Annotated in this window: 100 protein-coding genes, 22 tRNA genes, 3 rRNA genes and 1 pseudogene (2 of these 126 cut by a window edge); 35 read left to right on the forward strand and 91 right to left on the reverse strand. The window is 49.4% G+C overall.

Annotation, left to right across the window (positions count from 1 at the left end; genetic code table 11):
• The 7 genes from D5E69_RS16990 to D5E69_RS17020 all read right to left on the reverse strand — a co-directional run.
• Window positions 1–177, reverse strand: partial view of an NUDIX domain-containing protein gene (locus D5E69_RS16990; protein WP_048013482.1) — the start only. It extends 267 nt beyond the left edge of the window; only the first 177 of its 444 coding nucleotides appear in the window; the start codon lies at window positions 175–177; its stop codon lies off the left edge, out of view.
• A gap of 20 nt (window positions 178–197) precedes the next feature.
• Window positions 198–1,304, reverse strand: a complete 1,107-nt coding sequence (gene menC, locus D5E69_RS16995) for an o-succinylbenzoate synthase (RefSeq protein WP_159129948.1) — start codon at window positions 1,302–1,304, stop codon at window positions 198–200.
• On the reverse strand, window positions 1,294–2,763 hold the full coding sequence (locus D5E69_RS17000; protein WP_048007358.1) for an o-succinylbenzoate--CoA ligase: 1,470 nt from the start codon (window positions 2,761–2,763) through the stop codon (window positions 1,294–1,296). Before D5E69_RS17000 ends, menC begins: the two co-directional genes overlap by 11 nt.
• Window positions 2,764–2,839: 76 nt before the next feature.
• Entirely contained in the window at window positions 2,840–3,658 is an 819-nt protein-coding gene (gene menB / locus D5E69_RS17005; protein ID WP_048007357.1) for a 1,4-dihydroxy-2-naphthoyl-CoA synthase, read from the reverse strand.
• Entirely contained in the window at window positions 3,648–4,469 is an 822-nt protein-coding gene (gene menH, locus D5E69_RS17010; RefSeq protein WP_048007356.1) for a 2-succinyl-6-hydroxy-2,4-cyclohexadiene-1-carboxylate synthase, read from the reverse strand. Before menH ends, menB begins: the two co-directional genes overlap by 11 nt.
• Window positions 4,466–6,184 carry a 2-succinyl-5-enolpyruvyl-6-hydroxy-3-cyclohexene-1-carboxylic-acid synthase gene (gene menD, locus D5E69_RS17015; RefSeq protein WP_048007355.1) on the reverse strand — a complete coding sequence of 573 codons (1,719 nt, stop codon included), beginning with the start codon at window positions 6,182–6,184 and terminating at the stop codon, window positions 4,466–4,468. Before menD ends, menH begins: the two co-directional genes overlap by 4 nt.
• Window positions 6,181–7,590, reverse strand: coding sequence for an isochorismate synthase (locus D5E69_RS17020; protein ID WP_048013478.1), 1,410 nt, complete (start codon window positions 7,588–7,590; stop codon window positions 6,181–6,183). The genes menD and D5E69_RS17020 overlap by 4 nt, the downstream gene beginning before the upstream one ends.
• Before the next feature lie 242 nt (window positions 7,591–7,832).
• On the opposite strand from D5E69_RS17020, the gene D5E69_RS17025 reads away from it, so the two are divergent.
• Window positions 7,833–8,636 (forward strand): TraR/DksA C4-type zinc finger protein, encoded by an 804-nt coding sequence (locus D5E69_RS17025; protein ID WP_231578932.1) that lies wholly within the window; start codon window positions 7,833–7,835, stop codon window positions 8,634–8,636.
• Between the two features lie 60 nt (window positions 8,637–8,696).
• Here the strand turns inward: D5E69_RS17025 and D5E69_RS17030 are convergent, their stop codons facing one another.
• The 29 genes from D5E69_RS17030 to D5E69_RS17170 all read right to left on the reverse strand — a co-directional run bounded on the left by D5E69_RS17030 (window position 8,697) and on the right by D5E69_RS17170 (window position 23,986).
• Window positions 8,697–11,099 (reverse strand): glycogen/starch/alpha-glucan phosphorylase, encoded by a 2,403-nt coding sequence (locus tag D5E69_RS17030; protein ID WP_063190393.1) that lies wholly within the window; start codon window positions 11,097–11,099, stop codon window positions 8,697–8,699.
• Window positions 11,089–12,528, reverse strand: coding sequence for a glycogen synthase GlgA (gene glgA / locus D5E69_RS17035; RefSeq protein WP_048007352.1), 1,440 nt, complete (start codon window positions 12,526–12,528; stop codon window positions 11,089–11,091). The genes D5E69_RS17030 and glgA overlap by 11 nt, the downstream gene beginning before the upstream one ends.
• On the reverse strand, window positions 12,525–13,553 hold the full coding sequence (locus tag D5E69_RS17040) for a GlgC family sugar phosphate nucleotidyltransferase (protein WP_048007351.1): 1,029 nt from the start codon (window positions 13,551–13,553) through the stop codon (window positions 12,525–12,527). Before D5E69_RS17040 ends, glgA begins: the two co-directional genes overlap by 4 nt.
• 25 nt (window positions 13,554–13,578) lie before the next feature.
• Window positions 13,579–14,736 (reverse strand): glucose-1-phosphate adenylyltransferase, encoded by a 1,158-nt coding sequence (locus tag D5E69_RS17045; RefSeq protein WP_048007350.1) that lies wholly within the window; start codon window positions 14,734–14,736, stop codon window positions 13,579–13,581.
• A 14-nt stretch (window positions 14,737–14,750) separates the two neighbouring features.
• Complete coding sequence (gene glgB, locus D5E69_RS17050; RefSeq protein WP_048007465.1) at window positions 14,751–16,598, reverse strand: 1,4-alpha-glucan branching enzyme; 1,848 nt, start codon at window positions 16,596–16,598, stop codon at window positions 14,751–14,753.
• 307 nt (window positions 16,599–16,905) lie between these two features.
• Window positions 16,906–16,977 (reverse strand) — tRNA-Glu (locus D5E69_RS17055).
• 6 nt (window positions 16,978–16,983) lie between these two features.
• Window positions 16,984–17,074, reverse strand: a tRNA-Ser gene (locus D5E69_RS17060).
• A 4-nt stretch (window positions 17,075–17,078) separates the two neighbouring features.
• Window positions 17,079–17,153, reverse strand: a tRNA-Asn gene (locus D5E69_RS17065).
• Between the two features lie 10 nt (window positions 17,154–17,163).
• A tRNA-Ile gene (locus D5E69_RS17070) sits at window positions 17,164–17,240 on the reverse strand.
• A gap of 9 nt (window positions 17,241–17,249) precedes the next feature.
• A tRNA-Gly gene (locus D5E69_RS17075) sits at window positions 17,250–17,323 on the reverse strand.
• 7 nt (window positions 17,324–17,330) lie between these two features.
• Window positions 17,331–17,406 (reverse strand) — tRNA-His (locus D5E69_RS17080).
• A gap of 2 nt (window positions 17,407–17,408) precedes the next feature.
• Window positions 17,409–17,484 (reverse strand) — tRNA-Phe (locus tag D5E69_RS17085).
• A gap of 18 nt (window positions 17,485–17,502) precedes the next feature.
• Window positions 17,503–17,579, reverse strand: a tRNA-Asp gene (locus D5E69_RS17090).
• Window positions 17,580–17,754: 175 nt separating this feature from the next.
• Window positions 17,755–17,828 (reverse strand) — tRNA-Met (locus D5E69_RS17095).
• A gap of 23 nt (window positions 17,829–17,851) precedes the next feature.
• A tRNA-Ser gene (locus tag D5E69_RS17100) sits at window positions 17,852–17,944 on the reverse strand.
• 15 nt (window positions 17,945–17,959) lie between these two features.
• Window positions 17,960–18,036 (reverse strand) — tRNA-Ile (locus D5E69_RS17105).
• Between the two features lie 4 nt (window positions 18,037–18,040).
• A tRNA-Met gene (locus D5E69_RS17110) sits at window positions 18,041–18,117 on the reverse strand.
• A 39-nt stretch (window positions 18,118–18,156) separates the two neighbouring features.
• Window positions 18,157–18,232 (reverse strand) — tRNA-Ala (locus D5E69_RS17115).
• A 9-nt stretch (window positions 18,233–18,241) separates the two neighbouring features.
• Window positions 18,242–18,318 (reverse strand) — tRNA-Pro (locus D5E69_RS17120).
• A gap of 4 nt (window positions 18,319–18,322) precedes the next feature.
• Window positions 18,323–18,399: transfer RNA gene (locus D5E69_RS17125), tRNA-Arg, on the reverse strand.
• Window positions 18,400–18,414: 15 nt separating this feature from the next.
• Window positions 18,415–18,503, reverse strand: a tRNA-Leu gene (locus D5E69_RS17130).
• An 11-nt stretch (window positions 18,504–18,514) separates the two neighbouring features.
• Window positions 18,515–18,589: transfer RNA gene (locus D5E69_RS17135), tRNA-Gly, on the reverse strand.
• A gap of 3 nt (window positions 18,590–18,592) precedes the next feature.
• Window positions 18,593–18,677 (reverse strand) — tRNA-Leu (locus tag D5E69_RS17140).
• Window positions 18,678–18,687: 10 nt separating this feature from the next.
• Window positions 18,688–18,763, reverse strand: a tRNA-Lys gene (locus D5E69_RS17145).
• Window positions 18,764–18,821: 58 nt separating this feature from the next.
• Window positions 18,822–18,897, reverse strand: a tRNA-Thr gene (locus D5E69_RS17150).
• A gap of 104 nt (window positions 18,898–19,001) precedes the next feature.
• Window positions 19,002–19,077 (reverse strand) — tRNA-Val (locus D5E69_RS17155).
• 9 nt (window positions 19,078–19,086) lie between these two features.
• Window positions 19,087–19,203: ribosomal RNA gene (rrf, locus tag D5E69_RS17160) — 5S ribosomal RNA — on the reverse strand.
• A gap of 108 nt (window positions 19,204–19,311) precedes the next feature.
• Window positions 19,312–22,245 (reverse strand): 23S ribosomal RNA (locus D5E69_RS17165).
• 191 nt (window positions 22,246–22,436) lie between these two features.
• Window positions 22,437–23,986: ribosomal RNA gene (locus D5E69_RS17170) — 16S ribosomal RNA — on the reverse strand.
• Together the 16S, 23S and 5S rRNA genes with 21 tRNA genes alongside form the textbook arrangement of a ribosomal RNA operon.
• A gap of 320 nt (window positions 23,987–24,306) precedes the next feature.
• Here D5E69_RS17170 and D5E69_RS17175 point away from each other — a divergent pair.
• Entirely contained in the window at window positions 24,307–24,492 is a 186-nt protein-coding gene (locus tag D5E69_RS17175; RefSeq protein ID WP_048006952.1) for a hypothetical protein, read from the forward strand.
• 10 nt (window positions 24,493–24,502) lie between these two features.
• On the opposite strand, the gene D5E69_RS17180 is transcribed toward D5E69_RS17175, so the two are convergent.
• Together D5E69_RS17180 and D5E69_RS17185 are read right to left on the reverse strand one after the other, a co-directional pair.
• The gene (locus tag D5E69_RS17180) at window positions 24,503–24,997 is read right to left on the reverse strand and encodes a GNAT family N-acetyltransferase (protein WP_048006953.1); all 495 of its coding nucleotides are present in this window, start codon (window positions 24,995–24,997) and stop codon (window positions 24,503–24,505) included.
• Window positions 24,981–25,909, reverse strand: a pseudogene (locus D5E69_RS17185) (DMT family transporter). The gene D5E69_RS17180 and the pseudogene D5E69_RS17185 overlap by 17 nt, the downstream one beginning before the upstream one ends.
• Before the next feature lie 97 nt (window positions 25,910–26,006).
• Between D5E69_RS17185 and D5E69_RS17190 the strand changes: the two are divergent.
• Window positions 26,007–26,699 (forward strand): MgtC/SapB family protein, encoded by a 693-nt coding sequence (locus D5E69_RS17190; protein ID WP_048006955.1) that lies wholly within the window; start codon window positions 26,007–26,009, stop codon window positions 26,697–26,699.
• 1 nt (window position 26,700) lies between these two features.
• Here D5E69_RS17190 and D5E69_RS17195 read toward each other — a convergent pair whose 3' ends face one another.
• The 7 genes from D5E69_RS17195 to D5E69_RS17225 form a co-directional block, all read right to left on the reverse strand.
• Window positions 26,701–27,411, reverse strand: a complete 711-nt coding sequence (locus tag D5E69_RS17195; RefSeq protein ID WP_159129949.1) for an MgtC/SapB family protein — start codon at window positions 27,409–27,411, stop codon at window positions 26,701–26,703.
• A 119-nt stretch (window positions 27,412–27,530) separates the two neighbouring features.
• The gene (locus D5E69_RS17200) at window positions 27,531–29,399 is read right to left on the reverse strand and encodes a PTS fructose transporter subunit IIABC (RefSeq protein ID WP_159129950.1); all 1,869 of its coding nucleotides are present in this window, start codon (window positions 29,397–29,399) and stop codon (window positions 27,531–27,533) included.
• An 11-nt stretch (window positions 29,400–29,410) separates the two neighbouring features.
• Entirely contained in the window at window positions 29,411–30,322 is a 912-nt protein-coding gene (gene pfkB, locus D5E69_RS17205; RefSeq protein WP_159129951.1) for a 1-phosphofructokinase, read from the reverse strand.
• Window positions 30,319–31,071: a DeoR/GlpR family DNA-binding transcription regulator gene (locus tag D5E69_RS17210; protein WP_048006959.1), complete on the reverse strand. Its 753-nt coding sequence runs from the start codon at window positions 31,069–31,071 to the stop codon at window positions 30,319–30,321. The genes pfkB and D5E69_RS17210 overlap by 4 nt, the downstream gene beginning before the upstream one ends.
• A 623-nt stretch (window positions 31,072–31,694) precedes the next feature.
• On the reverse strand, window positions 31,695–33,686 hold the full coding sequence (gene ltaS / locus D5E69_RS17215; protein ID WP_048013245.1) for a lipoteichoic acid synthase: 1,992 nt from the start codon (window positions 33,684–33,686) through the stop codon (window positions 31,695–31,697).
• Window positions 33,687–34,144: 458 nt separating this feature from the next.
• The gene (locus D5E69_RS17220) at window positions 34,145–34,966 is read right to left on the reverse strand and encodes a Cof-type HAD-IIB family hydrolase (RefSeq protein ID WP_048006961.1); all 822 of its coding nucleotides are present in this window, start codon (window positions 34,964–34,966) and stop codon (window positions 34,145–34,147) included.
• Window positions 34,967–35,041: 75 nt separating this feature from the next.
• Window positions 35,042–35,767, reverse strand: coding sequence for a GntR family transcriptional regulator (locus tag D5E69_RS17225; RefSeq protein ID WP_048006962.1), 726 nt, complete (start codon window positions 35,765–35,767; stop codon window positions 35,042–35,044).
• 175 nt (window positions 35,768–35,942) lie between these two features.
• Between D5E69_RS17225 and nagA the strand changes: the two genes are divergently transcribed.
• Window positions 35,943–37,145 carry an N-acetylglucosamine-6-phosphate deacetylase gene (nagA, locus tag D5E69_RS17230; protein WP_048013246.1) on the forward strand — a complete coding sequence of 401 codons (1,203 nt, stop codon included), beginning with the start codon at window positions 35,943–35,945 and terminating at the stop codon, window positions 37,143–37,145.
• A complete protein-coding gene (gene nagB / locus D5E69_RS17235) occupies window positions 37,132–37,884 on the forward strand; it encodes a glucosamine-6-phosphate deaminase (RefSeq protein WP_159129952.1) in 753 nt (250 codons plus the stop codon). The genes nagA and nagB overlap by 14 nt, the downstream gene beginning before the upstream one ends.
• A 34-nt stretch (window positions 37,885–37,918) precedes the next feature.
• Here the strand turns inward: nagB and D5E69_RS17240 are convergent, their stop codons facing one another.
• Entirely contained in the window at window positions 37,919–38,662 is a 744-nt protein-coding gene (locus D5E69_RS17240; protein ID WP_048006965.1) for a GNAT family N-acetyltransferase, read from the reverse strand.
• Between the two features lie 197 nt (window positions 38,663–38,859).
• On the opposite strand from D5E69_RS17240, the gene D5E69_RS17245 reads away from it, so the two are divergent.
• Window positions 38,860–38,932 (forward strand) — tRNA-Ala (locus D5E69_RS17245).
• Window positions 38,933–39,021: 89 nt separating this feature from the next.
• On the opposite strand, the gene D5E69_RS17250 is transcribed toward D5E69_RS17245, so the two are convergent.
• Window positions 39,022–39,807 (reverse strand): hypothetical protein, encoded by a 786-nt coding sequence (locus D5E69_RS17250; RefSeq protein WP_159129953.1) that lies wholly within the window; start codon window positions 39,805–39,807, stop codon window positions 39,022–39,024.
• A 145-nt stretch (window positions 39,808–39,952) separates the two neighbouring features.
• Between D5E69_RS17250 and D5E69_RS17255 the strand changes: the two genes are divergently transcribed.
• Window positions 39,953–40,630 (forward strand): hypothetical protein, encoded by a 678-nt coding sequence (locus D5E69_RS17255; protein WP_048006966.1) that lies wholly within the window; start codon window positions 39,953–39,955, stop codon window positions 40,628–40,630.
• A gap of 34 nt (window positions 40,631–40,664) precedes the next feature.
• On the opposite strand, the gene D5E69_RS17260 is transcribed toward D5E69_RS17255, so the two are convergent.
• The 7 genes from D5E69_RS17260 to D5E69_RS17290 all read right to left on the reverse strand — a co-directional run bounded on the left by D5E69_RS17260 (window position 40,665) and on the right by D5E69_RS17290 (window position 51,013).
• The gene (locus D5E69_RS17260; RefSeq protein WP_159129954.1) at window positions 40,665–42,893 is read right to left on the reverse strand and encodes a GH32 C-terminal domain-containing protein; all 2,229 of its coding nucleotides are present in this window, start codon (window positions 42,891–42,893) and stop codon (window positions 40,665–40,667) included.
• Window positions 42,824–44,260 carry a hypothetical protein gene (locus D5E69_RS17265; RefSeq protein WP_159129955.1) on the reverse strand — a complete coding sequence of 479 codons (1,437 nt, stop codon included), beginning with the start codon at window positions 44,258–44,260 and terminating at the stop codon, window positions 42,824–42,826. The genes D5E69_RS17260 and D5E69_RS17265 overlap by 70 nt, the downstream gene beginning before the upstream one ends.
• Before the next feature lie 170 nt (window positions 44,261–44,430).
• Window positions 44,431–46,233, reverse strand: coding sequence for a carbon starvation protein CstA (gene cstA / locus D5E69_RS17270; RefSeq protein ID WP_159129956.1), 1,803 nt, complete (start codon window positions 46,231–46,233; stop codon window positions 44,431–44,433).
• A 125-nt stretch (window positions 46,234–46,358) separates the two neighbouring features.
• Window positions 46,359–47,096, reverse strand: coding sequence for a LytR/AlgR family response regulator transcription factor (locus D5E69_RS17275; RefSeq protein ID WP_048013249.1), 738 nt, complete (start codon window positions 47,094–47,096; stop codon window positions 46,359–46,361).
• Window positions 47,093–48,850, reverse strand: a complete 1,758-nt coding sequence (locus D5E69_RS17280; protein ID WP_048006969.1) for a sensor histidine kinase — start codon at window positions 48,848–48,850, stop codon at window positions 47,093–47,095. Before D5E69_RS17280 ends, D5E69_RS17275 begins: the two co-directional genes overlap by 4 nt.
• 134 nt (window positions 48,851–48,984) lie before the next feature.
• Window positions 48,985–49,863 (reverse strand): DMT family transporter, encoded by an 879-nt coding sequence (locus D5E69_RS17285; protein WP_048006970.1) that lies wholly within the window; start codon window positions 49,861–49,863, stop codon window positions 48,985–48,987.
• Between the two features lie 16 nt (window positions 49,864–49,879).
• Window positions 49,880–51,013 (reverse strand): NADH-dependent flavin oxidoreductase, encoded by a 1,134-nt coding sequence (locus D5E69_RS17290; RefSeq protein ID WP_048007197.1) that lies wholly within the window; start codon window positions 51,011–51,013, stop codon window positions 49,880–49,882.
• Window positions 51,014–51,143: 130 nt separating this feature from the next.
• Here D5E69_RS17290 and D5E69_RS17295 point away from each other — a divergent pair, with 130 nt between their 5' ends.
• The 3 genes from D5E69_RS17295 to D5E69_RS17305 all read left to right on the forward strand — a co-directional run bounded on the left by D5E69_RS17295 (window position 51,144) and on the right by D5E69_RS17305 (window position 55,964).
• Entirely contained in the window at window positions 51,144–52,013 is an 870-nt protein-coding gene (locus tag D5E69_RS17295; protein WP_048013250.1) for a LysR family transcriptional regulator, read from the forward strand.
• A 381-nt stretch (window positions 52,014–52,394) separates the two neighbouring features.
• A complete protein-coding gene (locus D5E69_RS17300) occupies window positions 52,395–54,875 on the forward strand; it encodes a hypothetical protein (RefSeq protein WP_159129957.1) in 2,481 nt (826 codons plus the stop codon).
• Window positions 54,876–55,715: 840 nt separating this feature from the next.
• Window positions 55,716–55,964 (forward strand): DUF4176 domain-containing protein, encoded by a 249-nt coding sequence (locus tag D5E69_RS17305; protein ID WP_283957848.1) that lies wholly within the window; start codon window positions 55,716–55,718, stop codon window positions 55,962–55,964.
• 107 nt (window positions 55,965–56,071) lie between these two features.
• Here D5E69_RS17305 and D5E69_RS17310 read toward each other — a convergent pair whose 3' ends face one another.
• Window positions 56,072–56,737 (reverse strand): glycoside hydrolase family 16 protein, encoded by a 666-nt coding sequence (locus D5E69_RS17310; protein WP_159129958.1) that lies wholly within the window; start codon window positions 56,735–56,737, stop codon window positions 56,072–56,074.
• A gap of 202 nt (window positions 56,738–56,939) precedes the next feature.
• On the opposite strand from D5E69_RS17310, the gene D5E69_RS17315 reads away from it, so the two are divergent.
• From D5E69_RS17315 to D5E69_RS17325, 3 genes are all read left to right on the forward strand, one after another.
• A complete protein-coding gene (locus D5E69_RS17315; RefSeq protein ID WP_053072520.1) occupies window positions 56,940–58,301 on the forward strand; it encodes a vWA domain-containing protein in 1,362 nt (453 codons plus the stop codon).
• A 135-nt stretch (window positions 58,302–58,436) separates the two neighbouring features.
• Window positions 58,437–58,982 carry a GNAT family N-acetyltransferase gene (locus tag D5E69_RS17320; protein WP_159129959.1) on the forward strand — a complete coding sequence of 182 codons (546 nt, stop codon included), beginning with the start codon at window positions 58,437–58,439 and terminating at the stop codon, window positions 58,980–58,982.
• 54 nt (window positions 58,983–59,036) lie between these two features.
• Window positions 59,037–60,026, forward strand: a complete 990-nt coding sequence (locus D5E69_RS17325) for a potassium channel family protein (protein WP_048006976.1) — start codon at window positions 59,037–59,039, stop codon at window positions 60,024–60,026.
• Here the strand turns inward: D5E69_RS17325 and D5E69_RS17330 are convergent.
• The 4 genes from D5E69_RS17330 to D5E69_RS17345 form a co-directional block, all read right to left on the reverse strand.
• Window positions 60,023–60,427: a YugN-like family protein gene (locus D5E69_RS17330; RefSeq protein ID WP_048007200.1), complete on the reverse strand. Its 405-nt coding sequence runs from the start codon at window positions 60,425–60,427 to the stop codon at window positions 60,023–60,025. The genes D5E69_RS17325 and D5E69_RS17330 overlap by 4 nt on opposite strands.
• A 61-nt stretch (window positions 60,428–60,488) precedes the next feature.
• Window positions 60,489–62,303 (reverse strand): asparagine synthase (glutamine-hydrolyzing), encoded by a 1,815-nt coding sequence (gene asnB / locus D5E69_RS17335; RefSeq protein WP_159129960.1) that lies wholly within the window; start codon window positions 62,301–62,303, stop codon window positions 60,489–60,491.
• A 431-nt stretch (window positions 62,304–62,734) separates the two neighbouring features.
• The gene (locus tag D5E69_RS17340) at window positions 62,735–64,084 is read right to left on the reverse strand and encodes a glucose-6-phosphate isomerase (protein WP_048006978.1); all 1,350 of its coding nucleotides are present in this window, start codon (window positions 64,082–64,084) and stop codon (window positions 62,735–62,737) included.
• 162 nt (window positions 64,085–64,246) lie between these two features.
• Window positions 64,247–65,416, reverse strand: a complete 1,170-nt coding sequence (locus tag D5E69_RS17345) for an iron-containing alcohol dehydrogenase (protein WP_159129961.1) — start codon at window positions 65,414–65,416, stop codon at window positions 64,247–64,249.
• Between the two features lie 166 nt (window positions 65,417–65,582).
• On the opposite strand from D5E69_RS17345, the gene D5E69_RS17350 reads away from it, so the two are divergent.
• Window positions 65,583–65,816, forward strand: coding sequence for a DUF378 domain-containing protein (locus tag D5E69_RS17350; protein ID WP_048006980.1), 234 nt, complete (start codon window positions 65,583–65,585; stop codon window positions 65,814–65,816).
• A gap of 45 nt (window positions 65,817–65,861) precedes the next feature.
• On the opposite strand, the gene D5E69_RS17355 is transcribed toward D5E69_RS17350, so the two are convergent.
• From D5E69_RS17355 to pruA, 4 genes are all read right to left on the reverse strand, one after another.
• Complete coding sequence (locus D5E69_RS17355) at window positions 65,862–67,280, reverse strand: aldehyde dehydrogenase (protein WP_269430724.1); 1,419 nt, start codon at window positions 67,278–67,280, stop codon at window positions 65,862–65,864.
• 118 nt (window positions 67,281–67,398) lie between these two features.
• The gene (locus D5E69_RS17360) at window positions 67,399–68,643 is read right to left on the reverse strand and encodes a Glu/Leu/Phe/Val family dehydrogenase (RefSeq protein WP_048006982.1); all 1,245 of its coding nucleotides are present in this window, start codon (window positions 68,641–68,643) and stop codon (window positions 67,399–67,401) included.
• 118 nt (window positions 68,644–68,761) lie between these two features.
• Window positions 68,762–69,952 (reverse strand): ornithine--oxo-acid transaminase, encoded by a 1,191-nt coding sequence (locus tag D5E69_RS17365; protein WP_159129962.1) that lies wholly within the window; start codon window positions 69,950–69,952, stop codon window positions 68,762–68,764.
• 85 nt (window positions 69,953–70,037) lie between these two features.
• Window positions 70,038–71,582, reverse strand: coding sequence for an L-glutamate gamma-semialdehyde dehydrogenase (pruA, locus tag D5E69_RS17370; protein ID WP_048006984.1), 1,545 nt, complete (start codon window positions 71,580–71,582; stop codon window positions 70,038–70,040).
• Window positions 71,583–71,798: 216 nt separating this feature from the next.
• On the opposite strand from pruA, the gene D5E69_RS17375 reads away from it, so the two are divergent.
• The gene (locus tag D5E69_RS17375) at window positions 71,799–73,148 is read left to right on the forward strand and encodes a sigma-54 interaction domain-containing protein (protein WP_249931508.1); all 1,350 of its coding nucleotides are present in this window, start codon (window positions 71,799–71,801) and stop codon (window positions 73,146–73,148) included.
• A gap of 532 nt (window positions 73,149–73,680) precedes the next feature.
• On the opposite strand, the gene D5E69_RS17380 is transcribed toward D5E69_RS17375, so the two are convergent.
• The 6 genes from D5E69_RS17380 to D5E69_RS17405 form a co-directional block, all read right to left on the reverse strand.
• Complete coding sequence (locus D5E69_RS17380) at window positions 73,681–74,961, reverse strand: IS110 family RNA-guided transposase (RefSeq protein ID WP_159129963.1); 1,281 nt, start codon at window positions 74,959–74,961, stop codon at window positions 73,681–73,683.
• Between the two features lie 262 nt (window positions 74,962–75,223).
• Window positions 75,224–76,684 carry a catalase gene (locus tag D5E69_RS17385; RefSeq protein ID WP_159129964.1) on the reverse strand — a complete coding sequence of 487 codons (1,461 nt, stop codon included), beginning with the start codon at window positions 76,682–76,684 and terminating at the stop codon, window positions 75,224–75,226.
• A 185-nt stretch (window positions 76,685–76,869) separates the two neighbouring features.
• Window positions 76,870–77,193 (reverse strand): DUF779 domain-containing protein, encoded by a 324-nt coding sequence (locus tag D5E69_RS17390; protein WP_063191377.1) that lies wholly within the window; start codon window positions 77,191–77,193, stop codon window positions 76,870–76,872.
• A gap of 1 nt (window position 77,194) precedes the next feature.
• Window positions 77,195–78,715: an aldehyde dehydrogenase gene (gene adh / locus D5E69_RS17395; RefSeq protein ID WP_048013262.1), complete on the reverse strand. Its 1,521-nt coding sequence runs from the start codon at window positions 78,713–78,715 to the stop codon at window positions 77,195–77,197.
• A 161-nt stretch (window positions 78,716–78,876) separates the two neighbouring features.
• A complete protein-coding gene (gene yugI / locus D5E69_RS17400; RefSeq protein ID WP_048006988.1) occupies window positions 78,877–79,281 on the reverse strand; it encodes a S1 domain-containing post-transcriptional regulator GSP13 in 405 nt (134 codons plus the stop codon).
• A 268-nt stretch (window positions 79,282–79,549) separates the two neighbouring features.
• Window positions 79,550–79,828, reverse strand: a complete 279-nt coding sequence (locus tag D5E69_RS17405) for a spore morphogenesis/germination protein YwcE (RefSeq protein WP_048006989.1) — start codon at window positions 79,826–79,828, stop codon at window positions 79,550–79,552.
• A 335-nt stretch (window positions 79,829–80,163) separates the two neighbouring features.
• Here D5E69_RS17405 and D5E69_RS17410 point away from each other — a divergent pair, with 335 nt between their 5' ends.
• Window positions 80,164–81,495, forward strand: a complete 1,332-nt coding sequence (locus D5E69_RS17410; RefSeq protein WP_048006990.1) for a sodium-dependent transporter — start codon at window positions 80,164–80,166, stop codon at window positions 81,493–81,495.
• A gap of 505 nt (window positions 81,496–82,000) precedes the next feature.
• Window positions 82,001–82,213: a helix-turn-helix domain-containing protein gene (locus tag D5E69_RS17415; protein ID WP_048006991.1), complete on the forward strand. Its 213-nt coding sequence runs from the start codon at window positions 82,001–82,003 to the stop codon at window positions 82,211–82,213.
• Window positions 82,214–82,372: 159 nt separating this feature from the next.
• Here D5E69_RS17415 and D5E69_RS17420 read toward each other — a convergent pair whose 3' ends face one another.
• Both D5E69_RS17420 and D5E69_RS17425 read right to left on the reverse strand, forming a co-directional pair.
• Window positions 82,373–83,545, reverse strand: a complete 1,173-nt coding sequence (locus tag D5E69_RS17420) for an aminotransferase (RefSeq protein WP_048013264.1) — start codon at window positions 83,543–83,545, stop codon at window positions 82,373–82,375.
• Window positions 83,542–84,042: an Lrp/AsnC family transcriptional regulator gene (locus tag D5E69_RS17425; protein WP_159129965.1), complete on the reverse strand. Its 501-nt coding sequence runs from the start codon at window positions 84,040–84,042 to the stop codon at window positions 83,542–83,544. Before D5E69_RS17425 ends, D5E69_RS17420 begins: the two co-directional genes overlap by 4 nt.
• Window positions 84,043–84,173: 131 nt before the next feature.
• Here D5E69_RS17425 and D5E69_RS17430 point away from each other — a divergent pair, with 131 nt between their 5' ends.
• Window positions 84,174–85,052 carry an alpha/beta fold hydrolase gene (locus D5E69_RS17430; RefSeq protein WP_048006994.1) on the forward strand — a complete coding sequence of 293 codons (879 nt, stop codon included), beginning with the start codon at window positions 84,174–84,176 and terminating at the stop codon, window positions 85,050–85,052.
• 94 nt (window positions 85,053–85,146) lie between these two features.
• Window positions 85,147–86,310 (forward strand): MalY/PatB family protein, encoded by a 1,164-nt coding sequence (locus D5E69_RS17435; RefSeq protein WP_159129966.1) that lies wholly within the window; start codon window positions 85,147–85,149, stop codon window positions 86,308–86,310.
• Window positions 86,311–86,347: 37 nt separating this feature from the next.
• Here the strand turns inward: D5E69_RS17435 and D5E69_RS17440 are convergent, their stop codons facing one another.
• The 3 genes from D5E69_RS17440 to D5E69_RS17450 all read right to left on the reverse strand — a co-directional run bounded on the left by D5E69_RS17440 (window position 86,348) and on the right by D5E69_RS17450 (window position 88,001).
• Entirely contained in the window at window positions 86,348–86,860 is a 513-nt protein-coding gene (locus tag D5E69_RS17440; RefSeq protein WP_048013456.1) for a superoxide dismutase family protein, read from the reverse strand.
• Between the two features lie 78 nt (window positions 86,861–86,938).
• The gene (locus D5E69_RS17445) at window positions 86,939–87,142 is read right to left on the reverse strand and encodes a hypothetical protein (RefSeq protein ID WP_048013266.1); all 204 of its coding nucleotides are present in this window, start codon (window positions 87,140–87,142) and stop codon (window positions 86,939–86,941) included.
• A 142-nt stretch (window positions 87,143–87,284) separates the two neighbouring features.
• Window positions 87,285–88,001, reverse strand: coding sequence for a peptidylprolyl isomerase (locus D5E69_RS17450; protein WP_159129967.1), 717 nt, complete (start codon window positions 87,999–88,001; stop codon window positions 87,285–87,287).
• A gap of 95 nt (window positions 88,002–88,096) precedes the next feature.
• On the opposite strand from D5E69_RS17450, the gene kapB reads away from it, so the two are divergent.
• Window positions 88,097–88,495 (forward strand): kinase-associated lipoprotein KapB, encoded by a 399-nt coding sequence (gene kapB, locus D5E69_RS17455; RefSeq protein WP_048006999.1) that lies wholly within the window; start codon window positions 88,097–88,099, stop codon window positions 88,493–88,495.
• A 40-nt stretch (window positions 88,496–88,535) separates the two neighbouring features.
• Here kapB and kapD read toward each other — a convergent pair whose 3' ends face one another.
• Entirely contained in the window at window positions 88,536–89,156 is a 621-nt protein-coding gene (kapD, locus tag D5E69_RS17460) for a 3'-5' exonuclease KapD (RefSeq protein WP_048007000.1), read from the reverse strand.
• A gap of 246 nt (window positions 89,157–89,402) precedes the next feature.
• Here kapD and D5E69_RS17465 point away from each other — a divergent pair, with 246 nt between their 5' ends.
• Entirely contained in the window at window positions 89,403–91,253 is a 1,851-nt protein-coding gene (locus tag D5E69_RS17465; RefSeq protein ID WP_048007001.1) for a transglycosylase domain-containing protein, read from the forward strand.
• A gap of 50 nt (window positions 91,254–91,303) precedes the next feature.
• Here D5E69_RS17465 and D5E69_RS17470 read toward each other — a convergent pair whose 3' ends face one another.
• Window positions 91,304–91,879 carry a DUF5366 family protein gene (locus tag D5E69_RS17470; RefSeq protein ID WP_048007002.1) on the reverse strand — a complete coding sequence of 192 codons (576 nt, stop codon included), beginning with the start codon at window positions 91,877–91,879 and terminating at the stop codon, window positions 91,304–91,306.
• Window positions 91,880–91,997: 118 nt separating this feature from the next.
• Window positions 91,998–92,243: a hypothetical protein gene (locus D5E69_RS17475; protein WP_048007003.1), complete on the reverse strand. Its 246-nt coding sequence runs from the start codon at window positions 92,241–92,243 to the stop codon at window positions 91,998–92,000.
• A gap of 282 nt (window positions 92,244–92,525) precedes the next feature.
• Between D5E69_RS17475 and D5E69_RS17480 the strand changes: the two genes are divergently transcribed.
• Genes D5E69_RS17480 through mnhG form a run of 7 tightly spaced genes read left to right on the forward strand, consistent with a single transcriptional unit; the run spans window position 92,526 to window position 98,276 of the window.
• On the forward strand, window positions 92,526–94,931 hold the full coding sequence (locus D5E69_RS17480; RefSeq protein WP_063191381.1) for a Na+/H+ antiporter subunit A: 2,406 nt from the start codon (window positions 92,526–92,528) through the stop codon (window positions 94,929–94,931).
• A complete protein-coding gene (locus D5E69_RS17485; RefSeq protein ID WP_048007005.1) occupies window positions 94,928–95,350 on the forward strand; it encodes a Na(+)/H(+) antiporter subunit B in 423 nt (140 codons plus the stop codon). The genes D5E69_RS17480 and D5E69_RS17485 overlap by 4 nt, the downstream gene beginning before the upstream one ends.
• Window positions 95,350–95,691, forward strand: coding sequence for a Na(+)/H(+) antiporter subunit C (locus D5E69_RS17490; protein WP_048007006.1), 342 nt, complete (start codon window positions 95,350–95,352; stop codon window positions 95,689–95,691). The genes D5E69_RS17485 and D5E69_RS17490 overlap by 1 nt, the downstream gene beginning before the upstream one ends.
• Complete coding sequence (locus D5E69_RS17495; protein WP_048013270.1) at window positions 95,684–97,165, forward strand: Na+/H+ antiporter subunit D; 1,482 nt, start codon at window positions 95,684–95,686, stop codon at window positions 97,163–97,165. The genes D5E69_RS17490 and D5E69_RS17495 overlap by 8 nt, the downstream gene beginning before the upstream one ends.
• A gap of 7 nt (window positions 97,166–97,172) precedes the next feature.
• Window positions 97,173–97,649: a Na+/H+ antiporter subunit E gene (locus D5E69_RS17500; RefSeq protein ID WP_048007008.1), complete on the forward strand. Its 477-nt coding sequence runs from the start codon at window positions 97,173–97,175 to the stop codon at window positions 97,647–97,649.
• 47 nt (window positions 97,650–97,696) lie between these two features.
• A complete protein-coding gene (locus D5E69_RS17505) occupies window positions 97,697–97,933 on the forward strand; it encodes a Na(+)/H(+) antiporter subunit F1 (RefSeq protein ID WP_370294848.1) in 237 nt (78 codons plus the stop codon).
• Window positions 97,917–98,276 carry a monovalent cation/H(+) antiporter subunit G gene (gene mnhG / locus D5E69_RS17510; protein WP_048007010.1) on the forward strand — a complete coding sequence of 120 codons (360 nt, stop codon included), beginning with the start codon at window positions 97,917–97,919 and terminating at the stop codon, window positions 98,274–98,276. The genes D5E69_RS17505 and mnhG overlap by 17 nt, the downstream gene beginning before the upstream one ends.
• A 283-nt stretch (window positions 98,277–98,559) precedes the next feature.
• On the opposite strand, the gene D5E69_RS17515 is transcribed toward mnhG, so the two are convergent.
• The 3 genes from D5E69_RS17515 to D5E69_RS17525 all read right to left on the reverse strand — a co-directional run bounded on the left by D5E69_RS17515 (window position 98,560) and on the right by D5E69_RS17525 (window position 100,104).
• Window positions 98,560–99,186, reverse strand: coding sequence for a nitroreductase family protein (locus tag D5E69_RS17515; protein WP_048007011.1), 627 nt, complete (start codon window positions 99,184–99,186; stop codon window positions 98,560–98,562).
• A 104-nt stretch (window positions 99,187–99,290) separates the two neighbouring features.
• On the reverse strand, window positions 99,291–99,659 hold the full coding sequence (locus D5E69_RS17520; protein ID WP_048007012.1) for a DUF2188 domain-containing protein: 369 nt from the start codon (window positions 99,657–99,659) through the stop codon (window positions 99,291–99,293).
• 55 nt (window positions 99,660–99,714) lie between these two features.
• On the reverse strand, window positions 99,715–100,104 hold the full coding sequence (locus D5E69_RS17525) for a hotdog fold thioesterase (protein ID WP_048007013.1): 390 nt from the start codon (window positions 100,102–100,104) through the stop codon (window positions 99,715–99,717).
• Window positions 100,105–100,269: 165 nt separating this feature from the next.
• Here D5E69_RS17525 and D5E69_RS17530 point away from each other — a divergent pair, with 165 nt between their 5' ends.
• Complete coding sequence (locus D5E69_RS17530; protein WP_148796512.1) at window positions 100,270–100,650, forward strand: YuzC family spore coat inner layer protein; 381 nt, start codon at window positions 100,270–100,272, stop codon at window positions 100,648–100,650.
• 130 nt (window positions 100,651–100,780) lie between these two features.
• On the opposite strand, the gene D5E69_RS17535 is transcribed toward D5E69_RS17530, so the two are convergent.
• Window positions 100,781–102,097, reverse strand: a complete 1,317-nt coding sequence (locus D5E69_RS17535) for a Na+/H+ antiporter family protein (protein ID WP_048007014.1) — start codon at window positions 102,095–102,097, stop codon at window positions 100,781–100,783.
• A 236-nt stretch (window positions 102,098–102,333) separates the two neighbouring features.
• The gene (locus D5E69_RS17540) at window positions 102,334–103,836 is read right to left on the reverse strand and encodes a leucyl aminopeptidase (RefSeq protein ID WP_048013273.1); all 1,503 of its coding nucleotides are present in this window, start codon (window positions 103,834–103,836) and stop codon (window positions 102,334–102,336) included.
• Window positions 103,837–103,992: 156 nt separating this feature from the next.
• Here D5E69_RS17540 and D5E69_RS17545 point away from each other — a divergent pair, with 156 nt between their 5' ends.
• Window positions 103,993–104,472: a divergent PAP2 family protein gene (locus D5E69_RS17545; protein WP_048007016.1), complete on the forward strand. Its 480-nt coding sequence runs from the start codon at window positions 103,993–103,995 to the stop codon at window positions 104,470–104,472.
• Window positions 104,473–104,484: 12 nt separating this feature from the next.
• Entirely contained in the window at window positions 104,485–105,273 is a 789-nt protein-coding gene (locus D5E69_RS17550; RefSeq protein ID WP_048007017.1) for a cobalamin-binding protein, read from the forward strand.
• A 66-nt stretch (window positions 105,274–105,339) separates the two neighbouring features.
• Here the strand turns inward: D5E69_RS17550 and D5E69_RS17555 are convergent, their stop codons facing one another.
• From D5E69_RS17555 to D5E69_RS17575, 5 genes are all read right to left on the reverse strand, one after another.
• Entirely contained in the window at window positions 105,340–106,029 is a 690-nt protein-coding gene (locus tag D5E69_RS17555) for a 3D domain-containing protein (RefSeq protein WP_159129968.1), read from the reverse strand.
• 147 nt (window positions 106,030–106,176) lie between these two features.
• Window positions 106,177–106,494: a YuiB family protein gene (locus D5E69_RS17560; protein ID WP_048007019.1), complete on the reverse strand. Its 318-nt coding sequence runs from the start codon at window positions 106,492–106,494 to the stop codon at window positions 106,177–106,179.
• Window positions 106,495–106,646: 152 nt separating this feature from the next.
• Complete coding sequence (locus tag D5E69_RS17565; protein WP_159129969.1) at window positions 106,647–106,769, reverse strand: YuiA family protein; 123 nt, start codon at window positions 106,767–106,769, stop codon at window positions 106,647–106,649.
• Window positions 106,770–106,953: 184 nt separating this feature from the next.
• Entirely contained in the window at window positions 106,954–107,730 is a 777-nt protein-coding gene (locus D5E69_RS17570) for a class I SAM-dependent methyltransferase (protein WP_048007020.1), read from the reverse strand.
• Between the two features lie 149 nt (window positions 107,731–107,879).
• Entirely contained in the window at window positions 107,880–109,097 is a 1,218-nt protein-coding gene (locus D5E69_RS17575) for an NAD(P)/FAD-dependent oxidoreductase (RefSeq protein WP_048007021.1), read from the reverse strand.
• A 443-nt stretch (window positions 109,098–109,540) separates the two neighbouring features.
• Between D5E69_RS17575 and D5E69_RS17580 the strand changes: the two genes are divergently transcribed.
• The 3 genes from D5E69_RS17580 (at window position 109,541) to D5E69_RS17590 (ending at window position 112,045) form a co-directional block, all read left to right on the forward strand.
• On the forward strand, window positions 109,541–110,539 hold the full coding sequence (locus D5E69_RS17580; protein ID WP_048007022.1) for an NAD(P)/FAD-dependent oxidoreductase: 999 nt from the start codon (window positions 109,541–109,543) through the stop codon (window positions 110,537–110,539).
• 107 nt (window positions 110,540–110,646) lie between these two features.
• Window positions 110,647–111,288 carry an SDR family oxidoreductase gene (locus D5E69_RS17585; protein ID WP_048014630.1) on the forward strand — a complete coding sequence of 214 codons (642 nt, stop codon included), beginning with the start codon at window positions 110,647–110,649 and terminating at the stop codon, window positions 111,286–111,288.
• Window positions 111,289–111,400: 112 nt separating this feature from the next.
• Window positions 111,401–112,045, forward strand: a complete 645-nt coding sequence (locus D5E69_RS17590) for a DUF6944 family repetitive protein (RefSeq protein ID WP_082824337.1) — start codon at window positions 111,401–111,403, stop codon at window positions 112,043–112,045.
• Between the two features lie 444 nt (window positions 112,046–112,489).
• On the opposite strand, the gene D5E69_RS17595 is transcribed toward D5E69_RS17590, so the two are convergent.
• The 4 genes from D5E69_RS17595 to D5E69_RS17610 all read right to left on the reverse strand — a co-directional run bounded on the left by D5E69_RS17595 (window position 112,490) and on the right by D5E69_RS17610 (window position 114,440).
• On the reverse strand, window positions 112,490–112,831 hold the full coding sequence (locus D5E69_RS17595) for a hypothetical protein (RefSeq protein WP_048007025.1): 342 nt from the start codon (window positions 112,829–112,831) through the stop codon (window positions 112,490–112,492).
• Window positions 112,832–112,850: 19 nt separating this feature from the next.
• Window positions 112,851–113,462, reverse strand: a complete 612-nt coding sequence (locus D5E69_RS17600) for a tyrosine-type recombinase/integrase (protein WP_159129970.1) — start codon at window positions 113,460–113,462, stop codon at window positions 112,851–112,853.
• A gap of 227 nt (window positions 113,463–113,689) precedes the next feature.
• Complete coding sequence (locus D5E69_RS17605) at window positions 113,690–114,052, reverse strand: HesB/IscA family protein (protein ID WP_048014628.1); 363 nt, start codon at window positions 114,050–114,052, stop codon at window positions 113,690–113,692.
• A 151-nt stretch (window positions 114,053–114,203) separates the two neighbouring features.
• A complete protein-coding gene (locus D5E69_RS17610; protein ID WP_048007027.1) occupies window positions 114,204–114,440 on the reverse strand; it encodes a YuzB family protein in 237 nt (78 codons plus the stop codon).
• Between the two features lie 306 nt (window positions 114,441–114,746).
• On the opposite strand from D5E69_RS17610, the gene D5E69_RS17615 reads away from it, so the two are divergent.
• On the forward strand, window positions 114,747–115,343 hold the 5' portion of the coding sequence (locus D5E69_RS17615; RefSeq protein ID WP_048007028.1) for an NAD(P)/FAD-dependent oxidoreductase. 471 nt of this gene lie beyond the right edge of the window; the window shows 597 of its 1,068 coding nt (coding positions 1–597); it begins with the start codon at window positions 114,747–114,749; its stop codon lies off the right edge, out of view.

The raw sequence follows: 115,343 nt of genomic DNA on the forward strand, positions 1-115,343 counted from the left end.
TACGATGCTCCCGATCTCCTCTTGGCATTCGCGGACGACGGCTTCTTCCAGTGTTTCGCCTTTTTCCTGTCCCCCACCGGGGAATAGATAGAAGAACCCTTCATCATCCCGATTTTTCGTCAGCAGGACCGCCCCTTCCTTCATGATCAGGGCTTTTGCTGAATTGCGTATGCTCATTTTGCCATCCCTCTTCCCATTTAATCCATGATGATTTCATTGTGTAACGTGATTTCCTTCATCCGCCTCTGATCCAGTTCCACCCCGATGCCCGCCCCGTTTTTCCGCGGGATCCTTCCGTGTTGCACCGTGATCGGTTCTGTAATCAGATCCTGTTCCCAGTAGGTGGCCGAGGAGGAGAGATCGCCGGGCAGATTGAACCCTTCAAGGGTGGACAAAACGATGTTGTGGGCACGGGAGACGCCGAACTCGATCATCCCTCCGCACCAGACGGAAAGCCCGCTATCACGGCATTGATGATAAATATCAAGTGCCTGGGAATATCCCCCTACCCGTCCAAGCTTGATGTTCACGACGCCGCATGCCTGCAAAGCGATTGCGCTTCTCATATCGTGCGGGGAGACGATGCTTTCATCAAGGCAGACGGGCGTGGAAAGCTCCTTCTGAAGCATCGAATGCTCGACGATGTCATCGACGCCAAGAGGCTGTTCGATCATCAGGAGACCGTAACGATCAAGCTTTTTCAAACGTGGAAGATCATCAAGGGTGTAGGCGGAATTGGCATCTGCCATGAGGGGAAGAGCCGGAAATGTCCTGCGCAGTTCCCTGACGATCTCTTCGTCTTTCCCCGGGGAGACCTTGATCTTGATCCTTTCGTATCCTTCCCCCATCAGCTCAGATGTTCTACGGACCATCTCTCCCATGTTCCCTGCAGGCACAACGGCTCCAGCGAGCACTTCCTGCCTCGTGCCTCCGATCACGGCCCAGAGGGGCTGTCCGGACTGACGGGCATAGAGGTCCCAGATGGCCATTTCAAGGGATGCTTTTGCCATGGCATTTCCCCGGACCCCGCTGAATAACCGGCCGCACTCTTCAGGATGGCGTAGGTCCGCTTTCAATAAGAGGGGGATCAGGACATCCTTCAGGATATGATAGGCCCCCTTGACCGTTTCTTCCGTATACCACGGGGTCGAGAAGGCCACGCATTCACCAAGCCCTGTAATCCCTTCTGAATCCACTGCTTCGATGATGATCCCTTCTCTTTCTGCTACCGTCTGCAGATGGGTCGTAAACGGCTTTTTAAGCGGCATGCTGACAACGGATAGTGCAATGGATTTAAGCTTCATCGTAGATCCCCTTCAGCATATTTTCTTTGAGCACCCTTCTAAGGAGCTTATTGGAAGCATTGCGGGGCAGCTCCCCGACAAATACGATCCGTTTTGGACATTTATAGGAAGCGAGGGCAGCTTTGCATCCCTTCATGACCTCCTCTTCAGTCATGGGACGGTCCGTCACAAGGAAAGCACATGGAACCTGCCCCCACACTGGATCATCCATGCCGATGACGCCTGCTTCCGTGACACCCGGGATACCCAGCAGGACACTCTCGACTTCAGCCGGATACACATTCTCCCCACCGGAAATGATCAGGTCCGATCTTCTGTCAAGAACATAAAGGAACCCCTCTTCATCCACATAGCCGATATCCCCTGTGAAGAGCCATCCATCTTCAAAGCTTTTTTCATTTGCTTCAGGGCGCTCATGATACCCCATTGTCACATTCGGACCCTTGACCATGATTTCTCCCTCTTCCAGCGGTGCTGACGCTCCCTTGATCTTCAGCTGGGACGGGAAAAGGGGTTTTCCGGCAGAACCAAGCTTTGAAAGGCTGTACTCCGGTGAAAGGGTGACGATCTGAGAAGAGGTTTCGGTCATCCCGTATGATTGGAACACCGGAACTCCTTTGTTCTTGCATGCCTGCAGAAGGGGAAGCGGAGCCGGGCCGCCTCCTAAGAGCACGCAGCGGAGATTTTCATGATACCCCTCCCCGATCCTTCCCATGAGGCGCTGGAGCATATTCGTGACGACCGAGATAATCGTCACACGGCCGGATTTCAGTTCCAGGTCGATGGCATCCTCGTCGAATGACGCGTGAAGTCTGACCTCCATGCCATAGATGATGCTCCTCATGAGGATCGAGAAACCGCTGATATGGAAGAGCGGGACGGCACAGAGCCATACATCTTTCTCACTGGTGCCAAGATTCAAGGAGGAACCGATGGCACTCCACCAGTGGTTCCCATACGTCTGCAGGACCCCTTTTGGCGAACCGGTTGTCCCCGATGTATACATCACCGTGCAGGTGTCATCAAGATTTGTATGGTCCCTCGGAGCATAGGGGCGCTTGTCTCCCGTAAACAGGAAGGAAAGACCGATGCCCTCCACCTCGAGGGTGCCCGCCTTCTCTGCAAAGTCCTCGTCATGGATGACGTGTGTGAGGGCCATATCCCGTACTTGGAAGGTCAATTCTCCAGCGCCGAGCCGGTGATTCAGCATCACGGCAGCCATACCGAGCTGCTGCACGGCGTGGACCGCAATGATGGATTCAATGCGGTTTTTGATCATGAGGCCGATGAAGGCAGGCTTCGTGCCGTCCAACAACCGATTCAGGCGCTGAGCCGCCTCCTCTGCCGCATGATCGAGCTCACGGAAAGTGAGGCTGCGTTCACCAGAGCTCACGGCGGTGCGGTCCGGCGTCAAAAAGGCCCGCTGCTTCAGCCAATTGGGCAGCATTTCTGTGGTCATGGTACATTCTCCATTCTGTTGATTGTTCAGTAAGAAAAAAACCTGACAGATCCAAAGATCCGCCAGGCAAGTCCCATTAAGGGAAACGAGGGAATTGACCGAAGTCCGGATTGCGTTTTTCCTTGAACGCATCGCGTCCTTCTTTCGCTTCATCCGTTGTGTAATAAAGGAGTGTTGCATCTCCAGCCAGCTGTTGAAGACCTGCAAGCCCATCCGTGTCGGCATTGAATGATGCCTTCAGGAAGCGAAGGGCCGTCGGGCTCTTTTCGAGCATTTCAGAAGCCCATTGCACGGTTTCCTCTTCCAATTTCTCATAAGGTACTACTGTGTTCACAAGGCCCATATCCAATGCTTCCTGAGCGTTGTATTGACGGCATAGGAACCAAATTTCCTTCGCTTTCTTGTGTCCGATGATGCGGGCAAGATACCCGGCACCGTAGCCTGCATCGAAGCTTCCCACTTTCGGTCCTGTTTGACCGAAGATGGCATTGTCCGCTGCAATCGTGATATCACAGACCACGTGAAGAACGTGTCCACCTCCGATGGCATAACCGGCAACCATCGCGATGACTGGTTTCGGGATCACTCGGATCAAACGCTGAAGGTCAAGGACATTCAAACGAGGGATTTCATCCTCGCCTACATATCCACCATGTCCGCGTACGCGCTGATCTCCGCCTGAACAGAATGCTTTTTCACCTGCACCCGTAAGAACAATCACGCCTACTTTGGAATCGTCACGAGCATAAGCAAATGCATCGATCAATTCAGTTACTGTTTTCGGACGGAAGGCATTGCGCACTTCCGGACGATTGATGGTGATCTTCGCGATCCCATTATACGTTTCGTACAAAATATCTTCGTAGTTTCGTTCTGAAACCCAATCAAAAGCCATTTGTATTTCCTCCTTTATGTAGTAAATCCTCTATCATTGTACCAAACTTTTGCGGTTCTTCCACATGAATTGCATGCCCGTACCCCGAAAATGATGTGATGGTGAATCGGGGATTGCGTTCTTTCATTCGCTTGGCGATGCCGACGAACTTCTCATCGAGCTCCCCTACCAGAAGATCGACGGGGATTTCCATGGCGGACAAGTGATCCCACCAGCTTGGCTGTGCCCCCGTCCCCATCCCTCTCAGACTGTTGGCAATACCGATGGGACGTTGTCCGAGTCGGCCCTGGCGGATTTCTGCCTGAACGGTGGCAGGCAGGCGTTTTTGCGTTTCGAACAACGGAATCTCTTCCCAAAAGTTCACGAACTCTTCCATTCCGTGCTCGAGGATCCGCTCAGCCAGGGCTTCATCCTTCACCCGTCTGGCGTCCCGCTCCTCTTCAGTCAACAACCCGGGCGACGCACTCTCGAGGATGAGATGCGATACGAGGTGTGGGCGGGTGATGGCAAGTTGAAGGGCCACCCTCCCTCCCATGGAATAACCGACAAAGGTTGCCTCTCCGATCCCGCACCGGGCAAGTATGGCCTCGACGTCCTCCACTGCATGCGCCATCTGATACCTCTCAGCATCTTCAGGAGCATCCGTCCTGCCATGCCCGATAAGGTCGATCGATATACAGGTGAAGCGGTGTGTCAGGCGATCTACGACTTCGTTCCACGAGGATGTATCCCCTGTGAATCCATGGAGGAAGACAACGGGAGGGCCTTCCCCTTTAATATTTACAAAGTAGTCGATCTCATTCACCTTCATGAAGGTTGCCCGCCCTGTATTTCCCGGGAAACAAATTCCCACATTTTACGATGATTCTCTACATTTTTCTGGCGGTCCGCCAACACTTCAATGATCTTAAGACCCTTCATCCCCTCTGCCTGCCGAAGCGCCTGAAGGAAGTCGGATTCTGTCTTCACAAGGGAGTAATCCGCTCCATACATGGCAGCGACATGGGAGAACTCAAGATCCATAGGTGTACCGAAGAGCTCTTCGAAATAAGCACCTTCCTTTGCCTGAGGCAAGTAGGAGAAGATGCCACCGCCGTTATTGTTCATGACGATCACAGTCAAATCCAATCCATACTTTCTTCCAGCGAGCAACCCGTTCATATCATGGAAGAATGCAAGATCTCCGATGAGCAGATAGGTAGAAGGTGACTGCGTGCTCATGCCAAGGGCCGTCGAGACGACACCGTCGATCCCATTGGCACCCCTGTTGGCGTGGATGGAGATGGAACGATCATTCGAAAAGAAGAAGGTATCCACATCCCGGATCGGCATGCTGTTGCTGACAAAAACGGATGATTGTTCCGGAATGGTTTCCAGGAGGCACTTGACGGCCTTCCCTTCATCCCATTCCCCGATCACATCTTGCATCAGGTTCTTCGTTCTTTCATTGAGACTGATCCACTTCTCCATCCAGTCCCGTGTCCCTGATTCCCCTGCAAAACGATGACAGAAGTGACGTTCATGGGCATACACATAGTGGGTGCCCCTGCCCGTAGGATCCTGCCACTCTTCTCCACGTGTAATGACGAATTGCGGCACTTCCTCCAGCCCTTTCAAGAATAGCATGAGGGGCTTGGACACGGCCATGGCACCGAAACGGATGATCAGGTCAGGTTTCAAGTCCTCCCCGACCGCCCCGGCTTTCAGGAACGTGTCATACGCATCGATGATACCGTCTGTCCCATGTTTTCCGCTCCTCATATTCGATAGCGGGTCGGCAAGGATCGGGAATCCCTTTGCTCTTCCAAAGTCGGCGACCGCCTGAATGCCGTCCGGACTCATACCCGGTCCGCAAATGATGATGCCTCGGCTCCGTTCACTCAAGATCTTCTCCAGCTCATCCGCCTGGTCAGGAGCGAGCGTCCGCTCACCCTGATAGACGCGTTTTGCCGTACCTTCTTGAAAAAGATCCTCCCGCAGGTCGGGAATGAGCGGCTCCCTGAGCGGGAAGTTGAAATGCACCGGTCCGTTCGGTTCCCCGATGGACATACCGAGTCCCCTGACTGCCGCTGAGCGGGCATACCGCAAAATCTCTTGCCCTGACTCAGGGAGGGCCATATCGACTGCCCACTTGACATGCTTTCCATACAGGTCCAGCTGGTCGATCGCCTGAGGCGCTCCGACCTCCCTCAGCTCATGAGGACGGTCTGCCGTCAGGACAAGGAGCGGTACCTTGGCATACCGCGCTTCAATGACGGCCGGATAATAATTCGCCGCTGCGGTTCCAGACGTACAGACAAGGATGACCGGCTTCCGCTTTGCCTTGGCGATGCCGAGGGCAAAGAATGCGGCGGAGCGCTCGTCCACGTTCACATACGTATTGATGCGCGGATGATGGGTGAGCAATAACGCCAAAGGAGTAGAACGGGAGCCGGGGCTGATGACGGCTTCGTCTACTCCGTTACTGGACAATTCGTCTATGAATGCTGCCAGATAATCGGTCAAGTGCTGCTGATGTTCACTCATATCAGATTCCCTCCTAATGCCCGTTGCATCGGACGGAATTTCATTTGTGTTTCCTTAAATTCGCTGTCTGGATCAGAATGGGCGACGATCCCGCAGCCTGCATAAATGAATGCATGATCGCCCTTCAGGAGTCCTGATCGCAGAGCGACGGCGTATTCACCGTTCCCGTATGCATCCATCCATCCGATTGGACCCGCATAGAGACCCCTGTCCATCTGCTCTTCTTCACGTATTACCTGCATGGCTTCTTTACGAGGTACACCTCCAAGGGCCGGAGTCGGGTGCAGCTTCTCCACTAGCGTCAGGATCGACAGACCGGATGGTGCCGTTCCCTTGACCGGGGTGTACAGATGTTGGATATCCTTCAGCTTCATGAGCTGAGGCTCATCTGGAATGGATAGCCGTTCACAGTCGGAGGACAGTGCCTGACGGATCGTATCGACCACGAGCTGGTGCTCATACCGGTTTTTATCGTCCTCCAGGAGTTCCCTTCCAAGACGCTCGTCTTCTTCAAGGTCGCTCCCCCTTGCAATCGATCCTGCCAGACAGGTGGAGAGGATTTCTTCTCCGTCCTTTTTCACAAGACGCTCCGGAGTGGCTCCGATAAAACAGCTTCCTTCCTGCTCAAAACTGAAGATGAAGCTGTCGGGTTGTTGCTTCCAAAGATTATCAAGCACATAGTCGGACGTGACCTCGTCGCTGAACGACACCTTGGTTTTCCTTGCAAGGACGACCTTTTCCATCTCACCATTCTTCAAGCGGTCGACCACATTGCGGACGGACTGCTTCCATTCATGCGCACGAATATCCTCTGCTGACATGTCCCCTGGATCCATCTGGCTCGCCGGCTCAGACGCCATCTTCAGCAGCAGGTCTTTTTCCTTGAGGCAATGCTGCAGGGATGGGCCGCTTCCATCCGGGCGGCACACGATATTGACCGTCAGATAGTTAGCTTCTCCTGCCTTGGTAATCATATATCTTGGGATGCGGAGTGTCCCTTCATCAAATCCCGTCCATTCTGCAGAAGCAGGATTGGCGGAATCGAAACGGAAGCCTCCGAATGCGAGGGGGCCAGTTCCCGGCCACTCTTCCCTCGATACGACGACCGCGTCGGATATGAAGCGCTTCCACTCTTTCTCGATGGCAAAAAAGCGCTCTCCTTCTTTCAATGATGACGAGATATCATATGAAGAGCCTGCCCCTATGAGGGAGATCGTCTGATCGCGATCCTTCCATAAAAAGCGCTCTCCTTTAAAAACCCTGCCGCCGGCATGATAGAAGGAAAGTGGATCCATTGCCCCTGTCTCTTCCACCATACTGAACAGCACGGGATGATTGATTTGTTGAGCCTTCAATAAGGCTGCATCGTATGCTTGATCTATATTGGTCTTCTGGATTGTAACCAATTGAATTCCTCCAGACAATCACTTACAGTTTTCAATTCCATTACAAGATACACCTGAGTATAGGGTGTGTCAACGAAGTCATGGATATGAATCATTATTTATCCCTATTATATAATAAACCCTTTTTCCCCTTTTGAGAAACCAAAAGCGTTATAAAACCTGATGATGGGTGGAGAAAAGGCCTATTCCCCGCACACTACATGAAGGATTCATGTTTTAACAGACCGTGTTTCGGTTAAAGTATGAGTACGATGATGAACAAATCGAACTTTATGAAGGACGTGACATATATGCTTTCGACAAAGGAAAAGAAACAGCTCAAGGATGAATTGATGGATCAGAAGAATCACATCCAGGGTCAGTTGGATGACAGGGAAGAAAATCCCGCAAACACGGGTGATAACGAAAATGGAGGGGAGCTTTCCCTCTATGATAACCACCCTGCGGATATGGGCTCTGAACTATATGAGCGGGAAAAGGATTTTGCACTGGATGAACACTCGAAATCAGAACTGAATAAAATCAACGATGCCCTGAAAGCGATGGATGAAGGCTCTTACGGAACATGCAAAGAATGCGGTGAAGAAATTCCATTCGAACGCCTTGAAGCCATACCGACGACGCTTTACTGCAAAGACCATGCAAGCGCACAGTCGGTCGTCGATGACCGACCTGCAGAAGAAGATATTCTTCAGCCACCTGTAAATGGGGAATTCCGCCATGAAACCGGACAGCTGGTGCGTGATACAGAGGATAGCTTCCAGGAGGTCGGCCGATTCGGTACGTCGGAAACCCCATCGGACTTCCAAGGCGATCACGATGATTATTCCGATCTTTATGAAGACGATGACGAGACGGAAGGGTTCACAGAAGATATGGAATCCTTCGTCGGGACCGATATGGACGGGAAGAACACGAAGGCCTATCCATCCAAGTCACATGAAGAGTATGAGGATATGCTCGATGAGAATGACATGGAGTCGACCATCGGGGACATCCCGTATAAAGAACGCGACAGCTACGTATCAGATAAAAAGAAATCATAAGGCCCCACAACAAAACGCCCGGAATGCCATTGGCATCCGGGCGTTTATTATTCAGCGGGATCATCGTACGCCGACCCCGCCGATCTTCCAGATCTCACGTGCATATTCGGCGATGGTCCGGTCACTCGAGAAGTATCCTGAGCGTGCAATATTGATCAGGCTCATCCGGAGCCACGACGCCTGGTCACGGTAGGCGGATGCTACTTTTTCATGTGCCTTGGCATATGAATCGAAGTCCCGGAGTACAAAGAATTCATCATTCTCAGCAAGCAGCGAATCATAGATCGTTTCAAAATGATCCCCCGCATCGGGAAGGCTGCCATCGACGAGCTGATCGAGGATTTTCTTGATGCGCTCATCATGGTGGTAATACTCCATGGAGTAGTAACTTCCATCCTGCTGCTGTTTCATCACCTCTTCAGCCCTGAGACCGAAGATGAAGATATTCTTTTCCCCGACCTGCTCCAGGATTTCAATATTGGCTCCATCCAATGTGCCGAGCGTCACGGCGCCATTCATCATGAATTTCATATTCCCTGTCCCCGAGGCTTCTTTACTCGCTGTGGAAATCTGCTGGGAGACATCCGCTGCCGGGATGATTTCCTCTGCCAGGGATACACGGTAATTTTCAAGGAATACGACCTTGATCCTTCCTTTCACAGCCGGGTGATCGTTCACAAGATCTGCGACCGAGTGGATCAATTTGATGATCTTCTTCGCATAATAGTACCCCGGTGAAGCCTTGGCTCCGAATATAAAGGTCCGAGGCGGAATATCCGCAGCGGGGTTTTCCTGACATCTGTTGAAAAGATGGAGGATGTGGAGGATATTGAGAAGCTGCCTCTTATACGCATGAAGCCTCTTCACTTGAATATCAAAAATCGAATCAGGGTCCACCACAATTCCATTGGTCTCGAGGATGCGATCCGCCAGTCTCTTTTTGTTCAGCTGCTTCGCCTTATGAAGGTCATCCAGGAATGTCCGGTCTGCTGTAAAGGACTCAAGCTCGCTAAGCCTTGAAGGATCCTTGATCCAGGCGTCTCCTATCGCTGATTGGATGAGCGACGCCAGGGGCGGGTTGCTATTGAGCAGCCAGCGACGATGGGTGATCCCATTCGTCTTGCTGTTGAACTTCCCGGGAAAATACTGATAGAACAGGTTCATCTCCCGTTCTTTCAAGATATCGGTATGAATCTTCGCGACCCCGTTCACACTGTGGCTTCCTGCTATGGCGAGGTGGGCCATTTTCACTTCCCCGTGGGCAATGATGGCCATCCCTTCGATTCTGCCCCACTCTCCCGGGTAGGCATCCCACAGGTCACGGCAAAACCGCTCATTGATTTCATCGACAATCATATAGATCCTCGGTAAAAGAGGCTGAAAAATCCTCACTGGCCACCGTTCCAATGCTTCAGAAAGGGTCGTATGGTTCGTATAGGCGAACGTCTTCGTCGTCACACCCCAAGCTGAATCCCAGTCCAAGGCGTACTCATCGATCAGGACTCTCATCATTTCAGGTATGGCGAGTACCGGGTGGGTATCATTGATGTGGATGGCCACATGCTCATGAAGATTCATAAGGTCTCCGTGCCTGGAGAGATAGGACTCGAGTATCGTCCGGATGCTTGCAGACACAAGAAAATACTGCTGCTTCAACCTGAGGACCTTTCCTTCATCCTGGGTATCATCTGGATAAAGGAATTCGGTGATGGCTTCCGTATCCCGCTTATACTTCATCATGTCCCTTCCGGCTTTATAGGCATAAGGCTCTGCATTCCATAAGCGCAGCGTATTCACCGTTGTCGTCCCGTAGCCCACGACGGGGAGATCATATGGGACAGCTGCAACGATTTCGGCATCTACATGCCTGAATGAGGGTACCCCGTCCTTCTCGGTTGATTCAATCCGGCCCCAGAACGGAATCTGCATCATAAGATCCGGTTTCCGTACTTCCCACACATATCCATGACGAAGCCACTGTTCGGGGAGCTCCATCTGATAACCGTTCACGATTTTTTGTTCAAACAGCCCGTGCTTGTAGCGTATGCCGTAGCCGTGACCCGGAAGATCCATCGAGGCCATGGAATCAAGGAAGCATGCGGCCAGTCGTCCAAGTCCCCCGTTCCCGAGGGCGGCATCCTGCTCTACATCCTCCATGTCCTTCAAATCGATCCCCAAGTCTCCAAGCCCCTCTTCCACAAGCTCGTAGATCCCGAGATTCATCAGATTCTGCCTCAACAGGCGGCCGAGTAAAAATTCAATGGACAGATAATACACCTGTTTTTGTTTCTGATACCGGTACTGCTCGTTTGTCTGGATCCAGTTCATACTGATGTACTCACGGATCAGCTGCCCGAGCGTATCATAACGATCTTGAAGAGTGGTGTCGGGGAATGCCTTACCTGATGTCATCTCCAACTTCTTCAGATAAGCTTCCTTAAATTCCTCCTGGCTAGAAAACATGACTTTCACTCCTCGAGGTGAGATCTGAATACAATTGATTGTATTTGAATGCCGATTGGGCCCAGCTGTTATCCGTTTCCATCGCATTCTTCACAATCCTTGCCCACACATCATCCTGTCCATAGAGGCGGATGGCGCGGCGGTACGTATACAACATATCGTGGGCGTTGAAATTCGCGAACGAGAAGCCGTTCCCGCTCCCCGATTCTTCATCATACGAATGCACCGTATCATTTAATCCCCCCGTCTCCCGGACGAGTGGCAGCGCACCATATCTCATGGCGATCATTTGGCCAAGGCCGCACGGCTCGAACCTTGAAGGCATGAGGAATAAATCGGAGCCCCGGTAAATTTGTTTGGCCAACCCTTCATCGAATCCGATCTGCACCCTGACCTTATCCGGATGCCCAGCGGCTGCTTCCCTGAAGAACTGCTCATACTCCCAGTCGCCCGAACCAAGGACGACGAACTGGACATCCTCTTCGAGCATTTCGTGAAGCACGGCCCTGATGAGATCGAGTCCTTTCTGGGCAGTCAGCCTTGAAATGATGGAGATGACCGGTACATCACGTTTTTCCAGGCCCAACTGCTCCTGCAGCTCCTCTTTACTGGCTTTTTTGCCTTGAAGATTGCCACTGAAAAATGGATGATCACCCTCCCCGGGATCGTATTCCCCGTCATCGATCCCATTGACGATCCCGACCAGCTCCCGCTCCCTGAGCTTCAGGACTCCATCGAGACGTTCCCCGTAGTAAGGCTGGAGGATTTCGTCTTTATATGTAGGACTGACAGTCGTGATGATATCGGCAGAGATGAGGGCTCCCTTCATAAAATTCATGCATCCATGGAATTCCAGGTAATCAGGATGGGCATACCGCTGGGGAATTCCCAACAGATCCGTCATCACACTGAAAGGGTAGATTCCCTGGAACTGCAGATTATGGATGGTGAAGACCGTGCGGATGAAGGCATATCCACTGCGATCCTGATATTCGGTCCTCAGCAGGAACGGAATCATCGCGGTATGCCAGTCATGGCAATGGATGACGTCCGGATAGAATTCCAGTTCGCCGATGGCTTCCAATACGGCCCGGGTAAAGTAGGAATACCGTTCCCCTTCATCGTCGAATCCATATAATCGGTCCCGGTCAAAGTAGTATTCATTGTCGACGAAATAGTAGGTGACGCCATTTTCCTTGTATTCCTCTATCCCGCAGTACTGCTGTCTCCACCCCACGGCAACAGTGAACTCCTTGACTTTCCTCATTCGCTCCTTAAAATGAGCGGAGATCCCCCCATATTTAGGGAGGATCACCCTCACGTCGGTTCCAAGTTTACGAAGCTCTTTCGGGAGGGCGCCGGCAACATCTGCAAGCCCTCCCGATTTGATGAATGGTACGCACTCAGAGACTGCAAATAGTACCTTCACGAGTTCATCAGCGCTCCCTGGACCATGCCTTTACGGACGACGATGGGTTGTTCCGGGTCCCCGATGAGTCTAACACCATCTTCGATCTTCACATCTTTATCAAGGATGACATTCTCCAATACACAATCACGGCCGATCTGGCTCTTTTGCATGATGATGGAGTTCTTGATCGTCGTCCCTTCTCCTACCTTGACCGCCCTGAAGATCATGGAATGATCCACATGGCCTTTTATGAAACAGCCATTGGCGATGATGCTGTGCTTTACGCCTGCTTCGCTCGTATAGCGTGTTGGCGGCTCATCTTTCACCTTTGTGTAGATGGGCTGGTCTTTCTTGAACAGCTCCCTCCACTGATCAAGTTCCAGGAGATTCATGCTTGTTTCAAAATATTTGTCGATGGAGTCGATTCTCTCGACAAAGCCTTGATGTTCGTATCCACAGACCTTCAGTCCGCTCTCCATATCTTCCACCACGTCATTCATGCACGTATACCCTGTCTGATGGCGGGTTTTGATCAGATCGACAAGAAGGGTTTTTTTGATCAGATACATATGAAGGGACGATCCCCCATGCCGGATTTCCGTGATATCACATCCGATCTGGACGTGGCGGTCAAGGACCGGACGATAGGATATATTGCACACCGTATAGCAGTTGGTGATGAGGGCATATTCCTGTGTGCTGCGGGTGAAATAATCGATGTGATGGGCAAAATGATTGAACGATCCGATCGTTTCATCGTTCCTTTCAAGTCCCGGAACCGGAAAGAAGAACAAACCGTCCCTCTTTCTGTTCAGGTCCCAGTTTTTCCCCGATCCGAGATGATCCATGAGGGAACGGTACTGGTATTTAGGGAAGATGGCGACGGATCCGATATCTGAATTCACCATATTCGAAAGGACGAAATCGACCAGGCGATAGCGGCCGGCGATCGGAAGGGCCGCAAGCGAACGGTGCAGTAGCAAGTCTTCGAGTGAATCGTAATAACTGGTCGCATCAATGACGCCTAACAGGGTGTTTTTCATATGAACTCCTCCTCTAAGTAGATGATCAAACTTCTTCCTGTTCGAGTAATGCCGATAGAACCGATTCCGTTACCAGTATGATTTCATCCGACTCTTCCTCAGGCATGATGACGATGCCACTCGGCACCACCACATCAGGAGGCACGATCGCCTGCTCGATATACGCATTCTCTCCGATTTCTGCCCCCGGCATGACGACGGAGCGGGTGACATGGGCTCCACGCTTCACGGAAGCTCCCTGGAACAGCACGGATTTTTCAACGGTCCCTTCGATCGTGCATCCTTCATTGATCAACGATCCTTCCACATGGGCATCTTCCGAGATATATTGAGGCGGTTCATTGGGATTGACCGAATATACCCTCCAGTCCAGGTCGAAAAGATTCAGTTCATTTTTTTCATCGATGAGATCCATATTGGCCTCCCACAGGCTCCGGACCGTGCCGACATCCTTCCAGTAGCCTTCGAACGGATAGGCCATCAGCTTTTTCTTTTCATCAAGGAGAAGGGGAATGACGTCCTTTCCGAAATCATGTGTGGAGCGTGGATTCCGGTCATCCATCTCCAGGTATTCTTTCAGGAGTGACCAGTTGAAGATATAGATGCCCATGGAAGCCAGATTACTCTTGGGGAACTGCGGTTTTTCCTCAAACTCGGTCACCCTCATGGCTTCATCGGTATTCATCAATCCGAACCTGCTCGCCTCATCCCATCCGACTTCAATGACCGAAATCGTGACATCCGCTTTCTTTTCGATATGATAATCGAGCATCTTGCTGTAATCCATCTTGTAAATATGATCTCCTGAAAGAATCAGCACATATTCAGGATCATATTGCTCGATGTAGTTCACGTTCTGGAAGATGGCACTGGCAGTCCCTGTATACCAGCGCATCTCGGAGGATTCTGCATAAGGAGGGAGTACCGTGACCCCCCCGTTCCGACGGTCGAGATCCCACGCGCTGCCAATCCCGATATACGAATTCAGCACCAGCGGTTGATATTGAGTCAAAACCCCCACTGTATCAATGCCGGAATTCGTACAATTACTCAATGTGAAGTCGATGATACGGTATTTGCCCCCAAAGGGTACCGCCGGTTTCGCCAAGCTCTTCGTCAATGAATTCAACCTGCTCCCTTTGCCTCCTGCCAACAACATTGCCACACATTTCCCATTACCCATGCTAGCATCTCCCCTCATATGATTGGTTTTAAATAAACAGCTCCATAAGGCGGTATGGTCATTTCGATCGATCCCTCTTTCCCGTGATACGACCCTTTCGTGACAGGAAGGAGATGGGGATTGATTTGATGTGAGCCTCCAAAGCGTTCTTCATCGCTGTTCAAGATCTCTTGATATGCTTTCACAAGGGGTACGCCCACCTTATAGTGGTGGTAGGCATCCTTGCTGAAATTACAGATGATGATCAGATGCTCTCCCTCTGAATGCCTGATGAAGGAGAAGATCTGCTGATCGGCATTATTGACATCGATCCATTCAAAACCGTCACTCCGATGGTCCCACTGGTGAAGCGGTGTTGCACCTCTATATAAATGCAATACTTCTTTGAAATATGAGTTGAATTTGTGATGAAAATCGTAACTCATCAAATGCCAGTCCAGTTGTTCCAGGTCCTTCCATTCGGCAAACGGAGCCAGTTCACTTCCCATGAACAGAAGCTTTTTACCCGGATGACCTGTCATGAACGCAAGGAGCAGCCGGTACTGGGCAAACTTTTGCCAATGATCCCCCGGCATCTTATCCAGCAATGACTTCTTCCCATGGACCACCTCATCATGTGAGAAAGGGAGGATATAGTTTTCAGAGAAAGCATAGAGGATGGAGAACGTGATGAGGGAATGAAGCCCTCTTCTCTCTTCCGGTGTCGCTTCCATGTAAGTGAGCACATCATTCATCCATCCCATGTTCCACTTATAGCTGAAGCCAAGTCCCCCGTAATGAACCGGTGAGGTGACCTGCGGCCAATCGGTGGAATCCTCCGCCATCATCAAGAAGGAAGGGTCAAACTCAAAAACAGATGTATTCAATCGTTTCAGGAACTCCAGTGCCCCTTCATTCGCGGCCGATTCACCCTGATTCGCCCAATAAATGATATTCGCCACGGCATCGACCCTGAAGCCGTCGATATGGTACTTCTCCATCCAGAAACGGGCATTTGATAGGAGGAAGCTCCTTACTTCGCCTTTCCCCAGATCAAAGTTGACCGTCCCCCATGTATGATTCTCCCGGTCACTATCCCGTGCGTATTCATAGGCAAAGGACCCATCGAATTGATACAGTCCATGCGCATCTTTGCAAAAATGACCGGGCACCCAATCCAGGATGACGCCGATTTGATGAGCATGGCATTCATTCACAAACGCCATGAAATCATGGGGTGAACCATATCTGCTTGTAGGGGCATAATAGCCTGTCCCCTGATAGCCCCACGAACGGTCAAATGGGTGCTCGGTCACCGGCATGATTTCAATATGGGTGAAGCCATGCTCCTTTACATATGGAATCAGTTGATCTGCAAGCTCTGAATAGGTAAGAAAAGAGCCATCCGTTTTCTTTTTCCACGTTCCAAGGTGCACTTCATATATGAACATCGGCTGATCAAAGCGATTTAGCTTTTCTTTTTTCCTCATCCAATCACGGTCGCTCCACTTGAACCCTTCAAGGTCGTACACTACGCTCGCAGTACGCGGCCTGACTTCAGAGGAGAATCCATATGGATCAGCTTTCATCCTTCGTTCCCCTGAAGAAGTCACAATCTCGTATTTATAGGTTGAGCCGGTCAAATCGCCATCAATCCGGATCACCCATACACCTTCCTTATTGATCCTCTCAAGTTCATATCCCCTGCCGTCCCAATTGTTGAACGAACCAACCACTGAAACCGCTTTTGCCTCCGGGGCCCAAACACAAAAATCAGTTGAAATGTCCGCTTTCACATGACACCCCATAAAACGATAGGCATGCTGCATATTCCCTTCATGGAACAAAAAAACGTCATAATCTGTTAGGGACAACGTGTCCATTTCTTCACCTACCATCATCAATCTCCTTACTTATTTCTTTCATCATATAAGAATTCCTTCATTTCATCATCTCCCATTTGCGACAATATTTGTTAGCACCCATCGGAAAACACCAAAAAAAGGATGAAAACCTCGAATGACAAGGCTTTCATCCCATATATATCCTTATATTTGTCGCTATTTGTCGAAATATTTTAAAAACTTTTAGTGCACCACTACCTGAAACCGTGTCAGATAAAGAGAATCCTTCCAGATGATACAAAAAAAGATGTGTCGAAGGACCCTTCGACACATCTTTTTTATTTTATGACCCGTACGGGATTCGAACCCGTGTTACCGCCGTGAAAGGGCGGTGTCTTAACCGCTTGACCAACGGGCCGCTTTATGGCGGAGAAGGAGGGATTTGAACCCTCGCGCCGGTTGCCCGACCTACACCCTTAGCAGGGGCGCCTCTTCAGCCACTTGAGTACTTCCCCATATTGGCTCCGCAGGCAAGATTCGAACTTGCGACCGATCGGTTAACAGCCGATAGCTCTACCACTGAGCTACTGCGGAATAAAGAATATGGTGGGCCTAAGTGGACTCGAACCACCGACCTCACGCTTATCAGGCGTGCGCTCTAACCAGCTGAGCTATAGGCCCACAAATAAATGGAGCGGGTGATGGGAATCGAACCCACGACATCAGCTTGGAAGGCTGAGGTTTTACCATTAAACTACACCCGCAAAAAAATGGGGCGACTGATGGGAATCGAACCCACGAATGCCGGAACCACAATCCGGTGCGTTAACCACTTCGCCACAATCGCCATGGTGGCTCAGGACAGAATCGAACTGCCGACACATGGATTTTCAGTCCATTGCTCTACCAACTGAGCTACTGAGCCGTTTCGTAAAAAAATAAATGGCGGTCCGGACGGGACTCGAACCCGCGACCTCCTGCGTGACAGGCAGGCATTCTAACCAACTGAACTACCGGACCAAAGCTTTTTGCGATAGCAAAATAGCTATCATTAATATCTCGCGTTAGCGAAAATAAAGATCAATGTGCTGCGATAGCAGAATAGCTATCATTCATATTTCGCGTTAGCGAAAATAAAGATCATTACCTATGTATTGCAATCACTACATCCTGATCCTTACAGATCAACATGGTATTGCGGGGACAGGATTTGAACCTGCGACCTTCGGGTTATGAGCCCGACGAGCTACCGAACTGCTCCACCCCGCGACGATAAAAGAGAAAAAGAAATATGGAGGAGGAAGGGGGATTCGAACCCCCGCGGGCTTTGACACCCCTGTCGGTTTTCAAGACCGATCCCTTCAGCCGGACTTGGGTATTCCTCCGTATGGTGAGAACTATGGTGGACCTTGTAGGACTCGAACCTACGACCGGACGGTTATGAGCCGTCTGCTCTAACCAACTGAGCTAAAGGTCCCTAGTGGTAGCGGCGGAGGGGATCGAACCCCCGACCTCACGGGTATGAACCGTACGCTCTAGCCAGCTGAGCTACACCGCCTCGTATAACGAGTATATCCTGGTTCTCATAATTGAAATATGGTGGAGCCTAGCGGGATCGAACCGCTGACCTCCTGCGTGCAAAGCAGGCGCTCTCCCAGCTGAGCTAAGGCCCCAAAAGAAAGTGGTCGGGAAGACAGGATTCGAACCTGCGACCCCTTGGTCCCAAACCAAGTGCTCTACCAAGCTGAGCTACTTCCCGATTATGGCGCGCCCGAGAGGAGTCGAACCCCTAACCTTTTGATCCGTAGTCAAACGCTCTATCCAATTGAGCTACGGGCGCATATATCATTTTTACTGGTGCCGAGGACCGGAATCGAACCGGTACGGTAGTCACCTACCGCAGGATTTTAAGTCCTGTGCGTCTGCCAGTTCCGCCACCCCGGCTAGGGCAATTATGGAGCGGAAGACGGGATTCGAACCCGCGACCCCCACCTTGGCAAGGTGGTGTTCTACCACTGAACTACTTCCGCATATGGTGCGGGTGAAGGGACTTGAACCCCCACGCCTTGCGGCGCCAGATCCTAAGTCTGGTGCGTCTGCCAATTCCGCCACACCCGCATGATAAAAATGGTGAGCCATGAAGGATTCGAACCTTCGACCCTCTGATTAAAAGTCAGATGCTCTACCAACTGAGCTAATGGCTCGTGCTGATCTTCTTATGGGGTTATGCCCCAAAGAAAATACAAATAAACATAAAAAAAGTGGTGCCGGCAAGAGGACTTGAACCCCCAACCTACTGATTACAAGTCAGTTGCTCTACCAGTTGAGCTACACCGGCAAGGTGTATAGTGTATTCTTTTTGATTTGCCTTAGCTATGAGGCACAGGTCAAGAGCTTTATGGTAAGTTTTTTTCACTCCGCTTGCGCTGCGTGAAAAAACTATGGTGGAGGATGACGGGATCGAACCGCCGACCCTCTGCTTGTAAGGCAGATGCTCTCCCAGCTGAGCTAATCCTCCATATGTACCGCCTGGCGACGTCCTACTCTCACAGGGGGAGATCCCCCAACTACCATCGGCGCTGAAGAGCTTAACTTCCGTGTTCGGCATGGGAACGGGTGTGACCTCTTCGCCAATGTCACCAGACAGGTATTCCATTGAAAGAATTGTTCTTTCAAAACTAGATAAAGGTTGATAGTCAATCATTACCGGCGTATCAGCCAGTCTGTCAGGCGCAAAGCGCCTGCATTACATTTGGTTAAGTCCTCGATCGATTAGTATCAGTCAGCTCCATGTGTCGCCACACTTCCACCTCTGACCTATCTACCTGATCATCTTTCAGGGATCTTACTCACATAAAGTGATGGGAAATCTCATCTCGAGGGGGGCTTCATGCTTAGATGCTTTCAGCACTTATCCCTTCCGCACATAGCTACCCAGCGATGCCTTTGGCAAGACAACTGGTACACCAGCGGTGCGTCCATCCCGGTCCTCTCGTACTAAGGACAGCTCCTCTCAAATTTCCTGCGCCCACGACGGATAGGGACCGAACTGTCTCACGACGTTCTGAACCCAGCTCGCGTACCGCTTTAATGGGCGAACAGCCCAACCCTTGGGACCGACTACAGCCCCAGGATGCGATGAGCCGACATCGAGGTGCCAAACCTCCCCGTCGATGTGGACTCTTGGGGGAGATAAGCCTGTTATCCCCGGGGTAGCTTTTATCCGTTGAGCGATGGCCCTTCCATGCGGAACCACCGGATCACTAAGCCCGACTTTCGTCCCTGCTCGACTTGTAGGTCTCGCAGTCAAGCTCCCTTGTGCCTTTACACTCTGCGAATGATTTCCAACCATTCTGAGGGAACCTTTGGGCGCCTCCGTTACTCTTTAGGAGGCGACCGCCCCAGTCAAACTGCCCACCTGACACTGTCTCCCACCCCGATAAGGGGCGCGGGTTAGAATGTCAACACAGCCAGGGTAGTATCCCACCGACGCCTCCACCGAAGCTAGCGCTCCGGCTTCCAAGGCTCCTACCTATCCTGTACAAGCTGTGCCAAAATTCAATATCAGGCTACAGTAAAGCTCCACGGGGTCTTTCCGTCCTGTCGCGGGTAACCTGCATCTTCACAGGTACTATAATTTCACCGAGTCTCTCGTTGAGACAGTGCCCAGATCGTTACGCCTTTCGTGCGGGTCGGAACTTACCCGACAAGGAATTTCGCTACCTTAGGACCGTTATAGTTACGGCCGCCGTTTACTGGGGCTTCGATTCGCACCTTCGCTTGCGCTAAGCACTCCTCTTAACCTTCCAGCACCGGGCAGGCGTCAGCCCCTATACTTCGCCTTACGGCTTCGCAGAGACCTGTGTTTTTGCTAAACAGTCGCCTGGGCCTATTCACTGCGGCTCTCTCGGGCTTGCACCCTACCAGAGCACCCCTTCTCCCGAAGTTACGGGGTCATTTTGCCGAGTTCCTTAACGAGAGTTCTCTCGCTCACCTTAGGATTCTCTCCTCGCCTACCTGTGTCGGTTTGCGGTACGGGCACCATCTTCCTCGCTAGAGGCTTTTCTTGGCAGTGTGGAATCAGGAACTTCGCTACTATAATTCGCTCGCTATCACAGCTCAGCCTTCACGATGATGGGATTTGCCTCATCATCAGCCTAACTGCTTAGACGCACATATCCAGCAGTGCGCTTACCCTATCCTCCTGCGTCCCCCCATTGCTCAAATGGAAGAAAGGTGGTACAGGAATATCAACCTGTTGTCCATCGTCTACGCCTATCGGCCTCGACTTAGGTCCCGACTAACCCTGAGCGGACGAGCCTTCCTCAGGAAACCTTAGGCATTCGGTGGATGGGATTCTCACCCATCTTTCGCTACTCATACCGGCATTCTCACTTCTAAGCACTCCACCAGTCCTTACGGTCTAGCTTCGCAGTCCTTAGAACGCTCTCCTACCACTGACACCAAACGGTGTCAATCCACAGCTTCGGTGATACGTTTAGCCCCGGTACATTTTCGGCGCAGAGTCACTCGACCAGTGAGCTATTACGCACTCTTTAAATGGTGGCTGCTTCTAAGCCAACATCCTGGTTGTCTAAGCAACTCCACATCCTTTTCCACTTAACGTATACTTTGGGACCTTAGCTGGTGGTCTGGGCTGTTTCCCTTTCGACTACGGATCTTATCACTCGCAGTCTGACTCCCATGGATAAGTCTTTGGCATTCGGAGTTTGTCTGAATTCGGTAACCCGATGAGGGCCCCTAGTCCAAACAGTGCTCTACCTCCAAGACTCTTACAACATGAGGCTAGCCCTAAAGCTATTTCGGAGAGAACCAGCTATCTCCAGGTTCGATTGGAATTTCTCCGCTACCCACACCTCATCCCCGCACTTTTCAACGTGCGTGGGTTCGGACCTCCATCCAGTGTTACCTGGACTTCATCCTGGACATGGGTAGATCACCTGGTTTCGGGTCTACGACCACATACTCATTCGCCCTATTCAGACTCGCTTTCGCTGCGGCTCCGTCTTCTCGACTTAACCTTGCATGGGATCGTAACTCGCCGGTTCATTCTACAAAAGGCACGCCATCACCCGTTAACGGGCTCTGACTACTTGTAGGCACACGGTTTCAGGTTCTATTTCACTCCCCTTCCGGGGTGCTTTTCACCTTTCCCTCACGGTACTGGTTCACTATCGGTCACTAGGGAGTATTTAGCCTTGGGAGATGGTCCTCCCAGCTTCCGACGGGATTTCACGTGTCCCGCCGTACTCAGGATCCACTCAAGAGGGAACGAAGTTTCGACTACAGGGTTGTTACCTTCTTTGACGAGCCTTTCCAGACTTCTTCGTCTACCCCGTTCCTTTGTAACTCCGTATAGAGTGTCCTACAACCCCAAGAGGCAAGCCTCTTGGTTTGGGCTAATCCCGTTTCGCTCGCCGCTACTCAGGGAATCGCATTTGCTTTCTCTTCCTCCAGGTACTTAGATGTTTCAGTTCCCTGGGTCTGCCTTCCAAGCTCTATGTATTCAAGCAAGGATACTGTTCCATTACGAACAGTGGGTTCCCCCATTCGGAAATCTTCGGATCAGCTCACTTACAGCTCCCCGAAGCATATCGGTGTTAGTCCCGTCCTTCATCGGCTCCTAGTGCCAAGGCATCCACCGTGCGCCCTTATTAACTTAACCGAATTGGTTAAAAACCTAAAATGGCGATACTCGGTAATTTCTTGACTATCAATAAAACTTTATCTAGTTTTCAAAGAACAATATAGAAGATGGAAGTTTATTTTACTCCGCTTGCGCTTCGTAAAAAACTTAAACCATCAAAACTGAACAAAACTTCGACGTCGTCAAACGTTTTAGTAAATCTTCCTTAGAAAGGAGGTGATCCAGCCGCACCTTCCGATACGGCTACCTTGTTACGACTTCACCCCAATCATCTGTCCCACCTTAGGCGGCTGGCTCCAAAAGGTTACCTCACCGACTTCGGGTGTTACAAACTCTCGTGGTGTGACGGGCGGTGTGTACAAGGCCCGGGAACGTATTCACCGCGGCATGCTGATCCGCGATTACTAGCGATTCCAGCTTCATGTAGGCGAGTTGCAGCCTACAATCCGAACTGAGAACGGTTTTATGGGATTGGCTAAACCTCGCGGTCTTGCAGCCCTTTGTACCGTCCATTGTAGCACGTGTGTAGCCCAGGTCATAAGGGGCATGATGATTTGACGTCATCCCCACCTTCCTCCGGTTTGTCACCGGCAGTCATCTTAGAGTGCCCAACTGAATGCTGGCAACTAAGATCAAGGGTTGCGCTCGTTGCGGGACTTAACCCAACATCTCACGACACGAGCTGACGACAACCATGCACCACCTGTCACTCTGTCCCCGAAGGGGAAAGCCCTATCTCTAGGGTTGTCAGAGGATGTCAAGACCTGGTAAGGTTCTTCGCGTTGCTTCGAATTAAACCACATGCTCCACCGCTTGTGCGGGCCCCCGTCAATTCCTTTGAGTTTCAGTCTTGCGACCGTACTCCCCAGGCGGAGTGCTTAATGCGTTAGCTGCAGCACTAAAGGGCGGAAACCCTCTAACACTTAGCACTCATCGTTTACGGCGTGGACTACCAGGGTATCTAATCCTGTTTGCTCCCCACGCTTTCGCGCCTCAGTGTCAGTTACAGACCAGAAAGTCGCCTTCGCCACTGGTGTTCCTCCAAATATCTACGCATTTCACCGCTACACTTGGAATTCCACTTTCCTCTTCTGCACTCAAGTTCCCCAGTTTCCAATGACCCTCCACGGTTGAGCCGTGGGCTTTCACATCAGACTTAAGAAACCACCTGCGCGCGCTTTACGCCCAATAATTCCGGACAACGCTTGCCACCTACGTATTACCGCGGCTGCTGGCACGTAGTTAGCCGTGGCTTTCTGGTTAGGTACCGTCAAGGTGCCGCCCTATTTGAACGGCACTTGTTCTTCCCTAACAACAGAGTTTTACGATCCGAAAACCTTCTTCACTCACGCGGCGTTGCTCCGTCAGACTTTCGTCCATTGCGGAAGATTCCCTACTGCTGCCTCCCGTAGGAGTCTGGGCCGTGTCTCAGTCCCAGTGTGGCCGATCACCCTCTCAGGTCGGCTACGCATCGTCGCCTTGGTGAGCCGTTACCTCACCAACTAGCTAATGCGCCGCGGGTCCATCTGTAAGTGATAGCCGAAGCCACCTTTCAACCTTCCCCCATGCGGGGGTAGGTGTTATCCGGTATTAGCCCCGGTTTCCCGGAGTTATCCCAGTCTTACAGGCAGGTTACCCACGTGTTACTCACCCGTCCGCCGCTGATCTCAGGGAGCAAGCTCCCATCGATCCGCTCGACTTGCATGTATTAGGCACGCCGCCAGCGTTCGTCCTGAGCCAGGATCAAACTCTCCATAAAAAGTTTGAATAGCTCTTTTAAAAATAAATCTAGAATTAACGTTGACGTATTTGTCTTGTTTTGTTCAGTTTTCAAGGTTCAAGTGGATTGTAAGCGCTTCGTTTCTCTCTGAAGCGACCAACTAAATATACCATATATCGTCGATTCGTGTCAACTTCTTTTTATGTAAAATCCGTTGCGCGTCAGCGACATGTATTAATATATCACGCTATAATTATTATTGCAATATATTTTTAAACTTTTTTTATAAAAGAGTTCTTTTTTTAAAAGGCCCTTCATATACATGATTCCATACTGCATTGAAAGGGGCTGCTTCACTTATGCTACTACTGCCGATCGGACAAGCCATATCCTTCATCATGGCTGTCTACCTGTTTTCGTATTCTTATATACAAGCACTGAAGATAAGCGAAAGCGCAGGCATCAAACTTGGTTCCGCGCTTACATTCATCTTCTCCTCCACGATGGCAGTCATCTTTTCCGGACTGACTTATACCTTTTCATAAAGCATCACAGTCAAAAGGTTAGTAGAAGACCTTCTTCTACATGCTCTTCATCTCCTATGATGATCGGCTCTTCTTTAACCATTTCAGTCTGATAGGAATAGTAGAACGTTTTGGATGAATTCTCCCTCAATACCCAAATGAACATATCCTGAAACCCAAGAGCCTTGAGGGAGGAGATGCTCCGAGAGAATAACTCCCTGCCGATCCCCCTCCCCTGGTACTCCCTTAATAGATAGATAGCATACAGCTCCCCTTCGTACTCACCACTTCTCTCTCTTCCGACGGATGCAAAACCTACAACTAAACCGTCTTTCGTTGTGCATACAAGGGTGTGATGATCATCCGACAGGATCCCCTCCCACTTCACCTTCTTCTCTTCCACTGACAAGGAATCCAGATACCGGTCTGATACGATCCCCCTGTAGGTAGATTGCCAACTTCCAACATGTACGGCGGCAATCCCACCCGCATCAGCCAGGCACGCCTTTCTATAACGGAACTCCACTTCTTCCCTCCACCTTTCTCAACTCTTTCACTGCTTTCTTCAGTTTCCGTTCTTCCATAAGGAAAATCGTCACTCCGAGCAGAATGATTCCTGCACCGATGACTTGAGTGAGTAAAATCTTCTCGGATAAGAGCCAATAGGCCAGAATCGCTGCACCGACCGGTTCAAATAAGATCGCCATGGAAATGGTCGAAGTACTGAGCCACTTCAGCGACCAGTTGAACAAGGTATGACCCAGGAGCGTAGGAATGACAGCCAACAGCAGGAAGTACACCCATTCTTCACCTGCATACGGGTAAAATGAATCACCCTTGACCACCGAATAGATGAATAGGACAGCAGCACTCATGGCATATACGATATAGGTATACGTCATGAGCGAAAGGCGTTTCCTAATGGTTTGGCCGAACAGAAGATACCCCGTCACCAGGGCACATGCCACCAGTGCAAGAAGATCCCCCACAATGCCGTCCCGCTGATCTTGAAATCTCCCCAACTGATCACAAAACTGCCGGATACTGCAAGTATGGCGGACACCACCGATTTACCCGTAAGCTTTTCACCGAAAAAGAGATATGCGCCCATGAAGGCGAAAAGCGGCTGGAGAGTCACCAGGACGGTGGAACTCGCCACAGACGTATAGTTGAGGGATTCAAACCATAGGATGAAATGAAAAGCGAGGAAGCCGCCTGCGAGAAGGCAGAGACCCCAGTCCTTAACGGTAATAAGTTTCAGTTCTTTTACATAGTTTAGGAGAAAAAACGGTGTCATGAGCAGGACCGTGAAGAAAAGGCGATAAAATGCCAGCACTCCAGCAGGAGCTGCCGAAAACTTGACGATGATGGCGGATGTGGATACGGAAATGACACCGATCGCCAGTAGTAGATATGGATTGATTTTTGCTTCTGACATGAGTTAGAGCACCCCTGAACGTGAAAACGATATTTTCCTCATTTTATTACTTCGTTCATGAAAAAACTATATCTTTTTATCAAATGGAGGGGGAACGATGACGCCGATTGACACCACCCTGCTTTTAAAATTGGGCATCTCTGCGATACTCGGATTGATCATCGGACTTGAAAGGGAACTGAAGCGGAAGCCTGTAGGATTGAAGACATCACTCGTCATCTGCATCGTCAGCTGCCTTTTGACGATTGTTTCCATCGAGGCTGCCTATGTATCCCCAAAATCCGATCATGTGAATATCACCATGGATCCCCTACGTCTTGCAGCCCAAATTGTATCAGGTATCGGATTCCTAGGCGCAGGCGTCATTCTCAGGAAAGGGAATGACAGCATTTCCGGTCTCACGACAGCCGCCATGATCTGGGGAGCCGCTGGAATCGGAATCGCCGTCGGAGCAGGTTTTTACTGGGAAGCGACCGTTGGAGTCATTTTATTGATTTTTTCAGTGGAAGTGATACCGGTCATCATCACGTATCTGGGGCCAAGGAGACTCAGGGAAAAAGAGCTTTCCCTGAAAGCAACCATAGAACAAAAGAAGGAAATCAAGTCAATCATCGAACAGATCAAATCGGAAGAAATCACGATCGAAAACATTCGGATCAAGGATTTAAAAAATGATCTCCATCTCCTCGAGTTGAAGATCATCGTCGATTTCCGAAAAAAGACCGTGGACATATATTATACGATTTCGGAGATCCCGGGCATCATCGATGTAGAAATCGAAAGTCTGTGAATCATTTTTTCATCAGTCGCACCAGTTCAATACCATTCCAGGATATCAATTCCTCCATGACAGTATGGATGGGATCCTCTCCGATCGAGTAGACCATGAATGAGCAGAAGATTAGCCCGGCCCCTTGCTCAACATCCAGTTCGGCGACTTCGAGGCCATGTTTTTGCATGGAGGCGCTGACAGCCGATAATTCACCTGCCTGCATCCGGATGACCAGCGTGTACCACCGTTTCTTCCTGAGCTTTCCCCTATAGTACTGTTCTGCCCTCGTGAGGAAGAGCAGGGTAAGTACGATGATGGCCGTCGTAAAAATGGCTTCATAGTGCATCCCGATCCCCACAACAAGGCCGAGACCGGCAACAACCCATATGCTGGCTGCCGTCGTGAGCCCCCTGACTGTCACACCTCGGTGTACGAGGATCGTTCCTGCACCGAGAAAACCGATTCCTGAAATCACATAGGATGGAATCCTGCTCGGATCGAATCCATTAAGCTCGGGATGCTCGTCCAGGAAAGGCTGAAACCCATAGATGGAGAGAAGCATGAGTAAACAGGAGCCGACCCCCACAAGAATATGGGTCCTGAGACCGGCGGGATGATTCTTCGATTCCCGCTCCAATCCGATCAACCCGCTCAACAGTACGATGAGGAGGATCCGCTTGATGACGATCATAAATTCCGGAGACAATGGCGGAAGACCTAAATGCTCCATCTGACTCCCCCCTTCCTGAAGATTTCTTCTTTATACCTTTAACCAACAAGTGAAATTCTAAAACAAGGCATCAACCAAAATAAAAAGAACCAGGCTCACCAACGCCTGGTTCTTTCGTTTTATTTCACCGGTTTCTTCAGGAGCCCTACCATGATTGCTGTGATCACCGAACCGATCAGGACGGCCAGCAGGTAAAGGAACGCATTCCCTTCGACGACCGGGAAGACGAAGATTCCTCCGTGAGGGGCAGGAAGCCCGATGTGGAATACCATCGTCAAAGCACCGGCAACGGCCGAACCGACAACAGCCGACGGGATGACCCTGAGGGGATCTGCTGCCGCAAACGGGATCGCTCCTTCTGTAATGAACGAAGCACCCATGAAGTATGCCGGAATTCCTGCTTTCCGTTCATTTTCATTGAACTTGCTTTTAAAGAAGGTTGTCGCAAGAGCGAGACCAAGGGGAGGTACCATCCCGCCAGCCATGATGGCTGCATGGGGAGCAAGATTTCCACCTTCGATTGTGGCAATACCGAATGCGAAGGCCGCTTTGTTGATCGGTCCACCCATATCGATTGCCATCATACCACCAAGGAGAAGTCCGAGGAAGATAAGGTTTCCTGTACCAAGACCCTCAAGCCAGCTCTGCAGCCAAGTGTTGACTGCACTCAGTGGTTCCACAAGGAATTGAAGCATAATGAAGCCCGTGATGAAAATAGCGAACACTGGATAGATCAGAACAGGTTTGATCCCTTCCAATGCCTGCGGGAAGTTCTTTGTGACGCGTTTGATACCAAGAGTGACATACCCGGCAAGGAAACCGGCGATAAGACCACCAAGGAATCCACTGTCACCGGTTGCTGCAATCAGACCACCGACCATACCAGGGGCAAAACCGGGACGGTCTGCGATACTGGAAGCGATGAACCCGGCAAGGACAGGGATCATAAGGAAGAACGCATTGCTTCCACCGATCGTGTTGATGATCGCTGCAAATTGATTATATTCAGAAGAATCAGGATCGGCTGAATCAGGACCAAATAAGAAGGAGATCGCAATGAGGATCCCACCGCCGACAACGAACGGGAGCATATTGGATACACCATTCATCAAATGCTTATAGAATCCTGATTTCCCTTTGCTTTCCTTGGACGTATCTTCTTCTTTATTACCGCCACCGCTGTATACGGGTGCATCCTGCTTTTCTGCACGGGAGAGGAGATCCGCCGGTTTCCTGATGGCTTCAGCCACCGGTACCTGGATGACGCGTTTCCCTTTGAAGCGTTCCATCTCAACCTTTGTATCGGCCGCCACGATGATCGCTGGAGCGTTTTCAATTTCGTCCGCGGTAAGGATGTTTTTCGCACCGCCTGAGCCATTTGTCTCGACCTTCACGTCAAGACCGAGCTCTTTCGCCTTCGCTTTGAGGGCATCAGCGGCCATATAGGTATGAGCGATACCTGTCGGACAAGCTGTCACCGCAAGAATTTTATTCGAAGAGGAAGAAGATTCTTCTACCGCTTCTTCCTCGTCCTCTTGATCATGCGTATTGATGATCGTAATCACTTCATCTTCAGACTTTGCAGAAAGCAACGCCTGGCGCACTTCCGGATCCATCAGGAGGGAAGAAAGACGGCTCAGGGCCTCCAAATGCGTCTGGTTGGCACCGTCTGTCGCCGCAATCATGAAGAATAAGTGTGCAGGTGTACCATCAAGGGACTCATAGTCGAGCCCCTCTACCGACTTCCCGAATGCAATGGCCGGTGATTTCACCGCTGCCGTTTTGGCATGGGGAATGGCAATTCCTTCTCCGATCCCCGTCGTGCTTTGAGCTTCACGATTGAGAATGGCTTTTTTAAATTCCTGTACATCCTGTAGTTTACCTGCTTTATCTAGAACCGTAACCAATTCATTAATGACGCCTGATTTTGAATCAGAAGAAATATTCAACTGAATGGTTTCTTTTGTGAGTAGTTCTGTAATCCTCATGTCCTTACCTCCTATTTCTCCGTAATCGTAATGTCGTTATAGAGTGACTCCACTTTTTCTGCACTGCATAGCCCGATGGAATAGGCAGTGGCAGATCCTGAAGATGTTCCAAGACGGAAGGCATCCTCGATGCTGTACCCTTTTTTCAACCCTGCAAGGAAGCCCGCCACAGTGGAGTCCCCTGCTCCTACCGAGCTCTTCAGCTCACCATTCGGAACAGAAGAGACGAATACACGATCTCCGGTAAGAAGCAAAGCACCTTTTTCCGCCATCGATACAATGACGTTCCTCGCACCTTTTTCAAGGAGTTTCCGTCCGTAGTGAATCGCATCGTCTTCAGATTGGATCTCCACATTGAACATTTCACCAAGTTCATGATGATTCGGCTTGATGAGATAAGGAGCAAGCGGCAGGACTGGTTCGATCAGGTTCTTTTCAGCGTCGATCACTACCTTGGTACCCTGTTCACGGCACTGAGAAGCAATCTGATGATAGAACGTCTTCGGCACGGAAGATGGGATGCTGCCTGCCAGCACCAGGACATCTTCATCTGTCAGGGAAGAAATTTTCCCGAGAAGCTCATCCAGATGTTCCTCGCTGATTTCCGGTCCGCTTCCGTTGATTTCCGTTTCATCGTCCGATTTCACTTTTACGTTGATCCGGGAAATCCCGCCCACCTCAACGAAATCGGTACGGACGTCTTCTCGCTGCAGGAATTGCTTGATATATTCTCCCGTAAAACCGGATGCAAAGCCCAAAGCGGCGCTTTCAACGCCAAGCGTATGAAGGACACGGGATACATTGATCCCCTTCCCGCCCGGCAGTGCTGCTTCGGTTTCGCTCCTGTTCAAGCCGCCTTTTGTAAAATCGACAACCTCCATAATGTAGTCAACCGAAGGGTTTAATGTCAGTGTATAGATCATGTTGTCACAACCTTTATCGTAGTTTGTTTCATAATGGCGGTATCTTGCTCTTCATCAAGAGCATTCGTGATGACCATTGCTTTATCTATATCAACGATTTTACTGAATGAAATTTCTCCGAATTTGGAATCATCGGTGAGGAACATGGCTTCCCTTGATAGTTCAATCGCCACCCGTTTCACCTGTGCTTCTTCCGGATCGGGGGTTGTAAACCCATATTGAGCATGGATACCGTTTGCCCCCATGAAGGCTTTGTCGAACCGATAATGCTTTAAGGATTCGACAGCCCCGCTCCCGATCATCGCCTTGGTGGTCTGCTTGACCATTCCTCCTATGAGATAGGTTTTGAATCCCTTTTGCAAAAGAAGATCGACGTGGGTCAATCCGTTGGTGACAACCACGATATCCATCTGCGGAAGATAGTCAATCAGGCTTAGCGTAGAGGTTCCGGCATCCAGGAAGATACAATCTCCATCTTCTATGAGGCTCGCGGCGTATTGACCGATCAGTCGTTTCTCATGAAGGTTTTTGGAAGATTTTTCAGATACACTCAGTTCTTTCAGTTTGCCTTGAAGTCTGGATGCACCACCGTGTACTCGCTTGAGGAATTTCTCCTGTTCAAGCTGCGTCAGATCACGACGGATGGTAGATTCAGAAGCGTCTGTCATATCGACGATTTCGTGGATTTTGATCGTTTCCTTATCTTTTAACAGGTCAAGGATGATGCGGTGCCTTTCGTCGGTCAACATGTTTTCTCCTACTTTCTAATCACTTTGCATACCTTATTATAATGACAACGTTTACAGAAATCAATCATTTTCTTTCATAAATGAGCACATTCTTTCAAAAACAATCATCGTTTATCATCAAAAATCATGTTTTAGAATTTAATGGAGGTATAAATGGGAGTGGTTCGTTTCATTTCGCTGCGGGAGCTCGCTTTCCGCGGGGCGTGCGGTAAGCCGCTTCGGCGTTGCCTGCAGGGTCTTACCTGCACGCCTTTCCGCAGGAGTCGAGCTCCCTTCGCTTCATTTCACTCTGTGGTTATTTGATGGGTGAAGTGCACCTCTTCGTTGGTTGGGGTGATCATGTTTCTCTTGGTATGATCAATTTTTCTACTGAACGAGTGTTTGCAGGTCGCTCGGCGCTGCCTGCAAGAACCTTACTGCACGCTTTTCCGAAGAGTCGAATTTCCTTCGCTTCATTCCACTCTGTAGTATTTCACTGGTGACAGTCTACATTCTTATCACCACGGAAGAATCAGGTTTATATGATTGGTTCTCTTTTTCATCTCATATTTTCTTGTTTAAACACAATCGGAATACAAAAAACTGCCTGGTGATCCTAAAGGATCTTCCAGGCAGTTCTTTGGTTATTGTTCTGTTTGAGCCGAGTCTGATTCTTGGGTGCTTTTCGGATTCGGATTGTTGTAGTTATAGTCTGAACGGTTGATTGGCTTGAAGCCTTCCGGCGTATAGAATCTCAAGAGGTCTTCATAGACCACTTTATCTGAGAGTTCCAGGCGCTTATTCGCTTCTTTACTTGCGTCGTCACAGGCTTTGGCATCTGCCTCATCGACTGGTTCACCCGTTTCATTGTTGTAGCATACACCTTTGATGTCGGAGTACTTATCCGTGATCACATCACCGTTACGGAACGGTACGATTTGTTTGTGCTCTTTGGACAGCATATCCTGACCGAAGCTCATATAATCCGTTGTGTCGATTCCAAGAAGATGGAATACGGTCGGACGTACGTCGATTTGTCCGCTGTACGTATGGTCGACCCCGCCTTCAGCTCCAGAGTTCAGGATCAGAAGTGGTACACGTTGCAGCTGTGCGTTATCAAAATCGGTGATTTCTTCTTTGCCAAGGACTTCAGCCATGGCTTTGTTATGGTTCTCTGAGATACCATAGTGATCACCGTAAAGGACGATCATGGTGTCGTCATAGAGACCATTTTCCTTCAGGTCGTTGACGAAGTCTTCCAGCGCTTCATCCATATAGTGGGCCGTTTGGAAGTATCGGTTCACGACACCATCTTTTGTATCACCCTGACCGAAATCGGTATCCTCTTCATGACGGTCGAACGGGAAATGGTTCGATAGTGAGATGAACTTACTGTAGAACGGCTGTTTCATTGACTTGAGCAACGGGATGGACTCTTCGAAGAACGGTTTATCCTTCAATCCATATGGAAGTTGTTCTTCCGGTTTGCTCATATCGTAATAAGTGGCATCAAAGAATTGATCATATCCCATTGAGCGATACATTTCAGAACGGTTCCAGAACGTTTTGTAGTTCCCGTGGAAGACCGCTGATGAGTATCCTTCCCCTTTAAGGATGGCCGGTGATGACTGATACGTATTGTTCGCATGCGTCATGAATACGGCCCCTTGCGGAAGTGGGTATAGGGAGTTTTCCATGATGAATTCCGCATCTGACGTTTTCCCTTGACCCGTTTGATGGAAGAGGTTATCGAAGTAGATGGCCTCTTTGTCATCAATGAGGGAATTAAGGAACGGTGTGATTTCTTCTCCGTTAAGGTCTCTGCCGATCACGAAGGATTGCAGGGACTCCATGGAGATGTAGATGACGTTTTTACCTTTTGCTTTACCGAAATATTCCGGGTTCGGCTCAGCTTTGTTCGCCTTCACATAGTTCTCGACCTCGGACACTTCGTTGCTGTCTGCCAGCGCGCGTTTTGCAGAGGTCTTGGAGTTTTGGATGACGTCATAGATCGTAAAGTTGTTCATACCGAGGTATTTCACCAAATAGTTACGGTCGAAGCTTCTAGTCAAAAGCTCAGGACGGTCGATATTGGCAAGACCAAGGTTCAACAGGAAGATCAGAACCGCTGATGTCATGAGTGCCATGACGGAGCGGAAACGCAGTTTTTCCTGTACTTTCACTTTCTTGAAGAGCATAAGGCCGATGATAATGAAGAAATCCAGGAAGTAAAGGATATCCCATGGTCTGAGAAGCTCAAGGGCCGAGCTTCCAAGTCCGTTATTCGTCTTCGCTTGAAGAAGAACCGGCACTGTAATGAAGTCATTGAAGAATCGGTAGTAAACGACGTTTGCATAAAGCAGGAACGACATCAGGAAATTGATGACGAGGAACGCCGCGTTGCGTCCTTTTCCTTTCCAGAAGAGCGCGATCGCGAAGAACAGGAGCGCCGAACTCAACGGATTGAGGAACAGCAGGAAATGCTGCATCGCATTCTGGATGCCCAACTCGAACTCTGAAACATATACGGCATAGGTCTTGACCCAGAATAATCCTACGACAATGAAAAAGAACGTAAGCTTACCTGTGCGGAGATCCTCAAACTGTGTTTTAAAGAAATTTTTAACGAAGTTCATATTTCATCACCTTTTTCAAGTCAACCTGGGTTGGACTTGTATTTTTCGGTTCAAGACCGATTGGATTTATGAAGAGTGTTTCATGAATGTAAAGACCAATTGAATCAACAGAATGTATTATAACAAAAATCATTTTCCTTTGTATAACAATTTAATGTAATTCGTCTCAAAAATGTTTCAAGGGGATTCGACAATTTGTCACATTTGAAGGGGAAAGCTTGTGATGATACACTTCTTTACTATCTGCAAAATGGACGGTGCTTATCAGGCTGCAACAATGTACTAGATCTGCTACAAATATCCATAGGCGATGTGTCATCAGAGAAGGTATTTCCCCCATTTTACAAACCCCAAACAATTTTTACATGAGAAAAATATACCAAACTCATTATATGTGCCCTGGATCATAATAGGACAAATCAGAAAGAGATGAGGCCCTGCTTGGCCCCATCTCCCCTTTATACCTGCGTGAATTGCTTCAATAAGAATTTCTCGACAACTTCTGCGACCCCGTCCTCCATATTCGATGGGGCCACATAATCGGCTATCTCTTTAATGTCGGCAGGTGCATTGCCCATGGCGACACCTAGACCGGCAAACTCCAGCATTGTCAGATCATTATAGCTGTCCCCGACCGCGATCACCTCTTCAGCTGTGATCCCCATCGTTTTGATCAGCATATCCAAGCTCGCCCCTTTTGTTACTCCCGGCTCGGTCAGTTCTAAGAAGAACGGCTTGGATCTCATGGCGCTGAGCTCTCCGTCAAGCTCCTCCTGCAATTGCTTCTCCACTTCCGCCAACCTCTCTGCATCCTTCAGCATGAGGGCCTTGACGGCAGGGCGGTCGACCGCCTCCTTGAAGCTTGGGACGACCTTCACTGAGAGTCCGGTAAGCTTGGCTTCAATATCGGCAAATTCATTTTCCTCTTCGACGATGATGGCGTCATCCACGTACGTAAGGATGCCCACATCTTCCCTTTTGCTGATATCATACAGGCGGTGAAGCGATTCTTTTGAGAGGGTCCTGCTGTAGAGTTCTTCCCCTGTTTCGCAGTTGATGACCTTGGATCCGTTAAATGAAAGAATATAGCTGCCATAACGGGCCAGCTCAAGTTCTTCCGCCACCCACTTCATTCCATAAGTAGGGCGCCCTGAAGCAAGGACCACCTTCACGCCTTCTTGTTGTGCCTGCAGTAGCGCTTCTTTGGTTCGAGGAGAGATGGACTGGTCGTCCCTCAATAGGGTGTCATCCAGGTCGAGAACGATCATTTTATAGGTCATATGATGAACTTCCTTTCACATGTTGCTAAAGATTGTAGTAGTGTAACACGATTCATGAATGTTGAGAAGACACCCTCAGCGCCGATTCATTTCGATCCGGTATTTGTAGCTGTCCCCTCGGTAGATCGACCAGACGAGCTCGAACGGCCTTCCATCCTCGAGATGGGTCACCCGCTGAATCAAGAGGACCGGCTGCCCCTCTTCCATCATGAGATGTTGGGCATCCTCATCTGTCACGAGGGCCGCTTCCACGGTTTGTGTCCCGTGGCTGATCCTCATCTGTCGATTTTCTTCTATATAATGATATAACGATTTTTCGAAGATCTTTTGATCAAGCTCCGGGAAAAGGCTCACTGGGTTATAACTTGTCTCAACCGCAAGCGGCTCTTGATCGGCAAGACGGATCCGCTTCAACTTATAGACGGGGTCCCCCGGCGAAATGGCGAGCGCCTCAGCCACTTGCTCCCCGGCCTTCACCTGTTCGAAGTAAAGAAGCTTGCTTCCCGAAGCCAATCCGCGCCGCTCCATGTCTTCGCTGAAGCTCGTCAACCCTTGGAGGTTTTGTTCAAACTTACGGTGGGAAACAAACGTCCCTCGCCCCTTTTCCCTGAAGAGGATGTTCTGGTTCACCAGATTGGTCAGGGCTTGCCGCACCGTCATCCTGCTGATTTTGAACTCTTCTGAAAGCTCCCTCTCGGAGGGCATGATATCACCGGGCTTCCATTCCCCGGATTCAATCTGTTGTTTAAGGTATTCCTCGAGTTGGTAATATAAAGGAAGAGGCGATTGTTTATTGATCATCGATCTTCTCCTTCCGTTCCATTCGTTTCCCCTATCGTAGCACATTCAGCATGTATAGACCACTTCTTCTTATTGCTGCAGATATTCAATGTCTTCCGCAAAACCAAACTGGTATAGACATCTATACTTTTTATTGTATAATAAGAGTAACAACGCAACAAAGGAGCGGATACGTATGAACAGCAAACCCATCATTCTTCTTGGCGGCACCATTTATGGGGAAGACGGGGTCATTCAGGAGGGCTACATGAAAATCGAAGACGGATCGATCTCCTCCATGGGCAGCAAACAAGAACTTCATTCGATGGAAGGCTGCGAAGTGGTCCAAGTGCCGACGGAGTATTCCATCATACCGGGACTGATCGATGTACACATTCACGGAGCAAATGGGTCCGATACGATGGACGCTACAAAGGAAAGCCTCGATGTCATGACAGCCATCCTTCCAGCGGAAGGGACGACCAGCTTCCTGGCCACCACGATCACAGAGAAGAGAGCAGTCATCGAGGATGCCCTGAAAAATGTCCGTGACTATATGGAGCGGCATCAGCATGCGGGACAGGCAGAGATCCTCGGCATCCATCTGGAAGGTCCGTTCATCAACCCCGGGCGCGCAGGTGCCCAACCCGTACAGAGCATCTTGAAACCGGACCTTGAAGCATTCATGAAATGGGAGCAATTGTCCGGGGGGACCATCAAGCTCGTCACACTTGCTCCTGAACTCGATGGAGACCACGCCCTGATTTCCTACCTGCGCAGCAAGGGGATCGTCGCCTCGGCGGGACATACGAGTGCAACCTATGAACAAATGGAGAATGCCATCGATGCGGGTCTCTCCCACGTGACTCACCTCTTCAATCAGATGAGCGGGCTGCACCACCGGGAACCCGGTGTCGTCGGAGCCGCTTTTGCCCGCCCGGAACTGATGGTCGAACTGATTGCCGACGGTGTACACGTAAAACCCGAAGTCGTCAACATTGCTTACCGACAGGTGACGGATGAGCGCTTCATCCTCATTACAGACTCCATGAGAGCAAAATGTCTGAAAAATGGACAATACGACCTTGGTGGACAGATGGTCACAGTAAAAGATGGAGTGGCCTTGCTCGATCCAGATACCCTGGCAGGAAGCGTCCTGAAAATGAATCACGCCTTCACGAACGTTCAGGACTTCACCGGCGCCGGTATGGAAAATGCCATCAGAATGGCCTCTGAGAATCCGGCAAGGCAGCTTGGTGTCTTCGACCGCAAAGGAAGCCTGAAGGCCGGCAAAGATGCAGACATCGTGATTATGGATGCAGCACAGAAGATCATGGCGACATACTGCAACGGAACGCTCGCATATGAGAGGAAGGAGGATTCCCATGAAACTGATTGAAGTGAAGGATTACGACGAAATGAGCCAGCGCGCAGCTGACCTTATCATCGGAAAGATCCAATCGATCAAAAAGCCCGTACTTGGTCTGGCAACCGGCGGGACGCCGAAAGGACTGTATGAAGCCCTGATCCATGATCATGAACAGAACGGAACAAGCTATGGGGATGTGACCAGTTTCAATCTTGATGAATATATCGGCCTGCCTAAAGAGGATCCGAACAGCTATTATCACTACATGGACTCGAATCTGTTCAATCATATCGATATCCCGGAAGATGCCGTTCATTTGCCGTCCGGTACGAGGGAAGATCTTGAAGAAGAATGCATGGACTATGACGCCATGATCGAGAAGACCGGTGGAATCGACCTCCAGCTTCTTGGCATCGGGGAAAACGGGCATATCGGGTTTAATGAACCAGGAACGTCATTTGCTTCGGGGACGCATATCGTGGACCTTGCACCCTCTACCAGGGAGGCCAATGCCCGTTATTTCGACTCCCTCGCGGAAGTGCCTAAACGCGCCATCACGATGGGGATCGCCACGATCATGAAAAGCCGGGAGATCGTGCTTCTGGTTTCAGGCAAGGCGAAGCAGGAAGCGATGAAACGATTGTTCGAAGGAGAAATCACGGAGGACTTTCCCGCATCCATCCTCAATCAACACCCGCACGTTACGGTCATTGCAGATGAAGAAGCCCTCGAGTTGGTCCATCAGCTGAAAACAATCGGTCAAAAATGAAAAAGAGGCATCCTGGTCGACGGATGCCTCTTTCTTATTCACTTTTGATGCGGTAATGGTGGGACGAAAGCGGGGTGAATCCCAACTTCTCATACAACCCGATGGCTGGTGCATTGCTTTTGACCACTTGCAGGTAGCTGTAACCGGCACCAAGGGCTCTTCCCCATTCCAATAGACTGGAGACAAGCTTCTTAGCGATCCCCTTCCCCCTGCTCTTTTCACCCACGACGATATTGCTTATACAACACAAATCTCCTTCACAGACTGCTGTACCTACGGCAAGGGTGAGACCGGCTTCCCGATAGACAGCAAATGCTTTTTTTCCATTAATGCGTGAAAAGATCGCTTGATAGGCAGACGCCCTTTCATTTGGAAAACCTTCCAACGATAGAAAAGAATGAAGCCAGGCATCGTCAGCTTCGTCAACCAGGAGTATATCCCCTTCATGCAAATCCGGAGGTGACAGGATGCCAGCCTCTTTCACCATGGTGTAACATTCATCGATCTTTTCATACCCGTTCCGCTCAAGCTCTTCGTCGATTCCACTTGGGGAACTAGCACTAATCATAAAAATAGCAGAAAGTCCGAGCTTTTGATAGAAATGCTCAGTTGTTTCGATCCATCCGGGGGAAGGCTCCCCGATTGTCAGGACGCTGTTCGCCCTCTTCGTCACTCCGTATGTAGCACGCAACTTCCAATCTCCTAAGGACTCTGATTGAACACTCGGCCATGATGCTGCAGCGTGGCGTTCCACTTCTTCGATTGCAAGCTCTCTCATCCCTCTACTCCTTGATATTTTATACATAAAACATACCAATAATAGAATAATTATTCAATAAATGGTCGCGTAATGAATGGACTATTCATTTTGTGCCAAACATAAAAAATTATCGTTTTTGTATTGCAATTCTCCCACTCTGACGTTATAATATAAAAGTATCCTCAGTGAGGGAATACGCCATACATATTCTTCATGGGGCATTAGCTCAGCTGGGAGAGCGCTACGCTGGCAGCGTAGAGGTCAGGGGTTCGAGCCCCCTATGCTCCATACATACGACACAGAAAAAGAACGGCTTCCACGGAAGCCGTTCTTTTTTGTCTCTTCATTGAATGTCATACCGCTTTTCTTCTATAGTATTATCCTGCAGATCCAATCCGTCTTCCCTCCCGCACCAGCCACTCACCGGTCCTCCACTGCCTATCTTCCTTTTCACTGTAGTATAGATCCAACCGGATCCCCAATCCCGGCCAGGGGCTCTTTATGAAAAGCGATCGAAAATGACCCTCTAGTCCCTGGATGGAAAAGGCAACCGGCGATGGAAGAAGCTTCTCCAATTCGCTGCGCGTCGCTTTTGTATAAAGGGCAAACTGCAAATACGGCAGATCAGCGTACTCATCATATACCCACTCAAACTTCGGGGCCCTATCATATGAAAAAGTCCGTATGTCATCATGAAATTCTTCGTCTGTTGAAGGAATGGTGAAGGGCCATTCCTCCCCTGGATACCGGTAAAGGGATGTTCCTTTACTCAAGGACGTTCTGAAGGTTTGCCACTCCCTCTCCCCCACCTGCCGCGTGGGGATATTCAGGCCGACATGGTCCACGCCTTCAATGAGATCCTGAAGTAAATCTGCGCACTCCTCTATGCTGATGACGCCCCAGGTGCATTCCGGCAGTTGAGGGATCTCCCCTTGTCCCATCGGTGAAGGTGAAACGGTCATCCCTTCCAAGATGAGACGGGCGTCTTCATCCCCTCCTTCCAAGCAGATTTCCGGATGCTTGACGGAGGAGCGCATCAACCTCACTTCAGGCTTGGCGATTCCCTGCAAAGAGGGATTTTGAAGAGGGCGTATGAACCCGATCAAGGCATCGACCCACTCATTATGTTCCGGCAGTAAGATAGTAATGTACTGTATTCTCATCTGCGATACCCCTTTCTTTCTTCTTCATCATACAATCGGAAGGCTATTTCCTCCTGTCTTTATACGCCATGAAAAGACAGGTCATGGAATAAACAGGACCCATCTCCTGCTTCATAATGAGGTAGAATGAGAAGGAGGTGATGCAATGAAAAAGAACACATGGATCATCTTGGCAGCCGCCATCATTTTCATCCTCCTTTTCGCTTGGCTACTTTCCCGGGAGTCTGGAGTCGAGAAGGTGCTCAATCACTATACAAAAGAGAAGTACGGATTCAATGTCACCATCATGAGCACGAAACATGAGCATCCGACCATCTTCATCGTCAAGAGGACGGACCAACCGGAAGTCGTTTTCCTGATGGAAATGGAAGAAAAAACATTCTCATCCAAGGTCCTCTATGATAATTATGGTGAAGCCGGGCTCCTCCTGGAATTCAATAAGTGGCTCGAGGACTCCCCGGAAGCTGCAACGTTGAAAACACTCGGATTTGAGCATCCCCATTTGACCAACTACTACAGGGACGGGGATACATGGGATCTGCATGACCTTGAAACAGCACTCTTTCTGTACAGGAAGATGCCTTTGGAGGAATCCGATGCCGAAGCATTGGCAGGAGCGGCCTCTTCCCTAACAACCATCAAAGACGAGCTCACCAAGACCGGTTTTGAACTCACCATTGTGGAAGTCAATGAACTCTCTGACTATCCCGCCCTTTATGAACATCAGTCCGATGTCATTTCTACGAAAAATACCAGGACATTCAATTTCCGGCAGTTGGAGGGTATTGATTCGGCAGAAGATGCCAGGAAGTTGCTGGATTGAAAAGGACCGCCCAGTGTATCTGGACGGCCCCTCCTTACTCTTTGCCGATGATTCTCCACCCTCTCCTTTTTTCCATACCTACCTCATGGAGTACGACCCCGCCCCCATGTGCCTCATCCACTGCTCCAAGAGAGCGCCCGCTATTCAGGACATTGAAAGCGAAGGTACCATCTCCCAGAGGGGTCACCTCCCACTGTTGGTTTCGATAGCCAAGATCGTCCCATACTTGAAGCGCATCCCCGCGCATACTTCCCGAGGCGTCGAGTACCTTCCCACTGTCAATAGCCGTCACGCTGTAGCCGCCTCCTGGACGAAGGGAGAATTCCCATCGCTGAACGGGATCTCCCATCAACACGGTGGAGCCGTTTTCCACCGGTGATTCCAGTGCAAGGCCTTGAACCCCTCTTGATATCGTGTACGCCTCCCTGCTGTCGACCACGGTCTCCCCCTTCAGCTTTCCACCTTTGGTTTTCGCCGTGATGATGCTGCGGCCGCTTCCTTTCATCGTGATGTCTGCTTCCCCGGTCCCCTTATCCCGGACTTCGACCGCTTCGGGGTTGGAGGACGACCAGTGGATGGCAGAGGATGAGTCGGACCTGACGGAGAGGGTATGACTCTCGCCCTTCTTCAGGCTCAACCGATCATGATCCATTTGAAGGCGTTCCCCATTGGCTTCCTTCCATACCGTGTCCAGGGGATACACATCGAACTGGTGGACCTTAATGTTTCCAACGGTGGACGTCAGGCTCATACCGTCACTCGCCCCGTCCGGAAAAATGAGATTTGAGAAAGCGATCTCTCCATCCCCTGCAAAAACCTCCACAGAAGACCCGTCAACAAAGATGCGCAGCTTCACTCGCCTGTCGGCTGGATCCATTCCTGCTTCATGCCTCGTGGAGAATTTCTCGGAGAAATCGACCTCTCCCGACCTGGAGCGATCAACATACATCGTCTGTCCCGCCCCTTCGAATCCGACGAGGGTCTCCTGGTCCCCTGACTCTCTCAGCCCGATTTCAAATCCTGAATCATCCTCCAGCAGCTCTATATCCGCCTCGATTTCATAAGCGATACCTGTAGTTCCGGCCAGGGGGTTCTTTGAATCCGGGGAGAGCGAGATCACTCCGAAGGATGTTTTGTTCCCGCGGATTCCCTTCAATTCCCCAATGGGACGTTGGACCATTCGGACCTCTCCGTCAGCCAACGTTTTCAGCTCCCACTCCCTCGGTATGCTCATCTGACCGTTCCAGGGGGACGTCGGATAAGCAAATGGGTAGTCCCAGTTGCTCATCCATCCGAGTGAGATCCGGCGACCGTCCTCTTTTGGAATATCCGAAAAGGACATCGTTGCATACATTTCTTTTCCGTATTCATTCTTCAGTACGGTCCCCGCAGGATGATCACTGACGAATTTCTTTCCATCAAATGATCCGATGAAATATTCGGTATCGGATCCGTCTGTTTTGGGATTCGCTCCCATGCTGATGGATAGGACCCATTTTTGATTGCCTTCATCCCCATCAACAGCTAGCGGGAAGAAATCAGGGCATTCCCATACTCCGCCCCTGACATAGTCTCCATATCCGAATGAGTCGATCATTTCCCAATCGATGAGGTTCTTGGAGGTGAAGAACCGGATGTGATCGCCTCCGGAGATGACCATGACCCATTGATCCCTTTCCTCATCACGGACGACTTTGGGATCCCGGAAGTCCCATCCACCGCTATCATAAAACTCACCGATATTCGGAATGATCGGATTCCCTTCATGGAACTGCCATGATCGTCCTTCATCCTTGCTGTAGGCCAGCCCCACTTTTTGATCCCCATTCGGTTTTGATGGGTTGAAGGAGGTGTAGTACGCGATCATCCCGGAACCTTGCTCCGGGAAGAGGCCAGAAGAATTATCGTGGTCGATGACGGCAGACCCGCTCCAGGCGTGCCCCATCTCATTCCAGGGAATGGCGATGGGCAGCCTCTTCCAATGGACGAGATCGGTACTGACAGCATGTGCCCACTTACCGCCGTCCTGATGAAAGAGATGATATTCCCCTTTGTAATAGACAAGTCCATTCGGATCGCTCGCATATCCCCTTGCCTGGGTATAGTGATATTGAGGACGGTATAGTTCACTGTAATACTCCTCGTGCGGCGTCGCATACACATGCTGGAAGATGGCACTGCCGTTATACACATTCAACCCGAATCTCCCTTCGGAATAAGCGGGATCGACAACATCGATTGCAGGTTCTTCATATCCGTCCACATATACCTTGATCGATGCCCCACGACGTGGAGTTCGACATGGTGGGTCTGTCCCGGGGAAAGTTCCCGTTTGGATTCCCCGATTGTCCGATCCCCCTTCAGATCCAGGAGCCGAATCCGATCAAGGTTCGGATCGACTTGAAGCATATATCCGGATGCCCCATCGGACCTGAAGATCAAACCGGCCGTCCCGTAGGAAGAATCATCTTGGATAGTCACATCGCCCTCCAGGATAAAATCATTCCCAACAGTGGTGGCCATGCGGAATGCGTTGTCTTCACCATCACTGGTACCCATCACCCCTTGCAAATGGGGGAGCCACTCTCCCCTGTCAGGGGTCCACCCTTCAAGGTTCCCTTCGAACCCGCTCACCCTCGCATCCTGGAAGACGGCTCCTTTTTCAGCCGCGAACCCCAGATATCCTTCAGTCGTACCCACCTCCTCATCGGTCAGGAGCGGGCCTGGGTCTTCCCCCCAGAAAACGTGGACCTTGCCGCTCTCTGCCACGATCTTCACATGATACAGGATATCTTCTTGTATCCCGGTTGAAACCGACTGCAGGGTCTTTCCTCCTTTCAGGTCCACTAAACGGATCAGGTCCCGCTTTTCGTCGACTTCCACTTGCCATCCTCCCTCCCCTGTAGCATCAATCCCGAAGATCAGGGATGCCGAAGAGTCAGGTTCTGTCAGGTAAAGCCGGGTCTCGAAAGAGAAATCCTCCGCCTTTGTATCCGATAGGAGTTGTTGGTTCGTTTTCACTGATTTCAGACCGCCCGGGGTAAGCGCCCAACCCTTGCTCCCGATCTTCACCCCATCAAGGTTGGCACGCCACTCGCTTACGGTTGTCTGACGGAAATGGGCCTTGCCTTTTTCCACAAGGAATCCATGATGTCCGTGGACGGGGCCGGTCTCCACCCCTTGCATCACCTGATCCCCATCCAACCAAAGGCTTGCAGTTGTCCCATCGGTTCTCACCTTGATCGATACTTCCTTTTTGGACCGGAGCGCATGCTTTATTTTTTTCAAAACTTCCCCATCACTCCGTGACATGAGGATGACGCTATCTTTCTTCACGTTGAACTGGATCTCCACTCCCCCTTCTCCCCGTTCATCTGCACCGAGGATGAACGAGGCCGATTTGTCCGCGGTGATCGCTGTTTCATACTCTGCATATCCCCCCTTCTTATCCGCCGACACCATAAGGGCAGGGGCCTTTTTCCTTGCTTCTCCATCGACGTTCCCTTTCTTCCCCTGCTTCCAATCCCCCGATAATGGGACATAGCCGAAAATCGCATCATCCCCCTTTGCAGCAGAGCCGCTTGTACCAGATAGTGTCCATAATGACCCGAGCATCAAGATAACCCCCATCCACCTGAAAATATTCTTCACTCTCATTCTCCCTTCCTATTAATAAAGCGCTTACAAAACTACTTTATCAAACGGATGGATGGACGGATTCTACTCCTATCGGAACATGATGTTTAAATTTTTCCGATAAAAAAACGTCCCGGATATGCTTCCGGGACGTTTCGTACCTTTTACGCCGACCTGCGCTGCATGGCAAGGGCCGGGTTGTTCCAATTCTGGATCCAATTTTTAATGGCCGTGAGGATGATGATCAGTCCGAGTATGAGCATCACGATGGAAAGAATCCCGTTGAGCACATTGTATCCAGACGCTGCCTGATTCAGATATACGTTCTTGACCATCCAGTAACCGGCATAGTTGACGGTCACATACAGATAGGCAAGCGGAATCAAACAGGTGAGCATGTATCTTCTCTTGTCCGCGACCTTGAGGATGATGGTCGCTCCGATGATCAGTCCGATCGAGGCCATGAGCTGATTGGATACCCCGAAGAGGGCCCAGACGGAACCGATATCACCCGAGAAGAGCAGATATCCCCACAGGAGGCAGGCAAGGGCACTCGCAAAGATGTTCCCTGGTATCCAGTCCACACGCTTCAGCGGTTTGTAGAATGCACCTCCAAAGTCTTGGATCAAGTAGCGTGCCACCCGTGTACCGGAATCAATCGCCGTCAAGATGAACAGGGCTTCAAACATGATGACGAATTGGAAGAAGAACGAAGCCAGTTTATCGAACCAGGCAATGTCGGTGAAGATATAGGTCATCCCGACCGCGAGCGTGACCGCACCGCCCGTTCTTCCTTCAAGATTGAGCCCGATCTCTTCACTCAGCTTCGGAAGGTCGACCGTGGACATCCCGAGCGTCTTGAAAACTTCCGGAGTGGCGTTGATGGCGAAGTAGTCACCCGGATGAAGGGCAGTGGCCGCAACCAATGCCATGATTGCCACCACACATTCCACCAGCATGGCACCGAAGCCGACCGACTTGATATCACGCCAGCGATCGAGCATCTTCGGTGTCGTACCTGATCCGACGAATGCATGGAACCCGGAAATGGCACCACAGGCAATGGTAATCGAAATGAACGGCCACACAGGACCATTCAGGACAGGACCTCCTCCGTGGATGAATTCTGTAAAGGCCGGCATCTGAATGGAAGGATTCACGACGAAAACTCCGGCAATGAGGGCCACGAACACCCCGATTTTCATGAAGCTGCTCAGATAATCCCGGGGTGCCAGAAGCAGCCAGACCGGCAGAGCCGCTGCGAAGAATGCATAGACTGGCAGAATGATGGATAGCGTCTTCACATCAAGTGTGAGCAGATCCCCAAGCTTGGTATCCTGGATGTAAGGACCCACGAAGACAGCCAGCATGATCAGCAGGAACCCGACGATGGAAGCCCCCTTCAGGTTACCTGTCTTGCGATGATATAGACCGACACCCATGGCAATCGGGATCGTGATCCCGACAGCAAATGTACCCCAAGGATTCCGCTCCAGTGCATGCAGGACGACCATGGATAGACCCGCCATCGTGATGGTGATGATGAACAACATGGCAAGTCCGGTACAGAATCCCGCTACCGGTCCAAGCTCCTTTTTTGCGACTTCAGCAAGGGATTCACCGTTTTGACGCATGGAGGCGAATAGGACGACGGCATCATGGACGGCCCCTCCAATCACGGCACCGATCAAAAGCCAAAGCAGGCCGGGCAAGTATCCGAACTGGGCGGCCAGGATCGGTCCGACCAAGGGACCAGCAGCAGCGATGGCGGCGAAATGGTGGCCGAATGTCACCCATTTACTGGTCGGGACATAATCCTTTCCATCCTCCAGCTCATGGGCCGGGGTCTTTCTCTTTTTCTCCATCTCTTCTAATTTCAAGACTTTCACAGCCATGAATGTACCGTAAAGCCGGTACGCAATCATCAGAATACAAATCGAACCGATCACCATCGTAATGGCATTCATCTCTCAAACCTCCCGTTGACGATTAAGTAGGTTCACTATATCAAATAAAACGCTTACTGATAGCGTTTTCATTATGAGGGGCCTGCAAATCGGATTGACCTGCAGAATTCGAGGGTTGAAATGCATCAGAAGCCGATCAGCTGCTTCAGTTCTTTCACATAGGTCCTGCTCACGGGTACTTTGGAGCCGTCTTTCATGATCAGGTTGTACGTTGAATTGAACCAGGGCTGTATCTCTTCAATGCATGTCAGCTGGATGATATAGCTTCTGTGCACCCTGAGGAAAGCAGGGGAGTCCAACCGTTTCTCCACCACGGATAAGGGCTCCGGTATCTGATAGACCGAGTCCACTGTCTTCAGTTCGGTTCTCCCTTCTGACGTACCGATATACACGATGGCGTCTTTATCGATCAGGAAGATCCTCTCATCCGTCGCGATGGCGAACTTCCCTGTATCGAGGTTCGGCCTGCTTTTCTTTTCTTCGACGGGTATCGACCGCTGCATCATCGACCGCACCTTGGCAATCGTCTGACGCACGCGCCCCTCCCCGAACGGCTTCAACAGATAGTCCACTGCATTCAGTTCAAAAGCTTCCAGTGCAAACTCATCATACGCCGTTGCAAAGATGATAAAAGGAGGCTGATCCATCTTGTTGATCTCCGTCGCCAACATAAGGCCGCTTTCCTCGGACAGCTCGATGTCCAGGAACAGGATGTCGGGCCTCTGTGAGCGGATCTGTTCCAGGGCATCTTCCACGTCCCCTGCTTGTCCCATGACTTCCACTTCATGGGTGCGCTTCAATAGGTAGGCGAGCTCATCCCTTGCGAGTGGCTCATCGTCTACTATAAATGCATTCAGCTTCATGATTGCAAACCTCCTGTACTCTCATAGGGAATCCGGATGGATATCTCCGTACCCGTCCCTACTTTACTCGTGATGGTAAATCGTGCGCGGTGACTGTAGATGCCATCCAACCTTTCCTTTATGTTCACGAGCGCCGTCCCTGTCCCGTGCTTGGACGGGACGGTTTCGTTCCCGAGGATCATGCGCTTTTCTTCGGGAATCCCATTCCCGTTGTCCGAGACCCTTATGTGGAGGTCGCTCCCCTCGATCGTGATCCTCACGAGGACCTCCCCCTTCTCCCTTCTGCGGGTGAAGGCGTGACGGATGCTGTTCTCGACGAGAGGCTGGAGGACAAACGGGGGCACGAGCCTTGCTTCAAGTCCCCGCTCCACTTCCCATGAAACCTCATATCGATCGGGAAATCTCGCCTGCTCAAGGGAAAGGTAGGCTTTCACATGCTCGATTTCCTTCTCAAGGGGAATGACCAGATTCCGGGCTCCCTGCAGATTGCTGCGGAAGAAGTGACTGAGCTCCTGCAGCAGCTCCCTCGCCTTTTCCGGCTGTGTCCGGCAGAGGACGGAAATCGTGTTGATCGAGTTGAATAGGAAATGCGGGTGGATCTGCGCCTGAAGGGCCTTTATTTCAGCGTCCTTCAGGAGCTTCAGCTGCTCTTCGGCATCCGCATGCTCAAGCTGCGTCGAGAACAGCTTGGCCAACCCTTCTGCGAGCTGCTGCTGCACTTCCGTCAGGGATGCGGGATCATGGAAGTACAGTTTCAACGTTCCCACCGTTTCCCCGTGCACTTTCAACGGAAGGACAACGGCAGCCAAAAGGGGGCAGTCTTCATTCCGGCACAGGATTTCCTCCCTGCTCTTCGCCATGAGGACCTCCCCTTGCTTCAATACTTTTTTCGTCAGTTCGGTGGCGAACCCCTTCGTTGGCTTGTGGTGATCCTCGGCAGACCCTACATGGGCCAGGACCCCTTCTGAATCTGTGATGGCAATCGCATCGGCCTCGGTCAGGTCCAGCATGATCCTGGCAACTTCCTGACAGGATTCTCCGTTCAATCCCTTACGAAAATACGGGAGCGTCCGGTCAGCAATCGTAAACGCTTTCGTTGTCTGCAAGGCCCTCGTCTTCTCCTGCTCCCGTACGATATTTTGGATGATCAGCATGAACAGGAGCATCCCGAGTCCATTCACGACGATCATCGGGAATGCGATGACTTCGACCAGTCGGAAAGCCCGGCTGAATGGATCTGTTAAGGCAAGGATCAGAAGCATCTGAACCGCTTCCATCGATACCCCCACGCCAACTGCGTAACCGGCCGTAATGGATTTTCGTTTTTTCCTCCAAAGGCCAAGATAGCCTGCCGCGCCCCCTGCCAGTACCGCCGAGACGGCACAGGCAGTGGCGGTGAATCCCCCAAGGAAGTAGCGGTGGATCCCCGATATGAGACCAACTCCGATCCCCACGACGGGACCTCCGAGGAGACCCCCGATCGTTATCCCCATGATCCGTGTGTTGGCGATGGCGCTATCCGGCTCCACTTCCATCAGCCATGTATTGCCCGTAATGGTTTCCGGGAAAATCTTAATGCCGGTATAATTGCTCACAACGCCGAGGAGGCCGAAGATCAGGACCAACAATACTTTATCCCTTCCCCCTTGATGTTGTTCAATGAGCTTCCTGAATGATTTCACTTGCGAGAACAAGAAGGCGGCAATGAGGACGATGCCTACTCGCTCGATCATCAGTGGAATGAGGTGGATCATGTCCCCCCTCCTTTCAGTCGTTTATGCCTATCTATCTTACGTCATCCTTCACTCCCCGACAACGGGAAAATAAAAGGCTTTCAATACATCTTTAAACCCTCACTTGAATCAGTGAGGGTTTTATTATCATGAAATCAGCTTATCATTCTTCGGGTTTTACGCTCCCGTGGGGAGATCGTGGCAAGCATCCCGGAAAAAATCAGGATGATACCTGCCCATTGAAATCGATCTGGGCGGAATCCTGACAGTAGGATATCAAGTAAAATGGCGACAGCGGGATCAATGAAAACCATGAAGGAAATGGTCTTGGCTGTCAAATGGCGTAGACTTTGAAAGAATAACAGGTACACAAAACCGGTGTGCACCACCCCTGTGAAAATTGAATACATCCATTGCTCTCTACTTAGAGAAAAAAAAACTGTGTAATCAACGAAGGGCAACAGGATAAGGAGTCCTATCACCATCTGGAGGAAGGTGACCAAATACAGGCTTGATTTCGTCACACTTTTCCCTAGCAACATGGTGGCGGCATAGAAGAAAGCAGCCATCACACCCCAGGCAATCCCTTCCCCGCCCAAGACGGGATGGCCGCCGGCTTTCAGTCCCATGATGGAGATTGTACCGATGAAACAAAGGGAGAGGGCAAGGAGCGTCCGCGTGGTCCACTTCTCCCTGAATAAGAACCTCCCTGCAATCAGGACGAATATGGGAGCAAGATGATACAGGGAGATCGCAATCGTTACGGATGTTTTTTCAAAAGATGCGTACAGGCAGATCCAGTTTAATAGATTTGCCACGGCGCATAATAAGATCATGCCCACTTCTCTCCGGTCCAACTTATCCATTCCACCCTCTCGCTTAACAAGCCAAACAACAAACAGGAGCAGGGCTGCACACAGAAGGCGGACGGCAATCAATTCTATGTATGGCAATCCGGTGAGTTTCGAGAAAAAACCGACGGATCCAAATAAGGCCATCGCCAAAGCGAAACGGAGCAATGAAGCTTGATGCATTCTGGCTTCCTCTTTTCTACGGATGTGCCGGTAGCCCATCCCTTTTCAAAATGTTGTTCCACATATGCTCAGGGATGACAAGTCTATGCCGACTATTCCTGGGGAGAAACGTATTGATATCACTCTGACGTCCACTTTGCACCTTTTCCATCCAGTCAGGCTCCATCAGGATTTCCCTCCCCAATCCAAACAGGGGCACTCCTTTTTTAATGACGGCAATGGCTTCATCAGGTGTATGGATGGACCCGAGGGTGAGAAAGCTTGTCCTTACTCCAATAACATCACGGAAAATCTCGGTCCGTGTCATGTTCAAGTTCGATCCGCTTCTCGGCATGGACCATACATTCTTTACGGAAAGATGAAGGTAAGATAACCCTTTATCTGCCAATGCATCGACAAGTTCGACCGTATCGTCCATTTTCAGTCCCGATTTCTCCGGTTCTTCCGGGGAGAAACGGTACCCGATAATGAATCCTTCCCTTGCATACAGGTCACGTACCCGCTTGATTTCATCGATGACTGCTTCTGCAAACCTCATCCGCTTCAATCGTGTCCCACCCCAGTGATCGGTTCGATGATTGGAAAATGGGGAGAAGAACTGCTGAATCAAATATCCGTTGGCTCCATGGATTTCCACTCCGTCGAAACCAGCTCGGATGGCGATATGAGCAGCTTGTCCAAAATCCCTGATCGTCTCCAGGATTTCCTCATGCGTCATCTCTCTGGGATGATATTCCCATCCACATCTTTCATACACTGTTGCTGTTACACCGCTTGGGCTGACGAGGCGCTCCCCATGAGTATACCCCGGAAGACTTTCACTCCCACCGTGATGTAATTGAAGGATCGCCTTAGCTCCCTTCTCCTTGATGATGGTAGAAAGCTTCGTTAGACCATCGATTGCTTCCTCCCCATATGCTTTCATCTGTCGGGGAAAGCTTGTGGCGACGGGGGAAATGGTGGCTGCAGCCGTGATGAACATCCCTGCCCCCCCAGCCCTTCTACCGTAATAAGCAAACTCTTCTTCTGACACTCTGCCATCCTCACACCCTGAATAGGTCGTCATGGGAGCGATCACAAGCCTGTTCTTAAGGATCGCATTGGGTGAAAGTACATATGGTGTCGTCAATTCAAGATACTGATTGTTCAATTTCATCCATCTCCTATCTGGTTTTTGTTCTATTAATAGTGTATTCTTCTATTTAACATAAGGGAAATGAATGTTAATTATCTTTACCATTAGAGATTCTCATGCATAACATTATAAGGAGCGTGCTCACTTGAATTCATTTCAACTCAAGGTGCTATTACAAGTAATAGATAGCGGAAGCTTCACCAGGACAGGGGACCAGATTGGTTTAACCCAGTCCGGCGTCAGCCATATCATCACAGCGCTGGAGAACGAACTGGGCATCGCGTTATTACACAGAGCTCGTACTGGATCTTCATTGACGGCAGAGGGGCAAACTGTTATTGCCCATATGCGGGAAATTGCTGGCCACATGGAACAGATTGAACAGAAAGTGGCTGCCCTGAATGGATTGACCATTGGGAGACTGTCAATCGGGAGCTTTCCCAGTTTTTCTGCACGGTATATTCCTACATTGCTTGCGCTATTCAAGGAACAGTTTCCAACAATTGATGTCCACCTTTATGAAGGAGGATATGAAGACATCCGCAAGTGGGTCCAAGATGGAACGGTCGACATCGGATTCACCGCCCTTCCTGTTCAAAAAGTGGATTTCATCCCCTTGCTGGAAGACCCCCTTTATGTAGTGATCCCTAAAGGACATTCCTTTTTTGGTAGAGGCACAGTCCATGTAGAAGATATGACCGGCCAATCGTTCATTATGCTACGCTCGGGATGCGAAACACTTATCGAGGAAGCATTTAAACAACATGGTGTCTCCCCATCCATCTCGTATGATATCAAGGACAATCAGACCGTCATTTCAATGGTGTCCAAGAACCTTGGCATTAGCATCATGCCCAATCTTGCACTTCCTGAGGAATCGATGGATCTCTGCTATGCATCCCTTGAACCGCAATTGGTAAGGAACATCGGTTACATTACAAGGAAGGGAAAAGCCCCTTCTCCTCTAGCGTTGGAGTTCATGAGCATAATCGATCATTGTTTTCCTGATCATTAACGTCTTTTAAAAGACGGTTAAACGTATGGATTAAGAAAGCTGCTGATCAATTAGAATGAGCTCTCATTATGCTGATATAAGGATTTTTTCTTCTCCTCTTTAGTCCATAGGTTGCATACCCATCCTTTATCCCGACTTCTAGCGTATAAATGGGTTCCTTCTAATGCTCTTGACCCAGTTGATGACAGGACCATTGGACCTGCCGTCTCCTTTGTGATCAATTCAAGGACTATCGGTCCTTTTTTCGTCAAGTCCCTCCCCTCCTTTACTAGACAAGGATTGAAGGCAGAAGGGCCTTTACATTCCTACTATAATATTGGTTTTCTCTTCCATCGCCTCTACCATGAAGGAGAAGGATCCTATAAACAGGAGGCGAACAGGATGAAAAAAGTCATGATACGTTTTGTAATCTTTTTGTTGATTCTGTCTGCTACACCGATGACGGCGGGCGCCGCGCCAAGTAAACTTGATATGACCCATTACGGTGCACCTGAGGAACTGCTCACTCCTCTGACGGATGCAATCAGTATCTTCAACGGGGCTGTCGGAACAGAAAACGGGAAACCCGTCATGTATACCACGACCAAGGGGCTTCCGGCACAGTTGAATGTCATTGACATCCAGTCGGAGAAGCTGCTGCGCGTCATTCCCCTTGAAGGAGCCGAGAACACATGGGCACATGAAGTATTGCCGAATGGAGATCTCTACATCGCCACGATCGGCGGTGGCGCCAAGCTGTGGAAATACACCCCTGGTTCCGATCAAGCGGAAGTGGTCGCCACCTTCCCGGGTGAGAGCTTCCCCTTTGCCATCACATCTGATCAGGGGAACGTGTATGTCGGAACGTATCCTAACGGAAAAGTGTATCAGTATGAACCCGATACCGGTAAGGTGGATGATTACGGAAGGATGATCGGGGAGTCCTCACAGGAGTACATACGCTCCCTTGCCGTGATCGGGGATGATGCCTATTCCGGTACGGGTCACGGGAAAATCATCCATTATGACCGCGCAACCGGCGAGAAAGAAGACATCGCTGCTTCCATCGGGGAGCCGGGCCACATCTATGATCTAGATAAAGTGGATGACCGTTACCTGTTCGCACGCTACGAGCTTTCAAGCAACGCGTATGTTTATGATACACAGGAGAAAAAATGGCTGGATGTCGTCATTCCAAAGGCACGCGGTCTCCATGTTCCCGAAACGTCGCATGAAGGTAAGATCTATTTCATGAATACAGAAAACAAACTTCAAACGCTGAACTTAGACACCCTGGCAATCGAAGACTCGGGTATTCAATATGAGAGTGGATTCCGGGGTGTGGATTGGGTCGAGTTCGGGACGCCCGACCTTCCGGGAAAAAGCCTTGTGACGATCAATTTCTCGGGATACGTTTCCATTCTCAATTTCGAAAAGGGGGAAACGGTCCGGACCCCTCCCCTCGCTCAGGGAACGGCCAATGTCATCAACAAGATCCATACAGGACCCGATGGGAACCTCTATATAAGCGGGGTACAGACAGGGAAAGGGGCCATCTATGACCCCATCGGGAAAACCAAGAAGGTGTTCGATATGGGGCAGGGAGATGCCATTGCATCCTTCGGGAAGAATGTCCTGTTCGGTGTTTATCCTGCCGGTGATGTGAGGGAATATGATACGTCCCTTGAACCTTCATCTACCAATCCGGAAAAGCTCTTCACATTGGGAGAGGGCCAAAATCGTGTCAGCTCCATTGTAGAAGGTGACGGAAAAGCCTTCATTGGAAGCATCCCGTTTTACGGGGAGCTCGGAGGTGCACTGACCGTCTATGATCCCGATAAGGAAGATGACCCTTATACGGTCTATAGGAATGTCGTGCAGGACCAGAGCGTGAACAGTCTTGCATACAGAGATGGGAAGGTATACGGAACCACGACGATCAATGGTGGACTGGGGGCTGACCCGACGGCCGAGGAAGCGAAGATCTTTGTATGGGACGTGGCAAAAGCAGAAAAGATCCGGGAAGTCTCATTGGATATCGATGGCCTGGATAAACCCGAATCGATCGGGGATCTGTCATTCGGTCCAGACGGACTCCTATGGGGAGCTGCCATCGGAACGGTATTCGCCCTGGATCCGGACACCCTGGAAGTGGTGAAAAGCAAGAAACTCTACGATTCTCCACCACTCAGTGCCTGGAACAAAATCAAGCTCCAATGGTCCGAGGGTCTCCTGTATGCCGACTTCAGCGGGAACCTCACTGCCATCGACCCGACCAGCCTTCAGCATAAACAGATTGCCAGGGTCTATGCCTACACCATTGCTCCAGATGGCAACATCTATTACGCATCCAGGGAAAACCGGACGATGCTTCACAAAATGGAAGTCAAGTCGCTGCAGGGGAAAGACGACCTCAAGGTCACGAATCATCAGTTCGAACAGCCGCTTAAAAAAGATGCCATACCGGGGTGGACCTCCATGTTCCAGACCTCAGGTGATGTGAAGTATCAACAATCAGGAGAGGAACATTCCCACGGTAGAAAGAGCCTGAAACTGACAGACAAAGCACGGAATAAATCCGTTGCACTGATGAGTGACCCCATCCCGGTCAAAGGAGGGGATACCATCGAAGCCTCCACAAACCTCTTCATCAGAGAAGGGACAGGAAGCTTCATGATCCGATACTTCGATAAGAATGGGAAAGAACTCTCTTCCACGCCGGTCCACACAGACAAAGATCTGAACAAATGGCAAAGGGTATACGTGACCACTGAAGCACCGGAACATGCCTCATCAGCCAGAGTGATCTGCTTCATTACCTCCTACTCCGTGGGAACCGTCTACTATGATAAAGTCGAGGTCAAGAAGTTGAGGTTCGAATAAAACCAATCCAAAGGTAAGAAAACGAAGTGATCACAAAATCCGGACTGGAATTCCACTGTCATGCCATGACAGGGAACGCGTCCGGATTTTTTATGCATCCACGCACAAAGCATGGATGCATTCGTCTGCCTCCATGCCCAAGTTAGTTGAAACTCGGCTTCGTCTATACCACTTCTGACACTAGATCAAAGAGGATTACAAACCCACTATTTGGGTATATGGTAAACATTAACTCTTCTTGTTTCAAGAGCGATCGCTTATCCATTCAATATCCTATGGATGACATTCATCTTGACAACGGAGGACCACACTCTACCAACTGTCAACATGATAGTAAGGAAAGCTATGAAGGAGAATGTTATGACATTCACCAAAGAAAAGCCCAAAAAATTATTTAGATTTATTTTGCTATTATTCCCAATTTTCATAGGTACCATGGGTACCATCACCCTAGTTGTACTTGTAACATGGTTAATCCCCCCCCCGAAGACCTTCTATCCCAACTTCCTGCCATCATTCTTATTGCTATTGTCATTTATATCCCCTGCCTCATCTCCCTCTTCATCCGCGCCTTCTTCTCAAGAAAGATGAGAGATATCCTGAAGATCAGGAAGGCATCTGATTGACACTCTATTTCCATCAAGAGGCTGTAGCACTAAGGAAAGGTTAAATCACATCGATTCACAAATTGGAATAAGGAGGAAGCTGATGACTCATAAACGGATCCTGGTGGTTATCCTCACCATATTGATGGTAGTCGGATGCAGTCAGCAAACAACCGAAGAAGGCAAATAAGAAGAAGCAAAAGAAGTCAGCCTTGACCCTACCAAGCTGCTTCCCATCGGAACGGTGGTCAAGCTTTCGAATATGGATAAATTGGTGATGATCTACGGCTACAATCAAATTCAAGTTAGTACAAAAAAGCAGTTTGATTACATCGGGGTTCCATATCCCGAAGGCAATATATCTGCTGACTACAACGTGTTTTTCAACCGCAATCTGATTGAAGAGGTCTTACATAACGGCTACGTCACGGATGAGGATAAAAAGATCCGGGAAGAAGCCGATCGTGAGGGGAATGCGGATTAGCTTTCCTTTGATACCTAGTATCCTCATGAACTGAAACCTACTAGAAAAGGAGAATGGAGGCCATCCCCCATTCTCCTTTTCTATTTCCTTATATAGATCCCCACCTGTCAGGTAAGCGGCTGAAATTCAAACCGGTCCACGACGATCTCCATTCCTTCAGCAGGAGCTTTCCCGTCCATGAGCCACAGATTGATGCCCACTTTTTCTTCCTTGCTGTCCGGGATGTCCCCAGTGTATTCCCAGTCCTGGATCTTGAACCACTCAAGCGGCGACGGCAGGTCCGTGTAATGCCCGTGCAGGGACATGAACCGTATGCTACCGGGCGTCCACTTGAACGTGTGGGTCGAGCAGTTTCCGTTCAATTTCATAGGGAACGAGTGGAGATGTCCCGGTATTGAATAGGGCTGTACCACATACTGCGCGTTGTGCCCTCCGGGATTTCCCCATCTGGCAAACTCTATGTCGATCTCACGATGGTGATGCTCAGGTGAGCTTCCATCATAGGTGAATAATCCAAGTACGCCGTTCAGGTCCATCCTGTCCGGTCTTCCTTCAAGCCAAAACCGGTACGTCCCATACCCTAGTGTCTCGCTCAATGTCACCTCGGCACATCTCCATTTATTCTTGTGTTTCGTGATCCTCAAATGGAGACGCCCATCCCGGTCCACCCATGCATTTTCCCCGGCAAAGTAATTCGGTCCAGGTCCGGTCTTCCTGGCACCGCTCTTCACCATCCACTCATATCCGCTCCACTGTAACGTCTTTTTAGTCAACGCTAGTCCCCCTTCTTTCATTCCTTACTGGTATCGTATGAAGGAGCTCCTCGATCCGAAGGGGTGTTTGTCCCGTCTTCCATCACATTCCACCATTAGGTTTATCGTCATGGGTCATTGGGTACTGGATTTACAGTAAATTATTGGATAACCTTGTCCACGGAATCCCTACATACAAGATCCACCCAAAGGAGATGAAAAAATGAAGAAAAGATGGTTATTCCCCCTTATTCTAGTGTTCATTCTCTCTGGATGCCAGAGCGAAAAACAACCGACCGGGAAGAAAGAAAAAGCCGCACCCCCCCAGGAGACCAAAGTGGAAAAGGTGTCCTCCCAAACAACGGAAGAACTGATTGACCAAACGAACGGCGAGATCTATGAGAAGCATATTTCACCAGATGACAACCAAAACGCAGCCAGATCCGCTTCAGAGGATGCAGCAGATGAGTACCTTGAACACATCAAAAAAGAAGATACCGAGGACTGGGATGCGGAACGATGGGCGGCCTCCATCACCGAGAATCTCAGGACCGGCTATAAGGAAAAAGCAGGAGAGCTTGAAAACTATGATGTGGTATTTGATGAAATCAAGCTTCCCGATGGACGTCTCCTTCAGGACGTCGAGCTTGAAGAACTGACGGAAGAACAAAAGGAAATCAATATCGCCCTCCTCATCGACTCCAGTGGCAGCATGAAAGCGGAAGTGGACGGTGAAAGCAAGATGGAACTGGCAAAGGAAAGCCTAGAAAACTTTGCCGGTGAACTTCCCGAAGGGGCAAATGTCTCCTTGATCGCCTTCGGCCATAAAGGGACCGGATCGGACAGCGATAAGGAAATGAGCTGTAAAGCCGTTGAATCCTTTTATCCGATGGAGGAATATGACAAAGGGAAATTCGCAAGCGCCTTGGACGGGTTCGACCCTAAAGGATGGACCCCACTCGCTTCAAGCATCCTCCTTGCCAATGACCAGTTCCCGAAGGATGCCCAGAACTTCATCTACGTGGTAAGCGACGGGATCGAAACCTGTGACGGAGACCCCGTCGAAGCCGCGAAGAAAGTGAAGGAAGACAATACCGACGTCCAGGTCAACATCATCGGCTTCGACGTCGACTCCAAAGCCGACGACCAGCTTAAAAACGTCGCCCGGGCAGGAGGCGGTGAGTACACCTCCGTCAAAACGAAACAAGAGCTCAAAGACATTGAAACCTCCTGGAAGGACAGCATCAGTGAAGGGACGTGGATCTGGTGGAAATCAGGTAACTTCAGCGACAATATCTGGACATCCGTCGACCATTATAATAATCTGCGGGAACTCTACAGTTCTTACCTTACTATGAGGAGCCTCGAGAATGACCGCTTCCTTGATGCAGTCAATGCCCTTGTAAACGATGAATTGATCGACCTGGACAAGAAACAGGAAATCCTCGCGATCCTGGATGAACGAAACCAGAAAATCAAGGATTACATGAGCGGTCTGGAATCAGAGAAAAAGGACGAAATCAAAGAGACGTCCGATGACATGAAGAAAAAAGTGGATGAGATCGAGAAAAAGTTCAGAGACTGACCCCGGAAGTGCCGTTCAAGCGGCACTTTTTTCATTTCCAATATAACCTGGACAAGGGGATCCGTTGAAAAATCCCGCACCCCGAACTGGATAATCATGGTATAATCCTTTCATACATAAAGGAGGAATCCCACCATGACCACCTATCCGACATTCACCACACCGAGACTTAAGCTCAGGCAGCTCCACCCAAAAGACGCTCAGGCCCTCTTCACCCTTTACACTTCACCGGAGGTGCTGACCTACTTCGGCATGGAGCCCCTCGATTCCATCACCAAAGCCGAAGGGATCATCGAAGCGAGACAGGAAGCCGAAGGACTCGCCCCTATGCGATGGGCCATCGCCGATCAGGGGGACAACCTCATTGGCACATGCGGATTTCACGCAACCTCCGTGCCCCACAAACGCTGTGAAATCGGCTATGACCTCATGCCCTCCCACTGGGGGAAAGGGTACATGACGGAAGCCTTGCAGCCCGTCATCGACTATCTGTTCCGTGAAAAAGGCGTCGTCAGGGTCGGGGCGGTCATCATCCCGGAGAACGCGGGGTCTTCACGCGTCGTGGAGAAGCTTGGATTCACAAGGGAAGGGCTGCTCCGTGACTACATCATGCAGAATCAGCAGTCGCATGATGTTAACAGCTACAGCATGCTGAAGAAAGAATGGCAGAAGGAGTTATGAGTTAACCCCGATTCGGCAATAATGGTCAGTGCAGATAAAAAGGAGCTGGTACCCATGCAACAACTCATCCACGGCTTTTTGCGCTGGCCGCTTGTCATCCGGATCTTGATCATGGCCCTCGCCGTCATGAGCACCTGCGGCGTCATGATCCACTATCTCGAACCGGACACCTTCCCCTCATTTTTTGACGGGATCTGGTGGGCGGTCATCACGACTTCGACTGTAGGATACGGAGATTTCGTCCCCAAGACCGCTGAAGGGAAAACCCTGGGTATCCTCCTCATCCTGGTAGGGGCAGGGTTTCTCTCCACCTATTTCGTCATGCTGGCAACGGAAACCGTGACCACCCAAAACGGATATATGGAGGGGAAGACCGCTTATAAAGGAAAAGGACAGGTCATCATCATCGGGTGGAACGAACGCACCCGTGAAATCATCCATCAGCTCACATCCCTGCAATCAAGCTGCGATGTAATCCTCATTGATGATTCCCTTCAGAAGAACCCTTATCGTAACAACCATGTCCATTTCGTCAAAGGTTCCCCTTTCAAGGACACCATCCTTCAAAAGGCCAATCTCCGGGAAGCGAAGATCGCCTTGGTCACATCAGATCAGAATAAGGATGAGATGACGTCGGATATGAACACGATCCTGACCCTGCTTGCCATTAAAGGAAACCAACCGTCCCTCCATACTGTGGTGGAAGTCCTTCAGAAGGATCAGGTCGAAAATGCGAAGCGGGCAGGCGCAGATGAAGTCATCCAGACGAATATGCAGACCAGCCTCGTCATGATGAACAGCATCATCTCCCAAGGAATGTCGAAAACGATCCTGAAGCTCTTGAATCATCTGAAAGGCAATAACCTGAAGCTGATTCCCGTCATGGATGAGCACGCCGGGTCTACCTTCCAATCCCTCAGTGCCCTGCTGCTGAAGGAAAGGGTCATCCTTTTAGGCATCAAAAAGGGGGAAAACACGTTAGTGAATCCCCCCATGGACGTTGTGGTCGAAACCACAGACGAACTGCTTGTCATATCCAATTAATGAAGCAGGGTCTGCTCGAGTTCCTTCACGAGCTCCCTGCCTACTTCAATGTATTCCTCAGGAAAGCTGGCATCTGAATCCTGTGGCTCCGAGAACTGATTGAAGGATCCTGAAAGATTCCCGGTCGAGGCATGATCATCCAGCCCTATCTGATATTTATGGGACAGGAGGAATGGCTTCCCGAACTTGACCGTCGCCCCCCTTGAGTCCAACTGCCCGTCCACCGAGGTGAACGGCAGTCTGAGGAACTGATACCCCACCTCATCATCGATTTTATAATCGAAATATCCATGGTCATAATCCCAGTTTCCCCCGATGGAATACCCCAGTGGCTTCAATTCCTGTTCCAATTTGTAAAGTTGATAATGCTTCCCTTCAAGGCTTGATGAAATCTCGATCACATCATCCATCCCCTTTCATTTTAGGGATAGTTTCTCCTTTTAGCGGGAAAACATGTAGGTCTTACAGCTTGACTGAAACATCATATTCCTTCAGCCATTCATTCACTTGGATCAAGTAATCGAATAACGACTTCACCATGGTGGTGGATTGTTCTTTATCATCGATCATGGCACGCACTTTATCCGCATCGATCAGATTCAGGATCGGGGAAGCTGGATCATTCAAGATCGACAGCATCCAGTCCTTCACGCCTTCATAGTAGGCCTCATCCTTCGTACTCGGATAAGCACTCTTCCTGCGATTGCGCACATCGTCCGGAAGATAATCCTTCAGTGCACGACGCAGGATCCCTTTTTCGATATCATCCACATTTTTCATTTCAAATGGGATATTCCAAAGATACTCCACAAGGCGATAATCACAGAATGGCACACGCACTTCAAAGCCTGTCATCATGCTGGCACGGTCTTTCCGGTCGAGCATGAACGGAAGGAAACGAGTGATGAACATGAAGGACATCCTTCTTTGCTTCGCTTCGATATCGGACTCTCCTTCAAGGACCGGGAGCTCCTTCAGTGCTTCCTGATAGCGCTGCTTTCGATAGTCCTCGATATGGAGTCGATCCAGGAGATGATCCTTCATGACGTCGGCGATACCACCGATGTTCAAGAGCCATGGGAACACACCTGCATCAAGGTATTCTTCCTGATGGAACCAAGGATAGCCTGAGAATACTTCGTCCGCTGATTCTCCTGAGAGGGCGACAGTTGCGGTCTTTTTCATTTCCGTGAACAAGAGGTAAAGGGACGTCTCGATTTCACCGACACCAGGGAGATCTCTTGCTTTCATGGGAACCAATAGGTTGTCGACGAGCTTCTTGGCATCAAACACGATGGACGTATGATCCGTCCCTACGTGTTCGGACACACGTTTCACCCACGGCTCATCAAGATCCCTGCGGAGGAAGTCTTCCTCGAAGTCCGCTTCATTATTTACAAAGTCGATGGAATAAGAGGAGAGCGTCTTTTCACCGTATTCACGCCCCGCAATAGCGGTCAATCCGCTTGAGTCGAGTCCTCCCGACAGCATGGTGGTAAGCGGCTTATCGGCAATGAGCTGACGCTTGACCGTATCTTCAAGAATCTCTTTGATCGTATTTACGGTCGTATCCATATCATCCGTATGCTTCTTGCTTTCAAGTGTCCAATATTGGACGTCTTTCTTTCCTTGCTCATTGTAGATCATATAATGTCCGGCACGGACTTCTTGGATGTTCTTGAAGATGGCTTGTCCCGGTGTTCTCATCGGCCCCATTCCGAATAACTCAGAAAGACCCGTTTGATCGATTTCTGCGTCTACATCCGGATGGGCAAGGAGCGCTTTGATTTCGGAACCGAATAGAAGTCCATCTCCTTCTTCAGTTAAGAACAGTGGTTTCACACCAAGGTGGTCGCGACCAAGCATGAGTTGGTTCTTTTCTTCATCCCAGATTCCGAATGCGAAGATCCCGTTAAAGTGACGAACGCAATCTTCCCCCCACTCAAGATAAGAGTGAAGCAGAACTTCCGTATCCGAGCTGGTATTGAAGGTGTGGCCTTTCTCCGTCAATTCTTCTTTAAGCTCAAGATAGTTATAAAGCTCACCATTATAAGTGAGTGCGATTTGATGATGGTTGTTTTGATAAATCATCGGCTGTTTCCCGCCATTCGGGTCGATGACGATGAGTCTACGGTGTCCAAGGGCTGCATGTTCGCTCACCCAGGCACCCTCTGCATCCGGCCCCCTATGTTCAATGGCATCGGTCATGGATTTTAAAATATGCTGTTGTTCTCGTAAGTCTTTACTCCAATCAATCCAGCCTGCTATTCCACACATTTCTATACGCCTTCTTTCTCCAATGTTAAACCGATCGCTCGGTCTACCAAGATGGTAAACCCTCCCCTTCAGCTCCGTCAAAGAAAGATATTCCGTTTTAACGAAATGGCATCCATGGTCTATGGAGGCTTCCATCATTATCCTAAAGATATGTGACGGCAGTCATGCTGACCCACGCTTCAAAAAGACATGGATTTCTTACAACTTAAGGTAAATAACTTTACGGGACACGAATGATTTTTAAGGGAATTAAAAAGAGGGAGCAACTTCAGGGCTCCCTCTAATGGTGAAAGAATGTAATCACGTGCACTCCAATCAACAGTCGGACTTACCAAATGGATGATGCAAAAAATCCGAACGAACTCGATCTTTGTCGAATTCGTTCGGATATTCTTTTGACTGAAACGGGTTTGTCCCAGTCTATTCCTCTATTATTTCAATCGTTTTTCAAGTTCAGCTTTCTTTTCTTCGAATCCAGGTTTACCAAGGAGGGCGAACATATTCACTTTGTACGCCTCTACCCCAGGCTGATCAAATGGATTGACGCCAAGGAGATAACCGCTCACGGCACATGCCTTCTCGAAGAAATACACAAGGTATCCGAACGTATACGCATCCATGGCAGGGATTTCGACGATCAGATTCGGAACGCCTCCATCTGTATGGGCGAGCAAGGTTCCTTCGAAAGCTTTGTTGTTGACGAAATCGATGGTTTGGCCAGCAAGGTAGTTCAGGCCGTCAAGATCGCTGTCAGCTTCTTCGATCACAAGTTCATGGCGCGATTCCTGAACCTTCACGACGGTTTCAAAGATATCGCGGCGGCCTTCTTGTACATATTGACCAAGTGAGTGAAGGTCGGTCGAGAAGTTTGCAGATGAAGGATAGATCCCTTTTTGGTCTTTTCCTTCGCTTTCACCGAAGAGCTGTTTCCACCACTCAGCGAAGTATTGAAGACCCGGCTCGTAGTTGATGAGCATTTCGATCGTTTTGCCTTTGTTATACAGAACGTTACGCACGGCTGCGTATTGGTAGGCCGGATTCTCGGAAAGCTCGGACTGACCGAAGTCTTCCCTTGCCTTTGCTGCTCCGTCCATCATCGCTTCGATATCCACACCGCTTACGGCAATCGGCAGGAGACCTACAGCCGTCAGGACAGAATAACGACCGCCGACATCATCAGGCACAACGAATGTTTCGTAGCCTTCGTCGTTTGCAAGGGTCTTAAGCGCTCCTTTTGACTTATCCGTTGTCGCATAGATGCGTTTGCGGGCTTCTTCCACTCCGTATTTCTCCTCAAGCATTTTGCGGAAGATACGGAAGGCGATTGCCGGCTCGGTTGTTGTACCGGATTTCGAGATGACATTGATCGAGAAGTCTTTGCCTTCAAGAAGATCCATCAGGTCCTTCATGTAGGTAGAGCTGATGTTTTGTCCAAGGAAAAGGACCTGTGGTGCTGAACGCTTTTCTTTTGAAACGGTATTAAAGAAGCTGTGATTGAGCATTTCAATGGCCGCTCTTGCACCAAGGTAAGATCCTCCGATTCCGATAACGAGCAGGATATCGGAGTCTTTGTTGATTTTTTCTGACGCTTTTTGGATGCGGGCAAATTCTTCTTTATCATAATCGACAGGAAGATCGATCCACCCTAGGAAGTCGCTTCCTGCACCCGTTTTTTCGTGCAGGGAGGTGTGTGCTGCCTTTACGGCATCACGTAGATATGTAATTTCATGTTCACCAAAAAAGGATAACGCGTTTGAATAATCAAAACGAATGTGTGTCATAACCATCCTCCGATTGTTTTATTTTGCTTCTATCTCACTTTATCGAATCCGCCCTTCATAATCAAGAAACGCAGATGATTGAAAACGCATTCATTCAAAAGTTTTTACACGATCATCGTATTTCTTAAAATAGCCGGTCCAATATCGGACCGGCCATGAGTCTTATAGAGATGCACGCAGGATGCTGAGCGTGTCCTCTTTGTTCAATTGATGATTGTTGAAGTTACCGAATGCGCCGTTAGCCATTGCTTTATCAGCAATGAGGTCAAGCTTGCTGTCGTCGATGTCGTAGTCAGCAAGGCGGGAAGGGGCACCGATGCTGGACCAGAATTCACGAAGCTTCTCGATTCCTTCAAGCGCTACTTCTTCCTGTGTCTTGCCTTCAGGATCGACATTCCATACGCGCTCAGCCAGCTGTGCAAAACGGGCAGGGTTCACGTTCAGGTTGTGCTTCATCCAGTTAGGGAACAGGATCGCCAGACCGCCTGCATGCGGGATATCGTACACGGCAGACACAGCGTGCTCGATGTTATGGCTTCCCCAGTCTCCGCGGTAACCCATTTGAAGCATGCCGTTGAGGGCAATGGTTCCAGAGTATAGGATGGTTTCGCGAAGCTCGTAGTTCTCAAGGTCGTTGATCAGCTTAGGAGCTGTTTCAATAACCACTTTCAGTACGGATTCACACATGCGGTCCTGAAGCGGTGTATTCGTAGCATTATGGAAGTACTGCTCGAACACGTGGGACATCATGTCGACCATTCCGTAGATCGTGTGGTTTTTAGGAACAGTGAATGTGTTTTCCGGATCAAGGATTGAGAATTGAGGGAATGTAACCGGGCTTCCCCAACCGTATTTTTCATTGGTTTCCCAGTTTGTGATAACGGATCCTGCATTCATTTCAGAACCGGTCGCAGCAAGGGTCAACACGGTACCGAATGGAAGGGCTTCTGAAGCAAAAGCTTTCTTCGTGACAAGATCCCATGCATCTCCATCATATTTCGCACCGGCAGCGATTGCTTTGGTACAGTCGATGACGCTTCCTCCACCTACGGCAAGCAGGAACTCGATGCCTTCTTCTTTACAGATATCCACACCGCGTCTTACCGTGGTCAAACGTGGATTGGGTTCAACACCGGCAAGTTCGAATACTTCGGCATCGATGTCGTTCAAGACAGCCGTCACTTGGTCATAAAGGCCGCTTTTCTTGATGCTTCCGCCACCGTATACGAGAAGCACTTTTTTACCGTATTGAGGGACAAGGTCCTTCAGCTGCTCGACTTGACCTTTACCAAAGATCAATTTCGTCGGATTATAAAACGTAAATTCATTCATTATAAATACCTCCTAAAGAGTATATGTTCGTGTTCACCTTTTTTATTATGGATGAGACCCGGCGTAAAATGCAAAGAACTTGCCCAAAAATTTAAAAAGGCCAGCACATAACCATTGACGATCGGGGCATAGTAATAGTGAACCATACAATAAGGAGGAAACAAACATGAGTGCTTTACAACGTATTGCATTGGTTCTCACCATCATCGGTGCCGTGAACTGGGGGCTGATCGGATTTTTCCAATTCGACCTCGTCGCCGCCATTTTCGGAGGACAAGGTGCCGGACTTTCCCGGATCATCTATGGTCTGGTCGGAATTTCAGGACTGATCAATCTTGGATTACTGTTCAAACCGACAGAGGAACTGGAACGGGATCACCGTACAGAACCTACACGATAAATAAAATGAAAGAAGGCGTCCCCACTAGACGGGACGCCTTCTTCTTTATTTCAGCAGTTTTTTGATGAGCTGCATCCCGAATTTCCCATTTGGGTACCGGAAGCTCATATCGAATTTATTGGTCTGTTTCATGACGCTTTTATAGTGGGAGAATGTGGAGAAGCTGGACTCACCGTGATAGCTCCCCATGCCACTTTCCCCTACGCCGCCGAATGGAAGATAGGGCGTCACGATATGCATCAGGGTATCATTGATACAGCCCCCGCCATACGAGATATTTCCGGTGATGGCGGCTTCGGTTGCTTCATTGTTCGTGAACAGATACAGTGCCAGGGGCTTCGGCCTTTCCGTTACATAGTCAATGACTTCTTCTAGGTTTTCGTACTCGAGCACCGGGAATACGGGACCGAAGATTTCTTCCTGCATGACCGGGACAGAGTGATCCCTCGGTGTCATCAGGGTCGGCTCCATCTTCAGGAACGTACGATCGAGTTTCCCCCCTAGGAGGATTTCCCCGTCATCGAGATAAGAGGCAATCCTGTCGAAATGCCGTTCATTGATGATGCGCCCGTACTTATCATTCTTAAGGGGCTCCGGACCATAAAATGTCACGACGGCATTCTTGAACTCCGTGATGAATTGCTCCTTGATGCTTTTGTGAAGGAAGAGGTAATCCGGGGCGATGCATGTCTGTCCTGCATTCGTGACCTTCCCAAAGGCGATTCGCTTGGCTGCCAGGGCGATATCCGCCGTCTGGTCCACGATGCACGGGCTTTTCCCTCCAAGTTCGAGGGTGACGGGGATCAACCGTTTGCTTGCCGCTTCCATGACGACCTTCCCGACGGGTACACTGCCTGTGAAGAAGATGTAGTCAAACGGTTGGTCAAGGAGATGCCCCGTTGTTTCCACTCCTCCTTCGATCACTTTCAGCACATGTCCGTCAAAGCGGGCGGAGATGATCCGCTCAAGAAGACGTGATGTATGGACCGTAAGCTCTGAAGGCTTGATGATGGCCGTGTTCCCCGCCGCAATGGCACCGATCACCGGGGCCAGGGCAAGCTGGAACGGGTAATTCCATGGGGAGATGATCAGCGTGACCCCATAGGGTTCCGGCACCGAGTAACTTTTAGATCCGATATGGGTCTTGGCTACCTTTACTTTTTTCGGTTCTGCCCACTCATCGATCTGTTTGAGCACGAAGCGTATTTCTTCGAGAAGGATGCCGATTTCCGTTGCATAGGTTTCCATTTCGGACTTATTCAGATCCATCTGCAGGGCGTGGATGATATCTTCTTCATGATCTTTGATCATACGATAGAGCGTTTGAAGGGTTTCTTTCCTACTGGAAATTGGTCTGGTATGTCCGTTCTTAAAAAAAGACTTTTGATTCTGTATGGCCTGTTTTACGGTTTGTAGGGACGTTTCCTCAATATTCATCTTCATGACCTCCGATATCCTATGTATCCGCTTTAGCTGTTCTACCTTCAATCGTACGAATGGAACAGATGAATGTCAATTTTATAAGGTGCAGGAACAAAAAAGCGCATCACCCCGAAGGATGATGCGCCATGGTATGCGATGGTTAGACCCAACCTCTGAATCTTGAGGCTTCAGCCATTTTGCGCGCTCCCACCATGTAGGCGGCAAGACGCATATTGACTCTGCGATTCTGTGATGTTTCATAGACATTATTGAACGCTTCGACAAGCTTGATCTGAAGCTTCTCGTTTACTTCTTCTTCTGTCCAGTAATAGCCTTGGTTGTTCTGTACCCATTCGAAGTAGGATACCGTTACACCGCCTGCACTGGCAAGGACGTCCGGTACGAGGAGGATGCCACGCTCAGACAGGATCCTTGTAGCTTCCAATGTTGTAGGTCCATTCGCCGCTTCCACGACGATCGACGCTTTGATATCATGGGCATTCTGCTCTGTAATCTGATTCGAGATGGCAGCAGGCACCAGAATATCACAATCCAGCTCAAGGAGTTCTTTGTTCGTAAGCGTATTCTCAAAGAGCGTCGTGACGGTTCCGAAACTGTCGCGGCGGTCCAGGAGATAATCGATATCGAGTCCGTCCGGATCATGGAGCGCTCCGTGGGCATCCGAGATCGCGATGACCTTGGCTCCGGCATCATGCATGAACTTCGCAAGGAAGCTTCCTGCATTCCCGAATCCTTGGATCACGACACGTGCTCCCTTGATATCGATCCCGCGTTTTTTGGCCGCTTCATCGATGCAGATGGTCACACCCTGAGCGGTCGCTTTTTCACGTCCCTGGGATCCTCCGAGGACGATCGGTTTCCCCGTGATGAAACCAGGCGAATCATTTTCCCGTAAACGGCTGTATTCATCCATCATCCAGGCCATGATCTGCGAGTTGGTGTACACGTCAGGTGCCGGAATATCCTTTGTCGGCCCGACGATCTGGCTGATCGCCCTTACATATCCACGGCTGAGCTTTTCAAGCTCGGTGAAGGACATGGTGCGGGGATCGCAGATGATCCCGCCTTTCCCTCCGCCGTACGGAAGGTCGACGATCCCGCATTTCAGGCTCATCCACATGGAAAGCGCCTTCACTTCTTCCTCATCGACCTCAGGATGGAAGCGCACGCCCCCCTTTGTAGGACCGACGGCGTCGTTATGCTGCGCGCGGTAACCCGTGAAAACCTTGATGCTTCCGTCGTCCATCCTGACAGGGATGCGGACGGTGAGCATGCGGATCGGTTCTTTTAGAAGCTCGAACATTTCTTCGGAATAGCCCAGTTTGGACAAAGCATCATTGATGACATGTTGTGTAGAAGTAAACAGATTAAGGTTTTCTCCCATTGTTAACATTCGCCTCTTTATTATGTGATCTGAAACGTTGTAATTGTAACATATAACCGTTACCTAAACCATCAGCATCTACAAAATTTCGAAAAGATTCCGTCTCTTGCCCACGCTTTCAAGAAAGCACTTTCTTGATCCGCTCGATTGCCCAGTCCAGATCTTCCTGAGAAATCACAAGGGGTGGAGCGAAACGGATGACGGTATCATGGGTTTCTTTGCAAAGGAGACCTTCATCCTTGAGCTTTTCACAATACGCACGTGCCGGTTCATGAAGCTCGACTCCGATGAAGAGGCCGCTTCCCCGCACTTCCTTGATGAGGGGGTTCTTGATCTCCTTGAGTTTACCCATGAAGTACTCGCCCATCTCCAGGGAGCGATCTGCAAGGTTTTCATCGATGAGCACATCGAGGGAGGCGATGGAAACGGCACATGCCATCGGGTTTCCTCCGAATGTGGAACCATGTGAGCCCGGATTGAACACACCAAGGACCGCTTCGTCCGCCACTACGCATGAAATCGGGAACACGCCTCCGCCGAGTGCTTTACCGAGAATATACATATCCGGATTGACCCTAGCCCACTCACACGCAAACATTTTACCGGAACGGGCAAGCCCCGCCTGGATCTCATCTGCGATGAAGAGCACATTCTGTTCCTTGCAAAGATCGGCAGCTGCTTTCAGGAAGCCTTCAGGAGGGAACACAATCCCGGCCTCTCCCTGGATCGGCTCGATGAGGAAGGCTGCCGTATTCGGTGTGATCGCCTCTTTCAACGCGTCAAGATCGCCATATGGAATGAGATTGATGCCTGGCAGCATCGGGCCGAATCCACGCTTATATTCTTCTTCTGACGATAGAGAAACAGCCGTCATCGTCCTGCCGTGGAAGTTCCCATTGCACGCGATGATTTCAGCACGGTTTTCCTCGACACCTTTCACATCATACGCCCAGCGCCTGGCCGTTTTGATGGCCGTTTCGACTGCTTCTGCTCCCGTGTTCATCGGCAGGGCCATATCCTTGCCTGTCAGCTGACAGATTTTCTCGTACCACGGTGCCAACTGATCGTTATGGAAGGCACGTGATGTAAGCGTCACGCGGTCTGCCTGATCCTTCAGCGCCTGGATGATCTTCGGATGGCGATGGCCCTGGTTGACGGCAGAATACGCACTGAGCATATCCATGTAGCGGTTGCCTTCGGGATCGGTCACCCATACCCCTTCTGCTTCCGAAATGACAATCGGCAGGGGATGATAATTCCTTGCTCCGTATTTATCTGTTTGATCGATGATCGCCTGTGAACTCGCCATGCATATTCCTCCTTTAAATTCACCGGTATTACCGGTTTATATAAGGATGGAGCCCCTGTCAGACAAGAGCTCCTTCCGTTTTTCCTTATAGAGTTTCCGAAGTTGTTTTCGCTTGAAGGTGAAGCAACAGATAATCAGGTCCGCCTGCTTTGGAATCCGTCCCGGACATATTGAATCCTCCGAACGGCTGGTATCCAACGATGGCACCTGTACAGCCGCGGTTGAAGTAAAGGTTTCCGACGTGGAAGTCCTCCCGCGCCTGCTCGATTTTCGCACGGTTATTCGTGATGACTGCTCCAGTCAATCCGTAATCCGTGTTGTTGGCGATCTCAAGGGCATGATCGAAATCCTTCGCCTTGGAGAAGGCAACGACCGGTCCGAAGATTTCTTCCTGCATGAGTCGTGCATCAGGAGCAAGGTCGGCAAAGATCGTCGGTTTGACGAAGTAGCCTTTCGAGCTGTCTCCTTCACCGCCAACCATGAGTTTTCCTTCTTCCTTCCCGATTTCGATGTAGCTCATGATCTTATCGAATGAAGCTTGATCGATGACCGGTCCCATGAAGTTATCCTGGTCGACAGGGTTTCCGACTGTGAGTTCCTTCGTCAATTCAACTGCACGCTCGAGCACCTGGTCGTATACATCTTCCACGACGACGGCACGTGAACAAGCCGAGCATTTTTGACCGGAGAAGCCAAAGGCAGATGCCACGATGGATTTAGCTGCAAGTTCGATATCGCCTTCTGAATCGACGACGATCGTATCTTTCCCTCCCATTTCAGCGATCACGCGCTTCAGCCATTTCTGACCAGGATGGACTTTTGCAGCCCTTTCGTAGATGCGGATCCCGACATCACGTGATCCAGTGAAGGAGATGAAACGTGTTTTCGGGTGATCTACGAGGTAATCCCCGACTTCAGCACCGCTTCCAGGGATATAGTTGATAACGCCTTTTGGAAGACCGGCTTCTTCAAGGACTTCGATGAATTTAGCCGCAACGACGGCTGTCGTGGATGCAGGCTTCAAGAGCACCGTATTTCCTGTCACGATGGCCGCAACAGCCGTACCGGCCATGATGGCAAACGCGAAGTTCCAAGGAGAGATGACAACGCCCACTCCAAGAGGGATATAGTTGAACTGGTTGTATTCGCCAGGACGGCTTTCTACAGGGAAACCATCTTTCAGGCGCAGCATCTGGCGTGCATAATACTCCATGAAGTCGATTGCTTCGGCCGTATCGGCATCCGCCTCATTCCATGGTTTGCCCGCTTCTTTTGTCAGCAGGGCTGAAAATTCGTGCTTGCGTCGGCGTACGATGGCAGAAGCACGGAACAAGATATCTGCACGCGTTTCCGGTTTCACCTTTCGCCAGGTCTGGAATGTATCATATGCTACGTTCATTGCTTTTTCTGCGAGTTCCTGATCAGCTTTAGATACGTTTCCGATCAGTTCTTTATGGTCTGCAGGATTGACTGACACCAATTTTGCATCAGTAGTCACTCGCTCCCCGCCGATAATCAGGGGATAGTCTTGTCCAAGATAGGCTTCAACTGTTTTCAAGCCTTCTTTATACGCTTTTTGGTTTTCTTTGTTCGAGAAGTCTGTGAATGGTTCATGCTTGTAAGGAATCATATGGGTGTTGCCCCCTTTTAAACAAAGATTTTAATGTGATCTCAGAGTATTTCCGGTATGAACCGCAAAAAATATTTGCATTCAGAAAACCCTTACACTTATAATAATGCAAAAGATGGTTGCTTTTTTCAAGAGTTTTTTGAAAAATTTTTATTTTCAAAGTCGACGGCGCGGCTTAGAAGATAAGAGAGCACCAATCGCAGAGGGGGATTCATCTTGCTCGAACGTGAGAAACGCCTATATATGTATGAAGTCGTGGCCCATCACCTCGAGTCAGGGGTCCACGTCATCGATTCAACCGGCCGGACCGTGATCTATAACGATAAAATGAAGGAAATCGAAGGTATGGAGGTCGAGGATGTATTGGATAAAAATCTCCTCGATGTCTTTCAATTTCACTCAGAAGAAGAAAGCACCCTTCTTCAGGTACTCCACACAGGGACACCGACGCTGAACGTAAAGCAAACCTATTTCAATAGCAATGGCGTGGAAATCACCACCATCAACGACACGTATCCGATTCACTTTGATGATTACATCATCGGTGCCGTTGAAATTGCACGGGATGTGACAAGCCTGGAAAAAATGATGAAGGACCATGTTCACAAACAGCCGGCTCCCCCTTCGTTTCACCGGATCGTCGGGTCCCATCCGCGCATTCAGGAAGCACTCTCCGCCGGGAAGAAAGCCGCTCTATCCACGACTCCCATCCTCATTTGTGGCGAAATCGGTACGGGTAAGGAAATGTTGGCCCGCTCCATCCACTGTGATGGCGTACGGAAGGATGCCCCGTTCATCAAACAGGATTGTGCGTCCATGCCTGGCGAAGATCTTACGATGATCCTTTTTGGTACCGGTTCCAAAGGCGGGGTGATGAAAGAAGCCTCAGGCGGATCGATCCTATTCGATGAACTGAATGCCATGCCCCTCCACGTTCAGGAACAATTACTCGACCTGATGGACAGCAGCTCATTCCCTGATGTCCGCCTCATGGCCACGGTCAATGAAGATCCGATCGACGCAGTGGCAGACGGCAGGCTGTTGAAGGCGCTATATTATCGGTTCAGCTCCGCCTCCTTTTTCATCCCTCCCCTCCGGAACAGGCTGGAGGATCTGCACGACCTTGTATCGAGCTTCCTTGATCGATTCAATCATCACTACGCCAGGAATGTCACGGGCATTTCCACAGAGGTGGAGGGGACGTTCCGTAAATATGACTGGCCCGGGAACGTGAGGGAGCTCGAGCACGTGCTTGAAGGAGCGTATCAGCTCATCGGTTCCCATAAGGTAATCGGTTTTAATCATCTTCCATTCGGGTTCAGGCAGCGGATCCATCATTCTCCCGTCGCTGATGACCACCAGGGCGACTCCGACTTCCTCCATCAGTCAGGGAGTGAGCCTAAACCCCTTGAGGTCTTCATGGAAGAAGCCGAGACGTACTATATTCAAAAGGCCATGAAGCACCACCAATTCAATATCACCAAGACCGCCAAGGCACTTGGGATGAGCAGGCAGAATCTTCAGTACAGAATCCGCAAATACGGCATCGAGCGCGGGGGATTTTGACTCCTCACGTAAAAAATACGAGGCTGGGACAACATATTTTAGACATAGTAAAACCCGAATGCATTTGCCTACGACAAATGCATTCGGGTTTTTACTTTGGTTCATGACGATCATCGTTTCAAACGGTTGATTGGAGTGCAAGACGAAGACTCCCTCGGAAAAAGTTATTATGACGGGTGTTCCCAACACTTTTCTTAGGTGAAAAATTTTTTTGAATATCCTTTCGGATTTTCTTCATTCCTTCATTTATCATTTATTCAAAATAAAGGGGATCGAGCCTACGCGTTGCGTCAGGAGATTGGATAAATCCCCCCTTTTTAATTCTTATGGGCACCTTTGATCTCTGCTTGTTAAGGGGACTCACCCTCCCATATCTCCTGGCATCTATGTGCTCACATTCCTTCGTTGGGTCTCGCCTTAACGCAGAGGCCAGCTTATGCTCCTGCATGGACTGATCTAAGATGATCGTCGAAAGTCTTGTGTGTGCCGGCTTCTCAGTGTCTAGGTTGTTTTAATTAAGCGAGCGTAGATGTTACGCAGCTTCTTGATTACCAAAGAAGGAGATATCAGCTACCATACGCTCTTCATTGAATGTTTCGCCCCTTTTGCTTAAACCATGAAGGACTTGAATCAATTTCCGACATAGGATTAACAACGCTTCTTTCTTAGCGACGGGGTGTTCGCGATGTTCACTATAGTAATTGTACAGGGACCGAAACGCTGGTATGGCGTGTAAAATCGGGAAAATCGCCTTATATATCAAGGAGCGTAGCCGTTTCCGCCCGCGTTTAGACAATCGCTTGTTCCCTTCTTTTTTTCCCGAGGAATTGGTGACTAACGTAAGACCCGCTAATTTTAGGATTTGGCGTGGACTCTTATAGTGTGAAAAGGCTCCTATTTCTGAAAGGATCTCTACTACGGTGTTTTCTCCAATACCAGGGACCGAAAGGAACAGATCGAAATCTGTCATCTGTTTCGCCAACGTCACTAACTGCTTTTCTATGCTTACCAGTTGTTCTTCAAGCAGCTTCATCTGTGTCAATAGAATTTGGATCTCTGCCCGTGCCATTTCAGGACTCTCCTGATAGCCAATAGATGTGGCCGCGACATCAAGAAGCTTAGTAAGGTTTTTAACCGAGAAATGCTTCCCCCCCAGGTTCCTGAGGTTTTCCAAGAGCTTCTCAGGATCTTCTCTCACAAGGTCTTCCGGAAGAGGATAAGAAGAAAGAACAGTGGAGGCGTTCATTCCAATGGACTTATAAACCGAAATAAACTCAGGGAAGTATAGATCAATCCATCGCTTGATCCGGTTTTGAGTCGACGCTCCTTGTTTTTTCAGACGAGCCCTAAATGCCGATCCATGACGCAACTCTGCTTCAATAGGAGTCATGTCACGAGGAATACTGTAATAGCCTTGCGGTATCATCTTGGCAATGACACGAGCGTCTTTCGGATCGTTTTTACTCTGTAGGTTGTCATCCAATTCTTTGGTTTGCTTCACATGGAGAGGGTTGACGAGAACAAAGCGAATGCCCCGATCCGTAAGGTACGAGGATAAATTCATCCAGTAATGACCGGTAGGTTCAAATCCAACGACTACATTCTTCTTTTGATGAGATTCCATCACCTTTAGGATGGTAGCGTAAAAGGTTTCAAAGCCTTGTCTGGACTGACGGAATGAGAAGCTTTTCTTGACCTCCCTACCTCGTTCATCCACTGCGCAGGCATAATGTACACACTTGGCGATGTCGACGCCAATCACCAATGTGTCCTCAGAAATTTGATTAATGCGTTCATTTCGATTATCATGCATGTTAAAGATCCTCCTTTTTGTGTGTGGCTTCGCACCTGCATCATAAAGGAGGATCTTTTTTTGTGCAATAGGTCCATACTTTCCCCACAGGAATAGCTCCTGCGGGAAGAGTAGCTGATGTGAGACCCCGCAGACCTGAAGAGGAGGCTCATGGGCTACCCGCGTAAAGCGGAGTCTTGCACGGAAATCATGAGCGGTATAATGAACCTACACTGATCGTGTTGGTCACCCTTTTTCGTTTTTTGTCCCACCCTCGTTTTGCCTATTGCATATGTTGAAGGTACGGGGTGAGATCGACTCCGATTTCTTTTGAAAGTTCTTTCCCCAACTCCACATCGGCACGGAAGAAGTTACAGACTGCACGCAATGCGATGCGCGTATCGATCCCGGCCAGTTCATTTGAAATGTTTTTGACCACTTGGGCTTTGACCTCATCGGGGTAGCTCCTGTAAATGTCGCCGGCCTGACCAAAATCATCGGTTTTACGGATCTTGATCCTTCCTCTTTCACCAGTGACCGGTTGATGAACCTCTTCATACCCCGGCACTTCCTCCGGCTCACCTGAAAAGCTGTTCGGTTCATAGTTCACCGGACTCTTCTGCTGCTTGAACGGCATCCCGCCGTCCCGCTGCTGATTGGCTACCTGGGCGAACGGGCAGTTGATCGGGAGCTGAAGATAATTGGCCCCGATCCGGTAGCGCTGTGTATCGGAATAAGAGAATAATCTCCCCTGCAGCAGTTTATCTTCAGAAGGGAGCATCCCATTGACCAATACACCAGGATTGAACCCAACGGACTCAGTCTCCGCGAACACATTTTCAGGATTCCGGTTGAGGATCATCGTCCCGACAAAGTGGGCAGGAATATCCTCTTCCGGCCAGTCCTTTGTGGCATCCAGAGGATCGTATGAGAACGAATCAAGGTCCATCGGATCAAGGATCTGGACGTACAGATCCCATTCAGGATAATTCCCTTCCTCGATGGCCTCATATAGGTCCCTGCTTGCATGGTTGAAGTCCTTCCCCTGGATCTCAGCTGCTTCTTCTGCAGAAAGATTCCGGATTCCCTCCTTCGGCTTCCACTTCAACTTCACATAAACCATATTGCCTGCTGCATTCACCCACTTGAATGCATGCACGCTCGACCCCCGCATATGACGATAGTTTGCAGGAATCCCTTCATCCGTGTACAGATGCAGGAGCATGTTCGTCGACTCCGGTGACAGGGTCATGAAGTCCCAGTAGCGCTCCGGTTCCTGTATATTCGTCTGTGGATTCGGTTTGAGGGCATGAACCATATCCGGGAACTTCATCGCATCGCGGATGAAGAAGACAGGCAGATTATTGCCGACAAAATCCCAGTTTCCTTCCTCGGTATAGAACTTGACTGAAAATCCACGGGGATCGCGAAGCGTTTCCGGAGAATGTTGACCATGGATCACGGTCGAAAAACGGGCAAAAACCGGCGTTTCCTTCCCTTCCTCCTGAAGGAATGCAGCTTTTGTATACTTCTTCATACTATTCTTCGTGATGAAGACCCCGTGAGCCCCCGCACCCCTCGCATGGACCACCCGCTCCGGAACCCGTTCCCGGTCGAAATGCGCCAATTTCTCAATTAGCTGATAATCTTCGAGAAGAGTTGGCCCATTGCTTCCAGCCGTCAAAGAGTTTTGATTGTCTCCGATCGGGGCTCCTTGATTCGTTGTCAGTTTTTGATTCTTCATATGAACACCTCTTTTATTTATAATAATTATTATTAAAGTATAGTTTTATTTTACCTATTTCCGGGGTTTTGTCAACATTAATTATAATAATTATAAAGTAATAACTTTTAAAATTAGCAAAAAAAGAGACAACATCGTCCGTTGTCTCTTACACTGTATTCTCACGCACTATGAAATAGAACGCATTATTTTTTCAGAGAGGAGGTGGTGACAAATCTGACCCCGAGCGAAGATTCCAGGGAAAACATGCCACCTCTCCCCTCTTTCACATCCAAAAGGATGTCGAAGGCTTTCCAGTACTCATATTGCTCCCGACTCATATAGAACGGCGTCTGAGACACGGTACCCACAAGGACGTCCCCGTCACCGATCAGGAGGTCTCCCTCTTCCAGGCAGATCGGGGCGCTGCCATCACAGCATCCACCGGATTGGTGAAAGATGAGGGGACCATGCTTTTCCCACAGCCTCTTGATCACGCCATCCGCTGCGTCAGTTGCAGAGACTGACATGTTAGAAGAATCCCAGTTTCTTTGGACTGTAGCTGACAAGAAGATTCTTCGTCTGCTGATAGTGGGAGAGCATCATCTTATGGGTCTCGCGCCCGATTCCGGACATTTTATATCCACCGAAAGCGGCATGCGCAGGGTACTGGTGGTAACAGTTCGTCCATACGCGTCCCGCCTGGATATCCCTGCCGAAGCGGTAGGCCGTATTCATATCCCTCGACCATACGCCTGCCCCAAGTCCATAAAGTGTATCATTGGCGATGTCCAGCGCCTCTTCTTTCGTTTTGAACGTCGTCACGGAAACGACCGGGCCAAAGATTTCTTCTTGGAAGACCCTCATATCGTTTGTTCCTTTGAAGATCGTCGGTTTGACATAGAAACCTGTGCCATGATCGCCGTCAAGCTGGTTCTGTTCACCACCGATCAACACCTCGGCACCTTCATCTTTTCCGATTTGAATATAAGAAAGGATTTTATCGAGCTGCTCCTGGGAAGCCTGCGCCCCGAGCATTGTATCCGTATCAAGGGGATTCCCCTGCTTGATCTGCTTGACCCGTTCGATGGCGCGCTCTATGAATTTATCATAAATGGACTCCTGGACCAGGGCCCTTGAAGGACAGGTACAAACCTCCCCCTGATTCAGCGCGAACATGACAAAGCCTTCCACCGCTTTATCAAGGAAGTCGTCATCCTGGTCCATCACATCCTCGAAGAATATGTTCGGGGATTTTCCACCCAGTTCAAGCGTGACAGGGATGAGGTTCTGAGAAGCATACTGCATGATCAGCCTCCCCGTCGTCGTCTCACCAGTGAAGGCCACTTTGCCGACCCGCTTGCTTTGGGCCAGTGGTTTTCCCGCTTCAAGCCCAAAACCTTGAACCACATTCAGGACGCCTTTCGGAAGGATGTCCTTGATGAGATCCATCAGGACCATGATGGAAGCAGGCGTCTGCTCGGCCGGTTTAAGGACGATGCAGTTCCCGGCGGCCAATGCCGGCGCGATCTTCCATGTGGCCATGAGGAGAGGGAAGTTCCACGGGATGATCTGGGCGACGACACCGATCGGCTCGTGGAAGTGGTAGGATACAGTATCTTCATCGATTTCACCGATCGTACCTTCCTGCCCCCTGATACACCCTGCAAAATACCTGAAGTGATCGATGGCAAGGGGAAGATCCGCTGCCAGCGTCTCCCGCACAGGCTTCCCATTATCCCAGGTCTCTGCCACTGCCAGCATTTCCAGGTTTTCTTCCATCCGGTCGGCAATCTTATTCAGGACGGACGCCCTTTCGGCAACAGTCGTTTTTCCCCAGGCGTCCTTTGCAGCATGGGCGGCATCAAGAGCCTTTTCCACATCCTCCTGATTGGATCGTGCAATCCGTGTGAAGACCTTCCCTGTCACCGGCGATACATTATCAAAGTATTCACCGCTTACAGGCGGTACGAATTCCCCTCCGATAAAGTTTTCATACTGATCCTTGAACGACACCAATGAGCCTTCTGTATTCGGGTTCTGATACAGCATTCGACATCCTCCTTTATTTATGTATATTCCTACTAAATAAAGCGCTTACATATCGAGTATACTAGAGATCTTATTCTTCCTACAAGCATATTGACTCATTATTCTATATTTTCAAATAAATCAAGACAAATAAAAAAGCGGCCTTAGCCGCTTCTTTCGTCTTACTTTTTGATTAGATCTTCGCGTTTTGATTGCTCAATCCACTCTTCAAGTTTGTCTTTAAGAGTATTGAAGCCTGCAGGAGTTGTTTCTTCAGCTGCTGCCGGTTTCACACTTCCTTGACGACGTGGTTTCTTTGCTGCTGCAGGTTGTTCTGCAGGAGCTTCTTGAGTTGCGCGGATTGAAAGGCTGATTTTCCCTTTCGCTTCGTCAACAGAAAGAACTTTCACTTGTACTTCATCACCAACAGAAAGGTGCTCATTCACGTCTTTAACGAATCCGTGAGTGATTTCTGAAATGTGGACAAGTCCTTGTGTTTCTTCATCTAAAGCAACAAACGCACCGTAAGGCTGGATTCCTGTAACTTTACCAGTTACAACAGATCCTGTTTCGAATTTTGTAGTCATGGTAACACTCCTAGTATATATATTATTTTCTCTTTTACACGCAATTGTAGATTATATCACAGTTCTTTGATTTCCGCAAAGCTAATTTCACCGGTCCATTGCAGATCAGCCTACAATTGCACTCTCCTTATGTAGGTTTCCCATACCGAACAACAAATAATACCCATTTTATCAATCTTTATTCTTCGTGCGAATGGAGAGTATGAATTCCCACGGATGAGAGAGCAGAAAAAAACCCGGGCCAGTGGCCGCGGGCGGGTTTTGCACATTATGATTTGATGAGCCTTTTCTCACGTTGTTTCCGAAGATAAGGTGTCGCGTACAGATAAAATGCAGCCAGATGGGCAAAGGCAAAGTTCGCAACGAGCAAGCTCCACAGCGTCACATGTCCCCAGCCACCGAGTTCAGGAACAACGACGTAATAGATGAATGCACCCCATAGGGCGATGACGAACGGGATATGGGCCACTGCCCACTTGCGGTGTTCTATCCAGAGAAAAAGAGGCGTGGCGGTTGCAATAAATAGATAAACCATGAATACATCCATTTTGATAACCTCCATTCATATTATAAGGAAACGCTTTCAATTTTGTCGAAAAAGAGTCTAATTTGTGAACGTTTTGTTACAATTAGTATACTACAAACAGATAAAATTTCCACCCCAAAAGCTGATTTTTTTAAAATTTTCAATAATTTAGTGAAAAAGTAATAAGGTGAACCGTTTTCACGCATAATAAGTGGAATCACACCCATATTTTATCCACTTTTCTGTCAGTTAAACCCAGATCACTTATAAATTGAAAATTTCAAAATCCAGTGTACATGGGTATGAAAACATAGTACGATTGAAAAATCTTATTTTTTTGAAAGGAGGAGCTGTAATTGGCTGCAAAACAACAATGGACTTCTAAACTTGGCTTCATCCTGGCTGCCGCAGGTTCCGCAATCGGACTGGGCGCCATCTGGAAATTCCCCTATATGGCCGGGGCAAATGGTGGAGGTGTCTTCTTCCTTCTCTTCATCCTCTTCACCGTCCTGATCGGGGCACCGATCCTGCTGGCGGAATTCATCATCGGACGCAAAGCTGGTGCAGATGCGATTACTTCCTATAAAAAACTTGCTCCCAATTCATACTGGCATCTCATAGGATACTTAGGAACCATCGTTTCCTTCATCATCCTATCTTTTTATAGTGTCGTCGGAGGCTGGATTTTATCCTACCTTTGGAGAAGTGTAACGGGCTCTTTGAGCGGGAAAACCCAGGAAGGATATTCGGCGCTCTTTGAAAGTGTCATATCGAATCCATGGGAGGTGCTGATTGCACAGGGCGTCTTCATGATCATGACCATTATGGTCGTACAGGGAGGCGTACAGAAAGGGATCGAACGGGCGAGCCGGTATATGATGCCATCATTATTCATTTTATTCTTCGTTCTCGTCATCCGGGCCCTGACGCTGGACGGTGCCATGGAAGGAGTTCGCTTCCTTCTTCTTCCTGACTGGAGCCAGCTTACTGGAAAGACGGTCCTCCTTGCCATGGGACAGGCCTTTTTCGCTCTCACAGTCGGACTATCGGTCATGGTCACCTACGCTTCCTACCTGCCGAAGAATGACAGCATGCCCAAATCGGCCCTCAGCGTATCGGGATTGAATATCCTGATTTCACTGCTTGCGGGCCTTGTGATCTTCCCGGCTGTTTATGCCCTCGGGTTCCAACCCGACCAGGGTCCAGGGATCGCCTTCGTCGTACTTCCAGCCGTTTTCAATGAAATGGCCTTCGGCGGACTGTTCTTCACGATCTTCCTGGTCCTGCTCCTGTTCGCGACATTGACCTCCGCATTCTCCATCCTGGAGATCGGTGTGGCTGGCTTATCAAAAGGAGCATCCACAAAACGGGTGAAATTTTCGTGGATGGTGGGGATCCTCGCTTTTGTAGCAGGGATTCCGAGCGCCCTTTCCTTCGGGGTATTGGGTGATATCAAAATTGCAGGTCTGAACTTCTTCGACTTCGCAGACAACATCACCTCGAACTTCGGTCTTCCGATCGGAGCACTCCTGATCAGTATCTTCATCGGCTATCGACTGAAGAAGGAAGATGTGTGGGACGAAGTAAGGTTGGGTTCAGGTATTTCACGGGGCGTGTTCAACGCCTGGATGCTCCTGATCCGCATTCTCGTCCCCATTGCGATCATATTGATCCTCATTACCAATTGATTTTCCAACCCCTTGGGACTGCTTTTAATGCGGTTTCCCGGGGTTTTTTTATGCATTGGGTCATGGGGGTAGATTATAGGATTGTACCTGGTACCATTTCGAGGTTCGGTGCCTGGTACAATTTCGCCGTTTGGTGCCAGGTACAATTTCGCCGTCCGGTGCCAGGTACAATTTTGCCGTTCGGTGCCAGGCACAATTTCGCCGTTTGGTGCCTGGCACAATTCCGACATTCGGTGCCTGGCACAATTCCTACATTCGGTGCCTGGCACAAATTCGCCGTTCGGTGCCTGGCACAATTCCGACGTTCGGTGCCTGGCACAAATTCGCCATTCGGTGCCTGGCACAATTCCTACATTCGGTGCCTGGCACACTCCCTCTGAAGTTCCTCCGCATTCATCAGATTCCGTAACAGATTGTTCAAGCATGGACGTGCGCGTTTTTTCCATATGATGGTATACTGAATATATAGGATATCAACCGCTTTCATATAAAGGAGGAGGACGCCATGTCCCATTTCGGTAAGAATATCAAGAGGATCCGCGAAGAACGCCAAATGACTCTGCAGGAACTTGCGGTGAAGGCAAGGATCGGGACGAATTCACTGATGAAATACGAAGAGGGGGAAAAGATCCCCGACACTCCCACTGTCCTGAAATTTTCAACGGTCCTGGATGTCCCTGCTTCTACACTCCTGGAAGACAGGACCCCTGCTTCCTGAAACATTTTTCCACGCAAGGTATAGATCCGTGAAAACCTGGTCATACTGAAAATAAGCTTTCTAAGTATTCCCCCTTTTGTTTTCATTTTGATGGACGCCTTTGAGGCGTCCCTTTTTTTTGCATGCAAAAGGCCGTACCCTACACGGTACGGCCTTTCTTTAGTTTGAATGGTTTTCAACGAATCGTTTCAGGCGCTTCACGGCCTCCTGGAGCTGTTCCATGCTCGAGGCATAGGAGCACCGGATAAACCCTTCCCCGCCTTTCCCGAATACATTTCCGGGCACGACGGCGACTTTCTCTTCAAGGAGCAGTTTCTCGGCAAACTCCTCAGAGGATAGTCCCGTCTTCCGGATGGAAGGAAAAGCATAGAACGCACCGCCGGGGGTATGGCATTCCAGGCCGATCTCATTCAGGGAGTCGACGAAATAATGCCTCCTGTGGCGATAGCTCCTTTTCATCTCCGTCACATCCTCCATCCCTTTATCCAGCGCCTCGATGGCTGCGAACTGCGCAGGCGTGGAGGCGCACATCATCGCATATTGATGGATCTTCAGGAGTGCCTGCGCAATCTCAACAGGAGCACAGATGTATCCAAGGCGCCAGCCGGTCATGGCGAATCCTTTGGAGAATCCGTTGATGACGATGGTTCGATCCCTCATCCCTTCAAGGGATGCGATGGACACATGATCGGCATCGTAGGCAAGCTCGGAATAGATCTCATCGGACAAGACGGCAAGATCATGGCGCTTGATCACCTCAGCGAGCTCGATGAGATCATCCTTCTCCAACACGCTTCCCGTTGGATTATTGGGGGAGCACAACAGGACCGCCTTCGTCTTATCGGTGATCGCCGCTTCAAGCTCTTCAGCAGTCAGGTTGAATCCGTTTTCCGGTTTCGTCTTGACTGTCACGGCTACACCACCGGCGAGTTCCACCAGGGGAACATAGGAAACAAACCCCGGTTCGACGATGATGACCTCATCCCCTTGATCGACAAGGGCGCGCAGGCTGATGTCAAGGGCCTGACTTGCCCCGACCGTGACGATGATCTCATGCGCGGGGTCATAGGTAAGTTGGTAACGGGAATTCATGTAGTCCGCAATCCTTTTCCGGAGATCGAACAGCCCCGCATTCGCCGTATAGGAAGTATAGCCCTGTTCAAGGGACAGGATGGCCGCTTCCCTTACGGTCCAGGAAGTAACGAAATCAGGCTCACCGACACCGAGGGAGATGACGCCTTCCATCCCTGCGGCCAGATCGAAGAACTTTCGGATCCCGGACGGTTTCAGTTTCTCAACAGACTTGGATACATAGCTCGTTTTTGTCGTCATGGGGATACCACGATCCGTTTATCTTCTTCATAATCCCCGAAGATGGTGCCGTCATGCTTGTATTTTTTCAATTGAAAGTGGGTCGTGGTCGAAAGCACGGAATCAATCGTGGACAATTTATCCGATACGAAGTTTGCCACCTCATTCATCGTGCGCCCCTCCACCGTCACCGATAGATCGTATGCTCCAGACATGAGATAGACGCTTTTGACTTCTTTATACCGATAGATGCGCTGGGCGACTTCGTCAAAGCCTACACCCCTTTTTGGCGCCACTTTTACGTCGATCATGGCCGTCACACCTTCATGTCCTTCTACTTTGGACCAGTCGACCACTGAATTGTAGCGGACGAGGATATGGTCTTTTTCCATCCTTGTGACCGTCTCTTCCACTTCTTCCTTTGTCACCTGAAGCATCTTGCTTAAATCCTCATACGTCAGCCTTGAATCCTTTTGAAGGACCCGTAACAGATCCAGTTCCCAATCTCTAAGCTGCATGACTTTTCCTCCTCATCACCTGTAAATGGTTTCATTATATCAGAAGCTCAAGCACATTTCTCCTAAAAGTCTGAGTGTTAAAACGAAAGGAGCGGGTAAAATAATTGGAACAACGTAAAGGAGTGGCGATCATGAGCGACCGTGCACAATTTGCCCGATTGAACGGGGCCGAGATCTATTATGAATACGATAAACATCCGCATTCTTCCGAAACCTTCGTCCTTATTCATGGATTTCTTTCATCGACCTTCAGCTTCAGGCAGCTTCATCCGCTCTTGAAGGCATCCTATAATGTTCTCTCCATCGACCTTCCTCCCTTCGGCAAAAGCAGTAAGACAAAGGGATTCATTTATTCATACGACAACCTGGCCAAAACCGTCATCGATCTCCTCGGGCAGTTGGGGATACAACAGGTGTACCTCACCGGTCATTCCATGGGTGGGCAGATCGCCTTGAATATCATGAAAAAGGCCCCTTCCCTCGTTAAAAAAGGGATCCTGCTCTGCAGTTCAGGTTATTTGAAACGGTTCACATGGCCCGTGCTTACCCTGAGCCGTACTCCTTACTTTCATTTGTACATCAAAAAATGGCTCGCAAAGACAGGAGTCCGGAAAAATCTCGAAAATGTCGTATATGATCACGCCATGATTGATGAGGAAATGATGGATGGGTATATGAAGCCCTTTCTACAGGATGATATCTTCAAAGCCCTCACGAAGATGATCCGCGACCGCGAAGGGGACCTGTCCAGAGAAGATCTCTCCGCTATCCGGACTCCCTGCCTGCTCATATGGGGGGAGCATGACAGGGTGGTGCCTGTGGCGACAGGGAGGCGATTAAATGAAGATCTTCCCCTTTCCTCCCTGATTGTGCTGAAAGACACAGGGCATCTCGTTCCAGAGGAAAAGCCCGATGTGGTCATGACCCATATCCGGTCCTTCGTGGAAGAGGGTCTTCCGGAAGCAAATACTTCGGAGTTCGAATTCGGCCTCTCCCCCTCCCATATATAAAGGTGGGGGGACTGCTGAATCATATTATTTTCATCTTTTCCACTGAGCTTTTATGATGGAAGAGTAAAGCGACATTTCGTAAGGGGGAGTTCACTTGAGTTCATTTGAAAACGTCATTGATCGCAGAGGTTCCTCATCGGTCAAATGGGACAGGACGAAAGAAGTCTTCGGATACGGGGATGTGCTGCCCATGTGGGTGGCCGACATGGACTTCGCGCCTCCTGAACCTGTAATTGAAGCCTTGAAGAAAAGGATGGAACACCCGATTTTCGGCTATACATACGCAGGAGCATCCACTGCCGGATCCATCAAGGATTGGATGGCCAAGAGGCATGGGTGGGAGATCCAATCATCATGGGTGCAGTACAGCCCCGGGGTGGTTCCCGCCCTGGCCACGATCATCCAGGCCCTTACAGAACCTGGTGACAAAGTACTCATCCAATCACCTGTTTATCCGCCATTCTTCAACCTGGTGAAGGAAAATGGACGGGTGGTGGAAAACGCCCAGCTCGTGTATCGCAACGGGGAGTACTCCATCGATTTCACCGCTTTCGAAAAAGCCCTTCAAAATGGGGTGAAGTTGTTCCTGTTATGCAATCCGCATAATCCCGGGGGACGGGTCTGGAATAAGGAAGAGCTGACCCGGATCGCTTCACTCTGCAAGCAATACGGCGTTATCATCGCTTCGGATGAAATCCACTCCGACCTGATCTATCGCCCACACCGCCATATCCCGATTGCGTCCCTTCAAGAAGGCGATCCGGATGCGATCATTACGTGCATCGCCCCGAGCAAGACGTTCAATCTGGCCGGTCTGCAGGCTTCAGCCATGATCACCAAAAATGAAGAGCTTCGGAATAAGATTGCTGGCATTCATGCCAAACAGGGATTCTTTACGTTGAATGCCCTCGGAATCAGTGCCATGGAAGCCGCTTACCGTCACGGAGAGGAATGGCTGGAAGACGTCTTAGCTTATCTAGAGGAAAACATTTCTACAACAAGAACCTATCTGAAGGAACACCTTCCGTCCTTGCATCTTGTCGAACCTGAAGGAACCTATCTGCTCTGGATCGATTGCCGGGAAACGGGACTCTCGGACGAAGACCTGAAGGACCGTCTACTGAGAAAGGGGAAGCTTGCCTTAGAAGAGGGAACGAAATACGGGCAAGGAGGAGAAGGGTTCGTGCGGATGAATATCGCATGCCCGAAAGAAACGCTCCTTGAGGGACTCGACCGCCTGAGAACGGCCCTCACATGATCAAATAAAAAAGACTGCCATGAATGGCAGTCTTTTTTTATTTTTTCCCGATGGACCCGCAGGCAATGCGCTCCCCGGAATCTCCCGATGGCTGGGTCATGCCGTCATCGGCGCTTTCGTCAATGACCAGCGAGGTCCCGTCCTTGGTCATGAGGGACGTCTTGCCTTTTGAAAGGGTCACCTGAGGAGCCATGATCGTTGCCTTCACGCTCCCATCATCCCCGACGATCAGATTGGGTAGATCCCCTGCGTGGGGACCTTGAGGATGAAGAAGTCCATGTTTCTTTTCCAAGGGGTTGAAATGATTTCCCGCCGAAACAAAATCAGGTCGTTTACATGCACTTTTTTCATGGATATGGATGGCAAGGTCCCCCGGCGGAAGCCCCTCAAGGTCAAGGGCAATCTCCACGCCATCTGCTGTTTCCTCGAGGATCGCTGTGCCGATGGAGTCCCCGACCCCGTTCTTCATATCTACAGTCACTTTCGTCGGTTCCTCCAGGACGCATCCTGACAAAAGAAGCGCCGTGATTCCGATCAAGAATAGTTTCATCTGCCGTTCCTCCACGTTCATACTCCTCATCATTGTTGACGAGTCAGGAGAAAAGTATTCGCAGATGGATCGTTTTTGTCAGTCTTCTTGATGACGGGATGCCCTTGCCTCCTCTTCCATCTTCTTCGTCTTCAGCTCTTCACGCTTCGAGATGCGGATGATCAGCCGGAACGTGAGGACAGCGGCAATCATGAAAATGAACATCGTAATGCCCGCAGGGATATATTCACTTTTATCTTCAGGAAAATACAAGAATAGATTAAGGACAAAAAATGAGATCACGGAAACGCTCCTTTCCAATTAAAGCGATTACAGTCATGTTTATTATAGCAATCTTCCCTCCCCTTCACCATGCCAGATTGGGAAGGAATGTCACAATCCCTTGAACGCCGCATAAGAAAGACCCGGATTTCTCCGGGCCCTGTCACTTCACGACTTTGATGCTTTCGATGATCACGTCTTTTTTCGGAGCATCCTGCTCTCCGACTTCTACCGAAGCGATGTTATCAACGACGTCCATGCCTTCGATCACCTGACCGAAGACGGTGTGCGCCTGATCAAGCCAAGGCGTTCCCCCATTTTCCTGATACATCTTCAGGACTTTTTCTGGTGCTCCTTCGGATTTCATCTGCTCTTCATAGTCCGGATTCAGGTTTTTGTTTTGAACGATGAAGAATTGGCTGCCGTTCGAATTTGGACCGGAGTTGGCCATTGAGAGGGCACCTCGCAGATTCAAAAGATTCTCTGAGAACTCATCCTCGAACGGTTTCCCCCAGATGCTTTCACCACCGGTTCCATTCCCCTCAGGGTCTCCCCCCTGAATCATGAAATCATTGATGACCCGGTGAAACTTGAGTCCGTCATAGTACCCTTTCTCGCTGTGGGTCACGAAGTTCTCGACGGCTTTCGGTGCTTGATCGGGGAAGAGCTTGATCTTGATCGTTCCCATGGAGGTTTTCATCTCCACAAGCTTTTCATTCCCCTTCACTTCCTTTGTGAGCTGCGGATAAGTAATGTTCCCATCCGACGCCTGTTCCTTCTTGGACTCTTTCTTGCTTTCTGAACTTTTGTCGTTACCTTGTCCACAGGCTGCCAGCACGAGGGCCAGGCCCACCAGTAAGACCAAAAACCACTTCTTCATATATGTACCTCCACGTGTTACATTGTATATAGCGTATTCTCAAACATTTCCACCTATTATTATAATCGAGTTCATCTTCTGTTAGGAGGGGTTTTATGAAAAATATCCAAATTGGTGATTATGTCACGGCCTTTTATAAGACAGGCACCTATATCGGAGAGGTGACCGGGGAACGCCCGGGGAGTTATGTGGTGAAGGTACTGGCCGTTGTGAAGCATCCGCGCCAGGGAGATCTTCACAACCCCGGGAAAATCGACGTTCCCCTTTTCCATGAGCGAAAAGCACTAGCTTACCGTGAGCAGTCCAACATACCGGACAAAATGGTCAAGCCCTATGAAGGGACGATTCCTGATTACAATGAATCACTCCTTGCTGCTTTCAAGGAACTTAAGGCGAAGCTCTCCGCCGATCCGACGCCCCATGATGCAAAAAGCCTCGAAGCACTGGCCGAAATCCAGAAGGAATATGCCTTGATGTACGGAATCGAATTCTAATACAAAGGACCTGAACGCACATCGGCGGTCAGGTCCTTCATCATGCAAGCTGGTTATAGAATTTCGAAAGGTCGATCCTGTCCCCGATCGTGGTGGGCTCGGCTTTTTCGAGGTACTTCTTATCCTTTTCCACCAGATGATAGATATGCTGGGTCGTCATGGCGTCATCAAGAGCTTTGTGATGCTTGCCAACACCCTCACGTCCGTATTCCTGTACGGCCTTCCACAGCCCCGTCTGATTCTGGTCACCGAAGAATCGTTTATATTCCATGGAAAGATCGACGAATCGTGCATGGAAAGGGAATGCCATCCCGAGGCGTGCACAACTGTCCCTGAGCACCTTCATATCCATATTCCCCCATGTGACCACTTCCTTCACGCCGGATTGATCCAATGACGTGAAATAATCATGCATCTCATTAAACGTACGTCCCCCGTCTACATCGGCCTGAGTGATGGATAAGAATCTCTTGCATCGATTTGTAAGCCTTGGGAAGGAAACCGGCTTGATATAGCAGGAAAAGGTGTCGATGACTTTGCCTCCGTTCACCACGACCACACCGGCCTCAATGATTTCCGGATGAAAATCCTTCGGGACCTTATGCCGCTCGGGCATTGAAAACTCAAAATCAATGAAAACAAGCTGTCCCTCACTTCCCATTGAAACCCCTCCTTGTTTGTTTGTATCCCGTTATCCCATCCCTGTGCGGGACCCCTGATGGTGTATTCTTTTATTATATCATGTTTATTTCCTGAATTATGACTATTTCCTTGCCCCTCCCCGAAACTTTACTCATGAAGCGATCAGGGTATAAAGAACCACCCACTCCCGGGAAATGCTTCTTTATTAATTGGTTCCATTGGATTATCATGGGAGAATAAGATTACGAGAAAAGTAGAGGGTTTCATGAGAACTTTTGCAGGATATATCGCCATCAGTTGTATCGTTTCCATCTTTTTCACTACCTTGTTTTTTTCAGCAGGGGAAGTGAAGAAAGCCGGTGAGTTCCAAGAGGCACTGGAATCAAAGGTCAATAAGGAACAGATGAACGTAAACCGTACGTCCCTGATGAAGGATGCGGACGGACGGGTGTTTTCCGAGATCAACCGTCCATTCCGCCTGTACACGGAGGACGAAGATATCCCGGACTTCGCGAAGGAGATCATCATCACGAGTGAAGATCAGAATTTTTATGAACACGTCGGATTCGATGCTGGAGCAATCCTCCGGGCCGTGGTGAAAAACCTTGTCTTCACCCATATCAAGCAGGGAGGAAGCACCATCACCCAGCAGCTTGCTCGAAATATGTACCTGGGTCAGGAAAAGACATATAACCGGAAGCTGACCGAGCTCTTCTACGCCGGTCAGATCGAGAAAAATCTGACCAAGGATGAAATCATGGAAATGTACTTGAATGTGATTTACTTCAGCAATGGCGTGTACGGCATCGGAACGGCTTCCCAGTATTATTTCAGCAAGCCCGTGACCGAACTAAACCAGGGGGAAATCTCCTTCCTCGCCTCCATCCCGAATAATCCGGGAAAATATGATCCGATCAAGCACTTCGATGAAACGAAAAAGCGTCAGGAGCGGTTGCTCGAGCTGCTGGTCACATCGGACAAGCTCACGGAAAAAGAGGCCGTGAAGATCAAAAAGACCCCGATCCATTTGAAGGTAAAAAAAGCCGTCGAAGAGTATCCGGACTATGCCTTTTTTGTTGAACACGAACTGAAGGAATTGATCGGAGAAGAAGAAGGGTTCGCCACCGAGCTTGCAGATGCCGGATCTGAGGAAGAGCGAAACGGTATTCTGAAGGAATGGGATGAACGGTTCCATGCCGTGATCTCTTCCGGCGTCATCATCAACACCGCCCTGGACCCCGCCATGCAGAAAAAAAGCACGAAAGCACTGAATGATACGCTGGAATCAATGGAACTTGAGGGAGCGAGTGCTTCCATCGATAATAAGACCCGTAAGATCGTTGCCATCACAGGCGGCAAAAACTATAAGGAATATAATTTCCACCATGCCTTTCAGGCGTTCAGGCAGCCCGGGTCCGCCATCAAACCGCTCCTGGTCTATGGTCCCTATATGGAGAAGCTGCACCCCTCCCTGCAGCAAACGATTGATGGAAATCGATACTGCATCAAGGGATACTGCCCCGTGAACTACGGGAATGCGAGTCCCGGCATGGTGACGATCAGTCAGGCTTTCGCCCAATCATATAATGGTCCGGCTCTTCGCATGATGGAAAAGGTTGGCGTCGATCAGGCCTTCGGGTTCATCCGCCCGTTCCATTTCCAAAAGGTCAGCAAGGAGGATGAGACCTTTGCCGCTTCCGTCGGAGGATTCACCTATGGGATGAGCCCCCTCGAGATGACGGATGCCTACACTTCCTTCATCGACGGGGAGTATACACCGGCCAGGGCCATTACCGGGGTGACGGATTCCGAAGGAAACATCCTATATCAATGGAAGGATAAAGCCACGGAAGTATGGTCGAAGTCCACCACTTCACAAATGAGATCCCTGCTTCATCAAGGAGCCGTCACAGGGACCGGAAAGCCTGCCTATGTCTCCAAATCCTATGTGGGAATCAAGACAGGGACCACGAACCAGTATCATGACTTTTGGGTCATGGGTCTCACCGATCGCTACACCACAGGGGTCTGGGTCGGCCATGATACACCTGAAAATATGAGCAGCATTGAATCATTGCGTCCCGGACACAGGATCTGGAAGCAGATCATGCAATAAATAAAAACGGATATCCCCTGTGTGGTGGATATCCGTTTTTTCATTCTAGCTCACAGCTTGACCTCCGATATGATCGGAAGGCTCGCCATCAGGCCGTTATAAAGTTTAATGAGGACAAAGAAAATGGTCAGGATGAGGGCTGCCCATGAGAAAAGCTGCATGCTCACGACACCGAGGATACCAGCTTTGGTAAGGGAAGAGCTGATTTTATTCACAAAATAAAAAAAGTAAACCACAGAGGTCAAAACGAAGATCCCGATCAATCCCTTGAATGATTGCAAGCTGAGGACGGAAACCAGTCCTCCTATAAAATAAATCATCGAACCCGGACGGACTTTATTATAAAGTTCACCCTCTGAGTCAATCGAGAAGAACAGCATGGAAATGCCGTTGATTGTCTCTGCGATGAGCTTCAGGGCAGCTAGGATCATAAAGAAGATCATCATAAGCAGGATTAGGATGGCCAGCTTCAGCTGCATCTCGGATAGGAATTCGCTCATTCCCGCATAGACGCCGATCTTTTTGGACAGTGTCTCGAAGACACCCACCCCATAAACCGAAAACGTCAGGCTGAACAAAAGGATGGACAAAATAGGCAGATAGCTTGTTAAATATGTATTCTTCAAAAAGTACCTCTCCCGTGATCAATCTGTGCATTCCCATCATAATCGTTTATGAGCAGATTGAAAAGGGTAAAGGTACCAAGTGTACGGGTCGAAAGTCCCTACTGTCAAGAAGTTGACTTCACTCGTCGTGCAGCAGGTCCGATTGGATCAGATGACTGTCCCTATCGATTACTTTAATGTATTGACGCGGCTTGAATTCAACCGGCGCAGCATTGCCTCCCCGGTCGTACCCGATCGGAACATAGTCCGTCCCTTCCCCGCTTTCGACCGATTCAAGATCGATTTGATCCCTTGAATCCACCACGACTGCCATCATGAGCAATCCTGTGAAAATGGCACCGGCGATCAGCAACTTTTGCTTCATGGATATCACCTCTTGAATAGGATGCTCACATTGGTGAGAAACTATTCGAAAACATGATCTCCGGCACGGAATGTGCTTTTTTTTTCGACGTTATTTTCCGTTTCTCTACATATTTAATAACAAGGGTGAAAACCCTTATATGATGGGCGGCCGACTAATGCAAGGTGCTTTTTTTTACGTTATAATGCTCAATAGGTGCACTGTTCGGTCGCAGAATGCTCTAGTGACTATTTTAATTCAGCAATTACCTACATAATCTGATGTATTCAAGGGGGGTTTTTTTTGACACTGCTACACTGGGCAATTTTATCGCCTTTTTTATTCGCCATACTGATTCCGTTCCTGTATAAGGCGTTCCGAAAGGTTCACACCGGTTGGTTCGTCCTTGTACTGCCAGTGGTCCTGTTCGTCTATTTCTTCCGTTTCATTTCATTGACGAAGAACGGGGAAACGGTGACGGAAACCGTCAATTGGATGCCTTCCTTTGGTATTCAATTCACCGCATATGTGGACGGTCTCGGCCTCCTGTTCGCCATGCTCATCACAGGAATCGGGGCGCTTGTCGTCCTGTACTCGATCTACTACCTGGACAAGGCGAAAGAACAGCTACATAACTTCTATGTCTATTTACTCATGTTCATGGGGGCCATGCTCGGGGTCGTGCTTTCGGATAACCTGATCACCCTTTATATGTTCTGGGAGTTCACGTCCATTTCATCTTTCTTGCTGATCGGATATTGGTATCAGAGGGAGCGTTCGAGATATGGGGCACTAAAATCGATGCTCATCACCGTATTCGGTGGCCTGTCCATGCTTGGGGGTATCATACTTCTCTATCTCATGGGCGGTACATTCAGCATCAGGGAACTTGTGGGGATGAGCGATCAGTTGGTAACGGACCCGCTGTTCATGGGGGCATTGATCCTGATCCTGCTGGGGGCATTCACGAAATCAGCACAGTTCCCCTTCCACATCTGGCTGCCTGATGCCATGGAAGCACCGACTCCTGTCAGTGCCTACCTTCACTCAGCAACGATGGTCAAAGCGGGGATCTACCTCGTTGCCAGGATGAGCCCGATCTTTGCCACTTCAGGTGTGTGGATCTGGCTCGTTGGCGGAATTGGATTATTCACCGTGTTCTGGGGTTCTTTCAATGCGGTCCGCCAAAAGGATCTGAAAGGAATCCTCGCCTTCTCCACGATCAGTCAACTGGGGATGATCATGTCCTTATTGGGCATTGGAGGAGCCGCGCTTCATTACAATCAACTCGATGAAAACATTTATATGGCTGCAACACTTGCCGCCGTTTTCCATTTGATCAATCACGCGACGTTCAAAGGAAGCCTGTTCATGGTGGCCGGGATTGTCGATCATGAAACCGGGACAAGGGATATCCGTAAACTAGGCGGACTGATGAGCTTCATGCCCATCACCTTCACCATTGCCATCATCGGGGCATTCTCCATGGCGGGGCTACCGCCATTTAACGGCTTCCTTAGTAAGGAAATGTTCTTTACGGGGATGATCAATGTCCTCAGCCTTGATATCTTCAACTTTGAAACGTTCGGTGCGCTTTTCCCTGTGCTGGCCTGGGTGGGAAGCATCTTCACCTTCGTCTACAGCATGATCCTCGTCTTCAAGACGTTCACAGGGAAGTACCAGCCTGAGAAGCTCGAAAAGAAACCACATGAAGCGCCGATCGGGATGCTGATTTCTCCGATCATCCTTGCTTCCCTTGTCGTGATATTCGGTTTCTTCCCGAATATTCTATCGGATCGGATCCTGGCTCCTGCAGTGGAAGCCATCGTACCAAGTCTGATTGCCGACGGACAGACCGTGAAAACGGAAATCTCCTTCTGGCACGGCTTCAGTCCGGAGCTGTTCATGACAATCGGCGTCATTGCCTTCGGGGTGATCTTATATCTCACCCTTTCAAAATGGGAGAAGATCTATCGTGTATTCCCGCAAAAGCTTTCCCTTAATTCTTTATATGATGGGGGATTGCGAGGGAGTGAACGAGGCGCATACGGTTTCATGAACGGACATATGACAGGGTTTATTCGCACCTATCTTGTTTATATCTTTACGTTCTTCGTCGGGATCTCCCTCTTCAGCCTTTGGTATAACAATGCCTTCTCGCTGGAGATGGACGAAATGGCCCCGATCGGGATTTATGAAGTGGCCGTCGCGCTGCTCCTAGTGGTCAGTACTGTCATGATCCTTTTCGCAAAGTCACGCCTGACATCCATCATCCTGCTGGGAGCGACCGGCTATACGGTATCCTTATTCTTCGTGGTGTTCAGGGCGCCCGATCTTGCCCTGACCCAGCTCGTCATCGAAACCGTGTCCGTCGCCCTGTTCCTGCTCTGTTTCTACCACCTGCCAAAGTTGAGCAGGCATGAAGAACGCATGGGCTTCAAACTCGGGAATGCACTGATTGCCCTCGGTGTCGGTGTGACCGTGACACTGTTTGCCATCTCGGCTTACAGCACAAAACTATTTGATTCGATCTCAGAGTATTACATCAAAAACGTTTACGAGGAAGCAGCTGGTAAGAACATGGTCAATGTCATCCTCGTCGACTTCCGTGGATTCGATACATTATTCGAAATTTGCGTTCTTGCCATTGCATCCCTCGGAATCTTCGCCATGATCAAACTGAGGTTGACAAGGAGGGATGAAGGATGAAGACGAATGATGTGATTCTCCAAACCGTAACAAAAGTGACTGTGTTCATCATCATCCTGTTCTCCCTGCGCCTCTTCTTCTCCGGTCACTATACTCCGGGAGGAGGCTTCATCGGGGGACTCATGACAGCCGGGGCGCTCGTCCTGCTGCTGCTGGCATTCGATTTGAAGACGGTTGCGAATATCCTGCCCATCGATTATAAGATCGTAACGGCGATCGGCCTTCTGTTCGCCATCGGTACCGCAGCAGGGGCACTATTGTTCAATGTACCGTTCCTGACGCACGCGTTTGACTATTTCACCCTGCCGATCCTCGGCAAGACGTCCCTTCATACGGCCGTCCTGTTCGATACCGGGGTGTATCTCGTCGTCGTCGGCGTCACGATGACCATCATCCAAACGATTGGGGTGAGCGATTAATGGAATTATTAATGGCCATTGTCATTGGGATCCTGTTCACCTGTGCAGTGTATCTCATGCTTTCAAAAAGTTTACTTAGGATCATTATCGGCACCGCTGTCCTGAGCCATGGCGCCCACCTCCTCATCTTGACGGTGAGCAGCCTGAAGAGGGGGGCAGCACCGCTGCTCGGACAGCATGCGGAATCCTACGTTGATCCGTTACCGCAGGCATTGATCCTGACAGCGATCGTCATCAGTTTCGGTGTGACGGCCTTTTTCCTGGTCCTCGCCTACAGGGCCTATCAGGAGCTCGGTACCGATAATATGGATCAGTTGAGAGGAAACGAAGGAAATGATTAATTTATTGATTCTACCGATACTCATACCACTTATCACGGCAACGATTCTCATGTTCTTCAGCAAGCAGGTGAAGACGCAACGGACGATCGCAGCGGTTTCCACGATCGGGACCGTCATCGCATCCGTCATCCTCGTCATCACGGTTTCAAAGGAAGGAATCCAGACCCTGAACCTGGGGAGCTGGACGGCACCATTCGGAATCACGCTTGTATCCGATATGCTCTCTGCCCTTCTGGTACTCACAACGAGCATCATCACCCTGCTGGTGGTCCTCTACTCCTTTAAATCGATCGGACGCGACAGGGAACGATTCTATTATTATCCTGTGGTCCAATTCCTTTTAGTCGGGGTAAACGGAGCATTTACCACAGGAGATATCTTCAACTTGTTTGTGTTCTTTGAAGTGATGCTCATGAGTTCCTATGTTCTCATCGTCCTCGGCGGGACAAAAGTCCAGCTCCGCGAAGGGATCAAATACATACTCGTGAACGTCATTTCGTCCGCCCTGTTCGTCATCACCGTTGCCTACCTGTATTCAGTCGTCGGCACCCTGAACATGGCTGATATCTCCCAGAAGATTGCAAGCGTGGAACAACCGGGCATCCTGACAGCCATTGCCATCCTGTTTTTGATTGTGTTCGGTCTGAAAGGAGCCATCTTCCCGCTTTACTTCTGGCTGCCGGGCTCCTACTACGCACCTCCGACACCGATCCTGGCCTTATTCGGAGCGTTACTGACCAAGGTCGGCGTCTATTCGATCATCAGGACCTATACCCTGTTCTTCTATCATGATCCAGGGTTCACCCATGAAATGCTTGGCATACTGGCAATCCTGACCATCGTTGTCGGATGCGTGGGGGCCATCGGGTTCTGGGATGTGAAGAAGATCATCATCTATAATATCGTCATCGCCGTCGGGGTCATCCTATTCGGGATCTCCACCATGAACGGGGAAGCGATGGAAGGCTCCATCTACTATCTCATTCATGACATGCTCATCAAGGCCGCCCTCTTCCTTTTGATCGGCGTTATGATTTCCATTACGGGCACGACGGATGTCCGGAAAATGGGGGGACTGATCAAGGAGTATCCTTGGCTTGGGTGGACCTTCCTCGTAGCAGCGTTCTCACTGGCGGGAATTCCTCCACTCAGCGGCTTCATCGGGAAATTATTGATCCTGAAGGGCAGTTTCTCTTCGGAATTCTATGTAGGGGCGTTCGTCATCCTCGCCTCCAGCCTGATCGTCCTTTACTCTGTGATCAAGATCTTCCTGACCGGAATCTGGGGCGTCCCGAAAGAGTACACAGGCATTTCCAAAGGTCATGCTCGCTATCTGTGGGCTACTTCTGCCGTACTCGTCCTCCTTTCGGTGTTCTACGGTTTGGGGGCAGATGCACTACGACCTCTATTCTCCCAGGCGGCTGAAGTACTGGTGGATCCGCAAATCTATATTGACGCAGTGTTAAAGGAGTGATGTAACCATGGCTTTTCAAATCTTATTGAACTTCATCCTGGCATTTGTCTGGATGTTCCTATCCGTCTCCTTTACCGCTCCTTCATTCATTGTCGGTTATCTGCTCGGCTTGCTGATTATCCTTGCCATGAGACGGTTCTTCCCGGATCGCTTTTATCTATGGCGAGTGGTGGCTTCCATCAGCCTGCTACTATTGTTCCTGAAGGAATTGATCAAAGCGAACGTGGATGTACTGAAAACGGTCCTTAAGCCCAAACTTGATTTTCAGCCGGGGATCTTTGCGTACGAAACCAAGCTGAAAAAGGATTGGGAAGTTACCCTGCTGGCCAATCTGATCACGCTGACTCCGGGGACGCTGGTGATGGATGTATCCATGGATAAGAAGATCCTCTATGTGCACGCCATCGACCTTCCCGATAAAGACGCGGTCATCGATGATATCCGCAACTCTTTCGAGAAAGCCATCATGGAGGTGAGCCGCTGATGCTTGAGATCATCATCCGTATCACCTTGATCTGTGTGTCCCTTTCCATGCTCGGACTTATTTACCGGGTCATCAAGGGACCTACTACCCCCGACAGGGTCGTGGCGCTGGACGCCCTAGGGGTAAATCTGATTGCCATCGTCGCACTGGTCTCCATGCTGATTGATTCTGACGCCTTCCTTGAAGTCATTCTGCTTCTTGGAATCCTTGCCTTCATCGGGACGGTGTCATTCTCCAAATTCCTTGAGAAAGGAGCGATCATCGAACGTGACCGAAATCGTTAACTATATCATCGGATTCTTCCTTCTTGCAGGCGGATTCCTGAGCCTCGTGGCATCCTTCGGGGTGCTCAGGCTACCCGATGTGTATACACGGAACCACGCGGCTTCCAAAAGTGCCACGCTCGGAATCATGTGCATCCTGCTCGGAACATTCCTTTATTTCTACATCGTGCACGGCATCTTCAACTCCAAGGTCCTGCTGGCCATCGTGTTCATCTTTGTCACTGCGCCGGTCGGTGGTCACCTCATCGCCCGTGCAGCCTACCATTCAGGAGCGAAACTCTGGGATAAGAGCGTACGCGATGACTTAAAGGACAAGGAAAAATACGACCGACAGCATCCATAAAAGAGAGGCTGGGACAAACGTGTTTCAGTCATAGTAAAACCCGAATTCATTGCCTGGGATCAGGCAAATGAATTCGGGTTTTTAATTTGTTTTATGGCCGTCATTGTATCCAAGCGGTTGATTGGAGTGCTAGACGAAGACTCCTGCGGAAAGAGTAGCTTATGCTTGCCGAGGAGGCTCACGGTCTACCTGCGGAAAGCGGAAATCATGAGCGGTATAAAGAACCTATGCTGACCGTGTTCTTCATCTATGGTACCTTTTTCGTTTTGACCCACCCTCTTTTTCATTTTCCGATATATGTAACAAACTCATTGACGGGCTTCCGGTAGCCCCGGGGTTTGCGGCTTTCTCTCTTTTCCTTCCCCATGGAGATCATCATGACGACCTCGTACTGATCTTCTACATCAAGTATGTCCTTGACCTTATCCGGATCGAATCCGATCATCGGGCACGTGTCCCAGCCCTTCTCCTTGGCAGCCAGCATGAAGACCATGGAAGATAGAGACGCATTACGGATGGCTTCATCCCGTTGGAATCCAACACCTTTCCCTTCATAGAAGGAGATGGTATTCTCGACCATACCTGAGAATTCCTCTTCATTCACGATTTTAAGCATCTTCAATCCCCGATAGATTTCTTCTGCTGATTCGTACGCTTTTTTATCCCCCAGGAGCAGGACGACCGCTGAAGCAGAACGTACTTTATGCTGCCCCATGGCTGCACCCTGAAGCTGCTCTTTCACTCTCTCATCTGTCACGACGATATACCGCGTATGTTGAAGGTTGAACGCGGATGGAGAAAGCTTGACCAACTCAAAAATTTCATTAAATTCGTTTGTTTGGATCGGATGATCAGGCAGAAAATTCGATGCCGAGCGACGTTCTTTCATCAGTTCTGTAAAACCGGCCATGCTCCCACTCCTTCATTTATCTTGAATTCAAGATAACTATACCGAATAGGCAGAATATTGTCAAATCAATCCATAGAATAAGCCCCCGTCTCCGGGAGCTTCCCTCATTGCTGGTATAGATGATTTTCAACCGATCCATCCTCTTTATACACCACAAGGGTGCCGGAATGATCTGTTGCATATCGCTTTGCTCGCTCCAACAGCTTTTCCTTCGTCTCTTCCACCATGATGGCCCGCTGTCCGTCAGCCTTTTTCAGCTGCCAGCCGTCATCATGGACTGTGACATGATACTCTGTCTTATCGCTTTGCGTACCTTCCTCGGACTTGTGGGCACGATCTGTGGCAATGGCGATCGCCCTGCCCTCTTCATATCCTTCATCAAGCAGCGCATTTCCTATCTCGATGGCTTTATTCCGGACATCAGAGGGCAGATTCTTCAGTGACTCGGGATAATCTTGTTTAGACCAGCTCATATTCATACCTCCGTAGTAAGTGGGATTGTATTACCTTTTCCCCCACCTGTCACGGTTAAACGTTCTTTTTTGGTACCACGGCCATGGTACACCGTGACACGCAGATTAAATCATTTGCCTCATCGGTGATCTTGATGTCCCATACCATGGTGGTCCGTCCCTGGTGCAGGACGGTCGCCGTCGCCGTCACTTCACCGTCTTTCTTTGCCTTGATGTGATTGGCATTGATCTCGAGACCAAAGCATATCTCCTTATCGAGATCGATCAGTTCCACAGCCCCTACGCTTGCCACGGTTTCGGCAAGAGCGACGGATGCTCCTCCGTGCAGAAATCCAAAAGGCTGCCTCGTCTGTTCATTGACGGGCATCGTCGCCACGATTTTCCCTTTCTCAACCGTGATGAAATCAATCCCCAGTGCACTGATCAATGTGTGATCCAAATTCATTCTTCTTCACCCCTTCCCCATACACTTCGACCCTGGCTGTCAAAATCCTTTATCTGCTTTACAAGCATACATTCAGCCTATCACAAGGTATCAGGAAGATGAACGAATAAATGCAGTGCCTCTTTCATACGTTTACGTAGATGATGTCAGAGAAAGGAGTGTTCCATGATGTACCGATTCCATCCCTTTCATGCAAACAGACCGGCTCCCCAATCCTATATGGGGCAGCACATTGACAAGCGGGTGCTGCCTGCAGCTGTACCTGACACGCTGATGGCTTCAGCAGGAAAAACCCTTACCCTGATGGACGATGCCAAACTTGTCCTCGGGCGCATCAACAGCTCAAGGGATCTTGCCTCTAAGCTCATGACTGCCGCTCAACAATCCAATCTGCCTGAAGTACATAAATTGCTTCAGACGATCCCGACACGCGTACAGCCTGTTGTATCTTTCAATCCTGATGGCATCAGATTCGTATTTGACGAAAAATTAGGTCAGGTGGATTGCTGTCATTTGATTGTCTCCATCAAATGGAATGAGTTTTGAAATGCCGAAGGAGGCCGCGGGTCCGGCTCCCTTCGGCATTTCCCTTTTATGAACGTATCGGGACGTCACCTGCCAGGTCCGCTTAACCGGAAGAAAGAGGCGAAAAAAAGAACCTCCGAAGAGATTCTCTTTAAAAGATCATGGCCGCAATCCAACCGAAGGCCACGAGAGGGATGTTGTAATGCAGGAATGTAGGGACACATGTATCCCAGATGTGGTTGTGCTGTCCGTCGGCATTCAAACCGGCGGTCGGCCCCAGTGTACTGTCCGATGCAGGTGAACCGGCATCTCCGAGGGCCCCGGCCGTTCCCACAATAATGATTGTCGCAAACTCACTGAATCCCAGCTCCATGCAGAGAGGAACAAAGATCGCTGCAATGATTGGAATGGTAGCGAACGATGATCCGATCCCCATTGTGACAATCAGCCCGACTAGGAGCATCAGAAGGGCAGCAAGGGCTTTATTTCCTCCGATGGCATCAGCTGTACCTTTTACCAGGGATTCGACATCACCGGTCTCCGTCAACACAGCTGCAAACCCGGAAGCGGCTATCATGACGAATCCAATAAAGGCCATCATCTTCATACCATCGTTAAGAAGGCCGTCCGCTTCCTTCCATTTGATAGCACCCGACACATACAGGACGGCGATTCCCGCAAGTGCACCGAAAATCATGGATTCAAGCAGAAGCTGGACCGCAAGTGCCGCAATGATGGAAATCCCCGCGAGAATCATTGATTGCTTACTGTATTCGACCTTTTCTTCTACCACCACTTCCCTGGACTCGTCATACCTGCGAGGTTTGCGATAAGAGAAGAAGACGGCGAACAGAAGTCCCAGAACCATCCCTCCTACTGGCATGAGCATGGCTTTCGGAATATCTCCCATGGCGATGGCCATTCCACTCCTGTCCATATTCTGTGCAATGACCTCGTGGAACTGAAGCCCGAAACCGACCGGAAGCAGGATATAGGGCGCCGTCAGTCCGAATGTGATGACCGTGGCAATCAACCGGCGGTCGATTTCAAGCTCTGTCATCACCTTCAGGAGCGGTGGAATCAAAATCGGGATGAAGGCGATGTGAATAGGGATGACGTTCTGAGAGAAACACGCCATGATCAGGATGGCGAATACGATCAGCGCCTTCGATAATTTCTTCTTTTTTGAATCTCCGTTCCGGCCGACCATCTTCAAGACGAAGTCAACCAGCAGATTCGGGATGCCTGTATACGAAATGGCTACAGCAAATCCTCCCAAAAGGGCATAGCTCAGGGCGATATTTGCTCCTCCGCTGATACCTTCGGAGAAGATCGAGACCGTTTCATTCAAGCCTAGTCCCCCGATGACCCCTCCTGCAAGCGCCCCGGCAATGAGGGCGAAAACTACATTCACACGCAGTAAACTAAGTATGAGCATGATGAGTACGGCAATGACAACTGCGTTCATAACAATGTCCTCCTTGAATCTATCTTCATGTTGCTTTAGTCTGCTAAATTGGTAGAGTGATAAAACACGTTTTCTACTTTATCAACATAAAGGACGTTTGTCAACGATTATTCCTTTCTTTATTCTTCCCTCTTTCTCGGGATTCGAACCTGTCGCCGGGGGACGATTCTGATTGGAATGGCGCTTCACATTTACCCATAGAAAAAAGGCCGACGATTGTCGGCCTTTCCTTGTCATTATTTCGCAGGTTCAAAGGATTCCACCATCAGGGCAAGGGTGCGGACCATCACGCCCGTGGCACCGGAAGGCCCGAGGTCGTATGCTTTGTTGGTCGTAGCCGTCCCCGCGATATCCAGATGCACCCATGGGGTGCCTTCAGCGAATTCCCCTACAAATCCGCCTCCCATGATGGCATGCCCAGCGCGTCCCGGAGAGTTGTTCAGATCCGCGATCTTGCTGCTTCTCACGCGCTTCTTATCCCCTTCCGTGTACGGCAGCTGCCAGATGAACTCACCTGATTCAGCCGAGGCAAGCAGCACTTGCTCAAAGAAAGCTTCGTTATTGGTAAGGGCACCTGTCTTATCTTCCCCCAATGCAACGATGACCCCTCCTGTGAGCGTCGCGACATCGACAAGATAATTTGCACCATGATGCTTTGCATAGGTCATGCCGTCAGCAAGTGCAAGACGTCCTTCTGCATCAGTATTCAACACTTCGATTGTCTTACCGCTCATGGATGTGATGACGTCATCCGGCTTGAATGCCGCACCACTCACCATGTTATCGGTAGAAGGGATGACAGCGATGACATTCTGCTCAGGCCTCGTCTCCCCGATGATTTCCATGGCACCAAGGACAGCTGCTGCGCCACCCATATCGGTTTTCATGCCGACGATGCCGTCCTTCGGTTTAAGGGAATATCCCCCCGTATCAAAGGTAATCCCTTTTCCTACAAGACCGATGACGTCTTCCCATTGCTCTTTGCCTGCATATTTAAGGACGATCATCTTCGGGGGCTCGACTGAACCCTGATTGACGGCCAATAAAGCGCCCATGCCCAGATGCTCCATTTCTTCCTTGTCTAGGATTTCCGCTTCAAAATCATATCGCTTTGCAAGCTCAAGGGCATATTCGGCAAGCTTTGTGGATGTAAGGAGATTTCCAGGTGTGTTCACAAGGGTCCTTGCCGAGTTGACGCCGTTCCCGAATGCGGTACCCACCTGCAGAGCCGTTTGGACTTCCTTTTCATCCGAACCTGTGATGAACTCGATATCAGAAGCTTCATAGCTTTGCTCATTCGATGATTGCTTATACCCGTGGAAGGCATAGGTTGCCATGGTGAAGGCCTCTGCCCATGCATGTGCCACATCTTCTGCCGGAACTTCATCCGTTGCAAATGTATCGATTGCCACTGCGAACGAAGAGAGCTTCAATTGTTTGATTTTCTTGGCTGCCGCACCGAACGCTTCTTTCATATCATTGAAGACCGCTTCCTTGGCCTTTCCAAGTCCGACAAACACAATCCGTTTCACAGGGAGTTGTCCCAGCGTATGTACAACGGTGATTTTTTTGGCGGTAGAAGAGATATCCCCCTCTTTGGCAAGCTGGGTAAGATGGCCTCCCATGGCTTGATCAAGCTCTTTCAGTTCTCCTGCGAATTCAGGTTGATTGTACACCCCGACGATGAGGCATCCCCCTGTTGTTTCTGTTAAACGTTTATTGTTGACTACATGATTCATTGTTCAACACCTCCTCCCCCATTATAGCCCGTGTGAGTGAACATTTCGACTATCTAAGCAAAAGCGTTTTGAAGTTAAGGTTGGGTGAAGAAGGGTATGGTATAATGAAGGCAACTCAGAGTATTCAAAACATTAGAAAGGATGGGATTCATTACCATGGAGATCTTTCATAATTTTCCCCTTTGGGCTTCATTGATTTCCATCTTGTTTGCCCAATTCGTCAAGGTTCCCATCCAGTTCATCGCCACCAGGGAACTGAATTGGTCGCTCATCACATCGACCGGCGGGATGCCGAGCTCCCACTCTGCCGCCGTCACTGCCCTTTCAACCGGCGTGGCAATCGAAAGCGGAGTCGCTTCCCCGGTCTTTGCCGTAGCCGCCATGTTTGCCATCATCACCATGTTCGATGCGACAGGGGTCAGAAGACAGGCGGGTGAACAAGCCATCGTCCTCAATCGGCTCATGGGCGATTTCCAGAAGTTCATGACCGACGCCAAAGGCTGGCAAAACAAACCCGATCAGGAAAAGCGAAAAGAGCTGAAGGAGCTGCTCGGTCATAAACCGATCGAAGTGTTCTTCGGCGGGATCACCGGGATCGTCCTTACCCTGCTGATCCACTTTTTCATGTTTCAATAGGAGGGATGATCAATGCGCCTCATATCCATATGCCCCAACAATACAGAGTTGATCGACGAACTCGGCCTCACCCCGCACCTTGTGGCGGTTGATGACTACTCTGATCATCCGGAATCCGTCTTATCCCTGCCAAGGCTCGGCCCCGATCTATCCATCGATATGGATCGGGTCGAAAGCCTTCAACCCGATCTTGTCCTTGCATCGCTGAGCGTACCGGGAATGGAGAAGAATATCGACGAGCTTGAGAGACGTGGTATTCCCCACCTTACGCTGAACCCCCAGAGCTTCAAGGATATAGCGGATGATCTCCTTTCCATCGGGCGCGCATGCGGAATGGACGAATCCGACGTGTTGAATAAGCGCGGTCACTTCCTTCAAAAAGTCGAAGAATTGAAGGCCATCGGTCAAGGCATCACCAATCGCCCTTCCTTGTACTGGGAATGGTGGCCAAAGCCGGTCTTCACGCCCGGCAGGACAAACTGGCTGACGGAGCTGAGTGACATGTGCGGGGCCGTAAACCTCTTCCGTGACGTCGAACTGGCGAGCGTCCAGACAGACTGGGAAGATGTCCTGGCAAGGGATCCTGATTATATATGCCTCGCGTGGGTGGGCGTGCGGCAGGATAAAGTAAAACCGGAACTGATCAAAAAGAGACCCGGCTGGACCTCCCTGAAGGCGGTTCAGGATGAACGGATCCTCGTACTGGAGGAAGCCTTCTACTGCAGGCCATCCCCACTCCTTTTAAAAGGTGCCGTCAAGCTTGCAAAAATCCTGCATCCTGACGAATACGCCCATATGTAAGCAGAGGGATCCATCATTCCCGCACAAGACAAGACCGGCAGGAGCCCCTGCCGGTCTTGTCTTTAGTCATTCTTTCTCAGGTGAAAGGATTTGATTCCTGAATACCTGCATCGTTTTATTTTCATTCAGCTTGGTCAGCTGCTCTTCTGTGAGCTTACCTGAACCGACTTCGATGATGTATACATCAAGGGTTTTCTTCCCCCACTCTGCATACACCTCAGCGACTGTATCATAGTACAAGTCGAGCTTGTTTCCCTTGATGGCACTCCCGGTGTCGGCGACCACCCCGAATCCATAGTCAGGGATGTACAGCACCGTCCCGATCGGAAAGACCGTCGTGTCAGCCGCTATGGTCGAATAAAGGTCACGCTTCACCTTGACGCCGGAGTATGTAATGCCATAGCCCGGGTGGCCGGGACTCTTCCCCGTTGACTCCACCCCTGCCGTATAGCCCGTGGCGACGACAGTATGCTTCTTATATTGATCCCAATTCAGCCCGTTCAGGGTGACTGGTTTGTCTTTCACAGGTTTACTCGATGAAATCTGGGTTTTGGTACCGCTCACTTTCTTAAGGACCTTTGCAGTCATGCCTAATTGATTGATCTCGTGTTCCCCCCGTCCGGCATTCTCCATCTGGGTCTCCCACCACGCTTTGAGGGTTGCCGCCTTGACGCCCGATACCGATTGGAATGTCGTCTCAAGGGCAAAAATGAACAATAGGACCATCAAAAGTCGTTTGCTCCAATTCTTAATCATGTATACACTCCTCCCACCCTTATTCCTTCCCATCCTGGAGGGCATGTATTCATAAATTGATAAAATAATCGAATTATCTCAAAAATTGGAAGCGAAAAACATGAAAAAAGCCCGCCATCCGGAATTCTCCCAGACGAACGGACTGTCTTAAAACATTCGATATCCCTTTGATCTCAATATCCTCATGACGATCCCTGAAAGGACCGCACCTACTAAACCGCTTCCAAGAATCAGCAGATCGGCAGAAGCCAAATGACTGATCCTTCTCCCTAGTTCAGGGAACGCTTCCCCCGCGTTTCTGAAATAGTCGATGAAACGCACTTCATCCACGATGAAAATGACGATGATCGGATAGATGATGGTCATGATCCATGTCATTCGAAGCAGCATATTGAGCAAAAAACCGATTCCGAAGAACAGGACCAGAAACAGAAGCATTGAAATCAAGATGACGTGTATTGGCATTTCCCCACCCCCATCTAACACTGGCTCCCTTGGCGTTTCACGCCTGATATAGGAGCCAAACACTATTGTTAAGTGTACTGAATGTTGATGGAAGCGTCAATAAGACGAAGGAAAATTTCGACATTATTCACAAAATCACCACAACTGGTGGACTATTTTTGCTTGCCGCTTCCACTGCAGCAAGGACAGGTTTCAGATCCGCCCAATACCAGCTGGAAATACCCTTTTCCCGAACAGTATTCACATGATTTTGTCTTCGTTGTACCAGCTCTCATCGAATCTCTCCTTTGATTTCTTAATTTTCTGATAATATATCATCTTTTCTGATTCATGAAAAGGTTCCTATGAGGGGATGTACACCGAAGAAAGCGAATACATTTTATGTTTACTTTAAATATCTCAATATTTCAAAAAGTTTGTTAGCTTCTTTCACAAAAACCTTTCCTTACTAGGAGCGTTTTATTTCACGGCCTTCCAGATCGTCCATCTGTCCTTTTCCTCCAGTGGTCCATTTACGGATATCTTTTCGTTCAGCATCCCGACAAGCCGCTCCAACTCCTTGTCATCCAGATCAAATAAGATGCTTCTCCCTGTTCGATTCCTTATATCCTCCAGCAAGGGTTCCTTGGATTCATACAGAGCCCTCGTTTCCCAAAAAACGATTTCTTCAATTGTATTGAATCCAGCCGACTTCAGTGCCTCGATAACCTGATTGCTCTGAGGCCGGTGGCTTTCTTCCTTTTCCCTTAGCTTCGGAAACAACTCCATGATGTATCCGCGAATATGATGGGTACTCCCCTCTTGAAAACAGTCTTCACGGGTACGGTCCTGGACGATCAGCGTCCCTCCCTTTTGCAGCACCCTGAAGGCTTCGGCAAAACACGCTTCCACATCATCCACGTGATGAATCAATGCTCTCTCGAGGACCAGGTCCTGGCTGTCCGACTTCAGCCCTGTCGAGTAAGCACTGCCATGATGGTACGACAGATTCTCATATCCCTCACTATGCTCCACTGCTCCTTTGAGCATGGCTTCTGAAAAATCGACCCCGGTCACTTCAGGTATCCCCATTCCGGCCAGCACCCTCGAATAGATCCCTCCCCCGCAACCGATATCTGCTGCACTCCCAATCCTTTCGATCGGAACGAGACTTTTTATCAAAGTACGCCAAGAATCATGCACTTCCCTTCTGGCATAGCATCCTTCCAAGTTCCTGTCATGGAAATCAATCCCCATGTCAATCACCTCCACTTACCAATTTACTCCGTTTCATTCCGTGTTGAAATGACGAAACCGTTATGACAAGTGATCGTAAATGGTTATGAGGAGCGTTTCTACATAAAAAAAAGCGGAGCATCTGCGCTCCGCTTTTTCAGCCAATCGGCTTAGAAAAATTTGAATTTCCCTTTTTTGAATACGAGTGATGGTCCGCCTACCATGAATAGTGAACGGTTATCGATCACTTTTTTCATGAATGAAGCTTTCACACCAGTCAGTTTCTTACCGTAAACCACACCGATGGCATCGTCTTCACCCAGTGAGCAGACGGTACCTTTGATGTCCGGCTTGAAGTTTTCCAGCTGATCTTTCCCGTGAACAAGTGCTGCGATGTTGCGTGCACATGTTTCCCCTTGCTGCATGGCGATCTGTGCAGTCGGAGGATAAGGGCGTTCTGTTTCTTCGTTGATCATGAGTGAGCAGTCTCCGAGGACGAAGATATCGTCATGTCCAGGTGCGCGAAGGTCAAGGTTGACTTTGACACGGGCACGCATGTTCTCGATGCCTGATTTCTCAATGAGGGAGCTTCCGCGTACGCCTGCTGCCCATACGATGGTACCGGCTTTCAGTTCTTCGATTTCATCTTCGCTTTTCGCAATGAGGACACTGCCTTCTCTTGCTTCTTTAAGCGGAGTTCCGATCGAGAATTCTACGCCTTTCTTCTCAAGTGCCGCACGAGCGTATTTCACTAGTTCCGGATCGAATCCAGGAAGGATCATCGGAGCAGCTTCCACACAGACGATGCGTACTTTCTTCTGGTCGATATCGTACTCTTTGCAGAGCTCAGGGACACGGTTACCAAGCTCACCAAGGAACTCGATTCCTGTGAATCCGGCACCACCGACGACGATCGTCAAGCGCTCATCGTTAATTTCGCCTTCTGCTTTGTACGTAGCGAATTGAAGATCGATATGGTCACGGATCTGACGTGCACCATTCACATTTGAGATCGTGAACGCATGCTCGTGAAGACCTTGGATACCGAATGTTTCAGCTTCTGCACCAAGTCCGATCACAAGGTAGTCATACTCGACATCACCTTGGTCCGTTACGACCTTCTTCTCTTCTACTTTGATATCTTCAACAGATGCTTGAAGGAAGTTGACCTTGCTTGTATTGACCACACCTTTGATATCGTAGCGTACACGATCATGATGCAGCGTACCAGCTGATGCTTCATGCAACCATGTTGTTTCATAGTGATAATCATTTTTATTCACTAGGATAATTTCTGCGTCATTCGTACCCAATTGTTTTTGAAGACGGGTAACCGTCATCAATCCAGCGTAACCTGCACCTAAAACGACAACTCTTGGCTTTCTCAACTGAATCACATCCACCTTTTATTTAGATTTGTGTCGGATGGTATTAGAATCCTCCACATGATAGGTTTTTATCCCGTCAGTCTCATCCATCTTCTTTTCCCTGGACAGATGGGAATCAAACGGCACAACACCTTTATTAAAACGGTAATGAATAATATAAAGACAAAGGAACAAGAAAGTATGTGACATCTTTCACGAACTAGGACATAAGGCCGCGAAAATTGTCATAAATCCTTAACAATACGTCCATATAACATAATATGCTTTTTACTGCGGTTTTTCAAGATATTAAGGCTAAATAATAAACTTAAGAATATTGGAAAAACGACGGTTTTCTCATTCATAAGTCTGAATTATCGCTTGCCCCATTTCAAATCATAGGAAGAATGGAATGGCGTATGATAGAATACGTTATAATAAATGAAATTTCGGAGGGATCGCAAGTGAAGGAAGATCAAAAAGTTTACGATATCACGGTCATCGGCGGAGGTCCTACAGGGTTGTTCACGGCCTTCTACGGCGGAATGAGGAAAGCATCCGTCAAAATCATCGAAAGCCTGCCCCAGCTCGGCGGACAACTCGCCACCCTTTATCCTGAAAAGTACATATATGATGTTGCCGGATTTCCTAAGGTAAAGGCACAGGACCTGGTCAACAACCTGAAGGAACAGATGTCGAAGTTCGAAACGACGATCTGCCTCGAACAGGCGGTCGAACAAGTCGAGAAGCAGGGCGACGGCTGCTTCAAACTGACGACAGATAAAGAAATCCATTACTCAAGGACCATCATCATCACGGCCGGGAACGGAGCGTTCCAGCCGAGGCGCCTGGAGCTTGAAGGGGCACTGGAATACGAAGGGAAAAACCTTCATTATTTCGTGGATAATCTTGAATACTTCCGCGGCAAAAACGTCGCCATCTGCGGTGGCGGGGACTCTGCAGTCGACTGGGCGCTCATGCTCGAGCCGGTGGCAAGCAAGGTACAGCTCATCCACCGCAGGGACAAATTCCGCGCTCACGAGCACAGTGTCGAGCTTCTGGAACAATCGAGCGTCGAACTCAAGACCCCGTTCGTTCCATCCGATCTGGTGGCAGATGGAGAACGCATCAACCAGCTTGTTCTCGATAAGGTGAAAAGCGAGGAAAAAGAAGTGATCGACTTCGACGAATTAATCGTGAACTTCGGTTTCGTCTCATCCCTCGGTCCGATCAAAGACTGGGGTCTGGATATTGAGAAAAATTCCATCGTGGTGAACTCCCGCATGGAGACGAATATCCCGGGAATTTATGCTGCTGGTGATATCAGCACGTATGACGGAAAGGTCAAGCTGATCGCAAGCGGATTCGGCGAAGCGCCTACTGCCGTCAACAATGCCAAGGCCTTCATGGATCCGAAGGCACGTGTACAGCCTCTTCACAGTACCTCTATGTTCAATGATTGACCCTAGGAAGGGCAGCAGGGAAACACCCTGCTGCCCTTTTTTTGTTTAATCGGGGCGCCTTCGGGTAAAAAATATGTATGAATCCATTTAGAAAGGGAGATCAATCAATGAATGTATTAGTGATTGGAGCCAACGGTCATACCGGCCGTCTCATCGTAAAGGAACTCGCTCAAAGTGAGCAGCACTTCGTCAAGGCGATGATCCGCAAGACCGAACAGGCAGAAGAGATGGAGAACCTCGGCGCAAGGCCGATTGTCGCCGATCTTGAAGGGGACTTCTCCTATGCCCTCGATAACGTGAACGCCGTCATCTTTGCAGCAGGAAGCGGCGGAAGCACCGGAGATGACAAGACCCGCGCCGTTGATCGGGAGGGCGCCATTAAAGCCATCGACTTCGCGAAAGAGAAAGGCATCGAACGGTTCGTGATGCTCAGTTCCATGGGGGCCGACAACCCATCAAACGGACCTGAAGGCCTTCAATACTATCTTGAAGCCAAAGGGATCGCCGACGAACACCTCAAAGAGAGCGGGCTGAATTATACGATCGTCCGACCCGGGGCATTGAGCTTTGATCCTGGTACAGGCAAGATCACTGCTTCCGATTCCATCGCAGACAAAAGCAATGATATCCCCCGTGAAGACGTGGCAAAGGTGATCGTCGAATCGATCACCACAGAGGAAACGTATCACAAAGTATTTGAAATACTCGGTGGGGACGTACCGGTTGAGCAAGCACTCAAGACAATATGATTAACGGCCGCCTTCATAATGAAGGCGGCTTTTTCACGCATGGCTGGGTAGGTACCCATGCGGGATCGATTGAATACGATATAGCATTACATCCACTGATTGGGTTGATGACATGAGCAATGAAACCAAAGCCATCTTCGGCGCTTCCGTCACCGCGGTCGGTACCGTCATCGCCGCAGTGGGAGCCACCCCTTTCCGCGTCCTCTCCAAACCGTTCCGACTGGATTTGAGTGTTATCGGAAATGTGTTGCAGGGTGTGGGAAATGGAATCGAAGCCGACACCCAAGAACCTTTTTCCCTCGGTCGGATCGGAAATGAAATTCAATCCCTCGGAAACTCGACCGTCGTCGCCGGGCTGATCATCAACTTTGACGATGAAACGAAGCAAAAGCTTGTCATCACCGGGAACTGGTTCCAGGCACTAGGAGGAACCGCTGCCCTCGGACCTGAATTCAGTGAACCCGACCCCGATCTCAACGATGGCCTGTCGATCATCGGGAATATCCTCCAGGTGACCGGGAATTCCCTCCAGGCCATCAACGGAATCGAGAACCTGAAAAAAAGCAGGATCCAAAAGAAGCTTCAGTATCCTGATGACGGAGACGATGATGACGGAAGCTTCCGGACCTTCGATGTCGTCGGCAGCTGGATCCAGGCGACGGGTGCCGTCATTTCCCTGATCAGTACCATCGGCATACCCGAATGCAGCCGGTTCGGGTACCTCGTAAAGGAAGACGATTCGGAAGATTCCACATAAAAACTCCCCTGACCGGAGATCGATCAAGGGAGTTTTGTTGTTTTTATACATAAGCATTCCTCAGGCGTACCTTTATTGTTAGCCGTCACGAACGATGATCCGCACCCGCATGACGCGATGGCATTCGGATTGTCGATGGTGAAGCCTCCGCCCATTAGGGATTGCTTAAGGATGTTGATATATCAATGTTTACTTGTGTTTTTGAGGATAATAAATTGCAAGCCAACTCGATTGTTAATGTCGTCAACTGAATTATGATCTAAATTTACATATAGCTTATGGAAACAATATGATAAAAGCAGGGATACCCATACCCTCGATATTACTCTAATAGGGTACACCTATGTTATCGGTTATCACTATCGAAATAAAATACCACAGTTTTTCACTATACATTTTATCGTTTTACCGTACTAAAACACATCTGTGAAGAAGCAGTTACTTTTACCACTCTCTCCATTCTTCAGTTATGTCTTCTTCGATATCTAACCCAGCTATATTTGCTGATTCAATAATAAAATCACACAGTTCTTCTCTCTCCATTGTTTCAATAAAGTAATCATAATTATCATTTAGTTCATTTAAACTGATGACTACTGTTTTAACACATTCCAAGATTTCTTCCTCAATCCGATTATTTCTCAGTTCTTTTAGGCTTTTGATGTATGTATCAAGAACCTCATTAGTTGCATTTATATTTTCCTCGGTAAATAGGTCATCATCTTCATCCATTCTTTGTTTCCATTCTACAGTTGGTTTGTTTTTAGTTAACTCTTCAAAAGTCATATTATCCTCCAGAAATTTGTTATTTTGTTACAACTAACCAACTCTTTCCACGGGTAATGAACCTAGTTTGGAAATCGATATCGCCCGCTCGTAAGCCTAAAAGTTCATTTGCTCTGATCCCTCTATCTACTAACAATACCATGGCTACATAATCCCTAAACCCAACATAATCACGTTGATTTGGTTCCCTTAGAACCTCTTTAACTTCATCATCTATGAAACAGTTTGTTAGGTCAATATCTTGTTTTAATAATCTCACACCAGACATTGGATTTACTTCAATCAAATCTTCCCACTGCAAAAAATTAAACATAGCACGATACACCCTAAGGCGAATGTTTATTGTTGTATCAGATAAACCGATGCCTTGCCCACTTTGGATATACTTATGTCCATCGTATTTAGGTGCATCATATTTCAAATAGTTAATATCATCTCTAAAAATCTGTGGTGAAAGTTCATCCACTGTTTCGATTTCATAATTCTTTTCAAGCCCAGTAACGAAATATTTCCAATCTTTTCGGTAATCTCTTAAGGTTCTTTCTCTTAGACCTTCTGCACTCTTTCCAGCAATCACAAGGTCAATTACTTGTTCTATTGTTAATTTTGGATATTCCTTCTGATTTGACATTTTTCCAACAGGTTTTTTTCTTATTCGTTTGTTTCAAGACATTAAAAAAGCCTCCTCAAATAGCAATGTTTTAAACATTAACTATCGAGAAAGCATGTAATTCACAACCTTGATTTGATGAATTTAGGGTTGTTATTATATATTTTCATGATTGTGTACACTCAAAATCACCTTGTAATTCAAAACCCCAAACAAATATTCCTAACCTTAAAGGTTTGTTTATAAACTTAGCATTCCTCAGGCGTACCTTTATTGTTAGCCGTCACGAACGATGATCCGCACCCGCATGACGCGATGGCATTCGGATTGTCGATGGTAAAGCCTCCGCCCATCATGGACTGCTTGTAGTCTATCTTCGTGCCGTTCAGGATGGCAGCGTCGTCCTTTGCCACGACCAGCTTGATGCCGTGCTGTTCAAGGAGGGTATCCCCTTCCTGCACGTCATGTTCGAATCCCATACCGTAGGACAGGCCGCTGCATCCACCACCTTTGACTCCTACACGGAGCATGGCATCCAGCTCATCATGTTCCCGCATCATATCCTTGATCTGACCGGCGGCTGCTTCCGTCAGGTTGACGATTTCACTCATTACTTACACCTCCAGCACCTAATGGTATCTATAGTATACTCCTTTCTATTTTACTACTCAACCGAAGTGGATGCGCCAAAAAAAGGCTCATTCTGACTCCGTCTATATAGAAAGAAGAAAATGCCGCTCCGCCAAGGAAGCAGGCATTGAATTAAAACATCGGGTTTTCTTCGAGGAACTGATAGATTTCATCCACCAATCCCTGTGGTGTATCGCCGGTCACGACTTCCCCGTTGACCAGGGCGTACATGGATTGGGCACATTTCCCGCAGTACCCGAGGCACCCATATTCGATGACATCGAGATTCGGATCCCTCTCCAATATTTCAAGCGCTGCCTGCGCACCACTCGCAAGATTGCTTATACAAAATTCGATTATTGGTTTCAACGCGATCACCTCACTGCTGTTATGCTACCTTTTTTTATTTTAAACGTCAATCATTCTTCATTGATTGAATTGGTATAACAGATTGTGAACAATTTACCTTGTTTCTGTTGTGAAAAAGGCGTGATTTCGATATACTTTTAGTGACAAAAGGATTCGAATATATTATTCAAATGTAATTAGTCCTCATATTGAAAGTGCTTACTTCTATAGGGTCCTGTTTAAGGGTCTCTATGCACCCTGTTCTCTGGGGATAAAATCAACGCTACTGTGGCTATCATACTGTAGAGTGCAAAAGGGGAAATCTGTATGAAACATTTAGTGCTGCTCGGCGGCGGATATGGCAATATGCGCGTACTCCTTCGCTTATTACCGAATCAACTACCAGAAGATGTATCCATCACCCTGATCGACCGCAATCCGTATCACTGCTTGAAGACAGAATATTATGCCCTCGCGGCAGGAACCATTTCCGATCACCATGTGAGGGTCACCTTCCCTGAGCATGAACGCCTTTCCTACATATATGGAGATGTGACACGCGTCGATACGGAAGCCAAACAGATCCATATCGCCGGTCAGGATTCGGTCCCATACGATGACCTCGTCATCGGATTGGGCTGTGAGGACAAGTTCCACGGAGTCCCTGGTGCTGAAGAGAATTCGTACAGCATCCAGACCATCGAGAAATCCAGGAAGACGTATCATACGTTGAACAACCTCCCTGCCGGTTCCATCGTCGGGATTGTCGGAGCCGGATTAAGCGGGATCGAGCTCGCCAGTGAACTCCGTGAGAGTCGCAGCGATTTGAAGATCAAGCTCTTCGACCGTGGCCCACGTATTCTCAATGCGTTCCCTGAACGCCTCAGCTCCTATGTGCATGGCTGGTTCGATGAGAACAACGTC

The sequence above is a fragment of the Rossellomorea marisflavi genome (assembly GCF_009806575.1).
In the GTDB taxonomy this organism is placed as follows: Bacteria; Bacillota; Bacilli; order Bacillales; family Bacillaceae_B; genus Rossellomorea; species Rossellomorea marisflavi_A.

What these genes read in the sequence shown, in the direction of transcription:
- D5E69_RS17255 (WP_048006966.1), top strand. Translation starts at nt 39,953, where the DNA reads ATGAAAAAGAACACATGGATCATCTTGGCAGCCGCCATCATTTTCATC.
- D5E69_RS17430 (WP_048006994.1), top strand. Translation starts at nt 84,174, where the DNA reads ATGAGCGACCGTGCACAATTTGCCCGATTGAACGGGGCCGAGATCTAT.
- D5E69_RS17525 (WP_048007013.1), bottom strand. Translation starts at nt 100,104, where the DNA reads ATGAATTTGGATCACACATTGATCAGTGCACTGGGGATTGATTTCATC.
- D5E69_RS17040 (WP_048007351.1), bottom strand. Translation starts at nt 13,553, where the DNA reads ATGAAAAACACCCTGTTAGGCGTCATTGATGCGACCAGTTATTACGAT.
- D5E69_RS17200 (WP_159129950.1), bottom strand. Translation starts at nt 29,399, where the DNA reads ATGAGGATTACAGAACTACTCACAAAAGAAACCATTCAGTTGAATATT.
- D5E69_RS17475 (WP_048007003.1), bottom strand. Translation starts at nt 92,243, where the DNA reads ATGAAGCAAAAGTTGCTGATCGCCGGTGCCATTTTCACAGGATTGCTC.
- D5E69_RS17565 (WP_159129969.1), bottom strand. Translation starts at nt 106,769, where the DNA reads ATGAGAGCTGGTACAACGAAGACAAAATCATGTGAATACTGTTCGGGA.
- D5E69_RS17045 (WP_048007350.1), bottom strand. Translation starts at nt 14,736, where the DNA reads ATGGGTAATGGGAAATGTGTGGCAATGTTGTTGGCAGGAGGCAAAGGG.
- D5E69_RS17585 (WP_048014630.1), top strand. Translation starts at nt 110,647, where the DNA reads ATGAATGTATTAGTGATTGGAGCCAACGGTCATACCGGCCGTCTCATC.
- D5E69_RS17405 (WP_048006989.1), bottom strand. Translation starts at nt 79,828, where the DNA reads ATGGATGTATTCATGGTTTATCTATTTATTGCAACCGCCACGCCTCTT.
- D5E69_RS17570 (WP_048007020.1), bottom strand. Translation starts at nt 107,730, where the DNA reads ATGGGGATTGATTTCCATGACAGGAACTTGGAAGGATGCTATGCCAGA.
- D5E69_RS17315 (WP_053072520.1), top strand. Translation starts at nt 56,940, where the DNA reads ATGAAGAAAAGATGGTTATTCCCCCTTATTCTAGTGTTCATTCTCTCT.
- D5E69_RS17500 (WP_048007008.1), top strand. Translation starts at nt 97,173, where the DNA reads ATGGCTTTTCAAATCTTATTGAACTTCATCCTGGCATTTGTCTGGATG.
- D5E69_RS17530 (WP_148796512.1), top strand. Translation starts at nt 100,270, where the DNA reads ATGATGTACCGATTCCATCCCTTTCATGCAAACAGACCGGCTCCCCAA.
- D5E69_RS17545 (WP_048007016.1), top strand. Translation starts at nt 103,993, where the DNA reads ATGGAGATCTTTCATAATTTTCCCCTTTGGGCTTCATTGATTTCCATC.
- D5E69_RS17560 (WP_048007019.1), bottom strand. Translation starts at nt 106,494, where the DNA reads ATGCCAATACACGTCATCTTGATTTCAATGCTTCTGTTTCTGGTCCTG.
- nagB (WP_159129952.1), top strand. Translation starts at nt 37,132, where the DNA reads ATGAAACTGATTGAAGTGAAGGATTACGACGAAATGAGCCAGCGCGCA.
- ltaS (WP_048013245.1), bottom strand. Translation starts at nt 33,686, where the DNA reads ATGAACTTCGTTAAAAATTTCTTTAAAACACAGTTTGAGGATCTCCGC.
- menH (WP_048007356.1), bottom strand. Translation starts at nt 4,469, where the DNA reads ATGAAGGTGAATGAGATCGACTACTTTGTAAATATTAAAGGGGAAGGC.
- D5E69_RS17285 (WP_048006970.1), bottom strand. Translation starts at nt 49,863, where the DNA reads ATGCATCAAGCTTCATTGCTCCGTTTCGCTTTGGCGATGGCCTTATTT.
- D5E69_RS17250 (WP_159129953.1), bottom strand. Translation starts at nt 39,807, where the DNA reads ATGAGAATACAGTACATTACTATCTTACTGCCGGAACATAATGAGTGG.
- yugI (WP_048006988.1), bottom strand. Translation starts at nt 79,281, where the DNA reads ATGACTACAAAATTCGAAACAGGATCTGTTGTAACTGGTAAAGTTACA.
- D5E69_RS17365 (WP_159129962.1), bottom strand. Translation starts at nt 69,952, where the DNA reads ATGGCGAGTTCACAGGCGATCATCGATCAAACAGATAAATACGGAGCA.
- pruA (WP_048006984.1), bottom strand. Translation starts at nt 71,582, where the DNA reads ATGATTCCTTACAAGCATGAACCATTCACAGACTTCTCGAACAAAGAA.
- D5E69_RS17240 (WP_048006965.1), bottom strand. Translation starts at nt 38,662, where the DNA reads ATGAGAGAGCTTGCAATCGAAGAAGTGGAACGCCACGCTGCAGCATCA.
- D5E69_RS17535 (WP_048007014.1), bottom strand. Translation starts at nt 102,097, where the DNA reads ATGAACGCAGTTGTCATTGCCGTACTCATCATGCTCATACTTAGTTTA.
- D5E69_RS17325 (WP_048006976.1), top strand. Translation starts at nt 59,037, where the DNA reads ATGCAACAACTCATCCACGGCTTTTTGCGCTGGCCGCTTGTCATCCGG.
- D5E69_RS17440 (WP_048013456.1), bottom strand. Translation starts at nt 86,860, where the DNA reads ATGAAACTATTCTTGATCGGAATCACGGCGCTTCTTTTGTCAGGATGC.
- D5E69_RS17595 (WP_048007025.1), bottom strand. Translation starts at nt 112,831, where the DNA reads ATGACTTTTGAAGAGTTAACTAAAAACAAACCAACTGTAGAATGGAAA.
- D5E69_RS17385 (WP_159129964.1), bottom strand. Translation starts at nt 76,684, where the DNA reads ATGAAGAATCAAAAACTGACAACGAATCAAGGAGCCCCGATCGGAGAC.
- D5E69_RS17350 (WP_048006980.1), top strand. Translation starts at nt 65,583, where the DNA reads ATGAGTGCTTTACAACGTATTGCATTGGTTCTCACCATCATCGGTGCC.
- D5E69_RS17030 (WP_063190393.1), bottom strand. Translation starts at nt 11,099, where the DNA reads ATGTTTTCTAGCCAGGAGGAATTTAAGGAAGCTTATCTGAAGAAGTTG.
- cstA (WP_159129956.1), bottom strand. Translation starts at nt 46,233, where the DNA reads ATGAATGCCATTACGATGGTGATCGGTTCGATTTGTATTCTGATGATT.
- D5E69_RS17275 (WP_048013249.1), bottom strand. Translation starts at nt 47,096, where the DNA reads ATGAAGCTGAATGCATTTATAGTAGACGATGAGCCACTCGCAAGGGAT.
- D5E69_RS17555 (WP_159129968.1), bottom strand. Translation starts at nt 106,029, where the DNA reads ATGATTAAGAATTGGAGCAAACGACTTTTGATGGTCCTATTGTTCATT.
- asnB (WP_159129960.1), bottom strand. Translation starts at nt 62,303, where the DNA reads ATGTGTGGAATAGCAGGCTGGATTGATTGGAGTAAAGACTTACGAGAA.
- D5E69_RS17450 (WP_159129967.1), bottom strand. Translation starts at nt 88,001, where the DNA reads ATGAAGAAGTGGTTTTTGGTCTTACTGGTGGGCCTGGCCCTCGTGCTG.
- nagA (WP_048013246.1), top strand. Translation starts at nt 35,943, where the DNA reads ATGAACAGCAAACCCATCATTCTTCTTGGCGGCACCATTTATGGGGAA.
- D5E69_RS17300 (WP_159129957.1), top strand. Translation starts at nt 52,395, where the DNA reads ATGAAAAAAGTCATGATACGTTTTGTAATCTTTTTGTTGATTCTGTCT.
- D5E69_RS17590 (WP_082824337.1), top strand. Translation starts at nt 111,401, where the DNA reads ATGAGCAATGAAACCAAAGCCATCTTCGGCGCTTCCGTCACCGCGGTC.
- D5E69_RS17515 (WP_048007011.1), bottom strand. Translation starts at nt 99,186, where the DNA reads ATGGCCGGTTTTACAGAACTGATGAAAGAACGTCGCTCGGCATCGAAT.
- D5E69_RS17550 (WP_048007017.1), top strand. Translation starts at nt 104,485, where the DNA reads ATGCGCCTCATATCCATATGCCCCAACAATACAGAGTTGATCGACGAA.
- D5E69_RS17520 (WP_048007012.1), bottom strand. Translation starts at nt 99,659, where the DNA reads ATGAGCTGGTCTAAACAAGATTATCCCGAGTCACTGAAGAATCTGCCC.
- adh (WP_048013262.1), bottom strand. Translation starts at nt 78,715, where the DNA reads ATGCTGTATCAGAACCCGAATACAGAAGGCTCATTGGTGTCGTTCAAG.
- kapB (WP_048006999.1), top strand. Translation starts at nt 88,097, where the DNA reads ATGAAAAATATCCAAATTGGTGATTATGTCACGGCCTTTTATAAGACA.
- D5E69_RS17340 (WP_048006978.1), bottom strand. Translation starts at nt 64,084, where the DNA reads ATGACACACATTCGTTTTGATTATTCAAACGCGTTATCCTTTTTTGGT.
- D5E69_RS17000 (WP_048007358.1), bottom strand. Translation starts at nt 2,763, where the DNA reads ATGACCACAGAAATGCTGCCCAATTGGCTGAAGCAGCGGGCCTTTTTG.
- D5E69_RS17265 (WP_159129955.1), bottom strand. Translation starts at nt 44,260, where the DNA reads ATGGGGGTTATCTTGATGCTCGGGTCATTATGGACACTATCTGGTACA.
- D5E69_RS17190 (WP_048006955.1), top strand. Translation starts at nt 26,007, where the DNA reads ATGACGCCGATTGACACCACCCTGCTTTTAAAATTGGGCATCTCTGCG.
- D5E69_RS17540 (WP_048013273.1), bottom strand. Translation starts at nt 103,836, where the DNA reads ATGAATCATGTAGTCAACAATAAACGTTTAACAGAAACAACAGGGGGA.
- D5E69_RS17490 (WP_048007006.1), top strand. Translation starts at nt 95,350, where the DNA reads ATGGAATTATTAATGGCCATTGTCATTGGGATCCTGTTCACCTGTGCA.
- D5E69_RS17210 (WP_048006959.1), bottom strand. Translation starts at nt 31,071, where the DNA reads ATGTTGACCGACGAAAGGCACCGCATCATCCTTGACCTGTTAAAAGAT.
- D5E69_RS17360 (WP_048006982.1), bottom strand. Translation starts at nt 68,643, where the DNA reads ATGGGAGAAAACCTTAATCTGTTTACTTCTACACAACATGTCATCAAT.
- menB (WP_048007357.1), bottom strand. Translation starts at nt 3,658, where the DNA reads ATGGCTTTTGATTGGGTTTCAGAACGAAACTACGAAGATATTTTGTAC.
- D5E69_RS17220 (WP_048006961.1), bottom strand. Translation starts at nt 34,966, where the DNA reads ATGACCTATAAAATGATCGTTCTCGACCTGGATGACACCCTATTGAGG.
- kapD (WP_048007000.1), bottom strand. Translation starts at nt 89,156, where the DNA reads ATGGGAAGTGAGGGACAGCTTGTTTTCATTGATTTTGAGTTTTCAATG.
- D5E69_RS17600 (WP_159129970.1), bottom strand. Translation starts at nt 113,462, where the DNA reads ATGTCAAATCAGAAGGAATATCCAAAATTAACAATAGAACAAGTAATT.
- D5E69_RS17485 (WP_048007005.1), top strand. Translation starts at nt 94,928, where the DNA reads ATGAAGACGAATGATGTGATTCTCCAAACCGTAACAAAAGTGACTGTG.
- pfkB (WP_159129951.1), bottom strand. Translation starts at nt 30,322, where the DNA reads ATGATCTATACACTGACATTAAACCCTTCGGTTGACTACATTATGGAG.
- D5E69_RS17280 (WP_048006969.1), bottom strand. Translation starts at nt 48,850, where the DNA reads ATGATCCACCTCATTCCACTGATGATCGAGCGAGTAGGCATCGTCCTC.
- glgB (WP_048007465.1), bottom strand. Translation starts at nt 16,598, where the DNA reads ATGGACACGTTGTCCCTAACAGATTATGACGTTTTTTTGTTCCATGAA.
- D5E69_RS17320 (WP_159129959.1), top strand. Translation starts at nt 58,437, where the DNA reads ATGACCACCTATCCGACATTCACCACACCGAGACTTAAGCTCAGGCAG.
- D5E69_RS17380 (WP_159129963.1), bottom strand. Translation starts at nt 74,961, where the DNA reads ATGCATGATAATCGAAATGAACGCATTAATCAAATTTCTGAGGACACA.
- menD (WP_048007355.1), bottom strand. Translation starts at nt 6,184, where the DNA reads ATGAGTGAACATCAGCAGCACTTGACCGATTATCTGGCAGCATTCATA.
- D5E69_RS17505 (WP_370294848.1), top strand. Translation starts at nt 97,697, where the DNA reads ATGCTCGGACTTATTTACCGGGTCATCAAGGGACCTACTACCCCCGAC.
- D5E69_RS17195 (WP_159129949.1), bottom strand. Translation starts at nt 27,411, where the DNA reads ATGGAGCATTTAGGTCTTCCGCCATTGTCTCCGGAATTTATGATCGTC.
- D5E69_RS17495 (WP_048013270.1), top strand. Translation starts at nt 95,684, where the DNA reads ATGATTAATTTATTGATTCTACCGATACTCATACCACTTATCACGGCA.
- D5E69_RS17605 (WP_048014628.1), bottom strand. Translation starts at nt 114,052, where the DNA reads ATGAGTGAAATCGTCAACCTGACGGAAGCAGCCGCCGGTCAGATCAAG.
- D5E69_RS17425 (WP_159129965.1), bottom strand. Translation starts at nt 84,042, where the DNA reads ATGCAGCTTAGAGATTGGGAACTGGATCTGTTACGGGTCCTTCAAAAG.
- D5E69_RS17420 (WP_048013264.1), bottom strand. Translation starts at nt 83,545, where the DNA reads ATGACGACAAAAACGAGCTATGTATCCAAGTCTGTTGAGAAACTGAAA.
- D5E69_RS17345 (WP_159129961.1), bottom strand. Translation starts at nt 65,416, where the DNA reads ATGAATGAATTTACGTTTTATAATCCGACGAAATTGATCTTTGGTAAA.
- D5E69_RS17390 (WP_063191377.1), bottom strand. Translation starts at nt 77,193, where the DNA reads ATGTCAGTCTCTGCAACTGACGCAGCGGATGGCGTGATCAAGAGGCTG.
- D5E69_RS17175 (WP_048006952.1), top strand. Translation starts at nt 24,307, where the DNA reads ATGCTACTACTGCCGATCGGACAAGCCATATCCTTCATCATGGCTGTC.
- D5E69_RS17415 (WP_048006991.1), top strand. Translation starts at nt 82,001, where the DNA reads ATGTCCCATTTCGGTAAGAATATCAAGAGGATCCGCGAAGAACGCCAA.
- D5E69_RS17025 (WP_231578932.1), top strand. Translation starts at nt 7,833, where the DNA reads ATGAGTACGATGATGAACAAATCGAACTTTATGAAGGACGTGACATAT.
- D5E69_RS17225 (WP_048006962.1), bottom strand. Translation starts at nt 35,767, where the DNA reads ATGATCAATAAACAATCGCCTCTTCCTTTATATTACCAACTCGAGGAA.
- D5E69_RS17465 (WP_048007001.1), top strand. Translation starts at nt 89,403, where the DNA reads ATGAGAACTTTTGCAGGATATATCGCCATCAGTTGTATCGTTTCCATC.
- menC (WP_159129948.1), bottom strand. Translation starts at nt 1,304, where the DNA reads ATGAAGCTTAAATCCATTGCACTATCCGTTGTCAGCATGCCGCTTAAA.